General features: G+C 51.9%; 94 protein-coding genes, 1 tRNA gene, 3 rRNA genes, 1 other RNA gene, 3 pseudogenes and 1 other annotated feature (2 of these 103 cut by a window edge). Of the genes and pseudogenes, 49 read left to right on the top strand and 53 right to left on the bottom strand.

From position 1 onward, the window contains the following. The 5 genes from BFV63_RS16920 to BFV63_RS16900 form a co-directional block, all read right to left on the bottom strand. On the bottom strand, positions 1-37 hold the 5' portion of the coding sequence (locus tag BFV63_RS16920; RefSeq protein WP_003862224.1) for a beta-barrel domain-containing protein. It extends 1,163 nt beyond the left edge of the window; the window shows 37 of its 1,200 coding nt (coding positions 1-37); the start codon lies at positions 35-37; its stop codon lies off the left edge, out of view. Further along, complete coding sequence (locus tag BFV63_RS16915; protein WP_048210580.1) at positions 18-2,210, bottom strand: type I secretion system permease/ATPase; 2,193 nt, start codon at positions 2,208-2,210, stop codon at positions 18-20. The genes BFV63_RS16920 and BFV63_RS16915 overlap by 20 nt, the downstream gene beginning before the upstream one ends. Next, complete coding sequence (locus BFV63_RS16910) at positions 2,207-3,610, bottom strand: TolC family outer membrane protein (RefSeq protein ID WP_048241980.1); 1,404 nt, start codon at positions 3,608-3,610, stop codon at positions 2,207-2,209. The genes BFV63_RS16915 and BFV63_RS16910 overlap by 4 nt, the downstream gene beginning before the upstream one ends. Before the next feature lie 82 nt (positions 3,611-3,692). Next, on the bottom strand, positions 3,693-15,116 hold the full coding sequence (locus BFV63_RS16905) for a BapA/Bap/LapF family large adhesin (protein WP_048241978.1): 11,424 nt from the start codon (positions 15,114-15,116) through the stop codon (positions 3,693-3,695). A gap of 893 nt (positions 15,117-16,009) precedes the next feature. Further along, the gene (locus BFV63_RS16900; protein WP_023323641.1) at positions 16,010-16,927 is read right to left on the bottom strand and encodes a LysR family transcriptional regulator; all 918 of its coding nucleotides are present in this window, start codon (positions 16,925-16,927) and stop codon (positions 16,010-16,012) included. 98 nt (positions 16,928-17,025) lie between these two features. Here BFV63_RS16900 and BFV63_RS16895 point away from each other — a divergent pair, with 98 nt between their 5' ends. Then, the gene (locus BFV63_RS16895; RefSeq protein ID WP_003862234.1) at positions 17,026-17,748 is read left to right on the top strand and encodes an SDR family oxidoreductase; all 723 of its coding nucleotides are present in this window, start codon (positions 17,026-17,028) and stop codon (positions 17,746-17,748) included. A gap of 39 nt (positions 17,749-17,787) precedes the next feature. On the opposite strand, the gene BFV63_RS23455 is transcribed toward BFV63_RS16895, so the two are convergent. From BFV63_RS23455 to BFV63_RS16855, 8 genes are read right to left on the bottom strand one after another with little or no spacing between them, the layout of a single operon-like run. Further along, on the bottom strand, positions 17,788-18,213 hold the full coding sequence (locus tag BFV63_RS23455; RefSeq protein WP_050583628.1) for an SDR family oxidoreductase: 426 nt from the start codon (positions 18,211-18,213) through the stop codon (positions 17,788-17,790). Positions 18,214-18,248: 35 nt separating this feature from the next. Further along, positions 18,249-20,447: a glycoside hydrolase family 2 protein gene (locus BFV63_RS16885; RefSeq protein ID WP_048209494.1), complete on the bottom strand. Its 2,199-nt coding sequence runs from the start codon at positions 20,445-20,447 to the stop codon at positions 18,249-18,251. Further along, positions 20,416-23,124 (bottom strand): response regulator, encoded by a 2,709-nt coding sequence (locus BFV63_RS16880; RefSeq protein WP_048241976.1) that lies wholly within the window; start codon positions 23,122-23,124, stop codon positions 20,416-20,418. The genes BFV63_RS16885 and BFV63_RS16880 overlap by 32 nt, the downstream gene beginning before the upstream one ends. A 2-nt stretch (positions 23,125-23,126) precedes the next feature. Beyond that, positions 23,127-23,561 carry a globin gene (locus BFV63_RS16875; protein WP_003862244.1) on the bottom strand — a complete coding sequence of 145 codons (435 nt, stop codon included), beginning with the start codon at positions 23,559-23,561 and terminating at the stop codon, positions 23,127-23,129. Beyond that, positions 23,558-24,952 carry a DUF3131 domain-containing protein gene (locus BFV63_RS16870; protein ID WP_048209491.1) on the bottom strand — a complete coding sequence of 465 codons (1,395 nt, stop codon included), beginning with the start codon at positions 24,950-24,952 and terminating at the stop codon, positions 23,558-23,560. Before BFV63_RS16870 ends, BFV63_RS16875 begins: the two co-directional genes overlap by 4 nt. After that, positions 24,937-26,484: a DUF3131 domain-containing protein gene (locus BFV63_RS16865; RefSeq protein ID WP_048209488.1), complete on the bottom strand. Its 1,548-nt coding sequence runs from the start codon at positions 26,482-26,484 to the stop codon at positions 24,937-24,939. Before BFV63_RS16865 ends, BFV63_RS16870 begins: the two co-directional genes overlap by 16 nt. Then, positions 26,481-27,812, bottom strand: a complete 1,332-nt coding sequence (locus tag BFV63_RS16860; protein ID WP_003862249.1) for a DUF3131 domain-containing protein — start codon at positions 27,810-27,812, stop codon at positions 26,481-26,483. Before BFV63_RS16860 ends, BFV63_RS16865 begins: the two co-directional genes overlap by 4 nt. Then, on the bottom strand, positions 27,809-29,623 hold the full coding sequence (locus BFV63_RS16855; protein ID WP_023323634.1) for a glycosyltransferase family 2 protein: 1,815 nt from the start codon (positions 29,621-29,623) through the stop codon (positions 27,809-27,811). The genes BFV63_RS16860 and BFV63_RS16855 overlap by 4 nt, the downstream gene beginning before the upstream one ends. Positions 29,624-29,905: 282 nt before the next feature. Between BFV63_RS16855 and opgC the strand changes: the two genes are divergently transcribed. Genes opgC through BFV63_RS16830 form a run of 5 tightly spaced genes read left to right on the top strand, consistent with a single transcriptional unit; the run spans position 29,906 to position 34,011 of the window. Further along, entirely contained in the window at positions 29,906-31,123 is a 1,218-nt protein-coding gene (gene opgC / locus BFV63_RS16850) for an OpgC domain-containing protein (RefSeq protein WP_003862253.1), read from the top strand. Between the two features lie 10 nt (positions 31,124-31,133). Further along, positions 31,134-32,033 (top strand): hypothetical protein, encoded by a 900-nt coding sequence (locus BFV63_RS16845; protein ID WP_003862255.1) that lies wholly within the window; start codon positions 31,134-31,136, stop codon positions 32,031-32,033. An 8-nt stretch (positions 32,034-32,041) separates the two neighbouring features. After that, complete coding sequence (locus BFV63_RS16840) at positions 32,042-33,256, top strand: PP2C family protein-serine/threonine phosphatase (RefSeq protein WP_032609966.1); 1,215 nt, start codon at positions 32,042-32,044, stop codon at positions 33,254-33,256. Then, positions 33,246-33,584, top strand: a complete 339-nt coding sequence (locus BFV63_RS16835; protein WP_003862258.1) for an STAS domain-containing protein — start codon at positions 33,246-33,248, stop codon at positions 33,582-33,584. Before BFV63_RS16840 ends, BFV63_RS16835 begins: the two co-directional genes overlap by 11 nt. Before the next feature lie 7 nt (positions 33,585-33,591). Further along, on the top strand, positions 33,592-34,011 hold the full coding sequence (locus BFV63_RS16830) for an ATP-binding protein (protein WP_022651685.1): 420 nt from the start codon (positions 33,592-33,594) through the stop codon (positions 34,009-34,011). A 100-nt stretch (positions 34,012-34,111) separates the two neighbouring features. On the opposite strand, the gene BFV63_RS16825 is transcribed toward BFV63_RS16830, so the two are convergent. The 6 genes from BFV63_RS16825 to BFV63_RS16800 all read right to left on the bottom strand — a co-directional run bounded on the left by BFV63_RS16825 (position 34,112) and on the right by BFV63_RS16800 (position 40,228). Continuing rightward, on the bottom strand, positions 34,112-35,287 hold the full coding sequence (locus tag BFV63_RS16825) for a cupin domain-containing protein (RefSeq protein WP_048241974.1): 1,176 nt from the start codon (positions 35,285-35,287) through the stop codon (positions 34,112-34,114). Between the two features lie 11 nt (positions 35,288-35,298). Continuing rightward, on the bottom strand, positions 35,299-36,090 hold the full coding sequence (locus BFV63_RS16820; RefSeq protein WP_003862266.1) for an HpcH/HpaI aldolase family protein: 792 nt from the start codon (positions 36,088-36,090) through the stop codon (positions 35,299-35,301). Further along, on the bottom strand, positions 36,072-36,815 hold the full coding sequence (locus BFV63_RS16815) for an alpha/beta fold hydrolase (protein ID WP_003862268.1): 744 nt from the start codon (positions 36,813-36,815) through the stop codon (positions 36,072-36,074). The genes BFV63_RS16820 and BFV63_RS16815 overlap by 19 nt, the downstream gene beginning before the upstream one ends. Before the next feature lie 8 nt (positions 36,816-36,823). Then, complete coding sequence (locus BFV63_RS16810; RefSeq protein ID WP_003862271.1) at positions 36,824-37,588, bottom strand: SDR family NAD(P)-dependent oxidoreductase; 765 nt, start codon at positions 37,586-37,588, stop codon at positions 36,824-36,826. A 3-nt stretch (positions 37,589-37,591) separates the two neighbouring features. Then, entirely contained in the window at positions 37,592-38,914 is a 1,323-nt protein-coding gene (gene hisD / locus BFV63_RS16805) for a histidinol dehydrogenase (RefSeq protein WP_048241972.1), read from the bottom strand. Between the two features lie 75 nt (positions 38,915-38,989). Next, a complete protein-coding gene (locus BFV63_RS16800; protein WP_022651680.1) occupies positions 38,990-40,228 on the bottom strand; it encodes an MFS transporter in 1,239 nt (412 codons plus the stop codon). A gap of 308 nt (positions 40,229-40,536) precedes the next feature. On the opposite strand from BFV63_RS16800, the gene BFV63_RS16795 reads away from it, so the two are divergent. The 13 genes and pseudogenes from BFV63_RS16795 to BFV63_RS16740 all read left to right on the top strand — a co-directional run bounded on the left by BFV63_RS16795 (position 40,537) and on the right by BFV63_RS16740 (position 54,092). Next, positions 40,537-41,607 carry a LacI family DNA-binding transcriptional regulator gene (locus tag BFV63_RS16795; protein ID WP_003862277.1) on the top strand — a complete coding sequence of 357 codons (1,071 nt, stop codon included), beginning with the start codon at positions 40,537-40,539 and terminating at the stop codon, positions 41,605-41,607. Beyond that, positions 41,604-42,575: a nuclear transport factor 2 family protein gene (locus tag BFV63_RS16790; protein ID WP_045335644.1), complete on the top strand. Its 972-nt coding sequence runs from the start codon at positions 41,604-41,606 to the stop codon at positions 42,573-42,575. The genes BFV63_RS16795 and BFV63_RS16790 overlap by 4 nt, the downstream gene beginning before the upstream one ends. A gap of 105 nt (positions 42,576-42,680) precedes the next feature. Continuing rightward, entirely contained in the window at positions 42,681-43,823 is a 1,143-nt protein-coding gene (locus BFV63_RS16785; protein WP_003862281.1) for a nuclear transport factor 2 family protein, read from the top strand. Next, on the top strand, positions 43,824-45,119 hold the full coding sequence (hisD, locus tag BFV63_RS16780) for a histidinol dehydrogenase (RefSeq protein WP_022651679.1): 1,296 nt from the start codon (positions 43,824-43,826) through the stop codon (positions 45,117-45,119). It abuts the gene before it with no gap. A gap of 54 nt (positions 45,120-45,173) precedes the next feature. Further along, on the top strand, positions 45,174-46,484 hold the full coding sequence (locus BFV63_RS16775; protein ID WP_048241969.1) for an amidase family protein: 1,311 nt from the start codon (positions 45,174-45,176) through the stop codon (positions 46,482-46,484). A 366-nt stretch (positions 46,485-46,850) separates the two neighbouring features. Beyond that, positions 46,851-47,696, top strand: coding sequence for a DUF6387 family protein (locus BFV63_RS16770; RefSeq protein ID WP_001067212.1), 846 nt, complete (start codon positions 46,851-46,853; stop codon positions 47,694-47,696). A 281-nt stretch (positions 47,697-47,977) separates the two neighbouring features. Beyond that, entirely contained in the window at positions 47,978-48,184 is a 207-nt protein-coding gene (locus BFV63_RS22790; RefSeq protein WP_000795663.1) for a helix-turn-helix transcriptional regulator, read from the top strand. Positions 48,185-48,204: 20 nt separating this feature from the next. Then, a complete protein-coding gene (locus BFV63_RS16765) occupies positions 48,205-48,504 on the top strand; it encodes a hypothetical protein (RefSeq protein ID WP_048241967.1) in 300 nt (99 codons plus the stop codon). 295 nt (positions 48,505-48,799) lie between these two features. Then, positions 48,800-50,002: a tyrosine-type recombinase/integrase gene (locus BFV63_RS16760; protein WP_048241965.1), complete on the top strand. Its 1,203-nt coding sequence runs from the start codon at positions 48,800-48,802 to the stop codon at positions 50,000-50,002. Further along, positions 49,995-51,299, top strand: a complete 1,305-nt coding sequence (locus BFV63_RS16755) for a tyrosine-type recombinase/integrase (RefSeq protein WP_048241963.1) — start codon at positions 49,995-49,997, stop codon at positions 51,297-51,299. The genes BFV63_RS16760 and BFV63_RS16755 overlap by 8 nt, the downstream gene beginning before the upstream one ends. Continuing rightward, positions 51,296-53,169: pseudogene (locus BFV63_RS16750) on the top strand (DNA-binding protein). The gene BFV63_RS16755 and the pseudogene BFV63_RS16750 overlap by 4 nt, the downstream one beginning before the upstream one ends. Before the next feature lie 14 nt (positions 53,170-53,183). Further along, positions 53,184-53,570, top strand: coding sequence for a hypothetical protein (locus BFV63_RS16745; RefSeq protein WP_001625709.1), 387 nt, complete (start codon positions 53,184-53,186; stop codon positions 53,568-53,570). 96 nt (positions 53,571-53,666) lie between these two features. Then, entirely contained in the window at positions 53,667-54,092 is a 426-nt protein-coding gene (locus tag BFV63_RS16740; RefSeq protein WP_048241957.1) for a hypothetical protein, read from the top strand. Positions 54,093-54,144: 52 nt separating this feature from the next. Here BFV63_RS16740 and BFV63_RS16735 read toward each other — a convergent pair whose 3' ends face one another. The 7 genes from BFV63_RS16735 to BFV63_RS22780 all read right to left on the bottom strand — a co-directional run bounded on the left by BFV63_RS16735 (position 54,145) and on the right by BFV63_RS22780 (position 59,779). Beyond that, the gene (locus BFV63_RS16735; protein WP_069597576.1) at positions 54,145-54,459 is read right to left on the bottom strand and encodes a cell wall-binding protein; all 315 of its coding nucleotides are present in this window, start codon (positions 54,457-54,459) and stop codon (positions 54,145-54,147) included. Between the two features lie 19 nt (positions 54,460-54,478). Beyond that, positions 54,479-54,865, bottom strand: a complete 387-nt coding sequence (locus BFV63_RS16730) for an SEN1984 family lipoprotein (RefSeq protein WP_032619194.1) — start codon at positions 54,863-54,865, stop codon at positions 54,479-54,481. A 530-nt stretch (positions 54,866-55,395) separates the two neighbouring features. Next, positions 55,396-56,607: a relaxase/mobilization nuclease domain-containing protein gene (locus BFV63_RS16725; protein WP_069597575.1), complete on the bottom strand. Its 1,212-nt coding sequence runs from the start codon at positions 56,605-56,607 to the stop codon at positions 55,396-55,398. Beyond that, complete coding sequence (locus BFV63_RS16720; protein WP_048241951.1) at positions 56,576-57,013, bottom strand: hypothetical protein; 438 nt, start codon at positions 57,011-57,013, stop codon at positions 56,576-56,578. The genes BFV63_RS16725 and BFV63_RS16720 overlap by 32 nt, the downstream gene beginning before the upstream one ends. A gap of 202 nt (positions 57,014-57,215) precedes the next feature. Continuing rightward, complete coding sequence (locus BFV63_RS16715; protein WP_023323126.1) at positions 57,216-58,019, bottom strand: hypothetical protein; 804 nt, start codon at positions 58,017-58,019, stop codon at positions 57,216-57,218. An 18-nt stretch (positions 58,020-58,037) separates the two neighbouring features. Next, positions 58,038-58,244, bottom strand: a complete 207-nt coding sequence (locus BFV63_RS23145) for a hypothetical protein (RefSeq protein WP_023323125.1) — start codon at positions 58,242-58,244, stop codon at positions 58,038-58,040. 629 nt (positions 58,245-58,873) lie between these two features. Next, positions 58,874-59,779, bottom strand: coding sequence for a DUF2971 domain-containing protein (locus BFV63_RS22780; RefSeq protein WP_023323124.1), 906 nt, complete (start codon positions 59,777-59,779; stop codon positions 58,874-58,876). Positions 59,780-60,164: 385 nt separating this feature from the next. Here BFV63_RS22780 and hxsD point away from each other — a divergent pair, with 385 nt between their 5' ends. Genes hxsD through BFV63_RS16690 form a run of 5 tightly spaced genes read left to right on the top strand, consistent with a single transcriptional unit; the run spans position 60,165 to position 65,188 of the window. Continuing rightward, on the top strand, positions 60,165-60,437 hold the full coding sequence (gene hxsD / locus BFV63_RS16705; protein WP_024191988.1) for a His-Xaa-Ser system protein HxsD: 273 nt from the start codon (positions 60,165-60,167) through the stop codon (positions 60,435-60,437). Beyond that, a complete protein-coding gene (hxsB, locus tag BFV63_RS16700; protein ID WP_023323123.1) occupies positions 60,437-61,825 on the top strand; it encodes a His-Xaa-Ser system radical SAM maturase HxsB in 1,389 nt (462 codons plus the stop codon). The genes hxsD and hxsB overlap by 1 nt, the downstream gene beginning before the upstream one ends. Beyond that, a complete protein-coding gene (gene hxsC / locus BFV63_RS16695; RefSeq protein WP_023323122.1) occupies positions 61,818-62,930 on the top strand; it encodes a His-Xaa-Ser system radical SAM maturase HxsC in 1,113 nt (370 codons plus the stop codon). The genes hxsB and hxsC overlap by 8 nt, the downstream gene beginning before the upstream one ends. Beyond that, positions 62,927-63,562, top strand: a complete 636-nt coding sequence (gene hxsA, locus BFV63_RS22775) for a His-Xaa-Ser repeat protein HxsA (protein WP_001624497.1) — start codon at positions 62,927-62,929, stop codon at positions 63,560-63,562. Before hxsC ends, hxsA begins: the two co-directional genes overlap by 4 nt. Positions 63,563-63,580: 18 nt before the next feature. Beyond that, complete coding sequence (locus BFV63_RS16690) at positions 63,581-65,188, top strand: TIGR04141 family sporadically distributed protein (RefSeq protein WP_000694699.1); 1,608 nt, start codon at positions 63,581-63,583, stop codon at positions 65,186-65,188. Between the two features lie 156 nt (positions 65,189-65,344). On the opposite strand, the pseudogene BFV63_RS16685 reads toward BFV63_RS16690, so the two are convergent. The 7 genes and pseudogenes from BFV63_RS16685 to smpB all read right to left on the bottom strand — a co-directional run. Beyond that, positions 65,345-65,569, bottom strand: a pseudogene (locus BFV63_RS16685) (integrase); the annotation flags it as partial. Between the two features lie 115 nt (positions 65,570-65,684). Then, positions 65,685-66,582: pseudogene (locus tag BFV63_RS16680) on the bottom strand (ParB/RepB/Spo0J family partition protein). Then, positions 66,579-67,475, bottom strand: coding sequence for a ParB/RepB/Spo0J family partition protein (locus BFV63_RS16675; RefSeq protein ID WP_023323119.1), 897 nt, complete (start codon positions 67,473-67,475; stop codon positions 66,579-66,581). The pseudogene BFV63_RS16680 and the gene BFV63_RS16675 overlap by 4 nt, the downstream one beginning before the upstream one ends. Beyond that, positions 67,465-69,021 carry a recombinase family protein gene (locus BFV63_RS16670; protein WP_069597574.1) on the bottom strand — a complete coding sequence of 519 codons (1,557 nt, stop codon included), beginning with the start codon at positions 69,019-69,021 and terminating at the stop codon, positions 67,465-67,467. The genes BFV63_RS16675 and BFV63_RS16670 overlap by 11 nt, the downstream gene beginning before the upstream one ends. Before the next feature lie 282 nt (positions 69,022-69,303). Beyond that, on the bottom strand, positions 69,304-70,533 hold the full coding sequence (locus tag BFV63_RS16665) for an integrase domain-containing protein (RefSeq protein ID WP_168697770.1): 1,230 nt from the start codon (positions 70,531-70,533) through the stop codon (positions 69,304-69,306). Positions 70,534-70,698: 165 nt separating this feature from the next. Further along, positions 70,699-71,062, bottom strand: a transfer-messenger RNA (tmRNA) gene (gene ssrA / locus BFV63_RS16660). Positions 71,063-71,151: 89 nt separating this feature from the next. After that, on the bottom strand, positions 71,152-71,634 hold the full coding sequence (smpB, locus tag BFV63_RS16655; RefSeq protein ID WP_003863115.1) for an SsrA-binding protein SmpB: 483 nt from the start codon (positions 71,632-71,634) through the stop codon (positions 71,152-71,154). 156 nt (positions 71,635-71,790) lie between these two features. On the opposite strand from smpB, the gene BFV63_RS16650 reads away from it, so the two are divergent. Both BFV63_RS16650 and BFV63_RS16645 read left to right on the top strand, forming a co-directional pair. Next, positions 71,791-72,228 carry a type II toxin-antitoxin system RatA family toxin gene (locus BFV63_RS16650; protein ID WP_003863117.1) on the top strand — a complete coding sequence of 146 codons (438 nt, stop codon included), beginning with the start codon at positions 71,791-71,793 and terminating at the stop codon, positions 72,226-72,228. Further along, positions 72,218-72,505, top strand: coding sequence for an RnfH family protein (locus BFV63_RS16645; protein ID WP_003863119.1), 288 nt, complete (start codon positions 72,218-72,220; stop codon positions 72,503-72,505). Before BFV63_RS16650 ends, BFV63_RS16645 begins: the two co-directional genes overlap by 11 nt. Before the next feature lie 61 nt (positions 72,506-72,566). Here the strand turns inward: BFV63_RS16645 and bamE are convergent, their stop codons facing one another. The 3 genes from bamE to nadK form a co-directional block, all read right to left on the bottom strand. Further along, positions 72,567-72,905: an outer membrane protein assembly factor BamE gene (gene bamE, locus BFV63_RS16640; RefSeq protein WP_003863121.1), complete on the bottom strand. Its 339-nt coding sequence runs from the start codon at positions 72,903-72,905 to the stop codon at positions 72,567-72,569. A 138-nt stretch (positions 72,906-73,043) separates the two neighbouring features. Beyond that, positions 73,044-74,705 carry a DNA repair protein RecN gene (gene recN / locus BFV63_RS16635; RefSeq protein WP_045337470.1) on the bottom strand — a complete coding sequence of 554 codons (1,662 nt, stop codon included), beginning with the start codon at positions 74,703-74,705 and terminating at the stop codon, positions 73,044-73,046. An 85-nt stretch (positions 74,706-74,790) separates the two neighbouring features. Beyond that, the gene (gene nadK, locus BFV63_RS16630) at positions 74,791-75,669 is read right to left on the bottom strand and encodes an NAD(+) kinase (RefSeq protein WP_003863124.1); all 879 of its coding nucleotides are present in this window, start codon (positions 75,667-75,669) and stop codon (positions 74,791-74,793) included. A gap of 122 nt (positions 75,670-75,791) precedes the next feature. On the opposite strand from nadK, the gene grpE reads away from it, so the two are divergent. Next, positions 75,792-76,385 carry a nucleotide exchange factor GrpE gene (gene grpE / locus BFV63_RS16620; RefSeq protein ID WP_003863126.1) on the top strand — a complete coding sequence of 198 codons (594 nt, stop codon included), beginning with the start codon at positions 75,792-75,794 and terminating at the stop codon, positions 76,383-76,385. 52 nt (positions 76,386-76,437) lie between these two features. Here grpE and BFV63_RS16615 read toward each other — a convergent pair whose 3' ends face one another. Further along, positions 76,438-77,724: an HlyC/CorC family transporter gene (locus BFV63_RS16615; protein WP_026094274.1), complete on the bottom strand. Its 1,287-nt coding sequence runs from the start codon at positions 77,722-77,724 to the stop codon at positions 76,438-76,440. A gap of 19 nt (positions 77,725-77,743) precedes the next feature. Then, entirely contained in the window at positions 77,744-78,535 is a 792-nt protein-coding gene (locus BFV63_RS16610; RefSeq protein WP_003863130.1) for a cytochrome C assembly family protein, read from the bottom strand. 166 nt (positions 78,536-78,701) lie between these two features. Here BFV63_RS16610 and ffh point away from each other — a divergent pair, with 166 nt between their 5' ends. The 7 genes from ffh (at position 78,702) to BFV63_RS16575 (ending at position 84,119) form a co-directional block, all read left to right on the top strand. Then, a complete protein-coding gene (gene ffh, locus BFV63_RS16605) occupies positions 78,702-80,063 on the top strand; it encodes a signal recognition particle protein (RefSeq protein WP_003863132.1) in 1,362 nt (453 codons plus the stop codon). A gap of 116 nt (positions 80,064-80,179) precedes the next feature. Continuing rightward, entirely contained in the window at positions 80,180-80,428 is a 249-nt protein-coding gene (gene rpsP / locus BFV63_RS16600; protein WP_003863133.1) for a 30S ribosomal protein S16, read from the top strand. A 15-nt stretch (positions 80,429-80,443) separates the two neighbouring features. Then, positions 80,444-80,983, top strand: coding sequence for a ribosome maturation factor RimM (gene rimM / locus BFV63_RS16595; RefSeq protein ID WP_003863136.1), 540 nt, complete (start codon positions 80,444-80,446; stop codon positions 80,981-80,983). 31 nt (positions 80,984-81,014) lie between these two features. Beyond that, a complete protein-coding gene (gene trmD, locus BFV63_RS16590; RefSeq protein ID WP_003863138.1) occupies positions 81,015-81,782 on the top strand; it encodes a tRNA (guanosine(37)-N1)-methyltransferase TrmD in 768 nt (255 codons plus the stop codon). Between the two features lie 43 nt (positions 81,783-81,825). Next, positions 81,826-82,173: a 50S ribosomal protein L19 gene (gene rplS, locus BFV63_RS16585; protein WP_002914145.1), complete on the top strand. Its 348-nt coding sequence runs from the start codon at positions 81,826-81,828 to the stop codon at positions 82,171-82,173. 132 nt (positions 82,174-82,305) lie between these two features. Next, the gene (locus tag BFV63_RS16580; RefSeq protein ID WP_046621127.1) at positions 82,306-82,710 is read left to right on the top strand and encodes a DUF2946 domain-containing protein; all 405 of its coding nucleotides are present in this window, start codon (positions 82,306-82,308) and stop codon (positions 82,708-82,710) included. A gap of 38 nt (positions 82,711-82,748) precedes the next feature. Then, on the top strand, positions 82,749-84,119 hold the full coding sequence (locus tag BFV63_RS16575; RefSeq protein WP_003863143.1) for a PepSY-associated TM helix domain-containing protein: 1,371 nt from the start codon (positions 82,749-82,751) through the stop codon (positions 84,117-84,119). A 2-nt stretch (positions 84,120-84,121) separates the two neighbouring features. Here BFV63_RS16575 and BFV63_RS16570 read toward each other — a convergent pair whose 3' ends face one another. The 4 genes from BFV63_RS16570 to BFV63_RS16555 form a co-directional block, all read right to left on the bottom strand. After that, the gene (locus tag BFV63_RS16570) at positions 84,122-84,607 is read right to left on the bottom strand and encodes an OmpA family protein (RefSeq protein ID WP_003863144.1); all 486 of its coding nucleotides are present in this window, start codon (positions 84,605-84,607) and stop codon (positions 84,122-84,124) included. A gap of 12 nt (positions 84,608-84,619) precedes the next feature. Further along, a complete protein-coding gene (dgcN, locus tag BFV63_RS16565; RefSeq protein ID WP_023323614.1) occupies positions 84,620-85,840 on the bottom strand; it encodes a diguanylate cyclase DgcN/YfiN in 1,221 nt (406 codons plus the stop codon). Then, complete coding sequence (gene yfiR / locus BFV63_RS16560) at positions 85,833-86,369, bottom strand: regulatory sequestration protein YfiR (protein WP_023323613.1); 537 nt, start codon at positions 86,367-86,369, stop codon at positions 85,833-85,835. The genes dgcN and yfiR overlap by 8 nt, the downstream gene beginning before the upstream one ends. 153 nt (positions 86,370-86,522) lie before the next feature. Beyond that, on the bottom strand, positions 86,523-86,897 hold the full coding sequence (locus tag BFV63_RS16555) for a DUF2799 domain-containing protein (protein ID WP_003863151.1): 375 nt from the start codon (positions 86,895-86,897) through the stop codon (positions 86,523-86,525). A 212-nt stretch (positions 86,898-87,109) separates the two neighbouring features. On the opposite strand from BFV63_RS16555, the gene aroF reads away from it, so the two are divergent. The 3 genes from aroF to BFV63_RS16540 are packed head-to-tail and all read left to right on the top strand — an operon-like array spanning position 87,110 to position 90,245. Beyond that, positions 87,110-88,180, top strand: coding sequence for a 3-deoxy-7-phosphoheptulonate synthase AroF (gene aroF, locus BFV63_RS16550; RefSeq protein ID WP_048241938.1), 1,071 nt, complete (start codon positions 87,110-87,112; stop codon positions 88,178-88,180). Between the two features lie 10 nt (positions 88,181-88,190). Then, positions 88,191-89,312 carry a bifunctional chorismate mutase/prephenate dehydrogenase gene (gene tyrA / locus BFV63_RS16545; protein ID WP_022649060.1) on the top strand — a complete coding sequence of 374 codons (1,122 nt, stop codon included), beginning with the start codon at positions 88,191-88,193 and terminating at the stop codon, positions 89,310-89,312. A 60-nt stretch (positions 89,313-89,372) separates the two neighbouring features. Beyond that, entirely contained in the window at positions 89,373-90,245 is an 873-nt protein-coding gene (locus BFV63_RS16540; protein WP_048241935.1) for an SMP-30/gluconolactonase/LRE family protein, read from the top strand. On the opposite strand, the gene pheA is transcribed toward BFV63_RS16540, so the two are convergent. From pheA to bamD, 4 genes are all read right to left on the bottom strand, one after another. Continuing rightward, positions 90,242-91,402, bottom strand: a complete 1,161-nt coding sequence (pheA, locus tag BFV63_RS16535) for a bifunctional chorismate mutase/prephenate dehydratase (RefSeq protein ID WP_003863160.1) — start codon at positions 91,400-91,402, stop codon at positions 90,242-90,244. The two genes, BFV63_RS16540 and pheA, sit on opposite strands and share 4 nt — an antisense overlap. A 30-nt stretch (positions 91,403-91,432) precedes the next feature. Beyond that, positions 91,433-91,558 (bottom strand) — a sequence feature (Phe leader region). After that, complete coding sequence (gene pheL, locus BFV63_RS23140; RefSeq protein ID WP_100229775.1) at positions 91,510-91,557, bottom strand: pheA operon leader peptide PheL; 48 nt, start codon at positions 91,555-91,557, stop codon at positions 91,510-91,512. (Overlaps the previous feature by 48 nt.) A 104-nt stretch (positions 91,559-91,662) precedes the next feature. Continuing rightward, on the bottom strand, positions 91,663-92,004 hold the full coding sequence (gene raiA, locus BFV63_RS16530) for a ribosome-associated translation inhibitor RaiA (RefSeq protein ID WP_003863162.1): 342 nt from the start codon (positions 92,002-92,004) through the stop codon (positions 91,663-91,665). Between the two features lie 267 nt (positions 92,005-92,271). Beyond that, the gene (gene bamD / locus BFV63_RS16525) at positions 92,272-93,009 is read right to left on the bottom strand and encodes an outer membrane protein assembly factor BamD (RefSeq protein ID WP_003863164.1); all 738 of its coding nucleotides are present in this window, start codon (positions 93,007-93,009) and stop codon (positions 92,272-92,274) included. A gap of 131 nt (positions 93,010-93,140) precedes the next feature. On the opposite strand from bamD, the gene rluD reads away from it, so the two are divergent. The 9 genes from rluD (at position 93,141) to BFV63_RS16480 (ending at position 105,114) form a co-directional block, all read left to right on the top strand. After that, positions 93,141-94,121: a 23S rRNA pseudouridine(1911/1915/1917) synthase RluD gene (gene rluD, locus BFV63_RS16520; RefSeq protein WP_003863165.1), complete on the top strand. Its 981-nt coding sequence runs from the start codon at positions 93,141-93,143 to the stop codon at positions 94,119-94,121. Beyond that, positions 94,118-94,849, top strand: coding sequence for a purine nucleoside phosphorylase YfiH (gene yfiH / locus BFV63_RS16515; RefSeq protein ID WP_003863167.1), 732 nt, complete (start codon positions 94,118-94,120; stop codon positions 94,847-94,849). The genes rluD and yfiH overlap by 4 nt, the downstream gene beginning before the upstream one ends. Positions 94,850-94,978: 129 nt before the next feature. Then, positions 94,979-97,552 carry an ATP-dependent chaperone ClpB gene (gene clpB, locus BFV63_RS16510; RefSeq protein WP_048209437.1) on the top strand — a complete coding sequence of 858 codons (2,574 nt, stop codon included), beginning with the start codon at positions 94,979-94,981 and terminating at the stop codon, positions 97,550-97,552. 429 nt (positions 97,553-97,981) lie between these two features. Next, positions 97,982-99,523: ribosomal RNA gene (locus BFV63_RS16505) — 16S ribosomal RNA — on the top strand. 84 nt (positions 99,524-99,607) lie between these two features. Further along, positions 99,608-99,683 (top strand) — tRNA-Glu (locus BFV63_RS16500). 182 nt (positions 99,684-99,865) lie between these two features. Then, positions 99,866-102,770, top strand: a 23S ribosomal RNA gene (locus BFV63_RS16495). A 188-nt stretch (positions 102,771-102,958) separates the two neighbouring features. Further along, positions 102,959-103,074, top strand: a 5S ribosomal RNA gene (gene rrf, locus BFV63_RS16490). Together the 16S, 23S and 5S rRNA genes with 1 tRNA gene alongside form the textbook arrangement of a ribosomal RNA operon. A 128-nt stretch (positions 103,075-103,202) precedes the next feature. Further along, positions 103,203-103,655 carry a DUF4385 domain-containing protein gene (locus tag BFV63_RS16485; protein ID WP_006811623.1) on the top strand — a complete coding sequence of 151 codons (453 nt, stop codon included), beginning with the start codon at positions 103,203-103,205 and terminating at the stop codon, positions 103,653-103,655. A 151-nt stretch (positions 103,656-103,806) separates the two neighbouring features. Continuing rightward, the gene (locus BFV63_RS16480; RefSeq protein WP_048240394.1) at positions 103,807-105,114 is read left to right on the top strand and encodes an MFS family transporter; all 1,308 of its coding nucleotides are present in this window, start codon (positions 103,807-103,809) and stop codon (positions 105,112-105,114) included. Here BFV63_RS16480 and BFV63_RS16475 read toward each other — a convergent pair. The 5 genes from BFV63_RS16475 to trxC form a co-directional block, all read right to left on the bottom strand. Next, the gene (locus tag BFV63_RS16475; RefSeq protein WP_003860739.1) at positions 105,111-105,434 is read right to left on the bottom strand and encodes a YfiM family lipoprotein; all 324 of its coding nucleotides are present in this window, start codon (positions 105,432-105,434) and stop codon (positions 105,111-105,113) included. The genes BFV63_RS16480 and BFV63_RS16475 overlap by 4 nt on opposite strands. Before the next feature lie 45 nt (positions 105,435-105,479). After that, positions 105,480-106,835, bottom strand: coding sequence for a CDP-diacylglycerol--serine O-phosphatidyltransferase (gene pssA / locus BFV63_RS16470; RefSeq protein ID WP_026094276.1), 1,356 nt, complete (start codon positions 106,833-106,835; stop codon positions 105,480-105,482). 109 nt (positions 106,836-106,944) lie between these two features. After that, positions 106,945-109,608 carry a bifunctional acetate--CoA ligase family protein/GNAT family N-acetyltransferase gene (locus tag BFV63_RS16465; RefSeq protein WP_048240395.1) on the bottom strand — a complete coding sequence of 888 codons (2,664 nt, stop codon included), beginning with the start codon at positions 109,606-109,608 and terminating at the stop codon, positions 106,945-106,947. Between the two features lie 35 nt (positions 109,609-109,643). Then, entirely contained in the window at positions 109,644-110,342 is a 699-nt protein-coding gene (gene tapT / locus BFV63_RS16460; protein ID WP_003860734.1) for a tRNA-uridine aminocarboxypropyltransferase, read from the bottom strand. A 70-nt stretch (positions 110,343-110,412) separates the two neighbouring features. Next, positions 110,413-110,832 (bottom strand): thioredoxin TrxC, encoded by a 420-nt coding sequence (gene trxC, locus BFV63_RS16455; protein ID WP_003860733.1) that lies wholly within the window; start codon positions 110,830-110,832, stop codon positions 110,413-110,415. A gap of 204 nt (positions 110,833-111,036) precedes the next feature. On the opposite strand from trxC, the gene BFV63_RS16450 reads away from it, so the two are divergent. Further along, positions 111,037-112,122 carry a tRNA/rRNA methyltransferase gene (locus BFV63_RS16450; RefSeq protein WP_023314680.1) on the top strand — a complete coding sequence of 362 codons (1,086 nt, stop codon included), beginning with the start codon at positions 111,037-111,039 and terminating at the stop codon, positions 112,120-112,122. A gap of 39 nt (positions 112,123-112,161) precedes the next feature. Here BFV63_RS16450 and ung read toward each other — a convergent pair whose 3' ends face one another. Then, positions 112,162-112,851 (bottom strand): uracil-DNA glycosylase, encoded by a 690-nt coding sequence (gene ung, locus BFV63_RS16445; protein WP_003860729.1) that lies wholly within the window; start codon positions 112,849-112,851, stop codon positions 112,162-112,164. A 315-nt stretch (positions 112,852-113,166) separates the two neighbouring features. On the opposite strand from ung, the gene grcA reads away from it, so the two are divergent. Next, on the top strand, positions 113,167-113,550 hold the full coding sequence (grcA, locus tag BFV63_RS16440; RefSeq protein WP_003860727.1) for an autonomous glycyl radical cofactor GrcA: 384 nt from the start codon (positions 113,167-113,169) through the stop codon (positions 113,548-113,550). A 51-nt stretch (positions 113,551-113,601) separates the two neighbouring features. Here the strand turns inward: grcA and srmB are convergent, their stop codons facing one another. Further along, a complete protein-coding gene (gene srmB / locus BFV63_RS16435) occupies positions 113,602-114,930 on the bottom strand; it encodes an ATP-dependent RNA helicase SrmB (RefSeq protein WP_003860725.1) in 1,329 nt (442 codons plus the stop codon). A 132-nt stretch (positions 114,931-115,062) separates the two neighbouring features. On the opposite strand from srmB, the gene trmN reads away from it, so the two are divergent. Next, on the top strand, positions 115,063-115,343 hold the 5' end (the start) of the coding sequence (gene trmN, locus BFV63_RS16430; protein WP_003860724.1) for a tRNA(1)(Val) (adenine(37)-N(6))-methyltransferase TrmN. 457 nt of this gene lie beyond the right edge of the window; only the first 281 of its 738 coding nucleotides appear in the window; its start codon is at positions 115,063-115,065; its stop codon lies beyond the right edge, outside the window.

Raw genomic sequence — 115,343 nt, 5'->3', positions numbered from 1 at the left:
CTTCTACTGCGGCAACGTCACGCTGACTGATTTTCATTTTTCCACTCCCGTCCGGTTGCCTGCTGCTGTTGCTGCATACGGCTGTTGTTCAGCGCCTGGGCTTTTGGCGCGTCCATCACCAGCATGCCATCTTTGAGTACCACCACGCGCTCCACCAGCTCCAGCACCGGCACGCGGTGGGTCGCGACAACCAGCGTGCGGTTGCCGAGCCACGCCCCGAGACGTTGAATAAATTCCCGCTCGGTATGTTCATCAAGGGAGGCGGTCGGTTCATCCATCAGCACGATATTCGGGTCGCGCAGCAGCATCCGCGCCAGCAGAATAGACTGCCGCTGCCCGCCGGACAGCCCGACGCCGTTCTCCATAATCGGGTAATCCAGCCCCTTTGGCAGCTTCTGCACAAAGCTGGCCGCGCCGCACATCTCCAGCACCTCGAAGATCTCTTTATCGGTGGCGCGCGGCATGCCGAGCGTGATGTTCTCGCGCAGGGTGCCATAAAACAGCCGGGCGTTTTGGGTCATAAAGCCGACGTTTCTCCGCACGTCAGCCACGTCCAGATGCGGCAGGCTGAGGTTGTCGAGCCGCAGTTCACCACCCGCCAGATCCATCCCGCCCGCCATCGCCTGCAACAGGGTTGATTTGCCCGCGCCGTTGCGCCCGAGGATCGCCACTTTTTCGCCCGCTTTGATCTCCAGGCGGTTAATGCGCAGCGCCATGCGGGGATCTTCCGGGTGATAGCGGAACTGCGCCTGCTCGAAAAGATAGTGGCCGCGCAGCACGTCCTGGCGGATCGGTGTCTCTTCGCGCTGGTTCTCGGTCGGCAGCTGCATAATGCTGTCCAGCCCCTCTTTGGCCGCCTTCACCTGCTGCCAGCGGGCCAGCACGCCGCATAGCGTCGCCATCGGGGCGATCATCCGTGAGGCGAGCATCGAGGCGGCCACCACCGAACCGGTGGTTAAGGTGCCGTCGATCACCATCGGCGCGCCCACCACGATCACCCCGGCATAGACCAGGCTCTGAATGGTCATCCCCCAGCTGATCAGGTTCTGCGTCAGTTCGCGGGTGCGCAGGCCGGATTCGGCGGTGATCTGGATATAGCTGTTCCACTGCTGCAAAAAGCGGTTCTCTGCCTGCATCAGCTTGATGTCCTCCAGCCCCTGCACGCTTTCCACCAGCACCGCGTTGCGCAGGGTTGATTCATGCGCCGACTGCTTCGCCAGCTCCGCCAGCTTCTTTTGCAGCAGCAGGCCAGGCAGGACCATGATCACCGCCGCCACCGGAGCGATCCACGCCAGCTGCGGGGCGATGATCGCCAGCACAATCACAAACAGGATAAAAAACGGCAGATCGACGATGGTGGAGATGGTGGAGGAGGTGACCATCTCGCGGATCTGCTCCAGCTCGCGCAGCTGGGAGATAAAGCTTCCGGTGGATCGCGGAATGGCGCTGTGGCGCAGCCGCAGCGCGTGGCCGAACACCCGATCCGAGACGCGCAGATCCGAGCGTTTGCCCAGCAGATCCATAATGTGTCCGCGCGCCACGCGCAGCACAAAGCCAAACAGCGTGGCGATCAGCACCCCGATAGTCAGCACATAGAGCGTCGGATAGGACTGGGCGGGGATCACCCGGTCATACACCTGCATGGAAAAGACGATGCCCGAGAGTGAGAGCACGTTAATGAACAGTGCAGCCAGCATCACCCAGCTGTAAGGGCGAAGGTCGCGCATCACCAGCCGGTAGAGCCAGTCCGGGCGGTATTTTGATATATAGGCATCCACGCGGCTGTCCTTCAGCGCCGCCAGCGGACGCAGGGCGATGACGTGGCGGATGGCAGGCAGCATCGCGCTCATCGACAGGCGGTTGGTGTGCGTGCTGTCGTCGAAAAAGCTGACCTCAAGCGTATCCTCGCCGTCGAAATTGTCGATGACGCCGATTTTACCGTCGTTCAGCTCCACCACCACCGGCAGACGCCAGCTGTTGATAGCGTGCTGATCGGCCGTCAGCAACTGGAATGTCAGCCCGGCTTCACGGGCGAGCTGCGTCAGCGCGGGCACCATCGGTTTGCCTTTCAGCCACGGCGCGCCTGCGACGAGCGAGCCTGGCGAGCAGGCAACGCGATAGCGCGTCGCCACGTAGCCAAACGCCTGCGCCCACTGCTCCAGCGCCTCATCCGTCATGTTTTCACCCTGCGGGATATCGCGTTGCTTCATGGCTGGATCTCCACGGTCTGGATGGTGCGGTTTTCAAGATCGAACGCGTGACGCAGGCGCCCGGTGTTGTACAGACAGTTGAGCTGAAGCTGATGCAGCTGTCCGGCGGTTTGCTGTTGGGTAAAGCGCGCCTGATACACTTCCTGCTCGGCGTTGAGCACGTCGAGCAGCGGGCGGGATCCAAGATCGAGATACTGCTGCTGATACAGCTCGCGGGTGCGGGCGCTGAGCGCTTCCTGACGGCCCTGGATCTGAAGCGTGCTCATCAGGCTCATCACCTGGCTGCGCGCTTCCAGCAGTTTTTGCCGCACCTCAAGACGGGTGCGCTGGATGGTGGACTGGGCGGATTCCACCGCGTGTCCGGCGGCGTTACGCCGGGCGGTGAGGCCGCCACCCTGATAGAGCGGCATTTGCACTTTAACCCACGCGGAGTACTGGGTGCGGTCCCGCGTTTCGTTGCCCGCGTAGCGGTCGTTCAGGTAGTGACGAACTTCCGGCTCCAGAGAAACGGTAGGGGTCATTTGCGCGTTGGCATAATCGAGATTTGCCTGCGCGACGTTGGCCTGCGCCCAGGCCGCTAATACCGAGGGCACCAGACGATCGTCCGGCTCGGCGATGTCGCAGCTGCGGGCCAGGCTTTGCGGAAAGTCATTGCTGACCGCGTTCAGGCTGTCCCAGCCCAGCAAGCTCATCAGCGTGGCGCGCGAGCTGTCGAGGCTCGCCTGATACTGCATCAGCTGCGCACGCGCCCCTTCGATACGGGCATCGGTCTGGACCACGTCAGAGAGTGACGTTGCGCCTTCATCATTACGTTGTTTCGTCAGGGTGCCGATGGAGGACAGTGCATCCAGCTGTTCTTTGGCGGTCTCGACCATCTGCTGCCAGGTCTGCACCTGCACCATGGCGATGGCGGTATCGTGGGCGATGGTGTCGATGCTCACCAGCAAGTTGGCCTGCTGCTGGGCGACGCCCGCATTTTCGGCGCGCACCTGGCTTGCGACTTTGCCGAAGTCGTACAGCATTTGCGAAAGAGAAAGCACCAGCGAGGGGGTAAAGCCATTATCGTCACCGTCGTGGCTATAGCCGTTATCCATGCCAGCGTTAATTTGCGGATAATATTTCGATTTAGCGACGTCCACATTTTCGCTCTGCTGATAAAGTTTGCCGACGGCTTCACTGATAGCCGGATGCCAGGTCACGGCGCGGTTAACCGCTTCATTCAGCTGTAGCGTGCCGGGGGCGGCTTTGCTGGCTACGGGCGCCACGCGGCCATTTAAAGAGGGGAGTTCCTGCGTTTCGCTTAATTGTCCGGTATTAATCATCGCCGCAGGGTTTGCCGCGATAGCGGGCACAGATATCAGGCAGCACGAGAGCCACCAGTAAGGCATCTTCTTTCCCATTTCTTGTCCCTAATAAAAAAGTACTGCTTTTTTGTTTATGCCCGGGCGCTGCGCGCGCCCGGGTCATTTCTTGCAGGTGCTATCAGGTAATGATGTGTTGCTGGTTTACAAGCTCGTCGTAGGTGGTCTGAACATTGTCCAGCGTAACGAGTGTAGATTTAGTGTAGGCGGCTCCCGTGCCGTCACGGTCGATGGAGATCACAGTATTGTTACCGCTTTGTGAAACAGAGACATAGTTCCCCAGCGTCGACGCGCTACCGTTCCACCCCACCAGCAGATCGCCAATGTCGATCTTGTCTCCCTGCGTGAGGGAGAAGTTCGTCCAGTGGTCGCCCGTGCTGTTACCTGCGGTGGCGTTACCCGCCGTGTTGTTCAACACCTGATAAATCAACGTGTCGCCGTAGGCCGTACCGCTAATCACATCGTTATGCTCCGAACTGACAAATTTCGGCGCCATGTCAATGGTCAGCGACGCGGTATCTTTAACACCGTTGGCATCGGTCAGGGTGTAGTTAAAGACCTCCTTGCTGGTAATGGTAGAGAGCGAGATACCCGGGTTGAGGGTGTAGGTGTAACTGCCGTCAGCGGCAATCGCCAGCGTCCCGTAGTGGCCCGTGATGTTTGACATCGTGCTGCCGGTGTACGGATCCAGCGTAGTGGTAACGCCGTCGTAGCCGGTAATGCTCACGCGGGTATCAACCGAGTGGAGCTGGTCCATCGCCCCTGCGGAGTCGGTGCCGTCGAAGATATTGCCGTCAACGGTGTGGGTACCCGTCGCGTCGAACTGCGACAGCGAGTAGCTGGTGCCGGTCACGCTTGGGGTGATGGTGATATTTCCTACCCCCAATGGCCCCATTTTGCCCGTATAGCTCAGCGTATAGGTTCCCGCCTCCAGATCGAGACCCGTCAGGTTGATGGTCGCCGTGCCGCCCAGCAGTAACCCACCGTTAAACGAGCCGGTTCTGACGGTGGTTGCGCCGTTGGACAGCGTCCAGTCCACCGTTAACCCGGTAAGCGTCAGCAGCGAGGCGACGTTAAACGACAGAACCACGTTATGCAGCGCGGTATTAGGATCCACCACGAAGGTCCCGCTCCCGCTGCCCTGGGTTGAGGCAAGCAGCGCAGCGTTCCAGCTCGCCGACCCGACCGTCGTATCGGAATAGGCGGCCGTATGGTGAACCGACGTGACGTCCATCGCGGTGCTGACATCGTTTACCGCATCCATTGGGCGCGCGGTTGGGGTGATGTTCAACGATGCCGTGTCTTTCGAGCCGTCAGGCGCGGTGATGGTGTAAACGAAGGTATCCGGCGTGCTGATATGGTCCGCGCCGACCCCGCTGTTCAGGGTGTAGGTGTACTCTCCGGCCGCGTTGATCCGCAGCGTACCGTACTCGCCGGTGATCTCCGTCAGACCGCTGCTGTTCACCGCCACGCCGTTAACGTCGGAGACTACGGTACCCGCTGGCGCAATATCATCCGCCAGCACATCGCCGGTGGTGCTCTCGCTCACGCTTGCCACGCTGTAGACATGATCCTGCAAGACGTTCAGCGTGTAGGCCGTCAGCGCGGTGATCCCCGCCGCCGTATTGAGCAGGAACAGGTACTCACCGGCGGGCAGATTCAGCGTCAGCTGCGGGGAGGTGCCGCCCAGCAGCGGCGCGCGCAGCCAGCCGGGTTCAACGCGCATCTGCTCGAAGGTCTGCGTCGCATTGTTGAACTTATAGATGTAAAGGTCGAACACCGAGGCCAGCGCGACGCCGCCCACGGACGCCTGAACGGTCATGGTGCGGGTGGTGCCTTCTTCCACGTTATAGATGATCGGGTTGGCCAGATCGTCCAGCAGGTTCAGCCCCAGCGTATTGCCAAGGTTGATCCCCACCAGGGTAAAGCCGCCCTGCGACGAGGTGCCGTTGTTGATCGCCTCCACGGTGGTATCGAAGGTCAGCGAGGCGGTATCGTCCACGGCCACGATACCGCTGCTGCTGGTGCCTTCGCCCAGCGACAGCACCAGATTTGCCGAGGCGCTGGTGCCGTTGTGGGTGATGGTGTAGGTAAAGTTCTCCGTGCGGCCAATGACGGCGGCGCTGGTGTTGGTCAGGTTATAGGTATAGCTGCCGTCCAGGTTGATGGTCAGCGTGCCGTACTGCCCCTGAATCACTGTGCCGTCAGCCGTAACGCTGGTGGTGGTGCCCTGGGCGTTGGTGACCGCAGTGACGGTGGTGCCCGCCGGGGCGTTGTCGCTGCCTGCGGTTGGATCCACGTCGGTGATGACGTTACCGACAATGTTGGTTTCGCCGGACACGGTGCCTGCGCTGGTCTCTTTCACCGCCACATCGAGGCTGGTGTAAGAGCCGGTTGCCAGCAGGTTAGTGTTGTAGCTCAGGACGCGATACTGACCATCCGCCAGACCGTTCAGGTTCAGCGACACCCCCGTCGCGCCGAGGGTCAGCAGGTCAGCGAACTGCGGCTGTCCGGTATCGACCACGGTGGTCCAGGTGTTGTTGGCGGCGTCAAAGCGCTGTACCACCAGCTCAAGGGTATTGAGCAGGGAAAGAACGGCACCCGTGGCGTTGGCGTTCACGGCAATATCCGCACTGCCGCCGTTGCCGACGGTGAAACCTACCTGCGCGGTGTCGTTGCCGAGCAGCGTCAGCACGTTACCTACGGCGCCCACCAGCAGGAAACCATAGTCGCTGTACTGCGAGTTGGTCACCGTTGCGGTGGTCGTCAGCGCCAGCTCTTCAACGTTGGTGCTGGCAGAGAGCGGCACCACCGGCGCAAGGGCTGAGCCGGGCAGCGAGACGTTCCCTGCCGCATCGGTGGCGGTGATTTGCAGCGTCTGGCCTTCCGTCTGTTTATTGAGGAAGGTGTAGCTCCAGGATCCGTTGCTGTCTGCCGTGGCGGTGACCGTTGAATTGTCCGCCAGACGGATGGTGACGGTGCTGCCCGCTTCGGCGCTACCGGTCAGTACGCTGCCGTCTGCGTTGAAGGTCCCGGTTGGAGCCGTTGGCGCAGTGAGATCGACAATGACGGTGGTCGACGTGGAAATCGGGCTGGTGCCCGAGCCGTTGCTCGCCGTGGCGGTGAAGGCATGTGGCCCTTCGCTCAGCACCGGCGTGGTGAAGCTCCAGTTGCCGCTGGCATTCGCGGTGACCGTGCCCATCAGCACCCCGTTGTTATAGAGGGTGATGGTCGCGTTCGGCTGCGCCGTGCCGCTCAGGGTTGGCGTGGTGTCATCGGTGGTTTTCCCGTTGGTCAGGTTGCCCGTCACCGTGCCGACGTTATCATCGATGTTAGCGATAACCGGCGCGTTCGGGATCGTGGTGATCGGGGCAATCACGGAGGTGGTGATACCCGCGTTACCGGCCTTATCGGTAGCAAAGACAATCAGTGACTCCCCGCCGGTCTGTGGAGGGGTGAGGGTGGCGCTGAAGTTTCCGCTGCCGTCCGCAACGGCTGTGCCAAGCACGGTTCCGGTGCTGCTGGTGATGGTGACGGTACTTCCCGCTTCCGCCGTACCGGTAACCTGCGTCCCGTTGGTGATCACCGCCAGCCCGGTTGGGGCTGCTGGCGGCGTCAGGTCAACGTTGATCGTGATAATCGGCGATGGCGCGCTGGTATTGCCCGCGGCATCGGTGGCGGTGGCGGTGAAGCTATGCGCGCCTTCGATCAGCGTGGTGCTGGTTTGCGGCAGCGTCCAGTTGCCGTTGGCATCGGCGGTAACGGTTCCCACCAGCGTCGTGCCGTCGTAAATACGTACGGTGGCATTGGCTTCCGCCGTGCCGTTTAAGGTCGGACGGGTGTCGTTGGTTGGGTTGGTGCCGGTGACAGGGCCGGTGACGGTTCCCACATCATCCACAATCGAGGTGATTGCCGGTGCGACAGGGGCGGTGGCATCCACATTGATGGTGTAACCCCCGGTCTGCGCGCTGGCGTTGCCCACGGCGTCGGTGGCGGAGAAGGTCAGATTATGCGGCCCGTCAGCCAGCGGGGTGGACGGCGTAAAGCTCCACGCGCCGCCGGTGGCGACCGCGGTGCCAATCTGTACCCCATTGTCGTAGATGGTTACCGTCGCGCCGGCTTCTGCCGTACCGGTGAGCGTTGGTCGTGCATCGTTGGTTAACCCGCCGTTGGCGACAGGCGTCGCAGCATTACCGACGTCGTCGGTGACACTGGTCAGCACCGGTAGCGCTGGCGGCGTGGTGTCAATGATCAGGCTGAAGTCGGCGGACGGCGCGCCGGTGTTACCCGCCTGATCCGTTGCTTCTGCGGTAAAGGTGTGTGACCCGGTGCCCAGCGGCACGGTGATATCGACGGTCCAGTTGCCGTTAGCATCGGCAGTACCGGTGCCCACCAGCGTAGTGCCCTCGTAGATATTCACGGTGGCCAGCGGCTCGCTGGTCCCCACCAGCCGCGGGAGAGGATCGTTCGTGGTCTGGCCGGAGCCAATCGCCCCGGTGATGGTGCCAACATCGTCTATCGCCTGGGTGATAACCGGCGCGGCAGGCACAGTTGTATCCACAACCAGCGTAAAGCCCGGTGAGGCAGGACTGATGTTGCCCGCGGCATCGGTTGCCGTGGCGGTCCAGGTGTGGCTGCCGTTTGCCAGCGTGCCGGTGGTGAAGCTCCATACGCCGTTGGCATCCGCCACGGCGGTGCCCACCTGCTGACCATTCTCATAGATGGTGATGGTCGCGTTGGCTGCCGCGGTGCCGTTCAGCGTTGGCGTGGTGTCGTCTGTGCTTTGTCCCGAGGCGACCGGGCCCAGCACGGGACCGGCATTGTCGGTGGCGGGGGTAAAGACCGGTGCTTCGGGCACCGTCGTATCCACCGTCAGGTTGAACGGTGGCGAGGTGACCCCGGTATTGCCTGCGGCATCGGTGGCGTTAAAGGTAATGGTATGCGGCCCTTCACCCAGCGCGGTGGTCGGCGTGAAGGTCCAGTTACCCTGGGCGTTGACGACCGCCGTGCCGATTTCCACATCATCGACAATAACGTGCACCGTTGCGCCCACTTCCCCCGTACCGTTGAAGGTTGGACGGGTGTCGTTGGTGGAACCGTTGCTGGCGATGATTCCCGTTCCCGGGCTGACATCGTCTATCACCGTGGTGACCACCGGGGCCGCAGGGCCAGTGGTATCCACCGTAAAGGCGAACACTGGCGAGTTGGCGGAGACGTTTCCAACATCATCGCTGGCGTTTACGCGCAGGTTATACGTCCCGTCCGTCAGGACCGGATCCGGCATAAAGGTCCAGTTACCGTTGCCGTCGACCGTAGTGGTACCAATCTCCACGCCGTTATTCAGAACGTGAATAGTGGTGCCCGCCTGGCCGGTGCCGCTCAGGGTTGGCGTGGTGTCATTTGTCACCTGCCCGGCGGTAAGCGGGCCGGTTACGCCACCCGGGGCGTTGTCGCTGACCGTAACGATCGTCGGCACCTGTGGCGCAGTAAGATCGATTTCGACGCTCCAGGCGTTGGACGGCTGGCTGACGTTGCCCTGCGGATCCGTGGCTCTGACGGTAAAGTCATGCGTCCCTTCGCCGAGGGCGGTTTCAGGAGTAAATGTCCAGGCGCCGGTACCGTCTGCTGCCACGGTACCAATCTGCGTGGTGCCATCAAAAATGGCGACGACGCTGTTCGGCTCAGCGGTACCGGTCAGGGTTGGCGTGGTGTCGTTGGTTGGATCGCCGCTTGGAACAGGCGTTGCCGCATTGCCTGCGTTATCCGTCACGCTGGTAATCACCGGCGTGGTAGAGACGGTGTCGACCACAATGGTGATCCCGGCCGACGGGGTGCTCTCATTGCCTGCCGGATCGGTGGCGGTCACGGTCAGGGTGTGGCTGCCGTCGTCCAGCGCAGGCGGCGTGTAGCTCCAGGTGCCAGTCGGACCGACAATAACGGTGCCCAGCGGGTCGCCGTCATCGTACACCGTAATGGTGTCCCCGGCCGTGCCTGTCCCGGTCAGGGTAGGACGGTTATCGTTGGTGCTCTGCCCGTCGGCGATTGGCCCGGTGATCGGACCTACGTCATCGGTCACCGCACCGATGGCTGGCGCTGTCGGGGCGGTAAGGTCGACGGTGACGGTCGCGACAGGCGACTGCCCGCTGGTCGCGCCGGTGGTGGTGTTTGTAGCGGTCACGGCGAAGGTGTGTGGCCCTTCCGTCAGCGGCAACAGCGGCGTGTAGCTCCAGTTGCCGTTGGTATCCGCAACGACAGTGGTCACCGGAAGCAGCGATCCATCCTGATAAATGGCGATCACGCTGCCCGGATCGGCGGTGCCGGTAAGGGTAGGCGTGGTGTCATTGGTGGTTTTATCTTTCACGTCGCCCGTGACGGGATCGACGTCATCGTTGATCGCCGTAATCACCGGCACCGCAGGCAGCTCGAGCGGAGAGTCCGGCACGTCAAAGGTGGTTGACGGGCTGGCATTGCCTGCGGGGTCCGTGGCGATCAGCGTCAGCGTCGCGGCATCCAACTGGGCCGGGGAGAGGGCAATGGAGAAGGAGCCTCCCGTCGCGACCCCGGTCCCGATGATATTGCCGTTGGCGTCACGAACCGTCACCGTGGTTCCGTCATCCGCCGTCCCGGTCAGCGGGGTGCCCTCCGCGGCAATGGTCATATTCGTTGGCGTTGCAGGCGGCAGGGTATCCACCGTCACGCTGAGATCGCCGGAGCTGGCGGAGGTATTCCCCGCCGCGTCACTCGCGACCACTGAGAAGGTATGCGGCCCCTCGGTGAGCGCAGGGTCGGCGGTCCAGGACCATGTCCCGTTCGGCTGAACCTCCACGACCACCGGCGAGGCGACACCATCAACGGAGACGGTGACGCTCGAACCCGGCTCGCCAATCCCGGTGAGGGTTGGCGTACCGTCGCGGGTGTAAAGCACGCTGTTGGTCAGCTGGCTGTCAGAGACGGCGTCAATTTGCGGCACGGTTGGCGCCTGCGTATCAACCTCCACCGTAAAGACCGGACTTACCGGGCTAACGTTACCGGCATCGTCCACCGCGGCGACGGTGATATTCAGCGGGCCGTCGGTTTGTGTCGGCAGGGTATAGGACCATTCATTATTGACGACCTCTACGCGCGCGACTTCCACGCCGTTGTTGTAGATGATCACCGTCTCGCCGGTGGTGCCGGTTCCGCCGATGCCTGGCGTAGTGTCGTTGGTAGACTCGCCATTCTGCACGCCACCAATGGCACTGATAACCGGAGTATCCGGGGCGAGGGTATCGACCGTTATCGTGATACCGGCTGATGGCACAGATTCATTCCCGGCTTCATCGGTGGCGGTCGCCGTGTATTCGTGCGTCCCTTCGCCAATGTTGCTCTCAGGACGCCAGCTCCAGTTACCGTTACCGTCCACCGTAACGCTGCCCACGGCCTGCGGCTCGCCTGTACCCACCTGGTCATAGATGGTAATGACGTCATTCGGCGTACCGGTGCCACTCAGGACCGGACGCGGATCGTTGGTGGATTCGCCATCCAGCACGGGTCCGGTGATCTGGCTTACGCTGTCTGTCACCGTTGGGGTTCCCGGTTGGGCAGGCGCGTCAGTATCAATGGTAATGGTCACCGGCGTGGACGGCGCGCTTTCGTTCCCGGCGCTGTCCTGGTTAGTGACCGTCAGGGAGAGATCGTAGGTGCCGTCAGGGAGCGGATCATCCGGCGTCCAGCTCCAGTTACCGTCGCCATCGATCTCGGCTTCACCAATTTTAGTAGCGCCATCGTAAATGTTCACGATATCCCCCGGCGTGCCCGAGCCGCTCAGGGTTGGCGTGGTATCCCGGGTGGTCTCCCCTGGATTCAGGGCCGTCCCCGGCGTGCCGCCGTCCGGGTTGACGGTGATCTCAGGAATATCCGGCGTTGCAGGCGCGGTCGTGTCGATCGCCAGTTCAAACGGCGGCGAAATGGTGGTGTTACCCGCCTCATCCGTTGCGTGGACCGTCAGCGAGTGCGGGCCGTCCGTCAGCGGCGTGGTTGGCGTAAAGCTCCAGCCGCCGCTGCCGTCGAGCACCGCCGTGCCGAGCAGGGTGGTTCCGTCATAGATCGTGATGGTGGTGCCGTCCGGTGCGGTTCCCTGCAACTGCGGCAGCGTGTCGTCGGTGGTGTCCCCGCTGTTAAGCGGAAGCTGCACGGGCCCCACGTTATCGGAGACGGTGTCAATGGTGGCCGCTGGTGGCGGGGTGGTATCGACGGTAAGGGTAAAGCCGGCTGATGGTGCGCTGGCGTTACCGGCCGCATCGCTCGCGACGACGGTGAACGTATGCTGCCCGTTCACTAATGGGGTAGCAGGTGTGAATGTCCATGCGCCACCGCTGTTAACAACGGCAGTACCAATATCCTGTCCGTCCAGGCGGATCGTCACGGTGGAGCCCGGCTCACCGGTACCGTTCAGCGTCGGGAGCGTGTCGTTGGTAGTTTCATTGGTGTCGAGCGCACCCGTGCGGCCCGGTACGTCATCAATGACCTGCGTAATGGCCGGCGCGCCCGGCGCGGCGGTATCCACCGTGATGCTCCAGGTGTTCGATGTCCCGCTGAGGTTATTATTGGCGTCAACCGCCGTCGCCGTCAGCACGTGCCCGCCGTCCGGTAGCGCGGTTTCCAGCGTGATGGACCACTGACCGTTCGCCGAAACCAGCGCGGTGCCAAGCACGGTAGTACCGCTGTAGAGGGTGATGGTGGTGCCAGGCTCGCCCGTTCCGTTGATGGTTGGCGTGTTGTCGTTGGTGAGACCGTTCTGGCTGACAGGACCGGTGACGCCTGGGGCATCATCCACCACGCCCGTGATGACCGGGGTTTGTGCCGCGGTGATGTCCGGCGCGTCAAACGGCGCGGTCGGGCCGGTGTTTCCGGCGGTATCGGTGGCATCGGCGGTCAGGGCTTCGCCGTTGGCTTTCGGCGGGATCAGTTCAACGCTGAAATTCCCCTGATCGTCGGCGACCGTTTCCCCGACCTTCACGCCATTTTCACGGATGGTGGCGGTGCTGCCCGGCTCGGCTGTACCGGTTACGGTGGTGCCGTCGGCAGAGATCACCACGTTTTCCGGCGCCAGCGGTGGGGTGCTGTCTGGCGCGTCGGCAAAGCCAGACGGGCTGGTGTTACCGCTGCCGTCGGTGGCCGTCACTTCAAGGGCTTCGCCGTTGGTCTGGGCTGGCGAAATCGGGATGGTGAAGGTGCCGTCCGGGCCGGCGGTGGCCTGGCCGATGATCGTACCGTCCGGCGCTTTAATGATAATCGTGCTGTTTGGCTCGGCGGTTCCGCTGACGCTGGCCCCGTCTTCCGCCACCACCAGGTTGCCCGGTGCGGCAGGTGGGGTGATATCCGCTGCGTTGACCAGCGCCGGTGAGCTCTGGTTGCCTGCGGCATCGGAGGCGACCACGGAGATAATCTCGCCGTTGGTCTGCGCAGGGTTCAGGTTGACGACATAGTTGCCGTTGCTGTCGGCAGTGGCGGTCCCGATTTGCAGCCCGGCATTGTTGGTGATGACGATTTTACTGCCCGGCTCGGCGGTACCGGTGATCTGGGTGCCTGCGGAGTTGAGCGTCGCAACCGGCATGTCTGGCGGCGTAAGATCGACGGTAAAGTTGATCGGCTGAGACAGACCGCTCTGGTTGCCTGCCGCATCGGTTTCCCGCAGGGTAATCGAGTGTGCGCCTTCTGCCAGTGGACTCGTCGGCGTGATGCTCCAGGTGCCGTTCGGCAGAACGGTGGTGGTGCCGATAACAACGCCGTTATCGTAAACCGTGATCGTGCTGCCCGGTTCGCCTCTGCCCGTCAGACGTGGCTCTGAGGCATCGGTAAACTGCCCGGCACCGATCGCTCCTTTCAGTACGCCCGTGTCGTCGTTAATGATAAACCCGGAAGGCGTTTGCGGCGCGGTGACATCTACCGTGACGGTAAAGACCGGCGAGGCCGGGCCAGTGTTACCGGCGACGTCGGTGGCGCGCACGGTAAGCTGGTGGCTGCCTTCGCTCAGGTTCACCGACGGCGTAAAGCTCCAGCTTCCGTTACTGCCCACAACGGCTGTGCCAATGGCAATGCCGTTATCATAGATGGTGACCGTCGAGCCCGCTTCCGCCGTGCCGGTGAGCTGTGGCCGTGGGTCGTTGGTGCTGCTTCCACTCCCGAGTGTGCCGGTGCCAGGCGCAACATCATCGGTGATGCTGACGATAGCTGGCGCGCCAGGCGCGACGGTATCGACCACGAAGCTTACCGCCGTGGACGCCGGGCTAGTATTGCCTGCGGCATCGGTCGCGGTGGTGGTAATGGCGTGGTTGCCTTCAGACAGGTTGGTCGACGGGGTAAAGCTCCATTTCCCTGTGGCATCGGCTGTTGCGGTGCCAATCGGTTTCCCGTTGTCATAGAAGGTAATGACGGTGCCGGCTTCACTGATGCCGCTGAAGGTCGGGCGGGCATCGTCCGTGCGTTGTCCGTTGCTCAGCGGGCCTGTTTCGGCGCCTACGTTATCATTGACGGTGACAATCTCCGGTGCATCCGGCGCGGTTAAATCCGGTGCCGTGACCTGAACGCCCGGGCTGGTATTGCCGGACGGATCGGTGGCGGTTGCGGTGATCTGTTCCCCGTTGGTGAGCGGCGTACCCAGATCAATCGTAAATTTCCCGTCGCTACCCGCTTTGCCCGTTCCGATGGTGTTGCCATCGGTATCTTTCAGGGTAACGGTGCTGCCCGGCTCAGCGGTACCGGTGACGGTTTTGCCGTCAGGGGAGACCTCCAGATTGGCCGGGGCATCCGGTGCGGTGAGATCCGGTGCCGTGACCTGACCGCCCTGGCTGGTATTGCCGGATGGATCGGTGGCGGTGGCGGTGATCTGTTCCCCGTTGGTGAGTGGCGTACCGAGATCAATCGTAAATTTTCCGTCGCTGCCCGCCTTGCCCGTTCCGATGGTGTTGCCATCGGCATCTTTCAGGGTAATCGTGCTGCCCGGCTCAGCGGTACCGGTGACGGTTTTGCCGTCAGGTGAGACCTGTAGATTGGTGGGGGCATCCGGAGGCGTGGTATCTGGCTCGGAAGGATTTCCCGGATTGCCGGGATTCGGGCTGTTGTTATCGTCATCTCCGCCACCTCCACCGCCAGTTCCCGCCGCAATAGCAATCCCACCTGCGGCGGCCAGGCCACCCAGCACCCAGGGCCACGCAGCGGCGCCGCCGGCATCACTCCCTGACGCCGCCAGTAATGCATCGGTGGAGGCGATGGATTCATAGGTTGCGGCACCGGTTGGATCTTCAATCCACCACAGCGCACCGTCGCTCTCCTCAAGCACCAGCTGGCTCACGCCCTGCGCGTCGGTGACGTAGAAATTCTTGAGGGTAATCACTTCGCCCGAGTTGAGGGTAATCACCAGATCGTTTCCGCTGCGGGAGTAACCTGAGATGTCGGCGCGATCCACGTTAAGTTTAACGATTGAGGAGTGATCGAGTGTTATCTGTGTCCCTTCCGTGGTCGTTTCCACGCCAGTTAATTTAGATATAACAGATATTTGGCTCATACAATTATTACTCCAGCTGAGTGATTGGTTACGGCGTGTAAAACAAAGCCATCGTTTCTGAAGAGACGAACGCGCTCCCGGCGAAAATACTGTTTAATAAACAGGATTTACCGTTACTTTCTTTAGCGCGACCGATGCCCGCCAGGATTAAAAGTGGCAACCTCAGGGCAAAGCTAATTATTTACACAGGAAATAGTTGTTTATTTATATGTTTGCGATTTATAAGCCTTATTATTTGTGCAGGTATTGATTTATTGCGTTATGAAAATGATATAGCTATAAATGTCTGAATATGCAAATTAAGTGTTCGTAAACCCAGCACGGCTATTGCAGGGGCGATTAATTGATAGCGTTAATATATTTCGTTAGCTATGAGGGCGCGTGGGCAAAGGGTTTTGGCGTTAAAGGTGAAACCCTTAAAACGGTGCTGGTGGGGCGATAATAATAATTAAAATGTGCGGTAAATATTTAATTTTGGTTAGGTTTAATTTCTGCTTAATAGTAATTTAAGTTAGGGTGAAATATCTGGTGTATGATATATTTTAAATTCTCTCATTTATAAAATATATTTTTACGTGCGGGTTAATTTCTGCTACTCCAAAAATAACGTGATTTCTTCTCATGTTTAATAAATAAAAGGCCGCAAGCGTGGCCTTTCAGAGGCAATCGGTATTAGCCTAAAGAAATTAAGCCGATTTCCACGAGGGCGGCTAATGTCAAAAGAATAAAGAGGATAACAACTATTGGTCTGTACATTTTTAAGGTTCCATCCTTGTGTGAAGTCCTGCCCATCGTGTCCGTTGTCATTTTCCATGGTAATGACGTGCTGTCGTTGATGCTCATCAAAGGGACGCAGCAGATTGAGGAAAATCTGCATTCAGGGTTGGAACCATTCAACGCTGTGTGGGTTGCGTGGCGGGGAGCTGTCGCCACTGGCGGATGTGCTCGATCAGGGCTCTGAGCTTGGGGGCCATATTGTGGCGCTGGGGAAAATAGAGATAAAAACCAGGAAAAGATGGAAGAAACGCATCCAGTAAGGAAACCAGCTGTCCTGATTCAATGTACGGTGTGAAGGTGTCCTCGGTGGCAAAGGTTATGCCACCGCCGGCCAGCGCGAGGCTGAGCATAAGACGCAGATCGTTAGTGGTTATTTGTGGTTCAATTGCCACATCGAAAGGGACGCCTGCTTCCTCAAACTCCCAGCGATAGGGGGCAACGTCCGGGGAAGGGCGCCAGCCGATACACCGATGAGCGACCAGCTCACGGGGATGCGCCGGTGCGCTGTGTGTCGCCAGATAGGAAGGTGAAGCCACCACCCGTTCACGCTGCTGGCCCGTAAGGGGAATCGCGATCATGTCTTTTTCGATAACTTCGCCCAGTCTCACCCCAGCGTCATAGCCCGCTGCCACGATATCGAATTCCTCATCTGACACGAAGACATCAAGCGATACCGCAGGATGCGCTGCCGCAAACGAGGCGAGCAGTGGGCCAGAAAGAAACGCTTCCGCTATTGAGGTGACAGCGATCCTGAGCTGTCCGCGCGGCATGCTGTCCGAGGTGACATCGTCAAAGGCCGCCTCAATGTTGGCGATGGGCCCCAGCAACGATTTATGCAACCGTTCACCCGCTTCGGTGAGCCTTACCGAGCGCGTGGTGCGCATCACCAGCAGGGTCTGAAACCCATCTTCGAGACGTCTTATCCCCTGGCTGACAGCGGAACGGGTGATGCCCAGCCGCCCGGCGGCCGCGCTGAAGCTGCGCTCCTCGGCGACCGCCAGAAAAAGCGGTAACAAATTAAGATCAATTTTCATTGTTTAACATCGCTAACCAGTGAGTCCAGTAAAGGCAGGATACAAGAAACAATGTTGAGACTCTATGATTGCTTTGAACTCAACTGAAGGAGCAAAACATGAACAAAGTGATCTTAATTACCGGTGCCTCCAGCGGTATTGGAGAAGGTATTGCCAGAGAGCTGGGAAAGGCAGGCGCAAAAGTTTTCCTGGGGGCACGCAGGCTGGAGCGCATCCACGCCCTGGCTGATGAAATCCGCAGCGCAGGAGGAGAGGCAGAGGCTCAGGTATTAGACGTTACCAGCCGCCAGTCTATGGCCGCCTTCGTTGAGGCAGCACGGGAAAAGTGGGGCCGCATTGACGTTCTTATTAACAATGCGGGCATTATGCCTCTGTCTCCGCTTTCGGCTGGCAAGCAGGATGAGTGGGAACGCACCATTGACGTGAATATTAAGGGGGTACTGTGGGGAATTGGCGCGGTTCTGCCGATTATGGAAGCCCAGAACTCGGGGCAGATCATTAATATTGGCTCGATCGGTGCCTTGTCCGTCGTGCCCACGGCCGCAGTTTATTGTGCGACCAAATTTGCGGTCCGGGCCATTTCCGATGGTTTGCGTCAGGAAAGTTCAAACATCCGCGTGACCTGCGTCAACCCCGGAGTGGTGGAAAGCGAACTGGCCTCGACCATTACGCACGAAGAAACCATGGCGGTGATGGATGCGTACCGGGCTATTGCTCTCAAACCAGCTGATATCGCTCGCGCCGTGCGCCACATCATCGAGGCGCCTGAGAGTGTCGATACCACCGAAATCACCATCAGACCTACGGCCTCCGCAAACTAACGTAGCGGGTCAGGCATCAGCCTGACCCGCTTCACTCTCTTACCACGGCTGTTCGGGCGGCATAATAAACAGCTCTGCCACGTTCACATGTTCCGGTGCCTGCAACACGTAAGGAATCGAGTCGGCGACATCATCGGCTTTCAGGAACGTCATCTTCTCCTTCAGCTGTTCCATCGGTGCACGATAATTTTTGTCACTGATATGCTCGAATAATTCACTTTCAACGGCACCCGGCTGAAGCGAGGTGACGCGAATGTTGAACTGAGGCGCCAGCTCCACGGACGGGGGGGTTATATGCCGCTGCCAATGGTCGAGGAAGCTTTCGCAGCGGGAAAACGGGTTACGCTGAACGTGCAGATGCAGCCCGACGTCGGGACCGGTTTTTCCATGCGGGCAGTGCACCTGGAAGAACATCCGCCCGGCCAGGCCAGATGCTGGTTCGTTAACACGCTGAAAGGCTGACATGCCGGGTATCAATAGCATCGTTGGGTAGCCAGCATTCATTGCTCAGGAGGGCTTTCCACTCTCTCATTGCGCTGGTTGGAACCCACGGTGTTACCGGCGCGATCCGAAATCTCATACTCAATGGTAACGTTATGCCTGGTGGTCGGTGTGACGGTGATGTCCTTGATCCTGCTGCCCGAATCGGGGGGAAGCGTGAGGCTTGTATTGCCTTTAGCCAGCACCCGACCATTTTGCTTCACCTGCCACTTCAGACGACACGCCTCACAGGCGGACCAGGTGTCATTGATCGCCCACAGGCGAACCGTTGCTTCGCTTCCCTGACGCCACACCGCCGTCACGGGTTCAATCGACGGCAGAATGGGCTGATAGGCTTTTTGCAGGGCGTAGTAGCCCGCTTTCGGCTTACGCAGATAATCCACGACGCCCCAGTTGATGGAGGGCCAGGTTTCTACAAACATAAAGTGGAAGAGGGCAGTTACCGGCTGGTAGCGCTGCCGACGATAGCTCTCTGCCGCCATTGCCACCAGCTCTGCCTGGTAACGCTGGGTGTTGGCAATCATCTCCTGAATGGTATTGCCCCGCGGAATATTGGCAAATTTAAAGGTCTGGAAGGGCTGGAAGTTATGGTATTTCCAGTGCGTCCAGCCGGGATCGTCGGCGGCGGTGCTTTTCGGCCACATCAGGCGGGCGGGAATGATGGTTTTCAGGGTTGAGAGTCGCGGTAGCGCCTGAGCGCCAAACTCCGTGATGATCGCGGTTTTGGCGGGGCCAAGAAGATCGCGCATGGTGCCAAAGTACCATCCGGCCCAGTAGTGTTCTTCCACCGCAGAAAAACGATGCACTATGCGCGAGGTATCTTGCGAAAGCGCGTCTCCGACGCGTTTCGTCAGCGTCTGGTTCAGGTTTTTATTCCAGTCGGGAAAGCGTTTTTCCATCCACGGTGAATTCCATGGCGGCTCGTTATGACCGCCCCAGACGATAATGGCCGGGGAATTACCAAACTGTTCAACCATCTCGCGGGTCTGTCGCGCGGCATTATCCGCGAAGGCGTCGCTGTTATTGTAACCCCATTGCAGGGGGACATCCTGCCAGATCATCAGCCCCATTTCGTCAGCCACATCGTAAAGTGCCCGGCCTGCCACATGCGAGTGAACGCGTATCGCGTTGGCGTTCATTGCCTGCACCAGCCTGAAATCGCGGCGATATTTTTTGCGTGTCATGGTGCTAAGCCACGGGGAGCCGATGTAATTACTCCCTTTGATAAACAGGCGTTTGTCATTAAAGAGCCAGCCCTTGTTGTCAGGCTGCTTCACTATCTTGCGTAACCCGGTACGGGCAACTGCGGTATCCATCACTCCTTGCTTATCCGTCAGGGTTGCGCGCACTCGGTACAGGTTTGGCCTGCCATAGCCCACTGGCCACCAGAGCCTGGCGCCTTGCATTGGCAGCGTGACGCGAAGCGATTGCGGCTTTCCGTCCGTTCTCGCAAGGTTTACAGGGAATTTCTGCTTTACAGGCGGGCCCGTAAAATTGTCTGGCGTGGCCGACAGGCGCAAAGTTACGTCACCGGCAGACAACGCCCGGTAGCGGATCTCGGCGTGCAGCGCTGGTTTGCTCAGCCCTTCACGCCAGTCCGGACGCAGTATTACCTCGTCGATGGTCACTCCGCGGCTCAAATGTAGCTTTACCGGCGACCAGATCCCCCCGGAGTTGGCATCCTGGCCGTCCTCTGACCAGGCCCCGCCAGGGCGGGTATCGTGCTGGTTAAGTACGCCTTTAACCATCGTTTTATGCAGCGGCCAGATTGTTTTCGGATCTTCCCAGGGACTGTCCACCCGCACGGCGAGCTTATTGTGTCGCTGCAAAGCATCGCTTATGTCTACCGAGAAGCGCTGAAAATACCCCTCGTGATGGGCAAGATGCCTGCCGTTGAGCGTGACGTCGGCAAAATAGTCCACGCCATCAAAGACCAGGGTGGCCATGGTATCGGGCGCGCGCCTGGGCAGGGTAAATTCGTGCCGATACCAGAGGGCACCCTGATGATCGTATCCGGCGCTGTACCAGTTGGCCGGAACCGCAATCGATCGCCAGTCGCGGTCAGGCGCGCTGGCGCCATCAAAGGTGCTGAGGTTGGCGTCATGCACGCGCCACATTCCGGCCAGTGACCAGGTGACGGGCTGGCTGGCCTGGGCCAGCAGAGGGCTAATTGCCAGCAGCAGAAGAAGCCTGATCATCTTTAACCTCCTGTGCTCTGCGGCGCAGCCAGGCCGCAGAGCGTCTGGCCTCCTCGATAAGCTCGCCATGTAAAACGCTCAGCCCCGTCTGGTTCAGCGAGACCGCCTGACTCTCCAATTGCTGGAGCACTTCTGAAAGACGAATGAAACCGAGGGTGACGGCTTCGCCGCGAAGCTTATGAGCGGCCCGCCGCAGGGCATCGCGGTCATTATGCGCAATGTTCAGCGCCATGGCTGCCACCGCCTCGTCAAGACCGTTGCCGAACAGCGCCAGCAATTCATTAACCAGTTCAGGATCGTCCGCGCACTGTTTTAACAGCTGTGCCTCATCCGGCAGACCCTTATCTTCTCCGGCGAGAACATGGGCTATCTCCTCCCTGAGCGCCTCCTGACTTACCGGCTTGGCAATATAGCCGTCGAAGCCCATTGCCAGACAGCGCGCCTTGTCACCCTGCATGGCATGGGCGGTCATCGCGATGGCGGGCTGGTGGCTACGCCCCCGCGTCAGTGTCTCCTCACGAAGCAGGCGAATGGCCGTTTCACCGTCCATTTCTGGCATTTGCAAGTCAACCAACATCAAATCCCAGGACTGTTCACGCCAGCGTTCGAGGGCCTCACGGCCATTGGATACCACTTCGCAACGGTGGCCGAGCTGCTCCAGCAGGCGTCTGGCGACTTTCTGATTCACCAGGTTGTCCTCGGCCAGAAGAATGTGAAGTCCGCCCTGCGCCGGTACAGGCGAGGTGACGGGAGAGGGAGAAAGAGAAGGGGGCGATGCCAGATGTGGAGCGGGTGCCAGGACGCTGGCTATGGTTTGATAGAGTTCACGTTGGGCAACCGGCTTATGCAAATAGTGGGCAACCCCGATGCGCTTGAGCATATTGGCATCGAAATGGCGGCTCATGGAACTGAGCATAATGATGTGGCTTTGCTCGGCCTGCGGCATAACAGAGAGCTCAATGGCCAGCGATACACCGTCCATATCCGGCATCTGGGCATCCAGCAGGATCAGCGGCCAGTATCCCCTTTTTGCGGTCAGGCTTAACGCTTCCCCGGCGTTGTTAACACAGGTCGGTGTCAGACCCATCTGGCGAAGCATGGTGTCCAGCAGCCGCAGGTTGGTACTGTTGTCGTCTACCACCAGTACCGATTCGCCGTTAAAGCGTGCTACAGGAGCATCGGTTGCTGAGACAGCCAACTGACCTTCCAGTGGCAACGTAAAAGCAAATTCGCTGCCTTCACCCGGCTCGCTCTGAACCGTTAGCTCTCCGCCCATAAGACTTACCAGGCGGGCAGAAATGGTCAGTCCGAGGCCAGTACCGCCGTAGCGGCGGGTGGTAGAGCTATCGGCCTGGCTGAACGCCTCGAAAATGGCTTTTTGTTTCTCCATCGGGATGCCAATGCCGCTGTCGCGTATGCGAAAACGCCAGTGCCCTTCACTTTCTGTAGGCTCTATTGCCAGCATAACCTCACCGTGATGGGTGAACTTCAGCGCGTTGCCCAGGAGATTAGTCAGAATTTGACGTAGTCGGGGACCATCAACGATGAGCACTTCCGGCACCCCCGGAGCGATATCCACCAGCAGTTCAATGCCTTTTTCGCTGGCGGAGGGCATATGCGGGCGGATGAGCGACTGCACAAAGGGGCGGATTTCCAGCGGCTCTGTATCGACGGTCATCTTACCTGACTCAATGCGTGAGAAATCGAGAATGTCATTGATGATATGCAGCAGTGACTGCGCTGAACTCATCACCAGAGAAAGATATTCACGCTGTTCGAGGGTGAGCTGTGTATCGAGGCAGAGCTGAGTCATGCCCAGAATGCCGTTCATCGGGGTGCGAATTTCGTGGCTCATGTTGGCGAGAAATGCACTCTTCGCCTCGTTGGCCTCCCGGGCCACTTTCGCCGCTTCAATGGCTAACAACTCGGCCTCCTTGCGGCGGGTGATGTCCTGTAGGGTGCCGATCACCCGTTCGGCCTGCTGCTGCATACTGAGGGTGACCACCTGTCCCGAAACCAGCATCCAGCGCCAGCCCTGCGTCGCGTGTTGCACGCGAATCTCACTTTCAAACACCGGCATGTGCTCCTGCCTGGAGGCGATCATCGCGTTGCGCAGGACGGCACGATCCTCTTCATGGACCAGATTCAGTAAAAAGCGCAGCGGGTAGTGCAGCTGCGTACGTGACTGACCCACCATCGCCAGCAACGTATCGTTCACCTCCAGGCTGTCGTGAGAGACCTGCCAGTTCCAGATGCCGATCTGAATGGACTCTGCGGTCAGTAAAAAATCATCGTGCAGCTGCTGGCGCGAGCGCTGGGCGTCGTCAAGCTCGGTAATATCGGTATGCAGGCTGAGAATGCCGCCATCGGCGAGACGCTGATGCTGCACGTAGAGCCGCCGGTTTCCCGACTGCCGCACCTCTCGATGGCTTGACTGACGGCAGTTGCGAACGATCGCTTCACGCAGGGTCCGGCGGCGGGTGGAGTCGATGTTATAACCCGCATCAATAAATTTCTCCGCCAGGCTCTCGAGGGAAGCGCCGGCGATCAGCCAGGGGGCGATCACCGGGTAAAAGCGCGATATCTGGTCATTCCAGGCCAGCAGATGCTCGGCGGGATCGTAAATCATCACCCCCACAGGCAGCGCGTTGAGATCGAAACGGGATGTGGCTCGCATGGTTACTCACCTCTGGCCTTATAGTGCAGCTCCGCCTGGCGGCGCAGATACTCCAGCCCGGGGGCAATTGCCATCGCCCAGGCTGTGAGGATCTCTTCATCGCAAAGTGGATCGCAGGCGCGCACGGTCCTGAGCATTGCCTCCCGCCAGAGGCCGAAAAATCGCGGTGGCAGGCCTAGTCCTTCATCACTCTGCTCCCGCGCCAGGCGTTCCAGAAAATCGGGTACAAACAGCGCACCGTCAACGGCAAGCATGGCGAAAAAGCTCTTGAAGATCGTCTGCTGGCCATCTCCGCCCTGGTCCCGGGCAAAGTGCTGTTCTGTCTCCGGTGACATATGGATAAACGTTTCCCAGAACGTTTCAAAAAAGTGCCGTTTATCATTCTCCGGCAGGACGCGGTTCAGGCTGGCGTCAAAGAGATCGCGATAAAATTTCATGGTGCGGCCCTCAAGGCACGTTCGCCGGGCAGACAGAGGCCGGGCGGATTGAAAGGATCCGACGTGCGGCGGGCAAAATAGCCATCATTCTTCACAAGGCCGTTTTCAAACAGCGGTCCGGCGTTGTGTTTGTACAGCAGCGCTTCCAGCACCATGGCGTTCGTCGAGAGGGTTAGCGTCGGGTTGATATCGCCGGTGGCCTCAACGCGGCCCTCAAACCAGCCCTGTTGCGGGTTATTCAGGTGTCGGGTTATAGCCATCAGGGCATCGGTATATTCGTTTTCCCACAGCGTCCAGAGCATGAAGACCGCTTTGGTGGTCACCTGTGCCAGCCGGGGATAGCTTTTACCGTCATCGCCCAACGTATTCCAGGCGTAACCATTCCCCCAGACGGTGTCCTCGACGTGCCATGGCGCCTGAGAGAGGTAAAAATCGGCGCGTGCGGTGAGTATGCCGTCGTGCTCCCAGCGCGTTTTTTGGCTGAGCCATACTCCTTCGGCCCGGGCGCGCAGCCTTTTTTGAATATCGACGGCCACTCCGGGGGCCTGCCAGCCAAACTCCAGACCCGGGAGCATCGCGGGGAGGGTGGAGAGCAGCGATGGCTGCCAGGTTGTTCTTGGATCGCGCGCGTCAACGGCGAGGCTGCGCTGGTACATGATGACGTTCTGGGAAGGCGGGGAAAATGCCTTGCCCGCCGGGAATCCCCACAGCCGAAACGCGCTGGCGGCATATTCGCTTTCACCCAGCCGCAGTTCGTCGCGTACCAACAGCTGTTCGTTCTGCTCGGACGCAGACCACAGCTCCCCGTCTTTATCCATCACCGGACAAAAATTCCAGCGCAGGATGATTTTTTCCAGATATTCGCGGTACTCAGGTGCTCGCTCGGCAGTGAGACGCAGGGCCAGCATCAGCCGCGCCATATCTTTCGCCGACCATCCGCGCTGCGCCGGTTTTCCTGTGAAATCGATGGGCGTGGCCGTACGGCTGGAATAGAGTCTGCCTGGCGTGCGGGTTTCGGTCAGCGTCAGGCGATTGAGTGTTCCGAGCAGGCGCGTCAGCCGTGCATCAAACTCGGCCGCCTGGATCAGACCCAGCTCGCGAGCTGCCAGCAGGGCGATAAGCGTATCGCCCATTTGCCACAGCGTAACGCGTGGCTGTTTATCGCTACCGTTGACCAGCCCTGTCTGAGGCTGTGTGTTATTCTCAAAATAGCGCCAGGCGATACCCGCCCACTCCCGCTCCTGTGGGGTCAGGCTACTGATGCGAGCGGTGGTGTGCCAGCCGCCTTTGGTCAGCCAGCGCCACCCTGCGCTTTCGCAGCTGAACAGGGCGAAGGCGATAATAAGAATGAGGACGGCGGCAGCCAGCCAGCGGGCTAAGGTCTTAAGCATTGTGCGGTCACCGGCGGCAGTTTCACAGGCTCGTCCGTATTACAGGTAGCACATTGACAGGCCTGGCAAGCGGGTTTGGTGCGCAGAGTGGTCCCGGTTTGTTCACACCATGTCTTCACTGCGGGCGTACTGTTCAGGAATGGACGGTTGCGCGAGGCATTATTAGGCTCAAAGAGATCCACCAGCTTTTTTTCCCACAGGGAAGGGGCAAAGTGGGGATCTTTGGGATTATCGCTGTTGAACTGCAACAGCTTGCCCTCTTTTTTGAACAGCAATGCTTCAAGCATGATGCCGTTGTTATTGGCCGTGAATTCTTTGATGGGGCCGTCGCCGTTTTCGTACAGCCCTTCATAGTAGCCTTTGCCCGCCTCGTTGGCGTTTTCAATGGCGTCCAGCAGGCGGTCGGTATAAGGCGAATTCCAGAGAACCCACATCCCGAGCGCCGCTTTCAGAGAGACGGCGGCCGTATTGGGAACGTACACGCCTTTATCGGTGATGGTGTTCCAGTTGAAGCCGTCGCTAAAGACGGTGTCGTAGACGAAGTAGGGTGACTGATCGAGTTGATGCTCAGAGCGAGCAGATAAAATACCGGTGATGGCGTAGCGATTCTCCTGCGCCTGGTAAACCCTGTCGGCGAAGTTTTTCATCCACGGATGGGTGTAGTCACGCGGGCTGTTTTCCCTGTCCGTCGGTTTGTCGAAACCAAATTCGAGGCCGTAAAGCACATAGGATTCGGTTACGACGTAATTATGCTGGCTGGTAAGGCGCGGATCGCGCGAGTCATAAGGCACCATTACGCAGTAGATCTCAGCCAGCTCGTAGGGCTGAGGCTGGCTGGCCTGACAGGTGCCAAAGCCCCACAGCGCAAAGCCCGCTGCACCATACTCTTCGTAGCCCAGCCGCCCCTCCTGCACGTACTTTGGCTGGCCATTTTCCAGGTAGGCTCCGTACATCATTCCACAGGGGTTGATGACGTTGGTGAAGTTCCATCCCAGCAGCACGTTATCAATGCTGTTGCCGTATTCCGGATAGCGCTCCTTAATGACCTTCAGCCAGATCAACATCCTGCCGATGTCCAGCGCCGAGAAGCCAATCTCGCCAGGTTTGTTCTGGTAGTTAACCTTCTGACCTGTGATGGTGTTATAGGCTTTATTGGGCAGTTCGTTGCGGAATAAATCCAGTTTGTTCAGGGTAGCGAGTAATTTCAGCATTCTGCGATCGAACTCAGCTTTATCAATAATCCCCAGCTCCCTTGCGGCCGTCATCGCGGCCATATAAGAGGCGCTGTCCCACATAGTGGTTGAGGGGTATTTATTAACGGCATTTACCAGGCCGGTTGTGGGCTGATAGTTAGCAACGAAATATTGCCAGGCGTTTTTGGCAATAGCCATCTCGCGAGGCGTGAGTTCGCCGCTACGCGGTGGGTAATCAGAAGCGGGAAGTCCAGCCGCTGCCTGTGCCGCAGAGAGTGAGAGCCAGCACGCCACAAGCCCGGCCAGAAGAGGAAAAAAGAGTATTGATTTCAGCTTCATGGCTTCGCTCCTGCTGAAGAGGTTTGGGGAGTGGCGGGGCCAGGGCAGGCCAGACAAAGCATCTGACCGTGCGCAATGTACGCCAGGCTTTCGAGGACGACCGCATTGGTATCGGCATCAACGATCTCGTTCACGCTGCTGTTGAGGTTAAGCCCGCGCTGCCAGCCCTTGCCTGGTACCTGTAGCTTTTGCACCTGCTGGCGCAGTGCTTCGCTCCAGCCGTTGCGGAACAGGGCGTACCAGGCAAAGGCGGTGCGGGTCGAAGTCATCGCCGTTTGCTCCGGCGTGGCGTCAAGCAGAGCGCTATTTTGCAGCGGCTGGCGATTGGGCAGATCGTTGACGTAATCCGGCGCGGGCTCGGCGTAATCGGTGCTGATCGGCGGCTTGCGGACCCGAAGGCTATGTCGACGCTGTTGGATCTGCATTATGCGCCATGTGATTTCTGCGCTCTGCGCATCAAAACCCAGCTCAAGCCCCGTTAATAAATAGGGAAGGCTGATAAGCGAAGGTTGGCGACCCCACGGCGTGCGCAGCCCCTCGTCGGGCACCATTATTCCGTCGATGTCGATCATCTGCTGCCCTTCTGGTGGATTCGTCACTGCCAGTCCCGCCGCGCTGTCGATCAGCCGAAGCGTATGGCTTGCATAAAGACGATAGCCGAAGCTGTTTCTCGGCTCGTCCGTCGCCAGCGCCCAATGGTGGAGCGGGACCGCGGCCTGGCTGGTGGTGTTATTGGCAATCAGGGCGCCCATCTTCCAGCGATCGAGCAGATTGCGTACGGCGCCAGCGTGCTGAGGATAACGCCACAGCAGCGTTTGCAGGGCGTTAAGCAGGCGGCCCATGCCGATAGCCGAGGCGTCCGGTTTGCCCAGGGTCTCAAGTGTGTCGGCATGGTAATAGGCGGCGGGCAGCCCCTGAGGATTGAGTGGAAGGCTTGCGAGGGCCGCCAGTGCGGCCGCGATGCGTTCATCAAACTCCTCGGAAGTAAGAACGTTGAGCTGCCTGGCGGCTGCAACCGCAAAAAGATAGCTGCCGGTGCTCCACAGGCTGAGCCAGGGTTCGCCGTCGTGCGCGTTGGCCAGGCCATTCGGCTGCGTGTTGTTCACATAATATTGCCAGGCCACCCGCGCCCAGATGGCTTCTTCGAATGTCAGTTCACGCGGAGCGGGCAAGGGTGGGAAATCGTTACTCAGCGATATCCCTGCGCTGCTCTCAACGCGTGTCGGCATCTGTTTTTCAACCCAGACGACAATAGCGAATCCCAGCAGAAAGCCGAGCAGAATGGTGAGGTAGCTGCGGGCTGACAAAAGTGCGTCGCGTTTTCTCATTCGCTCACCTCTTCTTCAGCCGGAGTCCACATGGCGGCGAAGATCAGCGGCAGCATGGCGGCAATGTTGACTGCACCCCAGAAGATATTGATAACGTAGCCGGACGGATCGTCAACCTGCCCACGTGCAACCTGAATACCGCCCCAAATCAGCCCCGCCAGCGTGAGCACGACGATGGCGATTTGCGGTTTCACCAGGTATAGAAACCGTCCCGTCTGCCTCTCTTTGGGGGTAACGTGGAATTTGATCTGCTCTCCGCGCAGGACTGTGTTGAGCGCGCGCAAATTCATGGAGAAGAATGAGAGATACGATGCTCTGCCATCCCAGGCTGATATTCCCCAGGTGCCGAACATAAACGCCAGCTCCGAAACAATAAAAAAGGGCAAAAAATGAAGATAAAAGGGTTCAGACCAGGCTGATACAGGCGGAATGCCGGTAAACAGGTAAACAATGGGCGATATCAGGAAAACAGTGTTCCACACGCAGGCCAGATAGGACCAGAAGGTGGTGGCGTACATCAGCGTTTGCGGCAAAGAGAGCTTAAAACGGCGGCGGCTGAAAATATTGTCATGGAACAGAATATCCAGTGAACCCGCGGCATATTTGAAGCGCTGGATCATCCACGTCAGCATATCCTGCGGTGAGAGCATTTTCGATTCGATCCGCGGGTGCATTACCGAGCGCCAGCGGCGGGCGGCATCGCCGTGGAGCAGGATGGAGGTATAAATATCTTCTGAAACGTGAAATTTATAGGGCGTGAGTTCCGTGTCGAAGGCCACGTGGGGACGCATGGCGTCCTGAAGGGTTTCACGCATGACGGGATCGCGAATGTCCCGCGTGTGGCGATCGATCTCTTCTTCTATCGTCCAGACGTAGCTGCGCAGCGCTGCCTGCATTACCGCTTCGCGCCTGTGTACAGAGGCCGCACCGCAGCAGAAGGCGGCGTTGGCCCAGTTTCGCCGTCGCAGAATGACGTCATAAAACATGCGCGGATCGTTAAAAAAGGGATCGCGGCCGATGGTTACTGGCCCGATGAACTTCTGGGCGAGCCATCCCAGCCCGTATCCCGTTTTGCCCGCTTTTCGCCCAAGCCAGCGCGCGAGGTTTTCCCCCTCCGGCAGGTCGAAGAACCACTGCGGTGTCTGAACCCAGGCCACGTCAGGGTCACGAAAGTAGCCCAGCGTGTGGCTGAGCAGAGTGGGGAAGACCCGGGTATCGGCATCGCAAATGATCAGGAAATCACCGTCGGTTTGCTCAAGTCCGTTTCGCAAGTTACCGGCCTTAAAGCCAATATTGGTCTGGCGGGAGATGTAGTTTGCGCCTTCCTGATCGCAGACGGCTTTCATCTCCGGACGCCGGCCATCATCGAGCACGTGCACCTTGTAGTCCAGCGGGCCGGGGTAATCCATCTTCATGGCGTCCCGAATTGAAAGCCTGACCAGCTCAACATCTTCTGAATAGGTTGCGATAAAAAGATCGACCTTGATGGGTCTTGAGGCTTCCGCGTCTTCGGAGCGCAGGCAATCATTGATCTCAATCGGGGGCGGATTTTGCGGCGGATCGTCTTCTTTCCACAGGTTTATGGTGAATAGCACTGTGCCGATCCAGGCCAGGGTTTCAGCCAGCACCAATGGAATGGCATACCACAGCGCGTCGGTATTTAAGGAAGCTGTCCAGCGCCAGTAAATATAATTAGCGCCTAAAATCAGCGAGGCAACCGCCAATACCTGCCATGTTAACATGACCCATCGCGGTGTCTTAAGCGGTTCAGGCGGCTGGCGATGTTCAAAACGGGTAAAATAAAAATCCATAGAGAAGGATATCCTGTTTCCACGATAGTTATTAATTACAGACCCGTTACTGACAGGGAGCGCAAAACGGAAAATAACGTCCGTAAACAAAAAGTAAAGTAAGTGTAGATGGCGGAGGAAATAATTCCAGAGAGGTTAAAACTCGATTGTTTACACGCGCTAAAATAACTGTTAACTACGCTTAATAATATTTGAAGCGTTATCAAAAATTGCCAGATGCTTTTGTTTACGCTATCTAAATAAAATACAAGAAACTTTTTAGCATGGAGAACGCGACGCCCCATGAGCCAGATTGCGCCTGTGCTTATAAATAAAGACGTTGAAAAACCAACGACATGGCGTTACATCGCGTCGGATAAACGTGATTTACGTATTGATTTTATGCGCGGTATCGCCTTAGTGATGATGGTGGTGGCGCACACGGAAGTGATGTCGATATTTAATATATTTACCTGGGAAAGGTTTGGTCTGGTCACCGGCGCTGAGGGTTTTGTGATCCTTTCAGGATTTATGCTGGGAATGTTAAACCGTGTAAGATTGCAAAAAGCAGTATTGTTGACTATATCCTGGGGGCTTTATCTGCGTGCATGGAAAATATATCGGATAAATATCATCATTATTCTTTCATTTTTACTGTTAGGATATCTGCCGTTTATTAACGTCTTTGAGGTGACCCATTTTACCGATCGTTACTCAGGTACAACCTGGTCACTGTATCCGGTGACGCCGCAAATTAAAGAAACCTGGTTTAACATTGTCCTCTACCTGCAAATTGGCCCTCATCAAACGCAAATCCTTGGGCTCTATATTTTTCTTCTGCTGTTAAGCCCCCTGTTTTTGGGGATGCTCCAGAAAGGATACGTCTACTGGCTGCTGGGTTTATCGTTGCTCGTCTACGGCGGCTGGCAGATGTGGCCGGTACGCGCTACGCCGTCTCAGTTTGAATTCGCGTTTCCGCTGCTGGCCTGGCAGTTTATTTTCGTGCTGGGTATGTGCAGCGGTTGGTACAAAGAGGATTTGATCTCTTTTGCCCGTACGCCCGCCGGTAAGGTCGTGCTCGTGGCGCTGGTGATAATTGCGCTGCTTCTTGGCTTTATCGCCCAGAACCATACCAACCCGTTTATGCCGCCCGCACTGCTAATGCACAGCCTCTCGCCGGAGGACTTCAACGCTTTTTATCATACCTGGGCGGCAAAAAATGGCCTTGGGCCCGTCAGGGTACTTAACGATATCTGTCTGATGGTGACCGTCTATTTGGTGCTGACCTGGTGCTGGCTGCCCCTGTATCGCCTCGCAGGCTGGTTTCTTATTCCGCTGGGTCAACATTCGCTTTATACCTTTATTTTGCATGTCTACGTCGTATTTCTGGTAAGCCAGTTCGTCACGTTCGATCTGTGGCGCCAGGACTGGATAGTGAACACCTTCATTCACGCTGCGGCGCTGGGCGTGCTGTGGCTGATGGCGAAATATAACGTCGCCGCGCGCTGGATACCTAACTAAGGAAGGGCTGATGCGGGATAAATTTTTGCTGACCTGCGCACTGCTGTGCGTTGCCACTGGCGCAGAGTCGGCGCCGAAGGACGATGCGGATTCACTACGTGACAAGAACGGCGAGCCGGTGCAGGCTGGCGTGTTCACCAGCCGCTGGGGTCGCCTGTTCTCCGGTAATGAAGACGTCTTCTCTGGCGCGCTGAGCTTTAGTTCGGGACTAAAAGAGCAGTGGATGACTATCCCTAACAGCTCGGACACCGCAGAGCAGAAACGTAAATACAACCAGACGCTTAATCTCAGCCTGCAATACTCACCCTACAGTTACTGGTTTGCGAACGTGACATCGCGTTTGCCGGTGACGGACACCAGCCGCTACACGGCCGATTTTCGTTACAGTTTTGGCTATGATGACTGGCATGCCAACACTTTCAGCCTGGTGTACAGCAATTACGGGGATAACCGCTTCTGGACGTCAGGAAACCGTCGCCACACCTATTTTGAGCAGGGGGCCGTGACGCTGGCGTATAAATTTTCACTGCCGAAACCGATAGAGAATACGCTCCTGATTAACAAAGGCGACTCTATCATTTGCCAGATGGGCTACAGCTGGGTTCCGCGTTATTACGATCTGGACAGCAACGATATCCGCAAAAACAAGAACGTGGTATTGGGCGGGTGTGGTTATACCTTTAAGCAGCACTTCTTCGTGCGCGCCACGGCGTTCTGGTTTCCGGACAGCAGCCAGCAACAGCCCTGGAACGGCGACTACAGCTATAGTTTTGGCTATGCGGGTTATACGCCAGGTTCATTCTCTGTTCAGTATGCTAACTACTCCGGCACCCGTTACCCCGGTCACCAGAGCGGCAGCGGTAAATTCCGGGAAGGCACCGTCAGCGTCATCTGGTTCTTACCGCTTTAGGAGGGCGTATGTTGTCACAGCACGTCCTGATAGTTGAAGACTCACTGGTTTATCGTCGCCTGCTTAGCCGAATGCTGACGCAGTGGGGGTATACCGTCTACGAGGCGGAGAACGGCGTTGCCGCGCTTGAGATCCTCGAAAACCAGCCAGTCAGCCTGGTGATCAGCGACTGGGATATGCCGGAAATGGATGGCCTGACGTTGTGCCGGGAGGTTCGCAGCCGTCAGTTCGGACATTATGTTTATTTAATTTTGCTTACCGCACGCGAAGAGCCGGGCGATCTGACGGTGGGGTTTGACGCCGGTGCGGATGATTTTCTCAACAAGCCGGTCGAGCAGAGTGAGCTGCGGGCGCGATTGCACGCGGGGGCACGGGTTCTGTCCCTTGAGGCCACGCTTGCTACGCGTAATGCACGCCTCAGTGAGGCGTTAAGGCAGATAGAGCAAGACCTTGAAGTGGCGGCGCGGATCCAGCAGTCGGTTCTGCCTGCGCATCAGTTGCGTTACCGGGATTACTTTGCAGACTGGATTTTTTTGCCGTCAGCCTGGGTGTCCGGCGATATTTTCAATGTCTTCCCGCTGGACAATCACCTGGGATTCTACTGTGTAGATGTGTCGGGGCACGGCGTTGGTGCGGCGATGATGTCACTTGCCGTGGCCCGTCAGTTTCTGCATGGCAGGGCGGTAGAGCGTTTTCTGTTTGCAGACGATAGCGACGTTGCCTCCCCTGCGGAAGTCGTTCGGATCCTGAATGGTCGCTTTTGCAGCGAAGAGGTTGAGATAATGAGTTATTTCACCATGATTTACGGTGTTATCGACCTGACAACAGGTGAAGGCAAGCTTTGCCAGGCCGGGCATCCTACGCCGTTCATTGTGAACCCTGGCGGCGAGGTCAGGACGGTCGGTGAAGGCGGCGCGCCGGTAGGATTGATGCCGGATCTCAGCTGGTCAGACGTAAGCTTCTCGCTGGCGCCGGGTGAGCGCCTCTGCCTGTTTAGCGATGGCATCACCGAGTGTGAAAATCCTGACAACGAACAGTTTGGTCAGGCTCGTTTGCAGCGTCGGCTTCAGGATGACGCCACGCTCGCACTGGAACGGCTCTTACCGCAGTTTGCGCAGCATCTTATACGCTGGCGCAGCGGAAAATACCGTGAACAGCAGGCCATGGCGGACGATGTTTCCTTATTAGTGATTGAGCGTACAGGAGTAAACGATGAACATTGATACAGACCGACTGGACGACGTAAACATTATGACGCCTTCGGTGCGCCGACTGGACGCCTCGGTGGCGGCGGTATTTAAGGAAGCTATTGCCCGGGAGATTGGGGTGGATCGTAAAGCCCTGATAGTCGATTTCAGCAAAATCGATTTTATCGACAGCAGCGGCCTTGGCGCACTGGTTTCCCTGCTGAAGATGATGAATGGTAAAGGTGAAATGATGCTGTGTGCGCTGAACCCCGGTATACGCAACATGTTCACCCTGACCCGTATGGATCGCATATTTCGCATTTGCCCGGATCGCGCTACGGCACTTTCGCATCTAAATCAGTGAGTTGACTGTGGCTAACGACATTACTTTTCCCGCCACGTTAACCTCCGTCTCGCCGCTTGCGGCATGGCTTGAGCGTCAGATGGCTTCGCTGTCCGTTAGCGATGACTGGCGCTTTGCGCTCGATCTCGCCGCCTGTGAAACGGCTACCAACATTATTCGTCATGCGCTACATGAGGATCCGGAACGTTGCTTCACCGTGGAGTTCATCGTTACCGTCTCGGACGCGGCGCTGCGTTTTACGGACGATGGCGATAAATTTCCCGCTGAACGTCTCGCGGCGGTGCGTGACGACGCGACGTTCGATGCCTCTCTTTTGGCTGAAAGCGGCAGAGGACTGAAACTCATTTTGTTGTATGTGGATAATTTCACGGTAGAAAATATTGCAGGGAAAAATATCACCGTTCTGGAGAAGAGGATGGTCGGATAATTGTGACGTTTAAGAAGGTCCGATCAGGGCTGTATGTGGGTATTCACAATGGCGCAGTGATCAATCTGCGCCAGTATCGTGATGACGAGCACAAGCCCAGTCAGGCCTCCGCCTGCCATTTTGCCAGTATCGCACCGGCCCGACGGGCCGTGGCTGGCAGGATGTCGGCATCCGCCACGTAGCCATCAGGATCGATACAGCGATTGTGTTCTCTCGCCTCGTGCAGAATCGCCTCGTCCCAGTAGAGGCGCTTACGCTGATCGCCCCGGGTCGTCAGAATAAACTCCACATTGCCATCAACCGCGCGGTAGCGGCGCCAGCTGTTTGCCGGAATGGAGATCACCGAACGTTCCGGGGCGATAATGCTGACTTCCTTACCCGCCTCGTTCCAGGTCACCTCCAGCTGGCCTTTAAAGACCATGATCACCTGAATATCCGGGCAGAGATGGCGACCGACAATGTGGTCGTCAGCAAGACGCAACCATTCGACGGAAAAACCGTGCGGGCTCAGGATAGCGGGAGCGGAATCCCGATCCTGTGAAATGCCGAAACCGATAACCGGCGCAATTTCGCCGCCGTGTCCCGGCAGCACCGAATCCAGCAGTCCCTGTGCTGACCAGCGGCGGTCATCGCCGGTTACCGCACGCTGGCGCATCTCCTCAACGCTGTAGTCACGCAGACTGGCAATATATTGCTCTGACAGCGGCGTCAGCAGCGCGGCGGGATCGGGCGTTGGTTCACCTGGCTCCTGCGCAATCAGCATATTATCCTTGCTGAGATACATACCGTATTCGCTGGCAGCCGCCAGCACTGATGGGTGCCAGATGATGCCGCCCGTGTTGTCCCCGCCGAGCACGGTAAATACCATGCCGCAGGTATCTTCTTTACTGACGTTGGTGAAACCGCGGAAGATCCAGGTCGGTATTGAGAGGATGGTGGGCGCGCTAAATTCAGCTTCATGCTCGCCGTTGGCGCCCCAGCGAAAACGCCACGTCCCTTCATGGATCAGGAACACTTCTGCGGTGAAATGCAGATGCAGGTTATTTGTCACCCCTTTTGGCATAGCCGCCGCGCCAATGTTAAAGCCGTGCGGCTCGGGAATATTGACGACCTGCTCGCTGGACTGGGTTACACCCGGGCCGATGAAGGAATAGTTTTGTTTGAGATGCGAGCCGGGCAGCTTGCAATCAATAAAAGCAAGATTGCAGGAGACCATATCGTCGGGGGCGATTAACCGTGTTCGTGCCTGGCTCTGGGTAAGATGGATAGTTTTCATCATTTCTCCTTTTAATAACCGGATGCACCGGTGGTAGGGATGGCGTTGCCGCGGGCGAGGGCAATGGCTTCACGTGAGGCGCGACCCAGCTGCATAACGTCGTTTGCAGGGGTAACAAACTGGAAACCCTGAGCAATACGCGCTGCCGCGGCCGCGCCGGAAGTGCAGAAAATACCGGCAATCTTTTGCTGCTGGCGGCAGCAGTGAATCACCCGCTCAATAGCAGCAAGCATTTCGGGATGTTGGGATTCGGCGCTGGCACTGCCGGTCAGCGTCAGCGAGAGATCGTTGGGGCCAATAAACACACCGTCCAGCCCTTCGGTATCAAGGATGGCGTCAAGATCCGCCAGCCCTTGGCGGGTTTCGATCATTGCCAGCGTCAGGATCTCGTCGTTGGCGTGCTGTGGATAATCGCTGCCGCCATAGAGTAGACCTCTGGCCGGACCAAAGGAGCGAACCCCCAGTGGTGGATAGCGACAGGCCGCGACAAAACGGCGAGCCTGTTCCGCGCTGGAGATCATCGGGCAGATTACGCCGTAGGCTCCTGCGTCTAATACGCGCATGATTTGCGCCGGATCGTTATCTGCCACCCGCACCAGCGGCACGGCAGGCGTGGCCGATAGCGCCTGTAGCATCGACAACGCGCTGGCAAAATCAATCATGCCGTGCTGCAAATCGACGGTGACGGCGTCGTAACCCTGATGGCCCATAATTTCCGCGCTATACCCGGAGGGGATTGCCAGCCAGCCGTTAACGATCGGGGTATTTTCCAGAAATACGGTCTTTAAACTGTTTTTGCGCACTGTATGCACTCCGTTATCCACTGACGCAGCAGCGGCGCGATCTCATCCGGGGTTTCCAGCGGAATAAAATGCCCGCCAGCCTCCACCGTATGCCTGGTCACGTTCGCATTGCCTGCTGCCAGTAGTTGATGATGATGAGGCGTGCAGATAACGTCCTGCGCGCCGTTTAGAAGTAATGTGGGGCAGGCGAGGGCGTTAAACGCAGTCCGGTTGTCCTGCCGGTGAATGGCCATTTCCGTTTGCCCGGCAAAGGTCTCAATGCCGCACTCTTGCGCCATTCGGCAAATAGTCTCTTGCAGGATCCGATCGGACAGACGTGACGGGGCGACATAGCTCTGCCACAGCGAGGAGACCAGCCAGTCGGCCAGACCCCGCGCCTGTGCGGTGTGTACCGCTTCCCGGCGTGAAGCGAGGGTGTCTGGCGCAACGGGCAACGGATTAACGGAAATCAGCGTCAGCCCGTTCACTCTTTCTGGCGCGTCGGCGGCCATTTGCAGCGCGACAATCGCGCCGAGCGAAAAGCCCGCCAGCAGAAAGCGCGGCGGCAGAACCTTTAATAACCGCCGTGACGCCTGCGGCGCGGACTCTGCGCCCGTCAGCGTGATGCACAGCACCGCTGAGATGTTCAGCCTTTCAATAAGGGGCTGCCAGAGCCGGGCGTTACACAGGGTGCCACCAAGCAGCACCAGCGGTAGATCGGTATTGTCCAGAAGCGGATATTCCATTGCATCCCTCACGTAGCCGTCCAGCCGCCGTCAACCATCAGGGCGCTGCCGGTGATCAGCCCGGCGGCCTCAGAGGCGAGGAACACTACCGGCCCCATAATGTCCTCCAGCCTGCCTGGCCGGCGCAGCTTGATATTGTCCAGCACGTAGTGGCGGAACGCCGGATCGGCAAGCGACGAACGCGTCAGGTCGGTTTCAATGAAGGTCGGGCACAGCGTATTGACGCGGATCCCCGCATCGCCCAGCTCCAGCGCCATCGTTCGGGTTAACCCTTCAAGCGCGAATTTGGAGGCACAGTACACGCTACGCTCGGGGCCGCCAACGTGTCCCATTTGCGATGAGATGTGAATAATCGATCCCCCCTTACCGCCCGCCCGCATTCTGCGCGCCACGCGCTGGCTGACAAAAAAGGTGGCGCGCAGGTTAAGCGCCATCACCGCATCGAAATTTTCCTCGTTTACCTCAAGAAACGGCTGGTGGCGGGCCAGCCCGGCACTGTTCACCAGAATGTCGGGCGTGGGCAACGTCGCCAGCACACGCTCCACCTCCTGAGCGTCGGTAATATCCAGTTCCAGCGGGTGGAATGCGAGGCTGTGTTCCGCTGCCAGACCTGCGGCATGCGCAAGCGCCTCGCGGCCCCGGGCGGCAATCCAGACCTCTGCCCCTGCCTGTGCGAGGGCGACGGCGGCAGCGAAGCCAATCCCTCTTGACCCGCCGGTCACCAGCGCGCGTTTGCCGTGCAGGGTGAAAGAGGGCGTTTGCAAAAGCGTCATGGCTTACACCTTTTCCCTGACCGGGGCCGGTGTGGCGTAGGGAACTTCCGTCTGGCCATAACGGCGCACGCGAATATTGGCCTGCTCGGCATGTCCGGCGAACCCCTCCAGGAGCGACAGACGCGAACAATAGCTGCCGATTTCGGCGGTGGCTTCGTCGCTGAGGACTTTCTGGAAGGTGCAGGTTTTCATGAACTTGCCCACCCACAGGCCGCCGGTATAACGTGCGGCTTTCTGCGTGGGCAGGGTGTGGTTGGTGCCGATCACCTTATCGCCGTAGGCCACGTTAGTACGTGGTCCAAGGAACAGCGCGCCGTAATTGGTCAGGTTAGCCAGGAACCAGTCGTCCCGGTTGGTCATCACCTGAACATGTTCGGAAGCGATACGATCTGCCTCCAGCAGCATCTCATCGTAGCTGTCGCAGACGATGATTTCCCCGTAGTCCTGCCACGACTGGCGGGCAATGTCGGCGGTAGGGAGCTTTTCCAGCAGCCGTTCCACTTCGCTGAGCGTCTCTTTGGCAAGCTGGAGCGAGTTCGTCAGCAGGATGGCAGGGGTGGTGACGCCGTGTTCGGCCTGGCCCAGCAGATCCGTGGCGCACATTTCCGCGTCAACGGTGTCATCGGCAATCACCAGCGTTTCCGTCGGACCGGCAAACAGATCGATACCTACCCGGCCGAACAGCTGTCGTTTGGCCTCCGCGACGAAGGCGTTACCGGGGCCGACCAGCATGTCGACCGGTGCCAGCGAGTCCGTGCCCAGCGCCATGGCGCCTATCGCCTGAATGCCACCAAGGGCATAGATTTCCGTTGCGCCAGCCATTTTTTGCGCCGCGACGATCGCCGGGGCGGGCTGACCGTTAAACGGCGGGGCACAGCTGATAATTCTTGAGCATCCCGCCACGCTGGCGGTGATGATCGACATGTGCGCGGAGGCGAGCAGGGGATATTTTCCGCCAGGCACGTAACATCCCACGGCGTTAATCGGAATATTTTTATGCCCGAGAATAACGCCGGGACGCGTTTCAATTTCCAGGTCCCGCAGACATTCTTTCTGCGCGCGGGCAAAATTCGCGACCTGCTGTTGGGCGAATTCAATATCCTGAATATCCTGACGGCTTAACTGTTTTATGCAGCGGTCAATCTCCGCGGACGTCAGACGATAATCCTGACGGTCATAACGATCGAATTTAATGGATAATTCGCGAATGGCTTTATTTCCGCGTTTTTCAATATCCGCAAGTATTTGTTCAACCGTTTCTCTTATTTGCTGGTTGGCTTGCTGGCGCTCTTCGGTAGATTTACCGGTTTTTAATTTCCAGGACACTCGCTTCTCCTTACCTTTTTCAGATGTCAGTTGTCCTCCCGGCGAGCCGGGAAAGGGTATTTACTTCAGAAAGGGTTATTGATCCGGCGCGGCAGCGTACGCACCGTTTTTTAATAATTGGGCTGAGGTTTGCGTTTTACGGGCATATACCCATCGAGCGGACAGCGGCGTGGCAATAGCGGCCACAACGGAAAGGGCGGCAATCAATATATAACCGGACGACAGGTTAATATGTTGCATCATTACGCCCATCATTACCGGCCCGACAAACATGCCGCAGGAATAAATGGTCTGGAATAGCCCCATTCGCGTGGATTGTTCATCAGACGAGGTATTCACTACGCTGAGCGACATGAATGCCGCAAAGGCCATACCGAACGAGAACCCCGCCAGCGCCTGCCACAGGTAAATAACATAGATATTGCTGGTGAAGGGAATGCCGAAAGTGGATATCACCTGTAAAACGATGCCGAGCACGGCGGTTTTTACCAGCCCAAGTCGCTGATAAAACACCGAGCTGCACAGGGCGATGGCCAGCCCGTAAAAAAGAAGGTGAATGTTACCCAGCAGCGCGAGGATCCCCGCCCGGGCGCCAAGCTGCTCGGCATAGACCGGCGTCAGCGTGTCGCGGGTGGCGAAGGGCACCAGAATGACGACGGTCGCCAGAATGCCAATCAGCCAGACGGAACGGTCGGCCAGCTGCTGGCGCGCGCCGGTAATGCAGGCTTTAAGCGTGGGGGCCTGAACCGGGTCGTGCACGTCCTGAATGCGGGTCGTCAGGATCAACGCCACCAGGGCGGAGATGCAGGAGACAAAAAAGGCGATGTTATTGGCGAAATAGTGAATCAGCACCGCGCCAATACAGTTGCCGAGAAACACGCCGATGGGCCCTGCAAGCGCCAGCAGCGCGACGGCGGCAGGGGCTTCGTTGCGACCGAAGTAACGCATGAACAGGATGTTGTACAGCACCCAGGTCGCCGCCGTGACGCCGTCTGCCGCTTTCGCCAGATACAGCGTAATGGCATTGGGTTCAAGCCAGGCAATCGGCCAGGCGATAATTGGCAGCAGCAGGCCAATCTGGATGAAGATCCTGCGGCTTTTAACCACGTCGGAAATAATGCCTAACGGGAAGCGTATCAGAAGGGTTGCCAGACCAGACGCGCCCATAATGATGCCCATGATCTGTGGCTCAATGCCCTGGTTGATCATCATGGGGGCCAGGAATGCATCAATGCTATGGATGCAGATAAAGAACAGGATGCTGATGATAAAAAAGAGCCGGGCTTCCCGACGGCGTAACAGTGCTTGAAACATGGTTTTGAACCTCTTGAGAATTAATGGGTTATAACCAGTCAGGGACGACGTTTACCGGTTCAATCCTTTGGGCGACTCCTGTTCTCTCCGGTACCATTGACGGTATGAAAACTCTTTGCATACGTATTCAAGATTTGAAGTTACGAAAAGGTTTCATGTTTGTAAAGTGATCTCGATCTTGTTGTGAGAATTTTAATTTTTTGTGTTGCATACGCATGCAAAGGTGGTGTAAGTATAAAAAACACCCACTTGCTGAGGCGTTTGAAGCACGCGCAAATGGGCAGGACGTTGATAAGGAATCAGGGGTAATGAAACGTAAGACTTTTGCAGCAGTCACATCCCAACAGGTCGCTCAGCTGGCGGGGGTATCGCAATCTGCGGTGTCGCGAACGTTCACGCCGGGGGCCAGCATTTCGCCGGCAACGCGTGAAAAAGTGCTGAAGGCAGCGCGCGAGCTGGGTTATCGCCCGAATGCGATCGCCCGTTCGCTCAACACGGCTCGTTCGCGCATTATCGGTGTCGTCATTTCTTACTTTGATAACCCCTTTTACTCGCAGGTGCTGGAGGCGCTGGCGCAAAAGCTGGATACGCTGAACTATCACCTGCTGCTGTTCGTTGGCGACCGGGAGGGCAACGTTGACCGTATTTTTGACCAGATTATGCAGTACCGGGTGGATGGTATTGTGCTGGCCTCGGTGACGCTGTCGCTGGAGTTATCTGAAGAGTGCCTTGCCGCCGGGATCCCGGTAGTGCTGTTTAACCGCAGCGAAGAGAGTGGCATGGCCTCCAGCGTCAACAGTAATAACGAAGCGGCCGCGCGGCAGATTGCCGAGTTTCTGCTGGCGGGGGAGCACAAGCGTTTTGCCTACGTGGGCGGCGTGGCCGATTCCCCGGTCAATATTGCCCGCCAGCGCGGGTTCATCTCCACGCTGGAAGAACATGGCATCACCGATGTGCGGGTGGTGCACGGGAATTACGACGCTCAGCAAACCACCCGGGCAGCCTATACCCTGTTTTCGACGTCGCCAGCGCCGGATGCGGTCTTTGTCGCCAACGATCATATGGCCGTCACGGTAATGGATGTGGCGCGCTATGAGTTTGGTTTGCGCATTCCGGAGGAGGTCTCCGTTGTCGGGTATGACGACATTGGCCCTTCCGGCTGGCCCTCTTATGCGTTGACCTCGGCGTCGCAGCCGGTCGGCGCGATGGTGGATGCCACGGTGGAACTGTTAATGAAACAAATTGACAGCGGAACCATAGAGCCTGAACAGATTACGGTGCCCGGTACGCTGGTGATACGCCACTCGGCGCGTCGCCCACGCAGCGGCGTTATCGAAACCAATGGTTTAACGCTATTCCAGTCTAAGGAGCGCACATGACCAGATTGCGGGGCTTCAGCCCTCAATTCGACTCTATCCAGCAGTTCATATTGACGCTGACGCACGTGGTGTGGGAGCAGAAAGATATCGGCCAGCTGGCGGATTTTTACGCCACGCCGGTGGTTTTCACTACCCCCGAAAAACAGCTGCATGAGCTTTCCCAGTTTATGCGCCTGACGCTTGAGGCGATGCACAGCTTCCCGCAGCGAGCGGTGCTGACGGAGGATATTCTGTGCAGCCAGAACCCGGGGGATGAGTACTATGTGGCGCAGCGTACCGTAGCCCGCATTCAGCACCAGGGGGAGGGATTTTTTGGCCCGCCGACGGGGAAAAATGTCTGGGTCCGCACCTGGGCCGATCGCATCTGTGTTGATGGTGCCGTACGCCAGGAGTGGCTGCTTCAGGATCGTGCCGCGATTGTGGCGCAACTGGGGCTGGATGTCCGCGACTTTGCTTTTAACCTGGCGACCATGCGCCAGCAGCTTGGGCTGGAATCTGTGTCTGCTGAGACGCTGGACGCCCGCTGGGCGGGCGGGCCCGAGGGCGACGACGTGGAAGGGGCGCTGGCCGGGGTCGTTGAGCGCTACTTAACGATGTGGGCGGGCGGTAACAGCGGCGTGGTGCCCGGTCTCTATCACCCGGCGGCGACGCTGTACGCGCCGGGGCACTGCCTCTGCACCGGCGAACAGGAAATTGGCGCACAGCTTTCCGGTTATCGCGCTTCATTTGCCGACAGCGAAACGCAACTTCATCACCTGATTGTGCGTAAAGATCCTAATGAGCCGATTCGACTTTCATTGCGCTGGTCGTTGTTAACCTGGCATGACGGTTACGGCAAATTTGGTGCGCCGACCCGTAAACCCATATCAATTACCGGTATCAGTCAGCTTGAATTACGTGATGGTTTAATTTTCCGTGAATACCTGGGGATCGATGAATTAGCGATTTGGTCGCAAATATTTAATTAATGGGGCGGCAGCCCCCTTATTCCGGCTGCAAATATTAACCGTGTTTAATTCACCCTCACTTACGGGTGCGGGTTCTTATTGTCTGAAAACAGAGCAGGAGTTTATATGTCTTCCACCGAAGCAACAAATAAAGCACCAGCCGTACCCGAAAAAAGCAGCGTGAAATCTCTGAAAGAGGAACCTGTATTACAGGTGGAGCGTCGTGATTTTGTCGATCTGGTACCGGAAAAAAGACCGCGTGTGCAATCATTACGCGGCTTTGATGACTGCTATACCGATATTGTCGATTATATCGTTCGCTGCACCCATAAAATATGGGATGAGCGCGATGTCGGCTTAATTTATTCTCACTATACCCATAACTGCGTGCTGTATAACGCGCTGGGGACACTCTATAACCGTGAACAGGTGGTACAGGATACGCTGCAACGCTTAATTGCCTTCCCGGAACGGCGCGGAATGGCAACCCAGGTTATCTGGAACGGAAATGATGTTGACGGTTTTTATACCTCTCACCTGGTGACGGGAAGCGGGCGGCATACCCAGCACAGCCATTTAGGCAAGCCGACCAACCGCACCTTCGTTACCCGGACCGTGGCGGATTGCATGATCCACGAGAATAAAATTTATCGGGAGTGGGTGGTCAGCGACAACATGTCGTTAATGAAACAGCTTGGCCTGAACACCGATCAAATCGCATTTAATATGGCAAAAGAGCAGTTCGATAAAGGCTTCCGCGTGATGGACATCGGCGAAAACGGCCGCATGCTGGGGCAATATCCGCCGGAGATGGAGTGCGATGTATCCATTGCGCACACTGATACTGAGGAGCAGTGCCTGCGTTGGCTGCATGAGATCTACAACCGCCGGATGTTTGGCAAGATCAAAGAAGTGTATGCGCCTAACGTACAGTGGCACGGTCCGCTGATGAAAGAGCTGTACGGCACCGCGGCGGTAACCCATCAGACGCTGGCGCTGGTGGGGATGATCCCTGACGGCGCGTGGCTGCCGCAGCATATTTGTTCCAACCCGTGCGATGAAGGCGGCGTCAAAGTGGCCGTTCGCTGGATCATCGAAGGGCATCACCTGGGTTACGGCGAACTGGGCAAGCCGACCGGAGAACGACTGTTTGTGATGGGCATGTCGCACTACCACATCGTCAACGGAAAAATTGTTGATGAGTGGGTGGTTTACGACCATCTGGCGCTGTTGGCGCAAATCAAACTCGGCCAGATGGAGGACGAGTAAATGTTAAATAAGGTGAGCTGGATTAAGCGCCCGCAGGGGCAGGATGCGCAGGCCGATCGTTCCCTGACGGAGAAGGTCAGCGCCATTATCGAGCGCGTGAAAACCGAAGGCGATACGGCGCTAAGAGCCTTTTCGCAGCAGTTTGATAAGGTCGTGCCCGCGCAGTTTGAGGTGAGCGAGCAGGAGATCGCCGAAGCACTGGAGGGGATGGATGCCCAGACGCGCCGCGACAGTGAGTTTGCGATTAATCAGGTGCGTCGTTTTGCGCAGGCGCAGCTGGCGACCATGCAGCCGCTGGAGGTAGAGACGCTGCCTGGCGTGCATCTCGGTCACCGGATCATCCCGGTGCAGACGGTGGGCTGCTACGTGCCGGGCGGTCGGTATCCGATTCTCTCCGCTCCCGTGATGTCGATTGTTCCTGCGACGGTGGCGGGTTGTGAACAGATTATCGCCTGTCTGCCCCCGGGCGCCCATCCGGCGATGATTGCAGTTTGCCATCTGGCAGGCGCGCACCGCATTTTCAAAGTTGGCGGCGCGCAGGCCATTGCGGCTATGGCCTGGGGAACGGAGAGCATTCCGTCGGTGGACAAAATCGTTGGGCCAGGCAACGCCTTCGTTAATGAAGCGAAACGCCAGGTTTTTGGTCGGGTCGGCATTGATGCCCTCGCCGGGCCGAGCGAGATTTTCACTATCGCGGACGACAGCGCCGACCCGCGCATTCTGGCCGCCGATATGCTGGCGCAGGCAGAGCACGATATTCATACCCGCGTCGGGCTGGCGACAACCAGCCGGGATATCGCTGAGCGTACCCTGGCGGAGGTTGAGCGTCAGCTCGCCAGCCTGCCAACGGCGGCAACGGCGGGGGAGGCGTGGCGCCGGCAGGGTGAGATTGTGCTCTGCGAAGATGAAGCGCAGCTGATTGCTTTTGCTGACCATATGGCGACGGAGCATTTGCAGGTGCATACCCGCGATCCGCACGCGACGGCGGCGAAGATCCGCAACTATGGCTCGCTGTTTATTGGTCAGAACGCCAGTGTGGTGTTCTCTGATAAATGCTGCGGCACCAACCACACGTTACCGACGATGGCGGCGGCACGCTATACCGGCGGTCTGTGGGTTGGCGCGTACGTCAAAATCTGTACCCATCAGTGGATTGACGAGCAGGGTATCCCGGCAATCGCAGAACCGGCGATCCGCCAGAGCCGTACCGAGGGGATGCAGGGGCACCGACGGGCGGCGGAAATTCGTCTGCGTCCGCAGGACATTGATGCCATTACTACCGGCATGCGGGACTAAAACGTATCCCGGGCAGCCTTCTGCCCGGTTTTCATCACTAGGGAGCCTGAGACTATGAAGCGCCTGATACCGCCAGACGACTGCCCGGAGGAAATTGCCCACCGTCTCGACGTCATACAGCAGCACCGGGCGCTCAACGCGATCCTCGGGGTTAACCCTGACGCTACGTCTCAGGCGGAACAGCATCAGCAGCAGCGTCGACGTGGAGAACCGATCGGCCCCCTGCACGGCGTGCCGCTGATCGTCAAAGATAATATTGCCTGCGCGCCGATGCCCATTACTCTTGGCTGCCGGGCGCTGGCCTCACTTAACGCGACAGCGGATGCACGGGTCGTGCAGCGATTGCGCAGCGCGGGGGCGATTATTCTCGCCAGGGCCAATATGTCCGAGTTCGCGTTCGATGTGCGCTCGCGAAGCTCGCTGGGGGGCGATGTGGCGAATCCACTTTGCCCGACACTCACCGCCGGAGGTTCCAGCGGAGGATGCGCTGCGGCCGTGGCGGCGGGAATGGCGGATGGCGCATTGGGTACCGATACCGGCGGCTCTATCCGCATTCCCTGTAGCTATACCGGGCTGGTGGGGCTACGGCCTGCCTTTCGCCGTTCACAGCTTAACGGTGTGGCGCCGCTTTCGCCCAGCAAAGATACCGTTGGGCCAATGGTACATAGCGTTGAAGATGCCGCCTTGCTGCATGCGGTGATCCATGGCTTGCCGCCGGTTGCGCTTCCTGTGCGTTCGCTGAAAGGCGTTCGCTTTGGCGTGGTGACCGCGTTACAGGGTGAGGATGAGGTACAGCTGGAGGTCTGGCAGTCAGCGCTGCACACGTTGCGCCGTGCCGGAGCGACGCTGGTGGAGGTTTCACTCCCTTTCCTTGAAGAGGTGAGGCAGGCCACCTGCCTCAGTCTGTATGAATTTCGCGTGGCGATTGACGACTGGCTTAGCAAACAGCCTGGCGCTCCCTCCGGACTGACAGGCATTGTGGACTCCGGAGCTTTCCTGCCGGAGTTTGCGCCGTTTCTACGTCAGATGCTGGCGAGTAACACGCTGAAAACCCCGCTCTGGCTGGCGGGGCGTCGCTTTCAGCGCCTGTTGCGGCAGAACCTTTGCCAGGTGGCGGAGGCGCAGCGCATCGACGGATTTGTGTATCCCACCGTACAACGATTACCAGAAAGTATGGCGAAGATGCCGCCAGGCTGCGCGCCAGAACTGGCCGCCATCAGCGGCCTGCCTGCCATTACGTTGCCCTGTGGCGTAAGCCGTATCGGTCTGCCGGTGGGGATGGAGATGTTATCGGTGCAGGAGGATGAGGCGGCACTGATGGTGCTGGCGCTGGCGTGTGAGGGGGCGCTGGGCGAGAAGGGATAGATACAAAAAAGCCCGCAGAGCTTGTGCTGTGCGGGCTTTCTGTACTTCACCGGACATATCCGTATCATTATTTGGGGCTGGCGTCCCTGTAATTAGCCATTCATTCCATTGATTTTTAATGTTATTTATACTTTAAATTTTATGTGTGGTTCTAAAAAGGAACCATAAATCGTAATGGTATGGGTTATCACGATTAGCGGATTGGAGAATTGTATCAAAAGGAAACAAATTCTTCAGTTCAACTCCCTGCTAGTAGCTGAACTGCGCAAGCAGGATCTGCTTTTCACCGATTAGTGAATGCGGTAGTTTTTCAGCGAAACTGAATTCTATCCGTAGGGCAGTACCAGCATAGGTGGAGAATGGATTTTGAACAACTGGTCACCAGAGCACACAAAAGACATCAAGAGTTGGTTTAAGATTGATACATATCGCAAATTTGAAGACCTCTCATTGCTCCAGTTTTACCATGAGATATGGGCTCGTAACTTGTTCTTTAAGGAGTATCGGGAAGAGTTTGAGAGCAGAACTCTTATGGGTTACTTCTCAAAAATTTTCAGTGGCAATCCTTTTTTAATTGAAGAAGGGCAACTGGGATACATGACTCCTGCCAATAAACTTTTTCAGCCTCCCCATTTTTTTCTAACAACTCTTGATCGCCTTGCTGAAACGAGCATCATTGCTATGCAACGCGGAGGTTTTGTTTGGGATGGTGATGACAATTATTCAATAAACAGAGATCTTCGGGAAGAATCACTTTCAGATATTATGCCAGATCAGTTTTCACGAACAGTCATGTTCGAGATTGATTTGGCAAGTGGCACAGACGAAGAGATTGCAGAGTCGCTTAAAGCTGCATTACCGCAGTGGCGTAAAATCAAAGGTATCGAACCAGATCCTTTAGAATCAGTTCGCTTTGGGTATGGAACTATCAAGAAACTCATCAGTTATCGTGTGATACCTATGCTGGATATCCTGGTGTGGGCAGCCGTTAAAAAAATCCGTGTCTCTGACGACAGGTTATCCAGACTGCTATATACAGACGATGACGAAGAAAGCGAAATGAGGCAGTCTAGCCAAATCAAAGATACCGACAGGCCTTTGGCTCTTAAATCCTGCACAACTGACTTTATCCGACAATTCCATTACTTCATGAACAAAAATAGCCATTTGAAGCAAATGAAAGTCTCTGATGTAATGAAACTATCTGATTAGAATTACATTTATAACTATTTGTTTTAATTGTTAAAATTAACTAAAGGAATCATTGTGAATGGTGCTTTTTTTTTGCGATTTTTACTTTAAACCGGGCATTTTGACACTTGCTATAAAACGGGGGAATTTCAGCTACTCTCAAGTTCCCCTTTTCTGTACGGCACCAACTTCGAGAAAACCATCCTGCATAGCTACGAAGAACCTCCGCTTCAGGAGCTTCGCTCTTTTCTTTTCCCAACTGTTCGTATAGTGACTTCACCGCAACGACAAGGGATAACGAAATGAAAAATCAAGCAACCCGCCTAATACGATTACCAGAAGTTCTCGAACGAACTGGCTACGGAAAAGCCTGGATATATCGTCTGATCAACGATGGTAAGTTTCCTGCTCCTGTCAAAATTGGAAGTCGTGCAGTAGCTTTCGTTGAAAGTGAGATTGATACCTGGATTCAGTCTGTTATCGAAACAAGTCGAAATAATGTTGCTTAATTGAACTTAGGAGTGATTTTATGAATATCGAAGAATTTGTAAGCGAAGAAAACCATATGTGCAATTTATGCGGAGATCTTTTTTACAAGATCTTTGACCAAGAAGTGATTTATGACTTACCTAATAACGAGTTTAATAAAGAAATCATTTACTGGCTCAGTCAGTACCTTGTAGGAAACCTGAGAGAACCTTTAGACTCGATCTCTGAGCTTGATGCTTGCAAACAGATATATGTTTACGAGACCTGGTTATCTCTAATTAAATGTCCTGATGAATTGAAACTCCTAGCGAAGCGGATAATTTTATATCTAATGGATTAAGAGCTTTTTATGAAAATGTAAAGTTTGGCTGCATAATTTATCTTAAAACTTTACAGAATAACTTACATTATTTTGGTTGCCGTTTATTAGCAAGGCAGTGAGATAGTTTTCGAAGTATTAGGTGTACATAATATTAACTAGATCTACCAGATGATAATTTGACAAGAATAATCGTCTATCTCACTGTTTTAATTTAAATAAATATCTTAATCGGTCCAAATAAATTTGTAAATCTACGAAATGCTTATTATTAATATATTGGAATTATACTTTTTGTAAAGTTTAGGAGGAAAATATGTGCAGTATTTGTGTGGATTCTTTTATGTTCGAAAATGGTGAGAGATATTGTCATGTTGTAAATAAAGATACTGGTGAGCCATTGTATTATCCAAACTTGTATATAACAACACAAGTCAGGAATCGTTCAGAGTCTATATCAACAATGAAGGTTATCGCTGGGAGCATTTCATTGTTATATCGATTCTTTATGAGAAAAAATATCAATATTGATGAAAGAATCCAGAATAAGCTGTTTCTCGCTCCTCATGAAATTGAGGATTTGATTGAATTCACTTCATTAAATTTCCGAGATGGAGGGGATGGTAATTTTATGGTTTCAAATGTCAAAAAACCAACTAAGTATTTTCGCATTACAACAGTCGCTAACTATCTTGAATGGTTGTGCAAAATACTTCTTTCACATGCAGGTCAGAAAAATACTCTCAAGGAAGTAATGGCTTTCATTAATAACATAAAAAGAAAGAAACCAAGGAATAATGATAAATATAATATGGAAATCGAAAAAAGCTTAGACAAAGCACAATTAGATTCTTTATTCAGCATACTTTCGCCAGGGAGTGACTTGAACCCGTTTACGGAAAAAGTGCAACAAAGAAACAATCTAATATTCCTTCTATTACATTGCTTTGGTTTGAGAGCAGGTGAACTTTTGAATCTGCGTATTGGCGATATGGATTTTGCAGAATCAACAATCGCAATAAGAAGGAGAGCAAATGATAAAACAGATCCACGAGTTTATCAGCCATTAGTGAAGACGTGTGAGAGAAAATTAATTGCTGACACAAAACTTATATATGAAATTTCAGATTATATTTTGAATGATCGTAGGAAAGTTAAAAATGCTAATAAGCATGATTTTCTGTTTATTACCTATAAGGAAGGGAAGACCCAAGGGCAACCTCTGTCATTTTCCTCATACCATAAGATAGTGAGTGTTGTTCGTCAATCATCCTCACTTCTAAGTGGATTAACAGGTCATAAATTACGACACACATGGAATTATGAGTTCTCAAAAACAATAGACAATGCCCAAGATATATCCGATGAAAAAGAACAGCAAATCCGTTCTTATCTCATGGGATGGCGACCTGGTTCAGATACTTCAATAATTTATAATCGCAGGCATATTTTTGAGCTATCGAAAAAAACTGCACTTGAACAACAAGAGCAACTATTCAAAGGAGGATTTGATGAATAATTTAATTAAATATAACTCTGATAAAACGTCTTTGCATGAACATAAAATCGTCAGTTCGATTGAAAATAACGGAATCAATCTTACAAACTTAATATATGCTATGAACGAAAATTTGGTTTGTGGATTTGTATATACAGTACAATATTATTTTAATAGCAACAGCTATTTGTATGTGAAAAATATTGTTAGAAATATGGAGAGTCTTATCCGTAAACTATCTCCTACTCATATTGATGATAAGGTTCTAATTGAATATCAAAATAAGAAATTATCAAAAGCCCCGGCATCATTTCGCGTTTTACGACCATTTTTGATTAAATGGTTTGAGTTAGGATATCCAGGAATAGATGAAAGTGCGGTAGAGCTGTTAAAGCATTTGGACCTAAAGATAAAAAAATCTGGTCAGTCTGTGCTTCAAGATGATCCAACAGAGGGACCACTAACTAAAGAAGAACATACTTCTTTGATTAAGGCTATGAATCATGCATATAGAAAAGGTGAACTGTCACTGCCACATTATGCAATATCACTATTGATCAGCCTTACAGGTAGAAGACCTCAGCAGTTAGTTATGTTGAAATATAAAGACCTTATTCAAAAGAACTTAGATAATGGCAAAGTAGAATATGTAATTTCAGTGCCACGAGTTAAACAACGGGGTAAAGAACTACGATATCGAGAACTTGCAATAATATCAGAGGTTGCATCAATTGTTCAATTGCAAGCTAATCAATCAGTGAAACTTGTTGAGCAAGCTCTTGGAAAAACTCTTGATGATTATTCTAAACGAGAAGTTCCTATTTTCTTAAATGAGGAAAAACTCTCAGATTTATCCATAACAGGTTCAATTCTTCTGGAATATAATAAATTATATGCGAAGCCTACAATTGCTAATGTAGCATTGAAAAGTATTGTTAATAATGAGGGTGTAATATCCAACCATACCGATTCGATACTAAATGTTACTCCTCGTAGGCTTCGTTATACAATAGCAACTATGCTGGCTAAAGATGGGCATAATGTTAATACTATAGCTGAATTATTGGATCATTCCTCTACTTCAAGTGCGGGGATTTATATTAAAAATCATGCTGACAGTGTTGAAAGGATTGATTCCGCTGTTTCAGAACAATTGTCATTTGTCGCTGATATTTTTATGAACGGAATCAAATCGAAAAAGAGTTGTCATTTCAAATTTTTTTCTTCAAGTAGATGCCAGAGTCAGAATTCAGGATTCCCTTGCAATCAATGTATGTTTTTTATTCCGATTGATCGCAGTGAGGTGAATCAACTATGAATAATATTATTTTGTTCAAATCAAAAAAACATATTCTTGTAGAAGAAAACTATAATGTTTTATAAAATTTTGTCGCTATCAACTGCCCGGACTAACCCAAACTCAGGATTGGGAGCAGTATGCCTGGAAAGGATATGTAACATTTAGAAAAATAGGGGTTGGAAATAAAGTCTTTGATTCCATTGATGCAATGCACGAAGATTATATCAATTTTGTGAAAGCATATATCAGATATCAACACTCATTGAAACCATTGAAAAATTATGGGGTTATTATGATGGCCTTGCGATGTCTCGAACAGGCCCTTTTGCAGGTTCAGAACACTGGTCTCATTTATAATGTTACAGGCGTTGTTTTCGATGAGGCAATGCAGATCGGGAGTAAATATTTTGAAGGTAACGTTTTAGCTAAATGTGGAATACAGCTTGAAAAAATATCAAAGTTTCTATGTGAACATAATCTTGTGAAGTCAGGATATATCTCATGGAAAAATCATGTAAAACAGAAAGTCAAAAACAATTATCTTCCTGAGATTGAGGATTATCACCGAAGCGATAAGTTACCAGATGAAGAGGCATTACTCGCTATTGCTGATATTTTTTCACAAAATGATGAGTTACTGAGTCCAAGGGATAAGTTCACCAGTTCAGTATTTGCACTTCTACTTTGTTGTCCGAGCAGAATCTCTGAAATTTTAGCCTTACCTGCTGATTGTGAGATTACACAAATAGATGGCAAGGGTATCGAAAGATATGGGTTGAGATTTTATTCGGTAAAAGGGTATGGTCCTAATATCAAATGGATTCCACGGGTTATGATACCAGTTGCAAAGAAAGCGATTAGAAGATTACTTTCCTTATCACAACATGCAAGAGCACTTGCTCACTGGTGCGAAAAGTACCCGGATAAATTTTACCGACATGAGCTTTGCCCAACAGTTGATGAAAAAGCTAAATTGACCGTTGTACAAGTTTGCCATGCACTGGGATATCATTTATTTGATCATAAATCATGTGTTTTAAAAATTAAAAGAACGAGTTTGGATGGTGGGAAAAGCTTCTTAAACCACAATGATTACAACTATTCATTGAGTGATTTGTGGGAAATTATTAGTTCTAATTTTAGCAGAGACTTTCCATGGTATGATAAAGAAAAATCCATAAAATTTAGTAATGCTTTATGCTTGCTCAATACTGATCAATTTTCTTTATCAAGAATGACTTCAATTTTAACATTTTATAAGCCTACTAAAAGTTTCTTTTTCAGTGATATACAAAGTAAAAAAAGCTATGAGATGAATTATAAAAATATATTTTCCCGATATGGGTATTATGATGATGAAGGTAAACCACTACTTATTCGCTCACACCAGCCACGGCACCTTTTAAACACAATAGCCCATTATGGTGAAATGTCTGAACTAGATATAGCTAAATGGTCTGGTCGTATCAATGCGAATCAGAACAGAGTTTATAACCATGTGTCAGAAGAAGATATGTTAGATAAAATCAAAGCTATTAAATTGAATAGGAGTAATTACTGTCAAAGGGAGTCAATACCCACAAATGAATTGACAATTGATTTTGATAACCTTAATCAAGGTGCAATACACTTAACTGAATTTGGTTACTGTGTACATAACTATTTAATCAAGCCTTGTGCAAAAATTAATCAGGTTATTGAGTGTGATAATGAAACACTGGGCATTAATTCAGTAGATAGAATTAGACTGCAATCTGTCCGAGAGAAAGTAATGCAATTAAAGAGAATAACTCAGATCGCTTATGAAAATGGTGATTATGGTGCAGACAAATGGTTGCAACACCATGAAAAAAATTTGGAAAGAATTAATAAGCTTTTGAATAATTAAAACAGGAGATACTTATGGCAAAACATTTGAACAGGAGTGAGATAAAGGCAATTAAACACATTATACTGACTTGGGACGGTAAAATCACATGGAGTGATTTATGTGAATCAGTTTATAAGAATCTAAACAGAACTATCACAAGGCAATCTTTAAGTGCTCATGATGAAGTTGTTGAAGCGTATAGAACAAAGAAAAGTTTGTCCAATTTGAAAAAATCTGGTCTAAAGAAACCAGCTAACTTAACTATTGCGGCACAACAAATAATAAACCTTAAAGCCGAAAACGAAATGTTGAAAAAACAGAACAATAGATACAAAGAGCAATTTAGCTATTGGCAGTATAATGCTTATAGACACGGTCTTACTATGGAACAGTTGAATAGGCCATTTAATAAAAAATAATATTTGATAGGTTACACCTATTGACAAGTTTAATAAATGCGATAAATATAAAGATATGGTCAGGAAGACTATTTAACTAATGCAAGGATGCATTTTATGGACAAAAACATTATCTATCCAGAGTTTACTCTGGAAGAGCAACTTATCATTATCGTCGATAAATATATCTCAAAACGATACCAGCCAGGTGATAAAAGTTTCTCATACCAGCTTTACTTAATTTTTGTGGGATACCATCTAAAATATTCTTACCCTAAAAATATTTATTCTAGATCTAATCGTAATATTGATAACGTAATGGCTATGTTTAGCTCGGTATACAAAAGTCTAACAAGCAATCTACTACAACGATTAAATAACAAAGAAGGGGTTCTAAGAGAGCTAAACTCGCTTGTTAATTTCATAGATAACAATCAGGAAAAAGCAGAACAAATCTATGCTACGGTCAGAGCACAATATGAAATGAAAGTAATTGAAAAAGAGTTAATCCATGAAGTTCGCGTGAGAACCGTCAGATTATAGATAATAAAAAGCCCCTATGCAGGGGCTAAAAGAGACTTCTCAATATGAACTACTACTGAACTTCTTTCCAGACACCATCAGCTTTCACAAGCTTAACAGGCTTTGTCTGTTTCATATTGCTAATCGAGGCATCGACAATGCAGTTATAAACATTGTTTGCTTCTTCTGTGCAACTTACTTTCTTCACATAATCGATTCTTAAAAGATCTTTTTCGGGAATACTTGAGTTCAGAGCTTTCATACTTGCATTTGACTTGTCTACAACACTTTTAAAAACATTAAATATATCTTTTTCAGAAGGTTCTGAATTACAGGCTGTTAATAAAAAAGTAGAAAGGATAACTGCGAGAATTGAGTATGTTTTCATTTTCTTGTCCAGGAAACGATTAATTAAGAATACCAGATTTTGTATTGTTATTATCAGTAGAGAATGTCCATTTGCTTACGGTTTCTCCATTGAAGTCGATTTCGAGAGTTTTAGACTGAGTCTGGGAACCTCCAGTTAGCAAGCCGACAACAGGGATAAAAGTCGAGGCATTGAACTGATTGTTATACATGAAATATCTCCATTGCTCGTTGCCATCGTCAAGAGTCGTTCTGGTGTCAGGCTCACCAAGTTGAGCAAGTAGCTCTGCCTTAGTTGTTTTGTTTTTAATTATTTTTGATTGTAGACTTTGTGCCGTTTCATTTTTGATTTTTTGGTTGCCGGATGTAGAACAGCCAGAAATTGAAAATATTGCAATAAAAAAGGATGTAACAATAAATTTATTCATTTTATCTTCCTTATTATATTTGTACAGGGTTAGCTTTTATGTGTAAAAACGGCTCTGTGTGCAAACTTCTTACGTAAATAAAATCTTAAAGAAATTGCTGACGCAAAATAGATAACGACAGTTAATATAAAATTTTGACTGATAGCGAATATAAGAAAAGCAATCGCTAACAGCACAATTCCTATTAGTAAAGCTAACCAGGCTGAAACGGCTCCATATCTAATAGTTGAATGACAGCCAGTGCAGACACGGACACCAAACGGACTCTCCTGAAAGCAGAACGGGCACTTAATTGTTTCGTTTTTCATAGCAACCCCAGAGTGGAAGATTTACTGCTGTTTGTAGGGATTCTCGATGACTGACTCGCTTTAGTAAAATTGCTTGTACCGATCGATAAAAGACTCACGATAGGTAATGGCTATCATAAATTGATTATCGATCTGTAATAACGATCAATTTATTTTTGACATATCCTAAATTTACTACTAAAAAAATAATATTGCTGTCAGGGGTAAGCTGTAAGCTGTTGTCTATAAATGAATTTTCCTTTCTTTATGTAGAAGTCGGGTTGCATAGAGTTTTGAAAATCCAGGGTGGGGTTTGTGAAGAATGCTCTTACCGTAGCTTCGGAGAAGCTCTATGAGCCGTTGTAAAAAGGGAAACCAGCTACTGAGCCTGAGATGTTTTTGCTGTTTGACGGCATTCTTTTGAAGAATCTTTTCTACGATTTCGTTCCGTTTGTCTTCTCTGAGCCGTAAGTCCAGTTCTGCAATTTTTCCACCGATACTTTCCCTTCTCTCTGCTGTCCTTAAAATCGTTGCAGGAGCAGGAGCAGGAGCAGGAGCAGGAGCAGGAGCAGGAGCAGGAGCAGGAGCAGGAGCAGGAGCAGGAGCAGGAGCAGGAGCAGGAGCAGGAGCAGGGATAGCCTCCTTGGTCGCTCGTATAGCTTCTAAGTGATCAGGGTTGTAGTTAAGTTGCTTTTGAAGATTTGCCCAGGAGTAACCCTTGCCTAACTGCGAAGCTTTGAAAGCTATATCGCGGTAGGAGAATGAGAACCCGTTCATTTTCCCGGTTGAAGCGACATTCGCCGTCCAGCCGACTTCTGCTTCTTCCATTCGTTTTGTGAAAGTTAGAAGGTCCGGCTTATCAGATAAACTTTTATCAAGTATCTGCTGCAGAGCTTCTCTTGGTGAAAGCACCCCGGTTCGTTCCGATAGCATTTTCTCATTACGGGACACTCTCTTCCGCTTCGGTTGTGCTTGCGAGGTGGGAGATGCCGTTTTGGTCACTGTCAGGCCATGAGCGACTTCGAGTTTACTGATGATCTGTGTGCTAATGAGGTTTTCGTTCCTACCCAAGTAGAGCTTCCCACCATTGAGATCTATGCGACTTGCGATAATGTGTATGTGCTGGCCATCGTCGTCATGTAAGACATAGCAACGGAGATGGGTATCACTGAATCCCATTCTCCTCATATAGTCATCTGCGATGCTGGACCATTGTTCAGCCGTTAGTGATTCACCATCGGGTAATCGAAGCGAGTTGTGCCAAACGGCCTTCTGAACATCTGGCCGAAGCTGTTTGGTACCATCAAATTCCGCAATCAGTTCAAAGGCTGAATCACTCAGCATATTGCCCCCGATTACGATTGGATCGCTTTTATGATGTTCTCCCGGTTTCAATGCGTATTGGACCACACCAGCAAAGTTCTTACCCCTGCGAATCTTCCGCATACCCTTCATTCGGGAGGCTCCAGATACTGTCACTTAAAAGATTAGTGCGAAGCTCTTCAAGTTGTCGCTTCACAGCGAAAAGCTCTGTATGAGTAAGGTGACTATCTTTGCTCTTACCATCTATGTGGGCCGCAATGCGATTTAGTTTTTGCGATATGTCGGTTAAAGCTATCCATGCTTTGGTATTAATCGCTGGAATAACAGGAGGTAACTTTTGAAGGGAAGCCATACGAAGCCACTCTCCCTTTTTATAAGAGCCTCGCTTAATATTCAGGAGGTGCAGTTCTTCAACATTCAAACGGACACTGACACAATAGCTTCTTACTGCTTCTGAAGGGAATTTCCTTTTATTAAAACTACCACGGCGGGAAGTTTTGGATAGATCTATATTATCTGTATAAATATTCTCTTTCATATAAACTCCATTTTATATGTTACTGATTGATAAGCATAATCCGTATGCTTAATATATCATTTATACAATTAATTAGTTGTTTGTCAATCAGCAACCTTGATTGTGTAGGTGTTCTTTTATTGTCTGACTGAAAGGAAGCAAGAAAAGCAAGAGCTTTATAGAACGGTGCAACCGCTTCTATAAATTAGCTCTTGCTTACTCATTATAAATCTAACAGAATTTTTATAATATCTTTTAATTTGTTCTTTTTAAATTCAGCTTTTCGCTTTTCAAATTCTTCATAATGCTTGAAAGAGAAGGAGGTCGCTGATAATATCTCTTCCTGTTTTAAAATTAATGTAATTCGTTCTTTGAGTATTTTATAATCTGTTGTGAAAGTGACGGTTAGCGTATCTTTATGACGAAAACCACTTATCCATGGAATGAACTCGATTTCCTGATCCGGCCCTTCAGTCTCACTTGGCTCGCCGGTTGTAATAACATTTCCGACATAAACTTTTCTATCTTGCATGGTTAACATCACGACAGCTTCATCTTTATTTTTGCTTATTGATGCATTTAGTAAGAATTTATCTAAAGGACTGTCATTTAAAATTCTTGACATTATGTATGGCTTTATATCGAAGGTTCGGTATTTTATAAATAAACGAATAAAGGAAAGTAGAGTCCATACTATAGGGAAAAATAAAGTGAAAATAGTTATTGAAAAAATAATGGATAACTCATCAAGTAATTTTTTATCTTGATTGATAGAGTTTATAAAATTTAGGTGGGTATGGATAAATTTTATGACATCAAAGCTTATTGTTGTATATGGTATGCTCAGAGAGCCAGAGGCATAAATAAAAAACACTACCCCAAGGATCATTGAATAAAGACCATATTGGGCACTTTTCAGGTATAAGAACTGCCCTTCATAGCGATGAAGTTTATATTTATATATGGGGTGGATGTGGACTAATAGAAAACCGCTGACTAAAATAGGTATCACTAAAAAAACAAACATGCCGCAATCCTTGTGCGATCATTGATTTTTACTGCGTTCTACAATGTTACTAGCTCGTATGTACAACTCTTTGAACTCAGGATTATTGATAACTTCATCAGCAGAAACTGTTATAGTCCCGCGACCGACCACTTTTAACGATGAATAGGTATTCTTTAGTTTCCTAACCATTTCTTCCTCATCTTTACCAGGAGCAAGCCCTAAAAAACGTAAAATACTTGTCATAGATCCTCCAAGCATATCGAGTGGTTATTAAATGACCTTAAATGTTTTATACACCATAAATCATCATCTGTCAAGTATTTGTTCGCAACTCATACATAAGGAGATTTATTATAAAAATTGAAGCTCTATATTTTTAAAAAAACTGTTGTTTGCTTAAATCAAATAACATTCATTGAATGAACGATAAGTCTAAAGTTTCGAACGTAAAGTGTAAAGCAATTAACGGTTCTATAATTAACATTTTTATAAATATAACAGTTCGGTTACTATTAACTTTGGCGGGGATTAGCAATCTATATTAGATAGAAAAAATTAAAATAATACCATATTTTATTTATTGTGATTTAAATGCAGGACAAGCACGAGCGAAGTCATTTGATCTGTTTTTTTAAATAAAATCACGTTGTTCCTTATTGCGTGTTATTGTTATGCAAACTGAAAATAATAAATGGACAATTAGTGGGGCAAACAACCAAATAATGTAATCAAGGGGGGAGTAGACCCAGATCAAAATTAATGATGATGTTAATATGCTTATCAAATAACCCAAAAATAAAAAAATCTCATATTCATTAAGTTATATAACAGAATCATAAATACCCTTAAGTTTGATTTTAGGTATTTTTTAATTATTCTTGCACTTGCTTTTTTACATTCTCAGGGTTTATCAATAAGGGATGTCTGGATATCATTGGGAATCCAAATACATCATCATTAGTCCAACCATTGGCTGAATATGATCTAAAATCCAAAGCGAACCCCTCATTGTCTATTTTTGAAACATAAAATATACAGTTTTTTAATTCTGGATCAGTGAATACAATTTTTTTTAGTTCTTCTATTTTATTCGTGTCCATGTTACAGCCTGTAGTTATAGAGCGAATTTGAGACTTTTTTATTTTAAATAGATGTATGGTATTACCATTGTCCAAATGTACTATTTTATCAGCTTGTTCCAAGGGTTTTATGATTCTCCACTCTTTTTCATAACACCATTTCTCACCTTTAACAAAAAAAGGAAAAATGACTCCTGATTCTATCTCTTCTTGTGTGACCATTGGCCTTTCATGAGAGTACGTTATTTTTGATATTTCAGTGTCATCAATAAAGTTACGATGGAATTCAATAATAAAACCTCTGTGTTCGTCTGTGTAATGGGACCACATTAATAAGTTACGTCTTGGATCTTCTTCACTAAAAATTGCTACTGATGGCATTGAACACATATCTTTAGAACTAGAAAGAGAAAGAATTCCATATTTATTAGAGAACTTTGAATATTCATTTTTATAGTGTCCGATTTTATTGAATCTTTTCCATGAAAAATCATGATCACTTGCTGTGAATTCATGATTTTGATAATCATACCCGGATTCTATCAGTTGAAGATTGTAAGGATCATGAGGAATTACTACAGGGTTAACTTCGAAGGGGTCATTCAAGTCTTTAGGGGGAGTAAATCTAATATATCCATCTTTTAAAATATCAATTCTATCTTGTGTAACGAATTTCAAAAAGGTGTATGGTGTTTCCATTATATAAACCATCTTTTATTGATTTTTAATAAAACTCATATAGCCATATGTTATCACTTTGAGTGCCTAATCTAAAGACTGGTGCATGAAAATCCGATATACCATTTTTTGTAGGAGAAGGTCCCCTGTCAAGTATGCCAGTTGTATCCTATAGTTCTTTTCTATGAATAAAATCATTAAAAATCATTGTATTGTTGTATTTATATAATACTGCTGCATCATTTGAGTATGTAATTCGATTTAATCTCAGGGTGAACTGGATCTCAGAATTTTGACATAATTAGTAACATTTCTCTAAAAAATATTGTATCCTTAATGCTATAAGAAAAATCCCTAAATGGAATAAGTTTCTTTCCGTTATTATTTCTTTTGGAAGGTAATGGCGATGTGGGAAAAGATATTACAAAAAAATCTTTATTCTGAATGGGTTATCCGAAACACCCTATACTGGATGACTCCTGTAAGTCCATGGAAACTTGAAGAAAACACATCCTCTTGGATTATCTTCTTTGAGATAAGTGGCCCTGAATGTGAGTTTGAATTCGGAAGGCTGTTAAACGATTTTAGCCTCCGCGAGAAACTTCATCATCAAACCGGTCAATTGCGTGATGCCATTGTCAGCAAGGTTCTCCGAAGCATAGATGACAGGCTTGCATAATGATACTGATGCCTTTCAACTTCGACAGGATGCCTGACGGCCGGGTATTCATCAGTAACCTCGCTGGCTTTCATCATTTTTTAGGAGAGCAGGAATTTCTCGATCTGGTAAACGGTCACATCAGTCAAGAACAGTCCTCATCGCTTGAAAGCAAACTTTTCATTTGCGGAGATGAATCTTCCTCCGTTACCCCTTATGCACTAAGTTCGGCTTTTGCCAAACGACTCATGAATGAACTGGCGATCAGGCCAATCTTCATGATTGTACCTACTCTTCGTTGTGATCATACTTGCAAATATTGCCAGGTCAGTAGGGCATCGGTCACCGCTGATGGTTATGACCTCAATCCTGAACTGATACCGCAAATTGTCAGCACCATAAAGAAACTAGGTACACCTCCCTACAAGATAGAAGTACAGGGCGGTGAACCACTTCTCAGGTTCGATCTTGTTCAGTCAATCTATCACGAGTGTGAGATTTCATTGGGTAGTGATGCTTTTGAAATGGTGATTGCTACAAGTCTGTCATTACTCGATGAAAGCATTCTCTCATGGGTTAAAGAGCGGAATATCACCTTCTCGGTCTCGCTCGATGGGAATGAAGCTGTCCATAACAAGAATCGCATCCTTACTGACTTTCAAGCTCATAACAAAGCAGTAACTGGTATTCGGAAAATCACAGAAGAACTTGGCGCAAACCGGGTAGCTACGGTTACCACAGTTACTAAGGAGCTGACTAAAGAGCCAGCTTCCATAGTAGATGCTCATTTGTCTCTGGGTCTTACAGACATGTTTATCAGGCCTGTTAGTCCTTATGGGTTTGCTCAGAAGCAGAGCTTCACTTTTTCAATGCCAGAGTATTTTGCTTTTTATAAAGAGTTGATGCAGGAAGTGTTGATTCAGAATGAAAAGGGAATACCTGTCATTGAGCACTCGGCTGCTATTCATCTCAAGCGAATTTTCAATCCAGGCTTCAGTGGTTATGCAGATCTAAAATCGCCAAGCGGAGTTGTGCTGAACTGCATCCTGTTCAATTATGACGGTAAAGTCTACGGTAGTGATGAAAGTCGTATGCTTCAGAAAGTAAACCCGGAAGCAGATTTCAGTGCAGGAGAGTTTGCCTCACTCTCATTCAGTAGCAACGAATACTACCGTTCCGCTCTCTCATCTTCATTTAACTTCGCCATGCCAGGTTGTGACACCTGTGCATACCAGCCTTTCTGTGGAGCAGATCCTTGCCAGAACATTAGTGTTCATGGCGAACCTGTTGGTGACAAGAGTCGTTCTACTTTCTGCCAGTATCACAAAGGCATGTTCCGCTTCCTTCTGAATGAAATCTCTCAGGATGGACCGATGGCAAAGATGCTTAAAGGGTGGGCTTATGTCTGAGGTGCTGAGAAACGACATTTTCAGATTTACGGCAGATCTGCCAGTTCAGCAAGGTTTCTATCGCTTGTGCAAATCTAAGCCCGAAAATCCTCAATTCTATCTGCCAAATTTACTGGTCAGTGAAACTCAACTTGATTCCAGACTTCCTGCATATTTTGCAGACTTCGTTGTGAGCACTGATCTTTTCAATTCCATAGAAGATGGTGATATAGGGATTGTTAACAATGGCAACATGATTAGGGTGATTTTGTCACGGAGAGCAAACCATAACACTGTTCTGGTAACTGAAAGGTGCAACAACCGTTGCCTTTTTTGTTCTCAGCCTCCTAAGACAGGAAACGATGACTGGCTTCTTAACCAGTCAGCACTTGCCATCGCCTCTTTCTCCCTGAATGGTGTAGTAGGAGTGAGTGGGGGAGAACCTCTACTGTATGGCGAAGATTTCTTGCAATTTCTGGACTTCATAATCGAAAACTCACCTGAGACAGCTTTACATGTTTTGACCAATGGACGAAAGTTTGCAGATGTCAGTTTTACTCAACAGATGAAAGAGCGAAGCGAAAAGCTCAAAATAACTTTCGGTATTCCGCTTTATTCTTCAAGGTCGTCAGTTCATGACTATCTGGTTGGAAGCGAAGGGGCATTTGATGAGACAGTTATGGGGCTTATCAATGCCGGTAACTCAGGGATCAACATTGAGTTAAGAATCATTCCGACACTGGCTAACTATATGGAACTGGACAAAATCATAGAGTTCGCTGGTCGCGTGTTTTCCAATATCAACCAGATTTCTCTTATGGGGTTAGAATCTATCGGCTGGGCACGTAAAAACTGGTCATCAATCTTCATTGAGCATGATAGCTATAGTGAGAAAATTCTCTCTGCCATAGGAACAGCACAAAGGTCAGGCATCACCCTAACAATCTTCAATTACCCATTGTGTCATCTTCCTGAAAGAGCTTGGGGATTTGCTACTCAGTCAATTTCTGACTGGAAAAATTACTACCCCAAAGAATGTGATGAATGTACTCAGAAGTCTTCCTGTGCTGGTTATTTCAGTTCATCAAAAGGCCGTTTTCATCAACCACCGAGACCAATTTTATGAAAAAATTTAATTTCGCTGCTCTGCTTCCGGGATTTTTAGCACTTAATAATTCTGTATGGGCAAGTGATTCCTCCACTGGTGCAAGTGATTTGCCCGGTATGACTCTTAATGAGCATGATTTAGTTATAGCTCCACTTAACACGGAAGTACCTTTCTACATTGCAGGGCATCGTAGTCATAGCTCCCATCGAAGCCATAGTTCTCATAGATCTTCGTCTGGTGGTGGGTACTATGGTGGAAGCACTCCTTATTATCCTAAAACATACAGTTCACCAAGCTCATCAGGCTCATCCACTTCAGGTACAAATTCGCCATCGTCTTCTTCATCTGTTCGTTCGCTTCGCTCTAATGACACCGATGCCTCTACGACCACAAACTCTGCTGGAATGAATGGAACTACTCGTGCAAGTAGTGGGCTGGCTTCTGATACTGAAAAGCGTAAGCGTTTGATCATGCGAGTGCAGTTCGCATTACTGGATAAAGGGTTTTATAACGGCAATATAGACGGAAGTATGGGGCCTGCGACACGAACTGCTATCAAAAATTACAGAGTTGCATATGGGCTTCCTACTCCAGTAAGAGAAACATTAGATGCTCAGTTATTGAACTCTTTGAATATACTGGCTCGTTAAAATATTTGGTAAAATAGAATGAAGATAAAACTCTCTATTTATAAAACAAAAAGGTTTAGCGATGATATTGATCAGGTTTTGAATTTGGAAAGGGTCAAAAGACCTGTTGAATTCGAGATGGAGGATGCACGAGCATATCTATATGTAAAGGAGTACATGGACCCAAAACCTCCTGAATGGACCACCTTTTTTATGGGCCAAAATCCTGGCATAGAACCTGATTTCTTCGGTATGAATAGTAGCACAGGAGCAGTATTAGTTATTGAGGCTAACAATTCCAGATATCTTATTCCCTTTGGAACCGGTCATCACTTAATCAATGATGGCAGCATTGTCAAAGGATTTGGGCTTAAAACAACTCTTAATAGTATAGAACATAAAAAAATTCGCAGTTTAGATAAAGGCAGTCACAACGAAACGAACCTGTTAACTCGCAGTCAGAGCAGTAAAGAAGTCGATATATATAACCTAAAAATAGATTCTGAGATGGATATTCTCACAACTCTCACAGGCACTTCGACAGAAGATATTTTAGGAAGTAAAATTACTGGCAAAGATGCTTTTGTGATCATGCCGGATATTGAATTGAAGGCTATTCCAGCACTGTTGACCAAAATAGACTCTATTTACTTATTACCTCTTCCTGAAGAATTCGAATGGGTTAACAATATCAAGGAGGCTGATGAACAAGAAGTTGAGATATTGGATTCGCTTTTGATTGATCGGATAAAGGAAAAAGACTTCAATGATTTATGGCTTGGAGAGCCAGAAATAGTAGACTGGGAAAATCAAATAGGCTATTGCTTTGATAAGAGACAAAGATTCATTCATGAAACCTTATCAATATACCATGTTTGTGATTATTTTGATGGTAAGAAAACTGAAGTAACTGTTGATGAACTCAAAAAAAATTACCTGCATGTTTTGAATGCCGATTTTGAATCGATAAAAAAATGGTCTTTATATAGGTGCCTCTATGCCGAGATAAAAGAAGGTGATCAGAACTATATTCTTCGAGACTCTATATGGTATGTTGCAGATAGGAATTTTGTATCGACTATTGATGATGAAATGAAAAAAATAATTCATTATGAGGAGTCGGATAAATTCCCTGTATATTCATATAAACGAGAGGAGGATTATAATAAAAAACTTTGCCAAGATGATAATTCCTTTACACACATGGATCAGAAATTCATTCATCATGGTGGGGGTAAAAGTAAGATTGAATTTTGTGATCTTATCAGAGGTCAATCAGATTTTATCCATGTAAAATATTATACTGGTTCGCAAAGTATGAGCCATCTTTTTTCACAAGGATTTATAGGTTCTGAACTTTTTATAAGTGACTCTGAATTTCGAGGCAAACTTAATGAGAAACTACCTGCTCATATAAAATTAGCCGATCATATAAATAGACCAGATGCTAAAAAATATAAACTAGTTTTCGCCATAGCTTCTAATAAAAATCTTCCCGAAGATTTACCTTTGTTTTCTAAAGTAAACTTGAAAAATTTCCACAAGAGTATTACCAATTTTGGGTATGAGGTCAGGATCTGCAAAATTGCTGTGGACCCAGATATTTATAAAAAGAAGCTATGTAAACCACAAAAGAACAAGCTTTAAATAAATTTTTCAATGCCAGAGACGTTTGCCAGTTCATGCAGAAAATCGCTTTTGTAAGTTACAGCCCATGTATCTTGGTTTAGAACAAAGTGGTGTCAAAAAAGGTTTATGTCTTGGTGGATAAGGGGCTGGGAGATTTAACCCCTTATAGAGTTGTTATGCCGCAATAGCTTTAAATTTTTGAGCAATGACATAATCACTCCACCACTGCATGAGAATCACTCGTTCTGCCAGATATTCTGGGCGGTTGTAAGCTGCAATTATTTCATCTTTCTTCGAGTGGGCAAGGGCCGCTTCTAAGACACCAGTCCTGAACTTACCAGATTCGTCTGTCGCCGTTCTCACAATAGATCTCATTCTGTTAACCATAAGTTCACCTCCTTAAACCGTTCGAATGATTACGGCTTATACTGCCTACTTATGCTAATATCTAAGAGAAGCCATTATGGTTGTGTAAGTATACTTCATGGTTTATTTCGGATATATAAAACCATACCTATGACTGGCTGTTTTCAGCAAGAGTCTTATCATCTAAAGAATTAATTTTCGAAATTCTTTTTAACTCATTAAGATAATCAACCTCGTTTTCCAAGAACCAATGAAGAACTTTAGAGTTACCCAGTAATTTATTAATATATGACTGGATTATCACGAATTTCAACATATCTGAACCATACTCGGTTTGAAGTTTTTTTGTTTCTTCCGAAGTTGTTGCCATTTCCTGTTCCAGACGAAGTATGGTTTTTTTTTATGTCCTTTTTATAGGGAGTGTTTTTCCCTTTATTTACTATCATTGATGCCGGTGTAGCATCCAAGATGCTCATTGCAAATTTTTTACTATAATTATCAAAATTAATCATTGTACCGACTGCTTCAATTTGACGAATTGGCTTCATTTTTCTCAATACATCAAATGTAGCCTTAGGTATCGGTTTATCAGAAAGTTTCGCAATTACACTTGGATCTATGCCGTTCATCACATTCGCTTTATCTTTTATGGCATCAACAGATATGCCCAAAGCAGCACTAAGTTTTTCAATTGATACTTTTGCCAGAGACTTAATTATCATTCTATGTTCTTCAACTACATTTATATGATTCACTTGTTTGTTAGGAGTGAAAGCATCATCTATGCTCGAAAGTATACATGGAGCTTTTTCTATACCTAAGTCTTTTAAAGCCTCAACCCTTAAATGGCCATCAAGTATCTTAGTGACATCTTTATCTTTGTCATAGAATACTATTATTGGTTCAATAATACCTAAGCTTTCGATAGAGGTAACTATTTGATGATATTTATGGCTTCGCTTTACGTTTTCTAATAATTCCTTAGATGGAATTAACTTATTTGTTTCCAGGTAAATAAAATTATCGCCAAAACGTATCTGAATCATTTTGATGCCTCTTTGTTTATTGGATTGAGGATTTGAGATGGCAGTTCTGATAGATTCTCTTGTTCAAGTATATTTTGAAAGCTTTTATTCATCATTATGATGTTAAAGATCTCATTTACTATCAGCAAATTAGTTTTAATAAATTTAGAGTTGTTATAAACAGATTTATGTTCAGCGATACTATTTTCATAAAGCTCAATTAACTCTTCAGCAGACATTCTTTTTGATGGTTTGTGATAATAAAACCCGGCTGCTTTTGCACCTTTATTCCCTATTGTTCGCTGATTTAGAATGTGTTTTATCTTTATAATGTCCCGGCTTTTTATTAATTTTTTATCATATGCTTCGGTAAGAATATCTTGTGCTTCTTCAGTTTCACATCTTGCAAATTGCACTGCGAGATACAGAGGTAAATTCCCCCGTTCGACTGCAGAGAGAAGTTTATGCTCTCCCTTATCAAGAAGCATATTTATACTGCTCACCCAGTTCGATGAATACCCAGTAATTTCACTTATTTCGGAGTCTGAAAGTCCTCTGTTTTTCATATCTTTTATTATCTGTAATAACTCATTGGAACGTGGTCTCCTCCTTGCAATGTTTTCAACCAAACTCATAACATAAGCATCTTCTTCTGATACATCTCTTATAATTGCTGGAATAATGGTTTCACCTAATGCAACGAGAGCCTCTATTCTCCCTTGGCCACAAATTAAAGCATATTTGAAGTCGTCTTCATCAATCGCTCTTACGCTTATAGGCTTGCTTAATCCTCTTTTTTTTATACTTTCCTTAATTTCTTCATGCACTACCTTATTTCTAGTTCGCGGGTTAAGAAATTTTATTTTGGCAATTTCAATTTGGATTATTGGGAATTCATTTGATTCAGGCAGCATATAGTTCCCTCACTTTCATGCGAGTAATAATTTGTAGAAGTTTATCCAGATTATCAAATCTATACAGATCTAATCGAATGTTGTTTGTTTCCGTCATACACATTTTACTATATTCGTTTTCAATCTTTGGTATGATATAAAAATCAAGTGGTGAAATATTTTGTGAATCCATTCGTATAACAATTGTTATGTCTGCTTTCTGTGAGTTATCAAACCGGACTTTCCATCTAAGTTTACCCGATTTCATAGGTGTGCATTTAGTAATAAGGACGGAAATTAAAAGCTCATCATTGATGTAAAGCATTGGTGCATATTTATATTCGTCTATATAGCAGTTGCTTTTTAAAATTTCCCCCTTAAAATCCTCAATTATTCCTGAGTAAAATGATCTTAGTGCTTCATTTATTTGGATATAGCTGTAATCATGTTCTGGCTTATAACCAATCAAAGTATATGCTCTTAAAAGACCACCAAATCGGGTTCTGTAAACAGAAGATGAAGGGCCTGTATCATCTTCATCAATGATAAAGCCAGATAGTTTTCCATTAGATTCTAATTTTTGTTTTAGCTTTTCTAAAAGCTCTTCATTAGTCAAATGTACGGATCGGAGCTGAATTATTTCTTGAGCTTTATTATATTTTTTCTTTGAAATAATGGGTTTATATGCCTTGTCGCATCTAACCCATTCATTTTTGGGGTTTTTTACAAGCCTACTTTTTAGTTTAGATGAGGTTTTGTTATATATGTTATTTCCAATATATTTTTCATTTGTCAAGATTTGATGTATTTTTGCACGAGTCCATAATGTTCCATTTTCTGCAGGTATATTCTGTTCATTTAGTCTCTCAGCAATAATGAATTCTGGCATGTTATCATCTATAAAGAGATCATAAATGCTATTTACAATTTTGATCTCATTTTTTGGTCCCGGAATTAATATCACCCTATCTGTTTGAATACTCTTTCTTTTGCGGAAGCCCAATATTTCTTTAGCTATGCCATTTTCATCTACTAAAAGACGTCTTAGCCCATAACCAGCCATTCCGCCTTGATGATAACCAAGCTTTATTAAATTTACTTGCCCTATAAATACCTTTTCTGATAAATTCCTGCTGTGATATGCAGCACTAGATCTTTTTATATTCAGTATAACAGAAGACTCTAAAGGGAAATCTTTAGTGGGAATAGGTTCAGAACAGTATATAAGATCTACACCGTTTCTCTCAAATAGAAAGGAATAATATGCAGCTTCATCACTATTTTGAAAACGACCAAAACGGCTCACATCATAAAATAATACAGCCTGTATATCTATTTTCTTTTGTTCTACATCACTAAGTAACTGCTGCAAAGAATGCCGGCCTATGATACTGACTCCGCTCTTACCTGCATCATCGTAGGTATAAGCGATTTCCATATTGTTCTTTTCAGCATAATCTTTGATATATTCGGGCTGATTATGTAAAGAATATTGCTGATGGTCGGTAGACATCCTCAAGTACTGTGCGACCCTAACTTTATGATTTTTATCATTTTCGCTAGCCATGCACGAAACCTCATGGATGATTCAATACAATGTAGAGGATAAAATTGATCAATTTTTAACCAAATTCAACTGTTTTATCATTGATTAGAGCGAATTTAGTAAATCTTCGAGGTGTATGATAATCGAGAAGAGATGTGAATTATTTAGCTGATATGACCGACAGCTTTCGTTATGTGGCCTCAAGGTACCCATTCGTAAATGGCTATGCTTAGTCCACATAGGTTAATAGTTTGATTATTAATTCTTTAACCAAATCAAGATAGTTAACCCATCATGGAAGAGTTATGCGGCAATAATTTTGTATTTTTGAGACGAAACAAAGTCACTCCACCACTGCATGAGAACCACCCGTTCTGTGAGATACTCTGCACGATTGTAGGCTGCAATTATTTCATCTTTCTTCGAGTGGGCAAGGGCGGCTTCTAAGACATCTGTTCTGAACTTTCCAGACTCCTCTGCGGCCGTTCTTGCTATAGAACGCATTCCGTGGGCTACCAGTTCACCACCGAATCCCATTCGGATGATTGCAGCATTCGCTGTTTGTTCATGCATATGATTGAGTGGAGCTTTGATACTTGGGAAAACCCACTCTCTGTGCCCACTGATGGCTTTCATTGAATCCAAGACTCGCAAAGCTTCTTTGCTTAGTGGAACTTTGTGAGGCTTCTTCATTTTCATAAACTCAGCCGGGATGTTCCATATCGAGTTGTCAGTATCTATATCGGCCCATCTCGCACGAACGGCTTCCCCTGGACGAACCCAGGTCAGCAATTGCCATTCAATCAGCAATCTTGTCTCCATACGAACTGAGGCATTGTTTAACACCATTAGGAAGCGGGGTAACTCGGAAGGGGGTAATGCTGGCATATTCTGTTTTTTAGGCTTACTGAACCGTTGCCCAAGGTTGTCAGCCGGATTAAACTCGATAAGTTCTTCAGTCGCGGCCCAGCGAAAAATCTCATTTAATCGGGAAATGATTCGCCGTAAGGTTTCGAGGACTCCTCGTTGCTCAATAGGGTCGAGATGTTGCTTTAAGAGTTTGGGTCGAATCTCATTGATAGGAACCTTACCCAAGCCGGGAAATATATTTCTCTCCAGGCTTCGCCAGATGTCTTCTGCATGGTCTTGTGAGATACCAGAGGTCTTAACCTTCTCATCCAACCATTTCCTTGCCACGGCTTGGAGAGTGTGTTCAGTAGCATTCTTTAAGGCATTAGCTTTATCGTTGTTATGAACTTGGGGATCAATGCCATTAGCAAGCAAGGAAAGGTATTCATCTCGTAAGGCTCTGGCTCTTGCCAGTGTAAGGTGAGGATAGGTCCCAAGGCTCATTTTGGTTCTTTTTTTACTCACTGGCACTGCATACCTGAAATACCAATTCTTCTTTCCTCCTTTCGAAAGGGGAGCGATTCGTAGTATCAAACCATCTCCGTCAAACAAGTTGATTTCTTTGTCGGCTGGCTTGGTGCTTTTGATTTCAGTGTCAGTGAGCTTCTTAGCGATTTTTGCCATTTTGGGACCCTCGGTTTTTGGACCCTTCTCAGTGGGTCCCATTCAGGGTGCCATATGTGATAGTTCTCAGCAATTCTCACTGGACGACAATAGACGTAAAAAAGCCCGCAGAGCTTGTGCTGTGCGGGCTTAGTGGACTTTACTGAACTTCAGTACATCAATATTTGGTGGAGCTGGCGGGAGTTGAACCCGCGTCCGAAATTTCTACATCCTCGGTACTACATGCTTAGTTTGTCTTTACATTCGCACGCCAGCTGCGGACAGACACGCCACTAACGAACTAGCCTGATTAGTTTTAACGCTTCAACCCCAGGCAGGGTTTCCACGCGATCTCTTTTGGGTTTGACCTCTCTTTGATCCCCGTCTTAAGAGCGGAAGCTAGGGAGAGAGGGCTCTTAGCAGGTTATTAAGCTGCTAAAGCGTAGTTTTCGTCGTTTGCGACTATTTTTTTGCGGCTTTTAACGAGGCAAACCGCCCCTCGGCATGCACCTTGGGTTTCGCAAATCCCGTCGAATCCAGAATCAGCCCCAATAGTGTTGAACTCAGTATACCAGATTTTACTTCCTCGACACCAGCCCGAAACGCTAACTTATTGAATAGTACAATAAGCGCGCAGAATCAACGTCCTGCGTTTTTCATGATACGTGCTTTGTCGAGCTGCCACTCGCGTGCTTTCAGGTCAGTACGCTTGTCGTGTTGTTTCTTACCTTTCGCCACGCCGATTTTCACTTTGCACCAGGCGTTTTTCCAGTACAAAGAGAGTGCCACCACTGTGAAGCCTTCACGGTTGATGCGTCCGTAGAGGGATTCCAGTTCGCGCTTGTTCAGCAGCAGCTTACGGGTGCGGGTAGGATCGCAAACGTAATGTGAAGAGGCGACGGTCAGCGGCGTAAAGTTCGCGCCGAACAGGAAGGCCTCACCGTCTTTCAGGATCACGTAGCTGTCGCCGATATTGGCTTTCCCGGCACGCAGCGATTTTACTTCCCAGCCCTGCAACGCAAGGCCGGCCTCGAATTCTTCTTCGATGAAATACTCGTGGCGAGCACGCTTGTTAAGCGCAATGGTCGCCGAACCAGGTTTATGTGCTTTTTTCTTCGTCATAAGTGTCGTAAAGCCGTCGGTAATCTGATTTTAAAAAGTCACCTCATTGCGTCCTGTGAGGTCTAACGCGCTATATTAGCACGAGATAAGGCTTAGCGTTTTTTTAACAGGTGATAAATGTTATTATTTGTCTGTTGTGTGACCATGGAAAATGCTATGCCTCAGATTAGCCGTACTGCGCTTGTTCCCTACAGCGCGGAACAAATGTATCAGTTAGTGAACGACGTTCAGTCCTATCCGGAATTTATTCCAGGATGCACCGGTAGCCGGGTGCTGGAATCTGGCCCGACGCAGATGACTGCGGCCGTGGATGTCTCCAAAGCGGGGATCAGCAAAACGTTCACCACGCGCAATACCCTGACGAGCAATCAGAGTATATTGATGCATCTGGTGGATGGTCCGTTTAAAAAACTGATGGGAGGGTGGAAGTTTACGCCACTGAGCGCTGACGCCTGCCGCATTGAGTTTCATCTGGATTTTGAATTTACCAATAAGCTGATCGAACTGGCGTTTGGCCGAATCTTTAAAGAGCTGGCCTCGAATATGGTTCAGGCGTTCACCACGCGCGCCAAAGAGGTTTACAGTGTCGCATAAGATTGCTGTTGAGGTGGTGTATGCGCTGCCGGAGAAGCAGTATTTGCAGCGCGTGACGCTTGAAGAGGGCGCCACCGTTGAGGCGGCTATCCGGGCCTCCGGCATCCTTGAACTTCGCCGTGATATTGACCTGGCGAAGAATAAAGTCGGCATTTATAGCCGTCCGGTTAAGCTCGGTGATGTGCTGAAAGAGGGCGACAGGGTTGAAATCTATCGTCCGTTGATTGCCGACCCGAAAGAGTTGCGCCGTCAGCGAGCAGAGAAATCCGGTAAGTAGCCAAATAAATGTACACAAAAAAGGTGCTCATTGAGCACCTTTTTGCGTTGCTGACGCCTGATTATTTGGTCAGGGCAGGCTTGTTGTCGATGTTGGTCAGCACGCCGGCACTGCTGAAGGTCAGCGTCAGGGTTTGCTGGGTTACATCTTCATGACCAGGCTGCTGGCGGAATACATAGAACCAGGTGTTTGTGCCGAAGGGATCGGACATCATCGGGGTTCCCAGGGCATAAGCGACCTGCTGTTGTGTCATACCCACGCGGATTTTGGACACATCGTTAGGGGTAAGGTAGTTCCCCTGGTTGATGTCAGGACGGTAAACCACTTTCTCCAGAGTGGAACAGCCTGCGGTCAACATCAGAAGAACCGCTGCGGCAGCGGTCAGCGTTTTACAGCGCATAGTGATTTGATTCCTTTTCGGGCCCGAGCAGTACGCGGCTCATATGTAATATGCCGATGATAATAGACCTTGCCCCACTTTGAAACCGGTCTGGCGGCGTTTTTGTTGTTCTGTATGACCCTGAGATCCCGAAAAAGTTTATGCCGCCAGCAGTTCTTTCGCATTCGCGAGGGTATTGCGAGTGACTTCACTGCCGCCGAGCAAGCGTGCCAGCTCCTGCAAGCGTGAGCGTTTATCCAGCGGCTTCATGTGCGTTTCCGTCATTTCACCATCGGTTTCCTTGCTGACGATAAAGTGGTGATGACCACATCCGGCGACCTGCGGCAGGTGAGTCACACACATGACTTGCGTCGATTCACCCAACTGACGCAGCAGTTTGCCGACAACGGCCGCAGTCGGGCCGCTGATACCCACATCCACTTCATCGAAAATCAACGCCGGGGTTTCCATTTTACGGGCGGTAATCACCTGAATGGCCAGGGCGATACGCGACAGTTCACCACCGGAAGCCACTTTCGAAATTGCCTGCAAAGGCTGGCCCGGGTTGGTGGTGACGCGGAATTCTACGCGGTCTGCGCCTTCCGCCGTCAGGTGGTTCTCTTCAAAGCGAACATCTATGGTGAACACCCCATGCGGCATCGCCAGCGTATGCATGCTGTCGGTAATGTGCTGGCTAAGCTCCTGCGCATAGTGTTGCCGCACGTCGTGCAGCCGTTTCGCCGTTTCCAGCGCCTGCTGATGATGCAGATTAACCGCCAGAGACAAGGTTTCAAGGGAATCGGCCTGATCGTCCAACTGCTGCTGTTCCTCCAGCAGAGACTGATAGTAATTCGGCAGCTCTTCCGGGGTAACGTGATGCTTACGCGCCAGTGAAATCTGACGGGAGATGCGTTGCTCAAGCTCGAACAGGCGGTTCGGATCGAGATCCAGACGTTCACAGTAGTGGCGCAGCTCATCCCCGGCTTCTGAAATCTGAATCGCGGCCTCTTCCAGCATTTCCAGTACGCCAGAAAGCTTATTGTCCATGCCGGTCAGCTCGGTCACAAGCTGACGCACGTTGTACAGCTGGCTCTGCAAATTCACGTCTTCGCCATCCGCCAGCATGTTAAGGGCATTCTGGCTGGTGGAGAGCAGCTGACCGCTGTTGGCCAGACGCTTGTACTCTTCGTCGATTTGCTCAAATTCACCCGCCTGCGGGTTAAATTCGTTCAGCTCTTTCAGTTGATATTCCAGCAGCTCGGCGCGCGCGGTACGCTCCTGGCTTTGCTGCTGATGCTGCGCAAGTTCGCGGCAGCTTTGATGCCACTGACGATAGTGCTCCGCCATGAGTTGAGTAAGCGCGTACTCACCTGCGTAGCCATCAAGCAGGGCTTTTTGTTGTTCGGGTTTGATTAACTGCTGGTGCGCATGCTGACCATGGATCTGGATGAGCAGCTGGCCCAGCTCGCGAAGCTGGGAGAGGGGAACCGCTGTACCATTGATAAAACCACGGGAGCGGCCATCGCTGCTGATGACGCGGCGAAGTAAACACTCACGTCCGTCTTCGAGCTGGTTTGCTTCCAGCCAGCGCAGGGCGGCAGGTGTGTCTTTTAACGAGAAGCGGGCGCAGAGATCGGCACGGGCGGCGCCTGTGCGCACCATATCCCCCTCTGCACGACCACCGAGGCACAAGCCGAGGGCATCAATGGCAATGGATTTACCTGCACCGGTTTCACCGGTAATCGCCGTCATTCCGCTATGGAAGTCGATCTCAAGCTCACGAACAATGGCAAAGTTGCTGATGGTCAGTTGTGCCAGCATAATTGTTTTCCTGTATGAAAAACCATAACTGTGTTTGTATACAGTATAAACTGGTTTTATATACAGTAAAGTGCTGGATGCAAAATCAGAACAATTTTTTTGACCAGCCGAGCTTGGAGCTTAATGTGTTGAAATAGCTGTAATCTTTTGGGTGAATGAGGTTCAGGTGGTAATCGCAGCGGCGAATGAGGACATCTTCACCTTCCTGAATGGGGAGCGCAATCTGACTGTCGCAGCTGATCTCCAGATCGCTGCGGCGATGAGAAAAACGCAGGCGGATGGTGCTGTCGCCGTTGATCACCAGCGGACGCGCCGAGAGCGTATGCGGGAACATCGGCACCAGGGTAATGGCATCCAGCGATGGCGTAAGGATTGGACCTCCGGCTGAAAGCGAGTAGGCGGTGGACCCCGTCGGGGTTGAAATAATCAGCCCGTCAGACCGCTGCGAGAAAGCGAAGATTTCGTCGATATAGACTTCGAATTCGATCATGTGCGCCACTTTACCGGGGTGGAGAACCACCTCGTTAATGGCGGTGCTGATGCGCTTCTGGCAGTCCTGCTGACACACCTGGGCTTCCAGCAAAAACCGTTTTTCACTGATATAGTGGCCTTCCAGCACGTCCGCCAGCTGCTGCTGCGCATTGTCCGGGTCGAGGTCGGTAAGGAAACCGAGATTGCCACGGTTAACACCAATAACCTTAATATCATAGCGAGCCAGCGTTCGCGCCGCGCCCAGCATATTGCCGTCGCCACCGACCACCACGGCGAGATCCGCCTGCTGGCCAATTTCCGCCAGCGTGCCGGTTCTGACGCTTTTAAGCTGCAACTCCTGGGCAATCTGCTGCTCGACCATCACTTCATAGCCTTTACCACACAGCCAGCGATACAACATTTCATGTGTCGTCAATGCGGTAGGGTGACGCGGATGGCCGACGATCCCAATACACCTGAAATGATTATTCATTTTCTGGAGGTCCTTGTGCCTGATGAATGATGACAATCTGCCTTGTTCCCTTGAATCCAGGAAACTGATCCCCATAATAAGCGAAGTTAGCGAGATGAATGCAGAAAAACGCGGAGAAATTCATGAGTAGTAAAGAACAGAAAACGCCTGAGGGGCAAGCCCCTGAAGAAATTATCACGGAACAGCACGATGAAGTTGAGGCAGTAGAGCCAGACACGTCTGCTGAGCAGGTGGACCCGCGCGATGAAAAAATTGCCAACCTGGAAGCTCAGTTGGTAGAAGCGCAGAATCGCGAACGCGATGGCGTACTGCGTATCAAAGCGGAAATGGAAAACCTGCGCCGTCGTACCGAGCTGGACGTTGAAAAGGCGCACAAATTTGCGCTGGAGAAATTCGTCAACGAACTGCTTCCGGTGATCGACAGCCTGGATCGCGCGCTGGAAGTGGCGGATAAAGCTAACCCGGATAACGCGGCGATGATTGAAGGCATTGAGCTGACGCTGAAATCCATGCTGGATGTGGTGCGTAAGTTCGGTGTTGAAGTGATTGCCGATACGGATGTACCGCTGGATCCAAACGTTCACCAGGCCATTGCGATGGTGGAATCCGAAGACGTTGCCGCGGGTAACGTGCTGGGCGTGATGCAGAAAGGGTATACCCTGAACGGTCGTACTATTCGCGCTGCGATGGTGACCGTGGCGAAAGCGAAAGCGTAATTTGCCGACCCGTAGTGCCGGGTGGCGGCTTCGCCTCACCCGGCCTACAACATTACTCGGCGATACTTTCGCGTAAAGGTTTAACGGGCAGGACCTTCACCTGCTTAATCATGTTGTCCTGAACGTCCAGAATATCAATATCATACTGTTCAATGCGCACGCGCGTGCCTGCCGCCGGGATCTCTTCCAGCGCTTCCAGGATCATTCCGTTCATCGTCCGCGCTTCGTCTTCCGGCAAATGCCAGTTGAACGCTTTATTGATTTCACGAATGTTGGCGCTGCCGTCGATAAGCACTGACCCGTCGTTTTGCGGGGTGACTTCTTCCGCAAGGGAAGGCGACATTGAGGTGGTAAAGTCCCCGACAATCTCTTCCAGAATATCTTCGACCGTCACCAGCCCCTGTATATCGCCGTATTCATCCACCACCAGGCCGACTTTCTTCTTGTTGCGCTGGAACTTCACCAGCTGCGTGCTGAGTGGGGTGCCTTCCGGCACGTAGTAAATTTCGTCGGCGGCGCGCAGCATTACCTCTTTGGTGAACTCGTTTTTCTCAGTCATCAGGCGATAGGCCTCGCGCACGCGCAGCATGCTGATGGCATCGTCGAGAGAATCGCGATAGAGGACGATACGCCCGTGCGGGGAGTGCGTCAGCTGGCGGACAATGGCCTTCCAGTCGTCGTTGATATCAATCCCGACGATTTCATTGCGCGGCACCATGATGTCGTCAACGCTGACCTTTTCCAGATCCAGCACCGACAGGAGCATGTCCTGATTGCGGCGGGAGATCTGCGAGCGGGATTCGTTCACGATGGTACGCAGTTCGTCTTTGCTGAGCGCGCTACTGATGGTGACGTCTGCCTTTATACCGACCATGCGCATCAGCACCCGTGTCACCATATTCAGCAGCCAGACCAGCGGCATCATCAGAATAAGCAGCGGTGCTAACAGGAAGCTGCTCGGGTAGGCGACTTTTTCCGGGTAAAGCGCCGCGATGGTTTTGGGCAGCACTTCCGCAAACACCAGTACCACAAACGTGAGCACACCTGTGGCAATCGCCACGCCTGCGTTGCCGTACAGACGCATCCCGACGATGGTGCCCAGTGCAGAGGCGAGAATATTGACCAGGTTGTTACCGATAAGCACCAGGCTAATCAGACGGTCCGGCTTACGCAGAAGCTTTTCGACACGACGCGCGGCACGGTTACCCTGCTTGGCGCGATGACGTAACCGGTAGCGGTTCAGCGTCATCATGCCGGTTTCAGAGCCAGAGAAATAAGCGGAGATGACCACCATGATGACCAGAATGACGATCAGCGTGGTGGTAGAGATGTGTTCCAGGGGGAACTCCTTTTGTTACTTAGCCAGCAAATTGCTGTATGAAGCGGCTACCAAAATAGGCAAGGGTGAGAATGCCCGCACCCGCGACGTTGAACCAGACCACGCGGCGACCGCGCCAGCCTTCATGATAATGGCCCCATAACAGGACAATATAGACAAACCACGCGATGATGGAGAGCACCGCTTTATCGATATTCTCCACGCTGAACAGGTTCTTCATATAAAACAAGCCTGTGCACAGCGTGAGCGTCAGCAGCACCACTCCGACCTGGGTGATGTGGAACATCTTACGCTCAATCACCATCAGCGGCGGCATTTCGTGGTTAAACGCCAGCTTTTTATTTTTCAGCTGGTAGTCAATCCAGGCGAGCTGCATGGCGTAAAGGGCGGCGATGATCAGCGTCGCGTAGGCAAAGAGCGACAGGCCGATATGCACCAGCATCCCCGGCGTGGCTTCCAGGTGAGTAATAAACTCATTGGGCATGAACGTGGCTAACGCCAGATTGATCAGCGCAAAGGCGTAGACTATCGGCAGCAGCAGCCAGCCACGGTTTTTAGACGCGACAATGGTCATGACCGTACAGATCATCAGGCTGACCAGCGAGCCGACGTTCAGTACGCTCAGATTTTGCACGCTGCCGTCGCCGGGGATAATGCGTGATTCCAGCGCAAAGGCGTGGCTAATCAGTGCGATCACTGCCGAAAGAATAGCCATGCGCCGCCAGCCGCTGTTTTTTTGCAGCAGGCCAGGAATGATCAGCGCGAGGCTGACAGAGTAGGCAACAAGGGCGATCAGTGCGAAAACAGGCATATAGGCGTCGACAGTTGTCTTAATAAGAAAGAGAAGCAGTATAACGTTACGTGACGCCTGCTCCAACCGTTGCATAACAACAAAGGCGCCTTCATGTTATACTCCGGCAAAATTCTGTGTATGTGTCGCCCAGGCGACCTAACGTTTCTACCCCAGGCGAGAGACAATGTTTGATAATTTAACCGATCGTTTGTCGCGCACGCTGCGCAACATCAGCGGCCGTGGACGCCTCACCGAAGAGAACATCAAGGAAACGCTGCGCGAAGTGCGCATGGCGCTGCTGGAAGCAGACGTCGCGTTGCCGGTCGTGCGTGACTTTATCAACCGCGTGAAAGAGAAAGCGGTTGGCCATGAAGTGAACAAGAGCCTGACTCCGGGTCAGGAGTTCGTCAAAATCGTCCGTAACGAGCTGGTTTCGGCGATGGGCGAAGAGAACCAGGTGCTTAACCTGGCGGCTCAGCCGCCGGCCGTCGTGCTGATGGCGGGTCTGCAAGGTGCGGGTAAAACCACCAGCGTCGGTAAGCTGGGGAAATTCCTGCGCGAAAAGCACAAGAAAAAGGTGCTGGTGGTGTCGGCGGACGTGTATCGCCCGGCGGCGATCAAACAGCTGGAAACGCTGGCCGAGCAGGTTGGCGTGGACTTCTTCCCGTCCGACGTGGCCCAGAAGCCTGTCGACATCGTTAACGCGGCGCTGAAAGAGGCGAAGCTGAAATTCTACGACGTGCTGCTGGTGGATACCGCCGGTCGACTGCACGTTGACGAAGCGATGATGGACGAAATCAAGCAGGTTCATGCCTCTATCAATCCAGTAGAGACCCTGTTTGTTGTTGACGCCATGACCGGTCAGGATGCGGCAAACACCGCAAAAGCGTTTAACGAAGCCCTGCCGTTAACCGGCGTGGTGCTGACCAAAGTCGACGGCGATGCCCGCGGCGGTGCGGCGCTGTCTATTCGTCATATTACCGGTAAGCCAATTAAGTTCCTCGGCGTGGGCGAGAAAACCGAAGCGCTGGAGCCGTTCCATCCGGATCGTATTGCCTCCCGTATCCTCGGCATGGGCGACGTGCTGTCGCTGATCGAAGATATTGAAAGCAAGGTTGACCGCGCCCAGGCGGAAAAACTCGCCAGCAAGCTGAAAAAAGGTGACGGTTTCGATCTGACCGACTTCCTTGAGCAGCTGCGTCAGATGAAAAACATGGGCGGCATGGCAAGCCTGATGGGCAAACTGCCAGGCATGGGCCAGATCCCGGACAACGTCAAATCCCAGATGGATGACAAAGTGCTGGTGCGTATGGAGGCCATCATCAACTCGATGACGCTGAAAGAGCGCGCGAAGCCAGAAATCATCAAAGGTTCCCGTAAACGCCGTATCGCTGCCGGTTGCGGCATGCAGGTGCAGGACGTAAACCGCCTTCTGAAACAGTTCGACGACATGCAGCGCATGATGAAGAAAATGAAGAAAGGCGGCATGGCGAAGATGATGCGCGGCATGAAAGGCATGATGCCGCCCGGTTTTCCTGGGCGATAATCGCTTTTGAGATTGCTTTTTGCCCGAAAATGAGTAAAATTTTCGGGCTTTTAATATGACACCCGGGCTCCGTTCCTCGATGGGGCCCGGTTGTTTTATTCACACAAGAGGATGTTATGGTAACTATTCGTTTAGCACGTCACGGCGCTAAAAAGCGTCCGTTCTACCAGGTTGTTGTGACTGACAGCCGTAATGCACGCAACGGTCGCTTCATCGAGCGCGTTGGTTTCTTCAACCCACTGGCCGCTGGCGCAGAAGAAGAAACCCGTCTGGATCTGGATCGTATCGCTCACTGGGTTGGCCAGGGCGCTACTGTTTCCGATCGCGTTGCTACGCTGATCAAAGCAGCAAACAAAGCAGCTTAATCTGTCACGGTGGTCATGATGAGCAATAAAGCACCTGTTGAACCGATCGTATTGGGAAAAATGGGTTCTTGCTACGGTATCCGTGGTTGGCTCAGAGTGTTTTCCTCCACTGAAGACGCTGATAGCATTTTTGATTACCAGCCCTGGTTTATCCAGAAAGCCGGTAAGTGGGAAGAGGTCGAGCTGGAAAGCTGGCGTCACCACAATCAGGACATCATCATCAAGCTGAAAGGCATTGACGATCGTGATGCCGCGAATGCGCTGACTAATTGTGAGATTGTCGTGGATTCGTCGCAGTTGCCGCAGCTGGAAGAGGGTGACTACTACTGGAAAGACCTTATGGGTTGCCAGGTAGTGACCACTGAAGGCTACAGCCTGGGGAAAGTCATCGACATGATGGAAACCGGGTCAAATGACGTTCTCGTCATTAAGGCAAACCTGAAAGATGCATTTGGCATCAAGGAGCGGTTGGTTCCGTTCCTCGATGGACAGGTTATCAAGAAAGTCGATCTCACTACTCAAACCATTGAAGTAGATTGGGATCCTGGTTTTTAAATTCTCCGGATAAACGGTAAAAGACGGCGCTATGTGGATTGGCATAATTAGCCTGTTTCCTGAAATGTTCCGCGCGATTACCGATTACGGGGTAACTGGCCGGGCAGTAAAGAATGGCCTGCTGAGCATCCAGAGCTGGAGTCCTCGTGACTTCACGCACGACCGGCACCGTACCGTGGACGATCGTCCTTACGGCGGCGGACCGGGGATGTTGATGATGGTGCAACCCTTACGGGACGCCATTCACACAGCAAAAGCCGCGGCAGGTGAAGGCGCGAAGGTGATTTATCTGTCACCTCAGGGACGCAAGCTTGATCAAGCGGGCGTGAGCGAACTGGCGACGAATCAAAAACTGATTCTGGTCTGTGGTCGCTACGAAGGAATAGATGAGCGCGTAATTCAAACCGAGATTGACGAAGAATGGTCTATCGGCGATTACGTTCTCAGCGGTGGTGAGTTACCGGCAATGACGCTGATTGACTCCGTCGCCCGGTTTATTCCGGGGGTTCTGGGCCATGAAGCTTCGGCAACGGAAGATTCCTTTGCCGATGGGTTGCTGGACTGTCCACACTATACTCGTCCTGAAGTGTTAGAAGGGATGGAAGTCCCGGCAGTGTTACTGTCTGGAAACCATGCCGAGATACGTCGCTGGCGTTTGAAGCAGTCGCTGGGCCGAACCTGGCTTAGAAGACCTGAACTTCTGGAAAACCTGGCTCTGACTGAAGAGCAAGCAAAGTTGCTGGCCGAGTTCAAAACTGAACACGCGCACCAGCAGCATGAACATGATGGGAAAGCGTAATACGCTCCCGAATATCAGTTTACCCAGGATAAGAGATTAAATTATGAGCAACATTATTAAGCAACTTGAACAAGAGCAGATGAAGCAGGACGTACCTTCCTTCCGTCCAGGTGACACCGTGGAAGTGAAAGTATGGGTTGTTGAAGGTTCCAAAAAACGTCTGCAGGCATTCGAGGGCGTGGTTATCGCTATTCGTAACCGCGGTCTGCACTCTGCATTCACTGTTCGTAAAATTTCCAACGGCGAAGGCGTTGAGCGTGTCTTCCAGACTCACTCTCCGGTAGTTGACAGCATTGCTGTTAAACGTCGTGGTGCTGTACGTAAAGCTAAACTGTACTACCTGCGTGAGCGTACTGGTAAGTCTGCTCGTATTAAAGAGCGTCTGAACTAAGATTCGCTTAAGCGACATCCTGTTAGAAAGGGCTGGCCGAAAGGCTGGCCCTTTTTTTATCTCATCGCACCTCTCGCGTTAACCCTTCCGTCATAAATCATTTACAATGTTCGCCTCTTGGGTGGAGGGTAAGTGGATAACGTACTGCATCAGCATAGCTGGAAACGCACAGCGGCATTGACCGCGCTGTTTGCGATCCTGCTGATCGTCGTGGCGCCGCTGATCTCCGTCTCGCTGCAAAAAGATCCCATGAGCGCCATGCCGGGCATGCACCACGACATGAGCATGATGTCGGTGGACGAGCATCATGGTGATATGCCGCATTCTATGCCAGTTGACCATGCTGAAGCATGCGGCTACTGCGTGCTGTTAGCGCATGTACCGGGCGTGATGCTGGCGCTTATCGTTCTGCTCAGCGTGGTGTTGCAGCGGCTGCGCGTGAAGCCGCCTCGTCAGGCGGTCAGCCACTGGCACTTTTTCCCCTGGCTTTACCCCGATACCCGCGCGCCGCCGCGTCGGTCTGCTTTCTCCCTTTAAAACAAAATCACTCACTTTTTGCCTTAAAAAGGAAAAGTATGACTACCTGCACTCCGCGCGCGGCATGGGGAAACCTGCTGCGTCGCCTCCATTTCTATATCGGGCTGTTTGTCGGTCCGTTTATCTTCTTCGCAGCGCTGACCGGTACGCTGTATGTCGCCACGCCGCAGCTTGAAAATGCGCTGTACCATTATGCACTCCACACGGATGCCGTTGGTGAGGCGCAGCCTCTTGCTAAACAAATTGCCGTGGCAGAAAAGGCCGTGGGTTCAGCGCTGCGTTTACACGCTGTTCGTCCGGGGCTGGAAGAGGGTGAAACGACCCGCGTGATGTTTGCCGACCCGGCGCTGGGTCCCTCCGAGCATCGGGCTATTTTTATTGATCCCGCCAGCCTTGAGGTTCGAGGGGATATGACTGTGTACGGCACCAGCGGGATTTTACCGCTGCGTCAGACTATCGATTATCTGCATACCTCGCTGATGCTGGGCAACATCGGGCGCCTCTATAGCGAGTTAGCCGCCTCGTGGATGTGGGTTGCTGCCCTGGGCGGGATCGCGCTGTGGTTCTACACCCGACCGAAGCGCCGTATTAACAATCGTTTCCAGAATCGTCGTCGCCTGCATGTGATCTTAGGCTGGACGTTACTGACGGGAATGCTGCTGTTCTCAGTCACCGGGTTAACCTGGTCACAATGGGCCGGTGGCAACGTCGATAAGCTGCGTGCAGAGATGAACTGGCTGACGCCGCAGGTAAATACCACCCTTTCCGGTGCGCCGGAAATGAGGGATGAACACGCCGAACATCGTGGTCATCACGGGGGAATGACGATGCCTGAAATGCCTGTTGAACTGTCGCTTTTTGACAGCGTATTGCAGGCCGCCCGCCAGTCAGGAATTGATGCGAAAAAGGTTGAGATCCGCCCGGCAAGCAGGGACGACCAGGCCTGGACGGTGACGGAAATCGATCGCCGCTGGCCGACGCAGGTTGATGCCGTTGCCGTGGATCCCCACTCACTGAAGGTGCTGGACAGCACTCGCTTCGGGGATTTCCCGCTGATGGCTAAACTCACCCGCTGGGGCGTGGATTTCCATATGGGGATCCTGTTTGGTCTGGCAAATCAGCTGCTGCTCATCGCGTTTGGCGTTGCGCTGTGCGTGTTGATTATCTGGGGATACCGGATGTGGTGGATGCGTCGCCCTGCAACGTCAGCCGCGAACCCGGTACAGACGCTCTGTCAAAGCTGGCTGGCATTGCCGCTGTGGGGAAGGGGAGTGACGTTCCTGATAAGCCTCCTGCTGGGGCTGGCGTTGCCAGTAATGGGCGTCAGTCTGGTGGTCTTTATTGTGATTGACTGGCTGCGCTGGCGAGCGGTTTCAGGCGTGTCGCTCGCCGGAACATCCGTTAAATAGCCTTAAGGCGTGCTGATGACTACCGCAACCCGGCGGTTTTCAGCGCGCCCCTGTGCAGTGCGGTTGCTGCTGACAGGGTATTTTTTGCCTAAGCCCCGCGTGGTGAGGTTGCTGCGCGGGATGTTCGCGCCCTTCGCCCAGGCATCCGCCACAACATTGGCACGTTTTAACGAAAGCGCTTCGTTGTAGCTCTCTTCGCCATAGTTATCCGTATGGCCATCCATCCGGGCGTGGTTCAGGCCGGTTGCCGCCAGGCGTGAGGCCATAGTCTGGATCTGCGTTTCACTTTCCGGGCGCAGCCTGGCGTCATTTTTATCAAACAGGATCTTATCTGACAGGCCCAGAGACCAGTCGCCATTCAGTTCGTTAAAGCCATAGGATTTCATGGCCGCGATTTGCTCTGGCGTGAATTTCCCTTCAGGGGATGACTGGCATCCGGACATTGCCAGTGATGCCAGTAACAACGGCGCAAAATATCGCTTTAACATATCGTCTTCCTTTCAGGATATTGTTTTCGAACGCTGGTTTTTGACCAGATACATATTGCGATCGGCTTGCTCCAGTAAGGCCTCAACGGAGGCATTTTCCCATGCCAGAGCAAAGCCAATGCTGAGTGACATTGATGCTGTGTGCCCGTTATGCAGATCAAACGGACGGATAAATTGCTGCGACAGCGCAGCGCAAATATATTCGACCTCACGCGCGGTGTGGACGCCGTAAAGGATCATGGCAAATTCGTCGCCGCCAAGACGGTAAGACTGATGACGTTTTTCGCCAAATTCGACCATCCTTTTTGCGGCTTCGATCAGAACGCAGTCACCCGCGGCATGACCCCAGGTGTCATTGATAAACTTGAAGTTATCACCGTCCAGAAATAGCAGGGCGGAATTGGTTTTTGCCGAAGCGTCATTCATTAATGCTGCAATGTTGTTGCGAAACGCGGCGCGGTTTGCAAGCCCCGTGAGCGGATCGTGCATGGCGGTACGCAACAGTTGAGCGTTTTTCGCCTGTAGTTTGAGCTGCCACTCTTCCATTTCATCCAGCAGGCTGTTGAAGTCTTCTCCAAACTGGTGGAACTCTTCAATGCGGCCTTCCGTTACCCGGCGAGAAAAGTTGCGGTTGGTGCGAACGTCATGCACAACGTCAGTGATGTTTTGCATTTCAACAACCATGCCATGATGTAGCGAGCGGGTGATGGTCAATGCGACGGCAGAAGCAAAAAGAATGCACCCGGTGAGGACTGCAAACGAGAGCCAGATAAAGTGGCTAATCAGGCTGTCGCGTGCGGTCAGACGAATTTCGCCAATCACATTGCCGTTATGTATGATGGGCTGTGCGACAGGAACAGGGAACAGCCACCGGTTGACCAGCGCGCCCAGCGTGTCGGTATTATCCGCCGGGTTCCACGACCACCAGGCAAACCGTTTATGATGTGCATTAAGCACTTCCGCCACGGCAAACTGCCCCTGCTTGCCGAGGGTCGCCAGCGTTTCATTTGCTGCCATGGCATCGTTGAACACCAGAGAGGCTTCAAGGCTGTGGCTCATGGTGGCGCCGGTAAGTTCGAGGTTTTTTTGCGCGTATTGCTTTAATGTCACCACGGAAGCGAAACACAGCAGCAACCATATAAACGTCATCGTTATAATGACGCTTATCATGCTGATTCGCCGCAACGTTCTTTTAAACGTCGGACGCGGTGTTGGTACGACTTCCTTATTCATGCTTCTTATTCCGTGCGAGCATTAATACATCCGGATTGACTCTTACGCCACTGCGCGCCAGCGCATCCAGATTTACGGAAAACCTGACCTGGTTGTGCTCTATTATCAGACAAAATGCGCTGCCAATAACGCATTCAGGATTTTGTTCTGACATTAATAGCAACGCCTGGTCCTGATATTGATTTATTATTTCCTGTTGTTTTGCTGGCGACTCGCTCCCGAAATAGAGGGCATCGCACCTTGCTGTGAGTGCTTCCCGATCGCTATGCACAATGACAGGACTATAGGGCAACGGGTTGTGTTCATCTTCACTGCTGAGCGCCTGTCTGTAATGGGAAGAGGCATAAATACAGAGCTTAGGCTGGCCAGACAGTGCTGGCCATCGGGTGTAGCTCACAATACCAGAAACAATCGAACGTACTGATTTATCCGTTTCAGTGAACGAGCCTGCCTTTGCAGGGGCCACTAAAATGAACAGCATTAGCGCCAGGGGGAGTCGGAGCAAAGCGATCAAGATTGCATTTCTCATCAGAATCCGCCAAACCGCCCCGGAAATAGATGTCCTTAAGAATTGTCGGCAGAATACCATTGTTTATCAAAGCCGTCATTATGTCAGAAATATCCCTGTTTTGACCTAAGCTAAATCTTACAGTGAGCTATATTCAGAGGAATTCAGGCAGGCTCAATTAAGCCTGCTGGAACGCATACTTTCATCCAATCCTTGTTGCCAGGATTCATGCAGTTTTACTGCATTTTCAGTTGTATCGCAGCTGGCAGGAAATGATTTTCCCGCTAATCCCCAGGCGTGAATAAAGCCCTCTTCGCATATTTTTTTCTGTCCGTCAGCGTAGCCACGAAGATATTCCCCTCGATCAACCTGAGGGTCATTAAAACTATCGGCCAGAGCCTGATTATCTTTAACCGGAACACCATTCATAGCGTCTTCTTTACCGGCAGTGAACCAGTCCGGGCTGGTCCAGCCAGGCTGAAAAGTATAAGGATTGATCTGGCAACCCGACAAAATCAGCGACAACAACATGAGAGTAATTGAACGCATGGCTATTCTCCTTTTTGTGAGCATAGCCTGGCTTACAAGTGTGCGTGTGTAATTTTAAATTTACGGTTTTAGGCCATTAATTTTGCAATTAAAGGGCTTCTGTAAAGTAATGTGTACGTATTTTGGATTGAAATCTTTACTTGATGTGATATCGTTGTGTCACCTCTTCGAGGAAAACCACTATCGCAAACGAGTTTGACAGGATCGCAATCATGCAAAAAGACGCGCTGAACAACGTACATATCACTGACGAACAAGTGTTAATCACCCCGGATCAACTGAAGGCGGAATTCCCGCTGAGCGTCGCGCAGGAAACTCAGATTGAGCACTCGCGCCAGACCATTTCTGACATTATCGCAGGCCGCGATCCGCGCCTGCTGGTGGTATGTGGTCCTTGCTCCATTCACGATCCTGAAACCGCCATTGAGTACGCTCGTCGATTTAAAGCATTAGCGGAGGAGGTCAGCGATAGCCTCTATCTGGTGATGCGCGTCTATTTTGAAAAGCCACGTACTACGGTTGGCTGGAAAGGGTTGATTAACGATCCGCACATGGATGGCTCGTTTGATGTGGAAGCGGGCCTGAAGATTGCGCGTCGCCTGCTGGTGGAGCTGGTCAGCATGGGGCTGCCGCTGGCAACCGAAGCGCTGGATCCGAACAGCCCGCAGTACCTCGGCGATCTGTTTAGCTGGTCTGCGATTGGGGCGCGCACCACCGAGTCGCAAACCCACCGCGAGATGGCGTCTGGCCTGTCTATGCCGGTTGGTTTTAAAAACGGTACCGACGGCAGCCTGGCTACGGCGATTAACGCCATGCGCGCCGCCGCTATGCCCCATCGTTTTGTCGGGATCAACCAGGCGGGCCAGGTATGCCTGCTGCAAACTCAGGGCAACCCGGACGGGCATGTGATCCTGCGCGGCGGTAAAGCGCCAAACTACAGCCCGGCGGATGTCGCGCAGTGTGAAAAAGAGATGGAACAGGCGGGACTGCGTCCGGCGCTGATGGTAGATTGCAGTCATGGTAATTCGAATAAAGATTACCGTCGCCAGCCTGCGGTTGCAGAATCTGTGATTGCACAGATTAAAGATGGTAACCGTTCAATTATCGGCCTGATGATTGAAAGTAATATTCATGAAGGCAATCAGTCATCGGAACAGCCGCGTAGCGCGATGAAGCCCGGCGTCTCCGTCACGGATGCTTGCATCAGCTGGGAAACCACTGATGCGCTACTGCGTGAGATCCACAAAGATTTGAACGGCCAGCTGGCGACGCGTCTGGCATAAGAGGATAGTTATGGTTGCTGAATTGACCGCATTACGCGATCAAATTGATGAAGTGGATAAGGCGTTGCTGGACCTGCTGGCGCGCCGCATGGCACTGGTTGCTGAGGTCGGCGAAGTTAAAAGCAAATACGGCCTGCCAATTTACGTTCCGGAGCGTGAGGCCTCTATGCTCGCCTCCCGCCGTAAAGAGGCACAGGCGCTTGGCGTTTCACCGGACTTAATTGAAGATGTCCTGCGTCGTGTGATGCGGGAATCCTATTCCAGCGAAAACGACAAGGGCTTCAAAACCCTCTGTCCGTCGCTGCGTCCGGTGGTGATTGTCGGTGGCGGCGGCCAGATGGGGCGTCTGTTTGAAAAAATGCTGACGCTTTCTGGCTATCAGGTGCGCATCCTGGAAAAAGAGGACTGGCCGCATGCACCGGAACTCATGAAGGATGCCGGAATGGTTATCGTCAGCGTACCGATTCATGTGACGGAGCAGATTATCGCGAAACTTCCTCCGCTGCCGGAAGATTGCATTCTGGTGGATCTGGCGTCCGTTAAAAATGGTCCTCTACAGGCAATGCTGGCGGCGCACACCGGGCCCGTGCTTGGGTTACACCCGATGTTTGGCCCGGACAGCGGCAGCCTGGCGAAGCAGGTAGTGGTTTACTGCGACGGTCGTCAGCCGGAAGCGTATCAGTGGTTCCTGGAACAGATTCAGGTCTGGGGGGCACGTTTGCACCGTATCAGTGCGGTTGAGCACGATCAGAACATGGCGTTTATTCAGGCGCTGCGCCACTTTGCAACCTTCGCCTATGGTCTGCACCTGGCGGAAGAGAACGTTCAGCTTGAACAATTGCTGGCGCTTTCCTCGCCAATCTATCGTCTGGAGCTGGCGATGGTGGGGCGACTGTTTGCCCAGGATCCACAGCTTTACGCCGACATCATCATGTCGTCTGAAAATAACCTGGCGCTGATCAAGCGCTACTATCAGCGTTTTGGCGAAGCGATCACCTTGCTGGAACACGGCGATAAACAAGCGTTTATCGACAGTTTCCGTAAAGTGGAGCACTGGTTCGGTGATTACGCCACGCGATTCCAGAGTGAAAGCCGCACGCTGTTGCGCCAGGCAAATGACAGTCGCCAGTAATCTAATGATGTATATACTGAAAGCCAGCATTGCTGGCTTTTTTCATTTTGGGGAACTGTCATGGCTGAACCGCAGCTGCTGTTGAACTATACCGGGCATCTGCCTGAATGCCCGACGTGGAGTGCAGAAGAGAAGGCGCTCTACTGGGCGGATATCCTGGAAGGGGAGATCCATCGGTACCATCTGCCCACCGCGGAACACTCGGTGCTCTCATTCCATGAAGAAGTTGGGTGTTTTGCCCTGCGTGAACGCGGCGGATTTATCGTCGCGATGCGAAACACCATCTGGCTGACCGATAAACACGGCCTGCTCCAGCGTAAGGTTTGCGATAACCCATCCAACCCGCAGCTTGCACGTTTTAACGATGGCGGTACCGATCATCAGGGACGGTTTTATGCGGGCACGTTCTGGGGGCCGGGAGATTATAACGGGGCCATGTTGATGCGTATCGACAACGACCTGACGCCGAAAGTGATCCAGTGCGATATCCAGGGGCATAACGGTTTAGCGTTTAGTCCTGACAAACGGTGGATGTTTACTTCTGATACGCCGAACGGTGTGATCTACCGTACGCCGCTTGATGAGCAGGGGGAACCCGGTAAGCGCGAAGAGTTTCGCCGGTTTAGCGAGGGAGACGGTATTCCCGACGGTGCGGCAATGGATGAGGAAGGCTGCTACTGGAGCGCACTGTTTGACGGCTGGCGTATCGCACGGTTTTCACCGCAAGGCGAACAGCTGGAAGAGCACCGGCTGCCGGTACGCTGCCCGACAATGGTCTGCTTTGGCGGCGACGATATGAAAACGCTGTTTATCACCACCACGCGGGAAAATATGGAGGCGGAGGAGCTGGAGAAATACCCGCTTTCCGGTGCCATCTTCACCCTGCCTGTAAATGTGGCAGGGATGAAGAAAAGCCGCTTTATCGAACATTAAGCCGGATCGACCGGGACCACGGTTTCGCTCGGATAGCAGCCCAACACTTTCATGGAGCGTGTGATCTCGCCCAGTTCGCGCAGGGCTTTCTGCATGGATGCAGACTCCAGGTTGGCCTGAACGTCGAGATAGAACATCTCTTCCCACGGGTTGCCATGTATTGGGCGGGATTCCAGCTTCGTCATGATCAGGTTGTGATTACGCAGCACCAGCAGCGCTTCAACCAGCGCACCCGCCTGCTGGCCGGTCGCCATCAACAGGGTGGTTTTCGCCGGGACCTGGTCCGACACGTTGATGGCCTTGCGGGCCAGAACCACGAAACGGGTGATATTCTGCGTCTGGTTGGCCAGATTGCGTTCCAGCACCTGTAAGCCATACAGCGCGCCGCCCGCTTCGCTACCGAGAGCCGCGACGGCAGGAGAGTTTGCCTGCGCCACTTTTTCCATCGCCGCCGAGGTGCTTTCGGTGTACTCAATTTTCCAGTGCGGATAACGGTTCAGGAACTGGCTGCACTGCTGGAACGGCTGCGGGTGACTGTACACCGTTTCGATCTGACTCAGATCGGTTGAGCCAGAGACCAGCACACAGTGATCGATAGGGATGGTCAACTCGCCGACTAACGACAGGCTGGTGTGCTGGAGCAAATCGTAAACATCGTTGATGGCGCCGGAACTGGTGTTCTCAATAGGCACCACGGCGTAATCTGCCTGGCCGGTTTCGACCTGGTTGAAAATGTCTGCAAATTTCGCGCAGCCGCTCTCAATAAACTCTTCGAAATGGCGGGCTGCGTACTGGCGAGCCGCCAGGTGAGAATAGGACCCTTTCGGGCCGAGGAAAGCGATACGAGCAGAGTGCGGGTTGGTTTTGTTCAGATGCTGCTGGAGCAGGGCCTGTTGCGTCAGAACGGAGTCTTCGATGATGAGCTGGAACAGGCGGGTGATGTAGTGCGCATCCAGATGATGCGCTTTGCCGAGTTGAATCAACCGTTCCAGTAAATCACGTTCGCGATCGATATCGCGCACCGGCCGATGGGACTCGAGCTTGGCTTTTCCCACTTCAACGGCGAGTGCGCGGCGTTCTGCCAGCAGGGCCAGTAATTTTTCGTCGAGTGCACTGATTTTTACGCGTAAATCCAGGAGCGGGTTTTCCGGTGTCATAGTGTTGTCTGTCTCATTTTATCGTTATCAATAAAAAAGGCCTCCCGGTGTGGGAGGCCTTGTTGTTCGTCTTCGCATTCTTTATCACACGACGAAACGCCTCCCGGTCAGGGGAAGGTAAAAAAGAATGCGAAGAAAAACGGCGTCTGTTTCATAAAGTCATCCTGAAATTGATAGGGTTAAAGTACCTGCACTGTTTTGATCCTGTCAATAAAAAACGCGCCCGAAGGCGCGTTGTCGGTACACTCAATTTTAGAGGATTACTCTTCTTCAACTTCTTCCGCGAAGCTGGCGTCTTTCACCGAGGTTGCGGCGCGACGTGCTTCACCTTTGTGTTGCACTTTATTGAGCTGCCGTTCCAGCTTGTTGATCAAATCGTTAATTGCGGTGTACATATCCTCGTGTTTTGCGCTGGCGACCAGATGGCCGTTTGGAGTATTGATAGTTGCATCAGCGATGAAACCCTGCGGCTCCTTGGACAGGATGATATGTGGATTAATCAAATGTGTTTGCCATTTATCCAGTTTGGCGAGACGGTCTGCGACGTGCTGGCGGATTGCCGGAGTAATTTCCATTTGTTTACTGGTAATGTTCATTGTCATAAATTTTACCTCTTGTCTTTCCGTCTTGGTGATTCCAGCATACCCGACCCAATGTCAAAATGTGTGATTTAGATCACGTTATTTTGTCGGTTTTTGTCAGGGAATCTTTTTTGTGAGGCAGGGCAGGAAGAGGTGAGATTTACCTTGTCGAAGCCAACAATTGCGGTCATAGTTGAATGGATGTGTTGAAGCTAAACCGCTTCAGCGTAAGTCTGAAAGAATAAAAAAACGGCAGCCCGCGGGCTGCCGTTATGCGTTGTAGCGGTATCAGGTGTTGCTGCTGTTCGCGGCGATGATTTTCGCCACTTTGTCAGCCTGAGCCGTCATCTGCATCTGGCGATACGCATTTTCCATCAGCTTCAGGCCATCACGCGTGGCTTGGGTATCCGGATAATCACGCAGCATGCCTTCTACACGGTTAACCACGGCAACCCATGCGCCACGGCGGGTGTAGTATTCCGCAACGGAGTACTCATATTTCGCCAGACGATCTTTCAGGAACACCAGACGCTTAGTGGCATCGGTAATGTACTGGCTGTTCGGGTAGCTACGCACCAGTTTGGAGAAGTCATTGAAAGCATCACGCGCATGTTGCGGGTCACGGTCTGAACGATCCACCCCGAAGAAGCCCTGCAATGCACTGTCATCCAGCGCCATGTTAGTCAGGCCGCGCATGTACATCACGTAATCGATGTTAGGATGGGTAGGGTTCAGACGCATGAAACGATCGATCGTTGCCTGAGCCAGCGGCAGATCGGCATTTTTGTAGTAGGCGTAGATAAGATCTAACTGTACCTGCTGCGAATACGGACCAAACGGATAGCGATTATCCAACGCTTCCAGTTGCGTTATCGCCTGTTTCCAGTTACCGTCCTGCAACTTTTGTTGTGCAGTCGCATAGATTTCATTCGGCGGATTGTCAGGGACCTGTTCATTCGAACCGGAGCAGCCCACCAAAGCCAGGCTCAACGTGGCCGCTGCCACCAGATATTTCATGCGCGTCATGACGTTTTGACTTTCCTCAAATGTTTGTCCGGGAGAAACTCAGTTCCTGCTCCCGATTAAGACCAGCTACAATAGCACACTATATTAAACGGCAAAGCCGTAAAACCCAACGTTAAACGAAGAAGCAGTTTATGGCACAACGAGTAGAACTCACCGCAACAGTCTCCGAAAATCAGCTCGGTCAACGCTTAGATCAGGCTTTGGCCGAATTGTTCCCTGATTATTCGCGTTCACGCATAAAAGAATGGATCCTTGACCAGCGCGTGCTGGTAAACGGCAAGATCTGGGACAAACCAAAAGAGAAAGTGTTTGGTGGGGAAGCTGTCGCCATCAATGCTGAAATCGAAGAGGAAATCCGCTTCGAGCCGCAGGATATCCCGCTGGATATCGTCTACGAAGATGACGACATTCTGGTCATCAACAAGCCGCGCGACTTTGTTGTTCACCCGGGCGCGGGCAATCCTGACGGTACGGTACTTAACGCACTCCTTCATTATTATCCGCCGATTGCCGACGTACCGCGTGCCGGTATTGTTCACCGTCTGGATAAAGACACCACGGGTCTGATGGTGGTGGCGAAGACGGTTCCCGCCCAGACTCGCCTGGTGGAATCGTTGCAACTGCGCGAAATCACCCGTGAGTATGAAGCGGTGGCGATTGGTCATATGACCTCTGGCGGCACGGTGGAAGAGCCTATCAGCCGTCACCCAACCAAGCGTACGCATATGTCCGTACACCCGATGGGCAAACCGGCGGTGACCCATTACCGCATCATGGAACATTTCCGTATTCATACGCGCCTGCGTCTGCGCCTGGAAACCGGGCGTACTCACCAGATCCGCGTGCACATGGCGCATATTACCCATCCGCTGGTGGGTGACCCGGTTTACGGCGGTCGTCCGCGTCCACCAAAGGGCGCATCGGATGAATTCATCTCCGTGCTGCGTAAATTCGATCGCCAGGCGCTGCATGCGACGATGCTGCGTCTTTACCACCCAATCACCGGAATTCAGATGGAATGGCATGCGCCGATCCCACAGGATATGGTGGAACTTATCGACGCGATGCGCGCAGATTTCGAAGAACATAAGGATCACGTGGACTGGTTATGACCAAACTGATTGTCCCGGAGTGGCCACTGCCTGAAGGCGTGGCCGCCTGTAGTTCAACCCGTATCGGTGGCGTGAGCCAGGGCGCGTGGGAGTCTTTGAACCTCGGTGCGCACTGTGGCGATAACCTGGAGCACGTTGAAGAGAACCGTAAACGCCTCTTTGCTGCGGGAAACCTTCCTTCAAAACCGGTCTGGCTTGAGCAGGTGCACGGTAAAGCGGTGCTGAAGCTGACGGGTGAGCCCTATGCGTCTAAACGCGCCGATGCTTCGTACAGCAATACGCCGGGAACGGTTTGCGCGGTGATGACTGCTGATTGCCTGCCGGTGTTGTTCTGCAATCAGGCAGGAACTGAAGTGGCTGCTGCCCACGCCGGATGGCGAGGCCTGTGCGAAGGCGTGCTGGAAGAGACCGTCGCCTGCTTCCAGGACGATTCTGCAAATCTCATCGCCTGGCTTGGCCCGGCGATTGGCCCGCAGGCATTTGAGGTCGGGCCCGAAGTGCGCGATGCCTTTATGGAAAAAGATCCACAAGCGGTCGAAGCGTTTGTGGCTTCCGGAGATAAATATCTGGCCGATATTTACCAGCTTGCCCGCCAGCGCCTGAATAACGTCGGTGTGACCCAAATCTTCGGCGGAGATCGCTGTACCTTCACCGAAAAGGGTGATTTTTTCTCCTATCGCCGCGACAAGACGACAGGCCGTATGGCAAGTTTCATTTGGCTGATATAACCTAAAGAATCAAGACGATCCGGTACGCGCCGTTTTCTTTTCACATAATTCAGGTTATTAACCTTGAATAATTGAGGGATGACCTCATTTAATCTCCAGTAGCAAATTTGACCTGTTATGGGAGGAGTTATGCGTCTGGATCGTCTTACTAATAAATTCCAGCTTGCTCTCGCCGATGCCCAGTCCCTTGCACTGGGGCACGACAACCAATTTATCGAACCTCTTCATCTAATGAGCGCCTTGCTGAATCAGGAAGGGGGATCGGTACGTCCTTTATTAACGTCCGCTGGCATTAATGCCGGCCAGTTACGCACCGCCATCGATCAGGCGCTGAGCCGTTTACCGCAGGTAGAAGGTACCGGCGGCGACGTGCAGCCGTCGCAGGATCTGGTGCGCGTGCTGAACCTTTGCGACAAGCTGGCGCAAAAACGTGGGGACAACTTTATTTCGTCAGAGCTCTTTGTTCTGGCGGCGCTTGAATCACGCGGTACCTTAACCGACCTGCTGAAATCCGCCGGTGCAACCACCGCTAATGTGACCCAGGCGATTGAGAACATGCGCGGAGGTGAAAGCGTGAACGACCAGGGAGCCGAAGACCAACGTCAGGCTTTGAAGAAATTTACGGTCGACCTGACCGAACGTGCCGAGCAGGGCAAACTTGACCCGGTGATCGGCCGCGACGAAGAAATCCGCCGGACAATCCAGGTACTGCAACGTCGTACCAAAAACAACCCGGTGCTGATTGGTGAGCCAGGCGTCGGTAAAACCGCCATTGTTGAAGGGCTGGCGCAGCGTATCGTTAATGGCGAAGTGCCCGAAGGGCTGAAAGGCCGTCGCGTACTGGCGCTGGATATGGGCGCGCTGGTGGCCGGGGCGAAATACCGCGGTGAATTTGAAGAGCGTCTGAAAGGCGTGCTGAACGATCTGGCGAAACAGGAAGGTAACGTCATCCTGTTTATCGACGAACTGCACACCATGGTGGGGGCGGGTAAAGCTGACGGCGCAATGGATGCCGGGAACATGCTGAAACCTGCTCTGGCGCGCGGTGAACTTCACTGCGTCGGCGCCACTACGCTTGACGAGTATCGTCAGTACATTGAGAAAGATGCCGCGCTGGAGCGTCGTTTCCAGAAGGTGTTTGTCGCTGAACCAAGCGTTGAAGATACCATCGCCATTTTGCGTGGTCTGAAAGAGCGTTATGAGCTGCACCATCACGTGCAGATCACCGACCCGGCCATCGTTGCGGCGGCGACGCTTTCGCATCGTTACATTGCCGACCGTCAGTTGCCGGATAAAGCCATTGACCTTATCGATGAAGCGGCGTCCAGCATCCGTATGCAGATTGACTCGAAACCGGAAGAGCTGGACCGACTCGATCGCCGTATTATCCAGCTCAAGCTGGAACAGCAGGCGCTGAGCAAAGAGTCTGATGAAGCGAGCAAGAAACGCCTTGATATGCTCAACGAAGAACTGGACGAGAAAGAGCGTCAGTATTCTGAGCTGGAAGAAGAGTGGAAAGCTGAGAAAGCCTCCCTCTCTGGCACCCAGACAATCAAGGCGGAGCTGGAGCAGGCTAAAATTGCCATTGAGCAGGCGCGTCGCGTAGGGGATCTGGCACGGATGTCCGAACTACAGTACGGCAAGATCCCTGAGCTGGAAAAACAACTTGAGATCGCCACGCAATCGGAAGGCAAAACCATGCGTCTGTTGCGTAATAAAGTGACGGATGCCGAGATTGCCGAAGTGCTGGCGCGCTGGACGGGTATTCCTGTGGCTCGCATGATGGAAAGCGAACGCGAGAAACTGCTGCGTATGGAGCAGGATCTGCATCAGCGCGTCATTGGACAGAACGAAGCGGTCGAAGCGGTATCTAACGCCATTCGTCGTAGCCGTGCGGGGCTGTCCGATCCGAATCGTCCAATCGGCTCGTTCCTGTTCCTGGGGCCAACCGGTGTCGGTAAAACCGAGCTGTGTAAAGCGCTGGCTAACTTTATGTTCGACAGCGATGACGCGATGGTGCGTATCGATATGTCCGAGTTTATGGAGAAACACGCCGTCTCGCGTCTGGTCGGTGCGCCTCCGGGATATGTCGGTTATGAAGAGGGCGGTTATCTGACGGAAGCGGTTCGCCGTCGTCCTTATTCCGTCATCCTGCTGGATGAAGTGGAAAAGGCACATCCTGACGTATTTAACATCCTGTTGCAGGTACTGGATGATGGACGCCTGACGGACGGGCAGGGGAGAACGGTTGACTTCCGTAACACGGTGGTGATCATGACCTCGAACCTGGGTTCCGATTTAATTCAGGAACGCTTCGGTGAGCTGGATTACAGCCATATGAAAGATCTGGTGCTGGGTGTGGTCAGCCAAAACTTCCGTCCGGAGTTCATCAACCGTATTGATGAAGTGGTCGTGTTCCATCCGCTGGGTGAGAAACACATTGCGTCGATTGCGCAGATCCAGTTGCAGCGTCTGTACAAACGTCTGGAAGAGCGTGGGTATGAAATCCACATTTCCGACGATGCGCTGAAACTGCTGAGCGAGAATGGTTACGATCCTGTTTATGGTGCGCGTCCGTTAAAACGTGCTATCCAGCAGCAGATCGAAAACCCGCTGGCGCAGCAAATCCTCTCTGGGGAGCTGGTTCCGGGCAAAGTTATCCGTCTGGAAGCCAACGAAGACCGAATTGTGGCAGTGCAGTAAGTCACAAAACGCAAAAACGGGCCGCTTGCGGCTCGTTTTTGTTTAAAAACCAGGCAAGAATTAATGTCTGAGATGTGTTTTGCCTGGAAAGTGAGCAGTCGGTAAATAATTTTCACTTTGCACTTGCAGCCTCAGAATAACTCCCTATAATGCGCCTCCACTGACACGGAACAACGGCACACACGCCGCCGGGTCAGCAGAGAAAAGCAAAACAAACGCTTGACTCTGAAGCGGGAAAGCGTAATATGCACACCCCGCGCCGCAGCGAAAACGAAGCGGCACTGCTCTTTAACAATTTATCAGACAATCTGTGTGGGCACTCAAAGTGACATGGATTCTTAACGTCCTCGGACACTAAATGAATACCAAGTCTCAACGAGTGAACACGTAATTCATTACGAAGTTTAATTCATTGAGCATCAAACTTTTAAATTGAAGAGTTTGATCATGGCTCAGATTGAACGCTGGCGGCAGGCCTAACACATGCAAGTCGAACGGTAACAGGAAGCAGCTTGCTGCTTCGCTGACGAGTGGCGGACGGGTGAGTAATGTCTGGGAAACTGCCTGATGGAGGGGGATAACTACTGGAAACGGTAGCTAATACCGCATAACGTCGCAAGACCAAAGAGGGGGACCTTCGGGCCTCTTGCCATCGGATGTGCCCAGATGGGATTAGCTAGTAGGTGGGGTAACGGCTCACCTAGGCGACGATCCCTAGCTGGTCTGAGAGGATGACCAGCCACACTGGAACTGAGACACGGTCCAGACTCCTACGGGAGGCAGCAGTGGGGAATATTGCACAATGGGCGCAAGCCTGATGCAGCCATGCCGCGTGTATGAAGAAGGCCTTCGGGTTGTAAAGTACTTTCAGCGGGGAGGAAGGCGATAAGGTTAATAACCTTGTCGATTGACGTTACCCGCAGAAGAAGCACCGGCTAACTCCGTGCCAGCAGCCGCGGTAATACGGAGGGTGCAAGCGTTAATCGGAATTACTGGGCGTAAAGCGCACGCAGGCGGTCTGTCAAGTCGGATGTGAAATCCCCGGGCTCAACCTGGGAACTGCATTCGAAACTGGCAGGCTAGAGTCTTGTAGAGGGGGGTAGAATTCCAGGTGTAGCGGTGAAATGCGTAGAGATCTGGAGGAATACCGGTGGCGAAGGCGGCCCCCTGGACAAAGACTGACGCTCAGGTGCGAAAGCGTGGGGAGCAAACAGGATTAGATACCCTGGTAGTCCACGCCGTAAACGATGTCGACTTGGAGGTTGTGCCCTTGAGGCGTGGCTTCCGGAGCTAACGCGTTAAGTCGACCGCCTGGGGAGTACGGCCGCAAGGTTAAAACTCAAATGAATTGACGGGGGCCCGCACAAGCGGTGGAGCATGTGGTTTAATTCGATGCAACGCGAAGAACCTTACCTACTCTTGACATCCAGAGAACTTAGCAGAGATGCTTTGGTGCCTTCGGGAACTCTGAGACAGGTGCTGCATGGCTGTCGTCAGCTCGTGTTGTGAAATGTTGGGTTAAGTCCCGCAACGAGCGCAACCCTTATCCTTTGTTGCCAGCGGTCCGGCCGGGAACTCAAAGGAGACTGCCAGTGATAAACTGGAGGAAGGTGGGGATGACGTCAAGTCATCATGGCCCTTACGAGTAGGGCTACACACGTGCTACAATGGCGCATACAAAGAGAAGCGACCTCGCGAGAGCAAGCGGACCTCATAAAGTGCGTCGTAGTCCGGATTGGAGTCTGCAACTCGACTCCATGAAGTCGGAATCGCTAGTAATCGTGGATCAGAATGCCACGGTGAATACGTTCCCGGGCCTTGTACACACCGCCCGTCACACCATGGGAGTGGGTTGCAAAAGAAGTAGGTAGCTTAACCTTCGGGAGGGCGCTTACCACTTTGTGATTCATGACTGGGGTGAAGTCGTAACAAGGTAACCGTAGGGGAACCTGCGGTTGGATCACCTCCTTACCTTAAAGAACCTGCCTTTGTAGTGTCCACACAGATTGTCTGATGAAAAGTAAATAGCAAGGCGTCTTGCGATTGAGACTGTACGTCCCCTTCGTCTAGAGGCCCAGGACACCGCCCTTTCACGGCGGTAACAGGGGTTCGAATCCCCTAGGGGACGCCACTTGCTGGTTCGTGAGTGAAAGTCACCTGCCGTCATATCTCAAAACTGACTTGCGAGTCACGTTTGAGATATTTGCTCTTTAAAAATCTGGATCAAGCTGAAAATTGAAACGACACACAGCTCATGTGTGTTCGAGTCTCTCAAATTTTCGCAATCAGAAGTGAAACATCTTCGGGTTGTGAGGTTAAGCGACTAAGCGTACACGGTGGATGCCCTGGCAGTCAGAGGCGATGAAGGACGTGCTAATCTGCGAAAAGCGCCGGCGAGGTGATATGAACCTTTGACCCGGCGATGTCCGAATGGGGAAACCCAGTGTGTTTCGACACACTATCGTTAACTGAATACATAGGTTAACGAGGCGAACCGGGGGAACTGAAACATCTAAGTACCCCGAGGAAAAGAAATCAACCGAGATTCCCCCAGTAGCGGCGAGCGAACGGGGAGCAGCCCGGAGTCTGAATCAGCTTGTGTGTTAGTGGAACGGTCTGGAAAGTCCGACGGTACAGGGTGATAGTCCCGTACACGAAAACACACTTGCTGTGAACTCGAAGAGTAGGGCGGGACACGTGGTATCCTGTCTGAATATGGGGGGACCATCCTCCAAGGCTAAATACTCCTGACTGACCGATAGTGAACCAGTACCGTGAGGGAAAGGCGAAAAGAACCCCGGCGAGGGGAGTGAAAAAGAACCTGAAACCGTGTACGTACAAGCAGTGGGAGCCTCTTTATGGGGTGACTGCGTACCTTTTGTATAATGGGTCAGCGACTTATATTCTGTAGCAAGGTTAACCGTATAGGGGAGCCGAAGGGAAACCGAGTCTTAACTGGGCGTTAAGTTGCAGGGTATAGACCCGAAACCCGGTGATCTAGCCATGGGCAGGTTGAAGGTTGGGTAACACTAACTGGAGGACCGAACCGACTAATGTTGAAAAATTAGCGGATGACCTGTGGCTGGGGGTGAAAGGCCAATCAAACCGGGAGATAGCTGGTTCTCCCCGAAAGCTATTTAGGTAGCGCCTCGTGAACTCATCTTCGGGGGTAGAGCACTGTTTCGGCTAGGGGGCCATCCCGGCTTACCAACCCGATGCAAACTACGAATACCGAAGAATGTTATCACGGGAGACACACGGCGGGTGCTAACGTCCGTCGTGAAGAGGGAAACAACCCAGACCGCCAGCTAAGGTCCCAAAGTCATGGTTAAGTGGGAAACGATGTGGGAAGGCACAGACAGCCAGGATGTTGGCTTAGAAGCAGCCATCATTTAAAGAAAGCGTAATAGCTCACTGGTCGAGTCGGCCTGCGCGGAAGATGTAACGGGGCTAAACCATGCACCGAAGCTGCGGCAGCGACGCTTATGCGTTGTTGGGTAGGGGAGCGTTCTGTAAGCCGTTGAAGGTGTGCTGTGAGGCATGCTGGAGGTATCAGAAGTGCGAATGCTGACATAAGTAACGATAAAGCGGGTGAAAAGCCCGCTCGCCGGAAGACCAAGGGTTCCTGTCCAACGTTAATCGGGGCAGGGTGAGTCGACCCCTAAGGCGAGGCCGAAAGGCGTAGTCGATGGGAAACAGGTTAATATTCCTGTACTTGGTGTTACTGCGAAGGGGGGACGGAGAAGGCTATGTCAGCCGGGCGACGGTTGTCCCGGTTTAAGCATGTAGGCGGAGGTTCCAGGTAAATCCGGTACCTTTTAACGCTGAGGTGTGATGACGAGGCACTACGGTGCTGAAGTGATAAATGCCCTGCTTCCAGGAAAAGCCTCTAAGCATCAGGTAACACGAAATCGTACCCCAAACCGACACAGGTGGTCAGGTAGAGAATACCAAGGCGCTTGAGAGAACTCGGGTGAAGGAACTAGGCAAAATGGTGCCGTAACTTCGGGAGAAGGCACGCTGATAGGTAGGTGAAGTCCCTGCGGACGGAGCTGAAATCAGTCGAAGATACCAGCTGGCTGCAACTGTTTATTAAAAACACAGCACTGTGCAAACACGAAAGTGGACGTATACGGTGTGACGCCTGCCCGGTGCCGGAAGGTTAATTGATGGGGTTAGCGGCAACGCGAAGCTCTTGATCGAAGCCCCGGTAAACGGCGGCCGTAACTATAACGGTCCTAAGGTAGCGAAATTCCTTGTCGGGTAAGTTCCGACCTGCACGAATGGCGTAATGATGGCCAGGCTGTCTCCACCCGAGACTCAGTGAAATTGAACTCGCTGTGAAGATGCAGTGTACCCGCGGCAAGACGGAAAGACCCCGTGAACCTTTACTATAGCTTGACACTGAACACTGGTCCTTGATGTGTAGGATAGGTGGGAGGCTTTGAAGCGTGGACGCCAGTCTGCGTGGAGCCGTCCTTGAAATACCACCCTTTAATGGCTGGTGTTCTAACGTAGACCCGTGATCCGGGTTGCGGACAGTGTCTGGTGGGTAGTTTGACTGGGGCGGTCTCCTCCCAAAGAGTAACGGAGGAGCACGAAGGTTGGCTAATCCTGGTCGGACATCAGGAGGTTAGTGCAATGGCATAAGCCAGCTTGACTGCGAGCGTGACGGCGCGAGCAGGTGCGAAAGCAGGTCATAGTGATCCGGTGGTTCTGAATGGAAGGGCCATCGCTCAACGGATAAAAGGTACTCCGGGGATAACAGGCTGATACCGCCCAAGAGTTCATATCGACGGCGGTGTTTGGCACCTCGATGTCGGCTCATCACATCCTGGGGCTGAAGTAGGTCCCAAGGGTATGGCTGTTCGCCATTTAAAGTGGTACGCGAGCTGGGTTTAGAACGTCGTGAGACAGTTCGGTCCCTATCTGCCGTGGGCGCTGGAGAATTGAGGGGGGCTGCTCCTAGTACGAGAGGACCGGAGTGGACGCATCACTGGTGTTCGGGTTGTCATGCCAATGGCACTGCCCGGTAGCTAAATGCGGAAGAGATAAGTGCTGAAAGCATCTAAGCACGAAACTTGCCCCGAGATGAGTTCTCCCTGAGACTTTAAGTCTCCTGAAGGAACGTTGAAGACGACGACGTTGATAGGTCGGGTGTGTAAGCGCAGCGATGCGTTGAGCTAACCGATACTAATGAACCGTGAGGCTTAACCTTACAACGCCGAAGATGTTTTGGCGAAGAGACGAAATTTTCAGCTTAGATTCAGAGTCCGAAGGATTTTGCGCTGAGACAAGGCGGCAAACGAAGGAAAGGAAGGAGCATACTGAGGTATGTGACTGACTTTACGAGAGCAGCCAACGCAGTATCAGTGCGAAAGACACAGGACAGAGCACAAGAATTTGCCTGGCGGCTGTAGCGCGGTGGTCCCACCTGACCCCATGCCGAACTCAGAAGTGAAACGCCGTAGCGCCGATGGTAGTGTGGGGTCTCCCCATGTGAGAGTAGGGAACTGCCAGGCATCAAACAAGAAAAACCCCGTACCGTAAGGTACGGGGTTTTTTGCTTTGGGCGCGGAAAACATGCCGGATGGCGGCTTCCCCTTATCCGGCCTACAATTGTTAAAACAATTTTAACAATGGTGCCGCTTTGACTCGTCCCTTTGATTATCAACAAGATTTTGCCAATATTAATTTTCGCGAACATCCCGAACGGTATCAGGTGGGCCGGGGTGAGCAGGGCGTATTGATGGTCGAGCCTTATAAAAGCGAAATCCTTCCACACTGGCGTTATAAAAATGCTGAAGTCGCAGCGCGTTCGGCAGAAGAGATCTACGCCCTCTTTGAAGAGTACCGCAGGAATAACGATTTTGTAGGTATGGATATGGCGCGTAAATTCATACAGATGGGATACACCCGTGCCCGGCGATACGCCAATCATAAAGGCGGAAAAAAGTATGATGAGAAGCGCCAGGTCAAACCCCTCGATCACGATCCAGTAAAAGCAGAGGCCGCTGCGGTATTCAAAACGTGGTGGGATAAAATTCGTGCCGATGAAGATTATTTGCAGCGAAAAAAGGCTCACCAGCAAGCGTGGGGATAATTACTACGTCCGCTAATAATTCGATACCTGATCGAGTTCACAAAATCCAATGAAACATATTGGAAACATTTTATTTACCTAACGATTCGTTTTAAATCCGGTTTTACTGTTTGTGGGCAATGGCCCGCAATGTGAGACAGGGGATTTTAAAATGACAGAAACCGTAGCCAGTGCAGATACGGATAATACCAGTTTAGCAGGCAAGGATACTCGCCGTCGGGTTTGGGCAATTGTTGGAGCCTCATCGGGGAACCTTGTAGAGTGGTTTGATTTTTACGTCTATTCATTCTGTTCACTCTACTTTGCGCATATCTTTTTCCCATCAGGGAACACCACAACGCAGCTTCTGCAAACCGCAGGCGTTTTTGCCGCCGGGTTCCTGATGCGTCCCATTGGCGGATGGCTGTTCGGCAGGATCGCGGACAGGAAAGGGCGCAAGACATCCATGCTCATCTCTGTGTGCCTGATGTGCGTCGGCTCGCTGGTGATTGCCTGCTTGCCCGGATATGACACAATCGGAACATGGGCACCGGCGTTGCTGTTGCTGGCACGTCTGTTCCAGGGGCTGTCAGTGGGTGGCGAATACGGCACCAGCGCGACATACATGAGCGAAGTGGCTGTTGAAGGGCGCAAAGGTTTCTATGCATCATTCCAGTATGTAACCCTCATTGGCGGACAGCTACTGGCGTTACTGGTTGTGGTGATCCTTCAACAAATCCTTAGCGATGAAGATTTACGCGCCTGGGGCTGGCGCATACCGTTTGCCCTGGGGGCCGCCCTGGCGGTTGTGGCGCTGTGGTTACGCCGTCAGCTTGATGAAACCTCCCAGCAGGAGGTCAGGGCGCTGAAAGAAGCCGGTTCGATGAAAGGGTTGTGGCGTAACCGCAAAGCATTTTTGATGGTATTAGGCTTTACCGCCGCAGGCTCGCTAAGCTTCTATACCTTCACCACCTATATGCAAAAATATCTGGTCAACACGACGGGCATGCATGCTAACGTTGCGAGTGTCGTCATGACGGTGGCGTTACTGGTCTTTATGCTCATCCAGCCGATTGTTGGCGCGCTGTCGGACAAAATAGGTCGCCGCACCTCCATGCTGATTTTTGGTGGCATGCTCACCCTGGGGACTGTTCCGCTTTTGACGGCGCTACAGCATACAACCTCTCCGTATGCCGCTTTCGCTTTGATTATGGTGGCACTTATTATTATTAGTTTTTACACGGCAATCAGTGGCATTTTGAAAGCGGAAATGTTTCCCGCACAGGTGAGGGCGCTGGGCGTAGGCCTCTCTTATGCGGTCGCTAACGCCCTGTTTGGCGGATCAGCAGAATATGTCGCGCTATCCCTAAAGTCATGGGGCAGTGAAACGACCTTCTTCTGGTATGTCACCATCATGGGGGCGCTGGCGTTTATTGTCTCCCTGATGCTGCATCGTAAAGGAAAAGGGATCCGCCTTTAATAATGCGCCATCTGCCAGACGGCGTAGCCGGTTGTTGCCCCGGCTACGTCCCAGGCAAAATCTTTCCAGCTCCAGCCGCTTCCCGAGGGGCGGCTATCCCAAAGTTCTTTTGATGCCCCCAGGCTGATGGAGAACATCAGGCCCATTGTGGCACTTCGATCCCGGCTATACCCCTGGTGCAGCGCATACTCATTACCCGCAGCGGACAACATTGCAGACGCCAGAAAGTGTTGAGCTTTATCCTGACCCGACCAGTTATCATTAGCCATATGGCTGCAACCGGTCAGGAAAAGAGGGATTATCAGGAAAGGCGTACGCATTAACAGACTCCATAAAAAAGCCCCGTCGATGACAGGGCTCGTGTATTACAGAATGCGGCTGATGAGGCGGTCGATACGGATCCGACGTAGACGGCGAATCAGCTTGCGAACTTTCACCGGATAATCAGCGATGCTTTGCAGATCGCGATAATGACGAACCACGGTGGTATGCGTGCGTATAAGCTCCAGCTCACGATCGCGTTTCGCGGCTAACGCATGCTGAGGATCATGAATAAGGATGGCGTTTTCCAGATCCAGACGCCAGGCGCGTGGGTTCAGGTTATTACCGGTCAGCAGCATCCACTCGTCATCCACCCACATCCCTTTGAGGTGATAGCTGTTGTCTTCATCTTTCCAGAGACGCACAACCAGCTGGTCCGTGTTCACATAGTACTGTAAACGGCTCAGGAAGCGGCGCAGGTTAATCTCATAGAGATAAGGCAGTGCGCCGATGATCTTGAAAGGCTGATCTTCCGGAATGAAAAAGTCATTTGCCGTTTTATCCCCGACAATGATTTCCACCTTTTTACCATCACGCAACAGCTGAATGATATTACGCACCAGAACGGCGGGAAGGTTGAAGTACGGGGTGCAGATGGTGAGCTTATGCTCAGCGCAGGGCATCAAATGAAAGATGGTCTTGTTCAGCAGGCTGGATTTTCCCAGGCCTACCAGAGGCGTAACGGACAGTTCTTCATTACTGGCATCACCCTGAAAACGATAAACCGCATCGCGCAGTTCCTGGCGGAAGGAGCGAACGTCGTTTTTGATTTCCGGGCTTTTCGGGCGATGAGGATCGTCAAGACGGTGCACACCCCGACCATGAACCAGGTTTTTATCAACCCAGTTGAACATGATGTCAGCCATCTGCGGATTGCGGATCAGATGGTAGCGATCGTAGCGGTATTTATCGAGCTGATGGAGATACACATCATTCAGGCTGGCGCCGCTATAAAGGACGCTGTCATCAATGATAAATCCTTTAAAATGAAGAACGCCAAGCGCTTCACGGGTATTCACCGGTACGCCATACACCGGGATATCAATACCCGGATTTTCCTGGGCCGTGCGGCAATACCAGTCAGCATTGGTATTCGAGGCAGCCGCACCAATACGGCCACGCTGAGCACGGTGCCAGTCAACCAGCACGCGAACATCCAGTTCCGGACGCTGACGTTTCGCTTCATAGAGCGCGTTCAGGATCGCACGCCCACCTTCATCTTGTTCAAGATAGAGCGCCACAATGCAAATACGTCGCGTAGCGCTGGCAATCTTTTCAAGAAGCGTCTCCCGGAAATGAGCGGGAGCATAAAAGAACTCTACATCATCAACTGACTGAGAAATCTTCGGTAGTTGAGCAAGGTGTTGTTGATGTTTATTACGCTTAAATTTTGACAACATCACAGTGCGTTTCTTCTCTGTTCATTGAAGGGTTGTCTGTACCAGGCAAACAACATAAGCGGACAATGATACCCCAGTGCCGGTAAAAGTGGGTAACATTTCCAGCAGCTTACTCTTGTTTATCCGTCGAAGTCAGGCTGAGGGACAGAGAGACAATGCCTTCATCCAGCTGGATATCAACGTCAAAACCGAGCTTCCGCGCCAGGGTCACCATACCCCGATTGTTTGGCATAGTAATGCCATTCAGGCGTGACAATCCGTGATCGCGCGTATAACCAATGAGTTTTTCGAGCAGCCGTCTGCCCAACCCCAAACCCTTAAGATCGGAACGCACCAGTACGGCAAACTCCGCATCCACGTTATCCGGGTCGGAAATAGCGCGCGTCACGCCGAGGATCTCCTCTCCCGCTCCGGAACGGCGGACCGCCACAATCGCCATTTCTCGATCGTAGTCGATCTGGGTCATATTGGCTAAATCGTCGTGGGTAAATTCATTGATTTCGCTGAAATAGCGATAGTACAAATCTTCCTTCGTCACCTGCGAGATGAACGCCCGCAGCAGCGGCTCGTCTTCCGGCAGGATAGGGCGAAACAGCGCCCGCTCCCCATTTTTCATCTCCACCCACTCTTCCAGATGAAGAGGATAAGGACGAATGGCGAGACGGCTTTCCGGGTCACCGATATAGGGCGCAATATCCAGCGTCACGTCCAGGGCGGTAAATTCATTTCCGGAGGCAAGAAGGGGGTGAATATCCAGGCGCTGGATCTCCGCACAGTCAACAATGAGGTTGGAGACCTTCACCAGAAACTGGCTTAACCCGGCGATATCAAGCGGCCGCAGAGCGCTTCTCCCGCGGATTTTTTTGCTTTTGATGGCCTGAATAATTAAATAACGCGCCAGGTTCATGTTCAGAGGGGGAAGCGCGACAACCGCCTGTTCTTCTGGCCGCCACTCAACGCCGCCATCACCCAGCATAATGAGCGGGCCAAAAACCGGATCGTGTTCGACAACCACGCGCAGCTCCTGCGCACCCGCACGGTTGGCCATGCTCTGCACCAGCAGGCCGTGGATCCTGGCCTGTGGCCACGTCATTTTTACGCGATCGATAATGGCATCCGCGGCCTGTTGTACTTCTGTCGCGGTGCGCAGATACAGCATGACGCCCTGCACATCCGATTTGTGCGGAATATCGGGAGAGCGCAGCTTCAGCGCGACCGGATAACCAATCTGCTCAGCAATATGTACCGCCTCAGCGCTGTCGCCGGCAATCCAGGTGGGCAGGGTTTGCATTCCATAACTGCCAAGAATGGGTTGTACCTCATGTGTGTCAAGGGAAGTGGCGCCCTCTTCGATGGCCTGCTGCAATAGCCTGTGCACATCCACCGAATTTGCGGTGAGATTGCCCGGCAGGGCAGGCGTTTCACGCAGCTGCTTCTGGTTGCGGCGGTATTCAACCATATGCATAAACGCGGTAATGGTGCCCTCTGGGGTACGGTAGGTTGGCAACCCGGCTTCACTAAACAGACGCCGTGCCTCCTGCGAGGAGAATTCGCCGCACCAGTTGGTCAGCAGGGTAACGTATTTACCGCGGGGATGGTTTCGGACCGCCTCAATCAGCGCACGCGCACTTTCGCTGCCTGGCGCAACCGCGCTGGGCGAATGGATAATCATCAGCGCATCAAAGTCCTGGCTATCCAGCAAAATCGTGATCGCCTTAATGTAACGATCGCTGCTGGCATCATCGCGCAAATCGAGGGGATTATCGGGAACAACGCTTCCCGGTAACGCATCCCGCAGGCGCTGGAGCGTCTCTTCACCCAGCGTGGCCAGCTTGCCGTTGCGTAGCCAGAGCTCGTCCAGCGCCAGGGCGGCGGGAGCTGCACCGTTGCTGACAATCATCAGCTTTTCACCGCGCAGGGGGCGCATGTGGCTTAACGTTTCGACGGCGGAAAAAAGCTCGTGCGTATCCTGTACCCGCAATAAACCGGCGCGCTGGATCGCTGCATCCCATGCGGGATCCATCCCGGAACGGGAATGTAGCAGGCGCTGAGCCGCGGGGCTGCGCCCGCTTTTGATGACCAGAATCGGTTTATTACGTGATGCGCTACGCGACGCCGACACAAAACGACGGGCGTCGCTCAGGTGTTCAAGGTAGAGCAGGATAGCGCTGGTTTTGCTGTCACGCGCCAGGAAATCCAACAGCTCATCGACGTCAATGTCCAGGCTGTCGCCGAGGGCAATGAAATAGGAAAAGCCCATCTCACGCTGCTGCGCCCAGTCGAGGATGGTATTGGATACCGCTGCCGACTGTGAAATAAAGGCCAGTTTGCCTTTACGGATCGGAACCGGGGAAAAACTGGCATTCAGCCCTTGCCAGGGCGCAAGCAGACCGAGGCTATTTGGACCAAGAATGCGCATCTGGTAGCGGCTGGCGCAGGCCAGCAGTTCGGGCTGCTGTTCAGGAGGCGAGGAAAGAATAATGCAGGTTTTACAGCCTTTCTGACCGAGCGACTCAAGCAATTCGAGGTTTCGTTTCGCATGCGTACAGAGCACGGCGAGGTCGGGAACAAACGGTAAACTTTGCACGTCCGGCCACGCCAGCACCCCCTGTACCGCCTTATAAGCGGGCGTAACGGGCATGACCGGGCCGTTAAACCCGCCAGCCAGCAGATTGCGCATCATCAGATACCCTGCGCGGTCCGGTTTCATCGAGGCGCCAATAACGGCAATGGATTTCGGACGGAGTAGCGCTTCTAACCCTCTCTGGCTCATGCAGGCCTCCTGTGAATGCAAGCGACCTGATGATTTTAAACGCTTTCTGCCTCAGTTGCTGTGACGCTACCCTTATGAACGGTTTTTCCCGCAAGATAACGTTCGCGGAAGCAGGAGAAGTGACTGCCCAGCGCGCCGGCCGCCTGGGTATCGCCCGCCAGATCCAGTAGCGCTATGGCGACTTCAGCGGTGCAATATTGACCGTCGGCATGCGCTTCACGCAAGCGATAGGCCGAAACACGCGACAGATCGACGGAAATCACCGGCAGCGCATCAAGATAAGGGCTTTTGCGAAACATCTTTCTTGCTTCGGTCCAGGTGCCGTCGAGCATAATAAACAGCGGCGGCTTACCGGATGGTGGCGCCGTAAGTACCTGACGTTGTTCGCCTGCATATGATGCCGGGAAAACGACCATGGGCTGATAGTCCGGGCTTGCCACCAGGTCGAGCAGAGCCTGAGGTGGCTCAGTGCGCGACCACTGAAACGCTGCGGTGTTGGGTAGAATATCGGCGATCAAACGCCCTGTGTTGCTGGGCTTCATCGGTTCGGTATCGAACATGACCAGACAAAAGCGGCTTTTCGCCTCGCTCGGCGCAAGCGTTTCGCACAGACACACTTTCAGCGGTAAAAGGCAGCGCTGGCAGCGGCGAATACGATTGCCTCGGGCCAGAAAAGGGCGGGTGGCGCGCGCAAGGCGCTCGGCGCGTAATTGAAGTACAGCGTTATCAGTCATGGGCGAAAAGGCAGGAAAAACCCCATTTTCGCAGAGGAGAGAACGGGGCACAAGATATGCCCCGCGAATGTTACAGGGATTCGTTTAACCAGCTGTCGAAAGGCGCTTTTGGTACTGCACCATTGAGCATGTCGATCACTTCACCATTTTTGAAAATCATAATGGTTGGAATGCTGCGAATGCGAAAACGGGCGCTGAGTTCACGTTCCGCTTCGGTATTCACTTTGACAAAACGCATTTTCCCGCTGCGCTCTTCAGCCACGTCTTCGAAGATGGGCGCAAAGTTACGGCAGGGGCCGCACCACGGTGCCCAGAAATCGACCACAACAGGCAGATCGTCCTTGAGGAGTTTGTCCAGCGTAGCACCCGTCGCGTTAATGACATCGCCATCAAATAATTCGTGGCCACAACGCCCGCATTTCGCACCGTCATCCATCCGATCGTCCGGAATGCGGTTTAAAGCCTGACAGTTGGCACATACGGTATTCATAACTAACCTCTGATAGAGCCGTGGAACAACGGCAGAACGCCGATAATGTTTCTGATATGTTACATATTATCAGTGAGCCTGTATGAAACGACAACGCGTTTTATTCAATGGGAACAATAGTCACAGGCTTTTGTACGAAATTATGGCTATGAGCTTGCACATCGGGTAATCTGCGCGCTTCGCGCAGCGCTGGTGGAGAAAAGCATGAACGACGAAATGAAAAACAAAAGCGGCAAGGTCAAAGTGATGTATGTCCGCAGTGATGATGACTCTGATAAACGCACCCAAAATCCGCGTACCGGAAAAGGTGGCGGGCGTCCGGCGTCTTCTCGTGCAGACGGTGGCCGTCGCCCCGCCCGCGATGACAGAAATAACCGCGGCGATGACCGCAAACGTGATGACCGTAAGCGTGACGATCGCAAACGCGATGATTTTGTCCGCGACGGTGGATCGCCATGGCGTACCGTTTCTCGCGCGCCCGGTGAAGAGACGACCGAAAAAGCCGATCACGGCGGTATCAGCGGAAAAAGCTTTATCGATCCGGAAGTGCTGCGTCGTCAGCGTGCGGAAGAGACCCGTGTCTACGGTGAGAACGCCTGTCAGGCCCTGTTCCAGAGCCGCCCGGAGTGTATCGTTCGTGCATGGTTTATCCAGAGCGTGACCCCGCGCTTTAAAGAAGCGCTGCGCTGGATGGCGGCGAACCGCAAAGCCTACCACGTGGTTGACGATGCCGAGTTGACAAAAGCGTCCGGTACAGAACACCACGGCGGCGTCTGCTTCCTGATCAAAAAACGTAACGGCACTACCGTGCAGCAGTGGGTTAGCCAGGCGGATGCCGATGACTGCGTGCTGGCGCTGGAAGATGTGGGTAACCCGCATAACCTGGGCGCTATGATGCGTAGCTGCGCGCACTTTGGCGTAAAAGGCGTTCTGTTGCAGGATGCCGCGCTGCTGGAATCCGGTGCGGCGATTCGTACCGCGGAAGGTGGTGCAGAGCACGTTCAGCCGATCACCGGCGACAGCGTGCTGGAAGCCCTTGAACAATTCCGTAACGCGGGCTACACCATTGTCACCACCTCAAGCCGTGCCGCTACGCCGTTGTTTAAAGCGACGTTGCCGCGCAAAATGGTGCTGGTGTTAGGTCAGGAGCGCGATGGTCTGTCTGATGCGGCACTCTCCAGCGCTGACCTGAGCGTCTCTATCGACGGCACTGGCAACGTTGAAAGCCTGAACGTATCCGTTGCGACCGGCGTGCTGCTGGCGGAATGGTGGCGTCAGAACAAGGCATAAGCCTTTTATGTGCCGGGCCTGACCCGGCACATTCAAACCCTACTCGCTCTCTGCCGGTAACACAGGCATCCAGTCAATCGGCTTTTCGCCACGCTTTTCCAGCCACTCATTCGTCAGAACAAAATGATTACTGCCAAAGAAACCACGATGCGCAGACAGCGGCGACGGGTGCGGCGCCTTCAGCACGTGATGACGCTGACGATCGATAATCGCCCCTTTCTTTTGAGCATGCGAACCCCAGAGTAAAAACACGACGCCTTCACGATGCTCATTGATCAGGCTGATAACCTTATCGGTAAAGGTTTCCCATCCCAGACTGGCGTGGGAGTGTGCCTGACCCGCCCGGACAGTTAATACTGTATTCAGCAACAGCACGCCCTGGCGCGCCCAGCTTTCCAGATAACCGTGATTAGGACGGGTGAAACCCGGAATCGTTCCTTCCAGCTCTTTATACATATTCAGCAGAGAAGGTGGGATGGCCACGCCCGGACGCACGGAAAATGCCAGTCCGTGAGCCTGCCCGGGGCCGTGGTACGGATCCTGCCCCAGGATAACCACCTTTACATCGCTCAGTTCGGTGTAGCGGAAGGCGTTAAACACATCTTTCTGCGGCGGATAAATTGTCTGGCCGGCCTGCCGTTCAGCCGCAACGGTACTGAGGGTATTTATAAAATAGGGCTGCTGCTTCTCTTCAGCCAGCACGTCATGCCAGGTTAAAGGTGTTGTCATCTCGCTCTCCTGCGAATCTCATTCTGTGTCTAGCTTACCTGTTAAACCCCAACGAGCAAAATTACCCGCGGAAAAGCAGGCTAAGTGACTCAATTTATGTTGAAAACCAGGCAGGATAAGTTGAATTGGTAAACCTTTAAAATTGATCTAAAACAAAAAATACAGACCACACTCTTTGTGTGGTTGGTGGTTTTGTTGATTTAAATCAATAAATCACCCGGGTCTGAATGTTATATATACACACAACAAACAATGGTTTTACCAATTGGCCGCAAAAGGCCAGCATCAGTTAATGTAGCCTAAGGGAGGCAACACATGATTACAGGTATCCAGATTACTAAAGCTGCAAATGACGATCTGCTGAACTCTTTCTGGCTGCTGGACAGCGAGAAAAACGAAGCGCGCTGTGTAGTAGCGAAAGCAGGTTTTGCGGAAGACGAAATCGTTCCGGTGAGCAAACTGGGCGAAATTGAATACCGTGAAATTCCAATGCAAGTGCAGCCAGAAGTACGCGTGGAAGGTGGTCAGCACCTGAACGTTAACGTCCTGCGTCGCGAAACGCTGATGGATGCCGTTGAGCACCCGGAAAAATACCCGCAGCTGACCATCCGTGTGTCTGGCTATGCGGTGCGTTTCAACTCTCTGACCCCGGAACAGCAGCGCGACGTTATCGCGCGTACCTTTACTGAAAGCCTGTAAGGTTTCAGCTTTGGGGGTGGAATAAAAAAGCCGGGAATGTCCCGGCTTTTTTTACTCTTCCGTTTTTGTCTCTGACGCAGCAGAGCTTGGCTTACGGCGCTTACCAATATTTTTGGTATCGCGGTGGCGCTGTTTAACGCGCGGCTTCTCTTTTTCTTTCTCTTTTCTCTCAGCACGTTTCGCGAGCGCTTTCTTGGACGGTTTACCCGTCATTTTTTCACTCGGCGCACGTGTGGTCGGACGAAGTCCGTCAATCACGCGAGCTTTCAGCGGCTCCTCAACGTAGCGGCCAATTTTCTGTAGCAGCAAATGGTCGTGCGCTTCTACCAGAGAGATAGCAATACCTTTGCGGCCCGCACGGCCGGTACGACCAATACGGTGCAGGTAAGTATCACCGCTGCGCGGCATATCAAAGTTGATCACGTGGCTCACGTCCGGGATGTCGATCCCGCGCGCGGCAACGTCGGTGGCAACCAGCACATTCACGCGGCCATCGGTCAGGCGCTTAATCCCTTCGGTACGCTTAACCTGCGCCATTTCACCTTCGAGATAGCAGTTGTTGATACCGGCATTGCGCAGCATTTCTGCCAGTTCATGCACGCGCTCACGTTTGCGTACGAATACGATGGTACGGGTTGCCTCTTCCTGCTTCAGCAGGTGTTTCAACAACTCAACCTTATGCTCAAGGTTATCTGCGCGGTAGTACCACTGGTGGATCTTCTTACGCTCACGGGTCGATGGCGTAGCGGACACTTCCACCGGATCTTCCAGCAGACGTTCGGCGAAATCTTTAATGGCATCCCCTTCAAGGGTTGCCGAGAACAGCATTGTCTGGTTACGCCAGCGCGTTTCACCCGCGATGTGTTCGATATCCTGGGCAAAGCCCATGTCCAGCATGCGGTCAGCTTCATCGAGAATCAGCGTTTCCACTGCGCGGCAGTCGAAGTTCTCTTCTTTTATGTATTGCAGCAGACGGCCTGTCGTCGCGACAACGATATCCTGGTTTTCGCTGAACACTTCGGCGTGGTTCATATACGCTACGCCGCCGGTGATGGTCGCGATATCCAGATGGGTGTTCGCCGCCAGCTCACGCGCGTGTTCGGCAACCTGCATCGCCAGTTCACGGGTCGGGGTCAGGATCAAAATGCGCGGCGGGCCTGATTTTTTACGCGGAAAGTCGAGCAAATGCTGCAACACAGGCAGCAAGTAGGCTGCTGTCTTCCCCGTGCCGGTTGGCGCAGAACCGAGCACATCGCGGCCCTCAAGCGCAGGCGGAATGGCCGCGGCCTGAATGGCGGTCGGGCGTGTAAAGCCTTTGCTCTCAAGGGCATTGAGCAGGCTTTCATCGAGTTCAAGTTCGGAAAAAGTCGTTACAGTCATGTTCTACCTCTGTGTGGGGCGCTGATTATAGACGTTACGGCTGTAATCTTCATCTGTTTGTATGGATATCGCTTTTCGACCACTTCGCTTTCCCCTATGCTACTCCAGTTTCACTCAGAAGGTTGCCCTGACATGTCTCAACTCAAAGCGCAGTTGCGCCGCGATGGTTTTACGTTTAAACAGTTTTTTGTGGCGCACGATCGTTGTGCGATGAAAGTCGGTACAGACGGTATTTTACTGGGGGCATGGGCTCCTGTCGCAGGTGTAAAACGCATTCTGGATATTGGTACGGGCAGCGGACTTCAGGCGCTGATGCTGGCGCAGCGAACGGAAGAACACGTCACGATCGATGCCGTTGAGCTTGATCCTCAGGCGGCCCGGCAGGCAAGTGAAAACGCTGCCGACTCTCCGTG

The organism is Enterobacter hormaechei subsp. xiangfangensis, assembly GCF_001729785.1.
GTDB classification, from domain to species: Bacteria; Pseudomonadota; Gammaproteobacteria; order Enterobacterales; family Enterobacteriaceae; genus Enterobacter; species Enterobacter hormaechei_C.
Note: the sequence above shows the minus strand (reverse complement) of the source record. Positions and strands in the feature narration are given on the sequence as shown.

What these genes read in the sequence shown, in the direction of transcription:
- BFV63_RS16915 (WP_048210580.1), bottom strand. Translation starts at nt 2,210, where the DNA reads ATGAAGCAACGCGATATCCCGCAGGGTGAAAACATGACGGATGAGGCG.
- BFV63_RS16910 (WP_048241980.1), bottom strand. Translation starts at nt 3,610, where the DNA reads ATGGGAAAGAAGATGCCTTACTGGTGGCTCTCGTGCTGCCTGATATCT.
- BFV63_RS16905 (WP_048241978.1), bottom strand. Translation starts at nt 15,116, where the DNA reads ATGAGCCAAATATCTGTTATATCTAAATTAACTGGCGTGGAAACGACC.
- BFV63_RS16900 (WP_023323641.1), bottom strand. Translation starts at nt 16,927, where the DNA reads ATGAAAATTGATCTTAATTTGTTACCGCTTTTTCTGGCGGTCGCCGAG.
- BFV63_RS16895 (WP_003862234.1), top strand. Translation starts at nt 17,026, where the DNA reads ATGAACAAAGTGATCTTAATTACCGGTGCCTCCAGCGGTATTGGAGAA.
- BFV63_RS23455 (WP_050583628.1), bottom strand. Translation starts at nt 18,213, where the DNA reads ATGTCAGCCTTTCAGCGTGTTAACGAACCAGCATCTGGCCTGGCCGGG.
- BFV63_RS16885 (WP_048209494.1), bottom strand. Translation starts at nt 20,447, where the DNA reads ATGATCAGGCTTCTTCTGCTGCTGGCAATTAGCCCTCTGCTGGCCCAG.
- BFV63_RS16880 (WP_048241976.1), bottom strand. Translation starts at nt 23,124, where the DNA reads ATGCGAGCCACATCCCGTTTCGATCTCAACGCGCTGCCTGTGGGGGTG.
- BFV63_RS16875 (WP_003862244.1), bottom strand. Translation starts at nt 23,561, where the DNA reads ATGAAATTTTATCGCGATCTCTTTGACGCCAGCCTGAACCGCGTCCTG.
- BFV63_RS16870 (WP_048209491.1), bottom strand. Translation starts at nt 24,952, where the DNA reads ATGCTTAAGACCTTAGCCCGCTGGCTGGCTGCCGCCGTCCTCATTCTT.
- BFV63_RS16865 (WP_048209488.1), bottom strand. Translation starts at nt 26,484, where the DNA reads ATGAAGCTGAAATCAATACTCTTTTTTCCTCTTCTGGCCGGGCTTGTG.
- BFV63_RS16860 (WP_003862249.1), bottom strand. Translation starts at nt 27,812, where the DNA reads ATGAGAAAACGCGACGCACTTTTGTCAGCCCGCAGCTACCTCACCATT.
- BFV63_RS16855 (WP_023323634.1), bottom strand. Translation starts at nt 29,623, where the DNA reads ATGGATTTTTATTTTACCCGTTTTGAACATCGCCAGCCGCCTGAACCG.
- opgC (WP_003862253.1), top strand. Translation starts at nt 29,906, where the DNA reads ATGAGCCAGATTGCGCCTGTGCTTATAAATAAAGACGTTGAAAAACCA.
- BFV63_RS16845 (WP_003862255.1), top strand. Translation starts at nt 31,134, where the DNA reads ATGCGGGATAAATTTTTGCTGACCTGCGCACTGCTGTGCGTTGCCACT.
- BFV63_RS16840 (WP_032609966.1), top strand. Translation starts at nt 32,042, where the DNA reads ATGTTGTCACAGCACGTCCTGATAGTTGAAGACTCACTGGTTTATCGT.
- BFV63_RS16835 (WP_003862258.1), top strand. Translation starts at nt 33,246, where the DNA reads ATGAACATTGATACAGACCGACTGGACGACGTAAACATTATGACGCCT.
- BFV63_RS16825 (WP_048241974.1), bottom strand. Translation starts at nt 35,287, where the DNA reads ATGAAAACTATCCATCTTACCCAGAGCCAGGCACGAACACGGTTAATC.
- BFV63_RS16815 (WP_003862268.1), bottom strand. Translation starts at nt 36,815, where the DNA reads ATGGAATATCCGCTTCTGGACAATACCGATCTACCGCTGGTGCTGCTT.
- BFV63_RS16810 (WP_003862271.1), bottom strand. Translation starts at nt 37,588, where the DNA reads ATGACGCTTTTGCAAACGCCCTCTTTCACCCTGCACGGCAAACGCGCG.
- BFV63_RS16800 (WP_022651680.1), bottom strand. Translation starts at nt 40,228, where the DNA reads ATGTTTCAAGCACTGTTACGCCGTCGGGAAGCCCGGCTCTTTTTTATC.
- BFV63_RS16795 (WP_003862277.1), top strand. Translation starts at nt 40,537, where the DNA reads ATGAAACGTAAGACTTTTGCAGCAGTCACATCCCAACAGGTCGCTCAG.
- BFV63_RS16790 (WP_045335644.1), top strand. Translation starts at nt 41,604, where the DNA reads ATGACCAGATTGCGGGGCTTCAGCCCTCAATTCGACTCTATCCAGCAG.
- BFV63_RS16785 (WP_003862281.1), top strand. Translation starts at nt 42,681, where the DNA reads ATGTCTTCCACCGAAGCAACAAATAAAGCACCAGCCGTACCCGAAAAA.
- hisD (WP_022651679.1), top strand. Translation starts at nt 43,824, where the DNA reads ATGTTAAATAAGGTGAGCTGGATTAAGCGCCCGCAGGGGCAGGATGCG.
- BFV63_RS16775 (WP_048241969.1), top strand. Translation starts at nt 45,174, where the DNA reads ATGAAGCGCCTGATACCGCCAGACGACTGCCCGGAGGAAATTGCCCAC.
- BFV63_RS22790 (WP_000795663.1), top strand. Translation starts at nt 47,978, where the DNA reads ATGAAAAATCAAGCAACCCGCCTAATACGATTACCAGAAGTTCTCGAA.
- BFV63_RS16765 (WP_048241967.1), top strand. Translation starts at nt 48,205, where the DNA reads ATGAATATCGAAGAATTTGTAAGCGAAGAAAACCATATGTGCAATTTA.
- BFV63_RS16760 (WP_048241965.1), top strand. Translation starts at nt 48,800, where the DNA reads ATGTGCAGTATTTGTGTGGATTCTTTTATGTTCGAAAATGGTGAGAGA.
- BFV63_RS16755 (WP_048241963.1), top strand. Translation starts at nt 49,995, where the DNA reads ATGAATAATTTAATTAAATATAACTCTGATAAAACGTCTTTGCATGAA.
- BFV63_RS16745 (WP_001625709.1), top strand. Translation starts at nt 53,184, where the DNA reads ATGGCAAAACATTTGAACAGGAGTGAGATAAAGGCAATTAAACACATT.
- BFV63_RS16740 (WP_048241957.1), top strand. Translation starts at nt 53,667, where the DNA reads ATGGACAAAAACATTATCTATCCAGAGTTTACTCTGGAAGAGCAACTT.
- BFV63_RS16735 (WP_069597576.1), bottom strand. Translation starts at nt 54,459, where the DNA reads ATGAAAACATACTCAATTCTCGCAGTTATCCTTTCTACTTTTTTATTA.
- BFV63_RS16730 (WP_032619194.1), bottom strand. Translation starts at nt 54,865, where the DNA reads ATGAATAAATTTATTGTTACATCCTTTTTTATTGCAATATTTTCAATT.
- BFV63_RS16725 (WP_069597575.1), bottom strand. Translation starts at nt 56,607, where the DNA reads ATGAAGGGTATGCGGAAGATTCGCAGGGGTAAGAACTTTGCTGGTGTG.
- BFV63_RS16720 (WP_048241951.1), bottom strand. Translation starts at nt 57,013, where the DNA reads ATGAAAGAGAATATTTATACAGATAATATAGATCTATCCAAAACTTCC.
- BFV63_RS16715 (WP_023323126.1), bottom strand. Translation starts at nt 58,019, where the DNA reads ATGTTTGTTTTTTTAGTGATACCTATTTTAGTCAGCGGTTTTCTATTA.
- BFV63_RS23145 (WP_023323125.1), bottom strand. Translation starts at nt 58,244, where the DNA reads ATGACAAGTATTTTACGTTTTTTAGGGCTTGCTCCTGGTAAAGATGAG.
- BFV63_RS22780 (WP_023323124.1), bottom strand. Translation starts at nt 59,779, where the DNA reads ATGGAAACACCATACACCTTTTTGAAATTCGTTACACAAGATAGAATT.
- hxsD (WP_024191988.1), top strand. Translation starts at nt 60,165, where the DNA reads ATGTGGGAAAAGATATTACAAAAAAATCTTTATTCTGAATGGGTTATC.
- hxsB (WP_023323123.1), top strand. Translation starts at nt 60,437, where the DNA reads ATGATACTGATGCCTTTCAACTTCGACAGGATGCCTGACGGCCGGGTA.
- hxsC (WP_023323122.1), top strand. Translation starts at nt 61,818, where the DNA reads ATGTCTGAGGTGCTGAGAAACGACATTTTCAGATTTACGGCAGATCTG.
- hxsA (WP_001624497.1), top strand. Translation starts at nt 62,927, where the DNA reads ATGAAAAAATTTAATTTCGCTGCTCTGCTTCCGGGATTTTTAGCACTT.
- BFV63_RS16690 (WP_000694699.1), top strand. Translation starts at nt 63,581, where the DNA reads ATGAAGATAAAACTCTCTATTTATAAAACAAAAAGGTTTAGCGATGAT.
- BFV63_RS16675 (WP_023323119.1), bottom strand. Translation starts at nt 67,475, where the DNA reads ATGCTGCCTGAATCAAATGAATTCCCAATAATCCAAATTGAAATTGCC.
- BFV63_RS16670 (WP_069597574.1), bottom strand. Translation starts at nt 69,021, where the DNA reads ATGGCTAGCGAAAATGATAAAAATCATAAAGTTAGGGTCGCACAGTAC.
- BFV63_RS16665 (WP_168697770.1), bottom strand. Translation starts at nt 70,533, where the DNA reads ATGGCAAAAATCGCTAAGAAGCTCACTGACACTGAAATCAAAAGCACC.
- smpB (WP_003863115.1), bottom strand. Translation starts at nt 71,634, where the DNA reads ATGACGAAGAAAAAAGCACATAAACCTGGTTCGGCGACCATTGCGCTT.
- BFV63_RS16650 (WP_003863117.1), top strand. Translation starts at nt 71,791, where the DNA reads ATGCCTCAGATTAGCCGTACTGCGCTTGTTCCCTACAGCGCGGAACAA.
- bamE (WP_003863121.1), bottom strand. Translation starts at nt 72,905, where the DNA reads ATGCGCTGTAAAACGCTGACCGCTGCCGCAGCGGTTCTTCTGATGTTG.
- recN (WP_045337470.1), bottom strand. Translation starts at nt 74,705, where the DNA reads ATGCTGGCACAACTGACCATCAGCAACTTTGCCATTGTTCGTGAGCTT.
- nadK (WP_003863124.1), bottom strand. Translation starts at nt 75,669, where the DNA reads ATGAATAATCATTTCAGGTGTATTGGGATCGTCGGCCATCCGCGTCAC.
- grpE (WP_003863126.1), top strand. Translation starts at nt 75,792, where the DNA reads ATGAGTAGTAAAGAACAGAAAACGCCTGAGGGGCAAGCCCCTGAAGAA.
- BFV63_RS16610 (WP_003863130.1), bottom strand. Translation starts at nt 78,535, where the DNA reads ATGCCTGTTTTCGCACTGATCGCCCTTGTTGCCTACTCTGTCAGCCTC.
- ffh (WP_003863132.1), top strand. Translation starts at nt 78,702, where the DNA reads ATGTTTGATAATTTAACCGATCGTTTGTCGCGCACGCTGCGCAACATC.
- rpsP (WP_003863133.1), top strand. Translation starts at nt 80,180, where the DNA reads ATGGTAACTATTCGTTTAGCACGTCACGGCGCTAAAAAGCGTCCGTTC.
- rimM (WP_003863136.1), top strand. Translation starts at nt 80,444, where the DNA reads ATGATGAGCAATAAAGCACCTGTTGAACCGATCGTATTGGGAAAAATG.
- trmD (WP_003863138.1), top strand. Translation starts at nt 81,015, where the DNA reads ATGTGGATTGGCATAATTAGCCTGTTTCCTGAAATGTTCCGCGCGATT.
- rplS (WP_002914145.1), top strand. Translation starts at nt 81,826, where the DNA reads ATGAGCAACATTATTAAGCAACTTGAACAAGAGCAGATGAAGCAGGAC.
- BFV63_RS16575 (WP_003863143.1), top strand. Translation starts at nt 82,749, where the DNA reads ATGACTACCTGCACTCCGCGCGCGGCATGGGGAAACCTGCTGCGTCGC.
- BFV63_RS16570 (WP_003863144.1), bottom strand. Translation starts at nt 84,607, where the DNA reads ATGTTAAAGCGATATTTTGCGCCGTTGTTACTGGCATCACTGGCAATG.
- dgcN (WP_023323614.1), bottom strand. Translation starts at nt 85,840, where the DNA reads ATGAATAAGGAAGTCGTACCAACACCGCGTCCGACGTTTAAAAGAACG.
- yfiR (WP_023323613.1), bottom strand. Translation starts at nt 86,369, where the DNA reads ATGAGAAATGCAATCTTGATCGCTTTGCTCCGACTCCCCCTGGCGCTA.
- BFV63_RS16555 (WP_003863151.1), bottom strand. Translation starts at nt 86,897, where the DNA reads ATGCGTTCAATTACTCTCATGTTGTTGTCGCTGATTTTGTCGGGTTGC.
- aroF (WP_048241938.1), top strand. Translation starts at nt 87,110, where the DNA reads ATGCAAAAAGACGCGCTGAACAACGTACATATCACTGACGAACAAGTG.
- tyrA (WP_022649060.1), top strand. Translation starts at nt 88,191, where the DNA reads ATGGTTGCTGAATTGACCGCATTACGCGATCAAATTGATGAAGTGGAT.
- BFV63_RS16540 (WP_048241935.1), top strand. Translation starts at nt 89,373, where the DNA reads ATGGCTGAACCGCAGCTGCTGTTGAACTATACCGGGCATCTGCCTGAA.
- pheA (WP_003863160.1), bottom strand. Translation starts at nt 91,402, where the DNA reads ATGACACCGGAAAACCCGCTCCTGGATTTACGCGTAAAAATCAGTGCA.
- raiA (WP_003863162.1), bottom strand. Translation starts at nt 92,004, where the DNA reads ATGACAATGAACATTACCAGTAAACAAATGGAAATTACTCCGGCAATC.
- bamD (WP_003863164.1), bottom strand. Translation starts at nt 93,009, where the DNA reads ATGACGCGCATGAAATATCTGGTGGCAGCGGCCACGTTGAGCCTGGCT.
- rluD (WP_003863165.1), top strand. Translation starts at nt 93,141, where the DNA reads ATGGCACAACGAGTAGAACTCACCGCAACAGTCTCCGAAAATCAGCTC.
- yfiH (WP_003863167.1), top strand. Translation starts at nt 94,118, where the DNA reads ATGACCAAACTGATTGTCCCGGAGTGGCCACTGCCTGAAGGCGTGGCC.
- clpB (WP_048209437.1), top strand. Translation starts at nt 94,979, where the DNA reads ATGCGTCTGGATCGTCTTACTAATAAATTCCAGCTTGCTCTCGCCGAT.
- BFV63_RS16480 (WP_048240394.1), top strand. Translation starts at nt 103,807, where the DNA reads ATGACAGAAACCGTAGCCAGTGCAGATACGGATAATACCAGTTTAGCA.
- BFV63_RS16475 (WP_003860739.1), bottom strand. Translation starts at nt 105,434, where the DNA reads ATGCGTACGCCTTTCCTGATAATCCCTCTTTTCCTGACCGGTTGCAGC.
- pssA (WP_026094276.1), bottom strand. Translation starts at nt 106,835, where the DNA reads ATGTTGTCAAAATTTAAGCGTAATAAACATCAACAACACCTTGCTCAA.
- BFV63_RS16465 (WP_048240395.1), bottom strand. Translation starts at nt 109,608, where the DNA reads ATGAGCCAGAGAGGGTTAGAAGCGCTACTCCGTCCGAAATCCATTGCC.
- tapT (WP_003860734.1), bottom strand. Translation starts at nt 110,342, where the DNA reads ATGACTGATAACGCTGTACTTCAATTACGCGCCGAGCGCCTTGCGCGC.
- trxC (WP_003860733.1), bottom strand. Translation starts at nt 110,832, where the DNA reads ATGAATACCGTATGTGCCAACTGTCAGGCTTTAAACCGCATTCCGGAC.
- BFV63_RS16450 (WP_023314680.1), top strand. Translation starts at nt 111,037, where the DNA reads ATGAACGACGAAATGAAAAACAAAAGCGGCAAGGTCAAAGTGATGTAT.
- ung (WP_003860729.1), bottom strand. Translation starts at nt 112,851, where the DNA reads ATGACAACACCTTTAACCTGGCATGACGTGCTGGCTGAAGAGAAGCAG.
- grcA (WP_003860727.1), top strand. Translation starts at nt 113,167, where the DNA reads ATGATTACAGGTATCCAGATTACTAAAGCTGCAAATGACGATCTGCTG.
- srmB (WP_003860725.1), bottom strand. Translation starts at nt 114,930, where the DNA reads ATGACTGTAACGACTTTTTCCGAACTTGAACTCGATGAAAGCCTGCTC.